103 protein-coding genes and 3 tRNA genes (2 of these 106 only partly in view) are annotated in these 115,343 nt (G+C 32.1%); 53 read left to right on the top strand and 53 right to left on the bottom strand.

All coding sequences use genetic code 11. The features are described 5' to 3' along the window. The 8 genes from LOS86_RS01640 to trmB all read right to left on the bottom strand — a co-directional run. Positions 1 to 75 carry the 5' end (the start) of a NifU family protein gene (locus tag LOS86_RS01640; RefSeq protein WP_231842927.1) on the bottom strand. Its footprint begins 165 nt before the window's first position, so only the first 75 of its 240 coding nucleotides appear in the window; the start codon lies at positions 73 to 75; its stop codon lies beyond the left edge, outside the window. A 73-nt stretch (positions 76 to 148) separates the two neighbouring features. After that, positions 149 to 1,288 (bottom strand): Mrp/NBP35 family ATP-binding protein, encoded by a 1,140-nt coding sequence (locus LOS86_RS01635; protein ID WP_231842926.1) that lies wholly within the window; start codon positions 1,286 to 1,288, stop codon positions 149 to 151. A 200-nt stretch (positions 1,289 to 1,488) separates the two neighbouring features. After that, on the bottom strand, positions 1,489 to 2,046 hold the full coding sequence (locus tag LOS86_RS01630) for a YceI family protein (RefSeq protein ID WP_231842925.1): 558 nt from the start codon (positions 2,044 to 2,046) through the stop codon (positions 1,489 to 1,491). Positions 2,047 to 2,108: 62 nt separating this feature from the next. Then, positions 2,109 to 3,374 carry a hypothetical protein gene (locus LOS86_RS01625; protein WP_231842924.1) on the bottom strand — a complete coding sequence of 422 codons (1,266 nt, stop codon included), beginning with the start codon at positions 3,372 to 3,374 and terminating at the stop codon, positions 2,109 to 2,111. A 41-nt stretch (positions 3,375 to 3,415) separates the two neighbouring features. Next, the gene (locus LOS86_RS01620) at positions 3,416 to 4,003 is read right to left on the bottom strand and encodes a YceI family protein (RefSeq protein WP_231842923.1); all 588 of its coding nucleotides are present in this window, start codon (positions 4,001 to 4,003) and stop codon (positions 3,416 to 3,418) included. Between the two features lie 156 nt (positions 4,004 to 4,159). Further along, on the bottom strand, positions 4,160 to 4,495 hold the full coding sequence (locus LOS86_RS01615) for an MGMT family protein (RefSeq protein WP_231842922.1): 336 nt from the start codon (positions 4,493 to 4,495) through the stop codon (positions 4,160 to 4,162). Positions 4,496 to 4,498: 3 nt separating this feature from the next. Continuing rightward, positions 4,499 to 5,125 (bottom strand): LysE family transporter, encoded by a 627-nt coding sequence (locus LOS86_RS01610; protein WP_231842921.1) that lies wholly within the window; start codon positions 5,123 to 5,125, stop codon positions 4,499 to 4,501. A 54-nt stretch (positions 5,126 to 5,179) separates the two neighbouring features. After that, positions 5,180 to 5,854, bottom strand: a complete 675-nt coding sequence (gene trmB / locus LOS86_RS01605; RefSeq protein WP_231843960.1) for a tRNA (guanosine(46)-N7)-methyltransferase TrmB — start codon at positions 5,852 to 5,854, stop codon at positions 5,180 to 5,182. A gap of 209 nt (positions 5,855 to 6,063) precedes the next feature. Between trmB and LOS86_RS01600 the strand changes: the two genes are divergently transcribed. Further along, entirely contained in the window at positions 6,064 to 6,882 is an 819-nt protein-coding gene (locus LOS86_RS01600; protein WP_231842920.1) for a UDP-2,3-diacylglucosamine diphosphatase, read from the top strand. Positions 6,883 to 6,884: 2 nt separating this feature from the next. Next, positions 6,885 to 7,940: a glycosyltransferase gene (locus tag LOS86_RS01595; RefSeq protein ID WP_231842919.1), complete on the top strand. Its 1,056-nt coding sequence runs from the start codon at positions 6,885 to 6,887 to the stop codon at positions 7,938 to 7,940. On the opposite strand, the gene LOS86_RS01590 is transcribed toward LOS86_RS01595, so the two are convergent. Further along, positions 7,914 to 8,957, bottom strand: coding sequence for a sensor histidine kinase (locus LOS86_RS01590; RefSeq protein WP_231842918.1), 1,044 nt, complete (start codon positions 8,955 to 8,957; stop codon positions 7,914 to 7,916). The two genes, LOS86_RS01595 and LOS86_RS01590, sit on opposite strands and share 27 nt — an antisense overlap. Then, entirely contained in the window at positions 8,957 to 9,646 is a 690-nt protein-coding gene (locus LOS86_RS01585; protein ID WP_231842917.1) for a response regulator transcription factor, read from the bottom strand. The genes LOS86_RS01590 and LOS86_RS01585 overlap by 1 nt, the downstream gene beginning before the upstream one ends. A 178-nt stretch (positions 9,647 to 9,824) precedes the next feature. On the opposite strand from LOS86_RS01585, the gene LOS86_RS01580 reads away from it, so the two are divergent. From LOS86_RS01580 to LOS86_RS01545, 8 genes are all read left to right on the top strand, one after another. Further along, entirely contained in the window at positions 9,825 to 12,593 is a 2,769-nt protein-coding gene (locus tag LOS86_RS01580) for a TonB-dependent receptor (RefSeq protein ID WP_231842916.1), read from the top strand. A 141-nt stretch (positions 12,594 to 12,734) separates the two neighbouring features. Continuing rightward, the gene (locus LOS86_RS01575) at positions 12,735 to 13,895 is read left to right on the top strand and encodes a beta-helix domain-containing protein (protein ID WP_231842915.1); all 1,161 of its coding nucleotides are present in this window, start codon (positions 12,735 to 12,737) and stop codon (positions 13,893 to 13,895) included. A 107-nt stretch (positions 13,896 to 14,002) separates the two neighbouring features. Then, the gene (locus tag LOS86_RS01570; protein WP_231842914.1) at positions 14,003 to 14,344 is read left to right on the top strand and encodes a T9SS type A sorting domain-containing protein; all 342 of its coding nucleotides are present in this window, start codon (positions 14,003 to 14,005) and stop codon (positions 14,342 to 14,344) included. Between the two features lie 104 nt (positions 14,345 to 14,448). Next, positions 14,449 to 16,368, top strand: coding sequence for a T9SS type A sorting domain-containing protein (locus LOS86_RS01565; protein ID WP_231842913.1), 1,920 nt, complete (start codon positions 14,449 to 14,451; stop codon positions 16,366 to 16,368). Between the two features lie 205 nt (positions 16,369 to 16,573). Further along, entirely contained in the window at positions 16,574 to 17,575 is a 1,002-nt protein-coding gene (locus tag LOS86_RS01560; RefSeq protein ID WP_231842912.1) for a LuxE/PaaK family acyltransferase, read from the top strand. Between the two features lie 329 nt (positions 17,576 to 17,904). Next, a complete protein-coding gene (locus LOS86_RS01555) occupies positions 17,905 to 18,243 on the top strand; it encodes a GIY-YIG nuclease family protein (protein ID WP_231842911.1) in 339 nt (112 codons plus the stop codon). 426 nt (positions 18,244 to 18,669) lie between these two features. Further along, entirely contained in the window at positions 18,670 to 19,053 is a 384-nt protein-coding gene (locus LOS86_RS01550; RefSeq protein WP_231842910.1) for an HU family DNA-binding protein, read from the top strand. Between the two features lie 456 nt (positions 19,054 to 19,509). After that, complete coding sequence (locus tag LOS86_RS01545) at positions 19,510 to 22,773, top strand: type ISP restriction/modification enzyme (RefSeq protein ID WP_231842909.1); 3,264 nt, start codon at positions 19,510 to 19,512, stop codon at positions 22,771 to 22,773. Between the two features lie 1,067 nt (positions 22,774 to 23,840). Here the strand turns inward: LOS86_RS01545 and tyrS are convergent. Continuing rightward, positions 23,841 to 25,133, bottom strand: coding sequence for a tyrosine--tRNA ligase (gene tyrS / locus LOS86_RS01540; protein ID WP_231843959.1), 1,293 nt, complete (start codon positions 25,131 to 25,133; stop codon positions 23,841 to 23,843). A 314-nt stretch (positions 25,134 to 25,447) separates the two neighbouring features. Here tyrS and LOS86_RS01535 point away from each other — a divergent pair, with 314 nt between their 5' ends. Then, positions 25,448 to 26,452 carry an NAD-dependent epimerase/dehydratase family protein gene (locus tag LOS86_RS01535; protein WP_231843958.1) on the top strand — a complete coding sequence of 335 codons (1,005 nt, stop codon included), beginning with the start codon at positions 25,448 to 25,450 and terminating at the stop codon, positions 26,450 to 26,452. Here the strand turns inward: LOS86_RS01535 and LOS86_RS01530 are convergent. From LOS86_RS01530 to LOS86_RS01520, 3 genes are read right to left on the bottom strand one after another with little or no spacing between them, the layout of a single operon-like run. Continuing rightward, on the bottom strand, positions 26,421 to 26,807 hold the full coding sequence (locus LOS86_RS01530; protein WP_231842908.1) for a DUF4296 domain-containing protein: 387 nt from the start codon (positions 26,805 to 26,807) through the stop codon (positions 26,421 to 26,423). The two genes, LOS86_RS01535 and LOS86_RS01530, sit on opposite strands and share 32 nt — an antisense overlap. Continuing rightward, positions 26,807 to 28,153 carry a dihydroorotase gene (locus LOS86_RS01525; protein WP_231842907.1) on the bottom strand — a complete coding sequence of 449 codons (1,347 nt, stop codon included), beginning with the start codon at positions 28,151 to 28,153 and terminating at the stop codon, positions 26,807 to 26,809. The genes LOS86_RS01530 and LOS86_RS01525 overlap by 1 nt, the downstream gene beginning before the upstream one ends. Continuing rightward, positions 28,153 to 28,875: a polyprenol monophosphomannose synthase gene (locus tag LOS86_RS01520; protein ID WP_231842906.1), complete on the bottom strand. Its 723-nt coding sequence runs from the start codon at positions 28,873 to 28,875 to the stop codon at positions 28,153 to 28,155. The genes LOS86_RS01525 and LOS86_RS01520 overlap by 1 nt, the downstream gene beginning before the upstream one ends. Positions 28,876 to 28,980: 105 nt before the next feature. Here LOS86_RS01520 and LOS86_RS01515 point away from each other — a divergent pair, with 105 nt between their 5' ends. Both LOS86_RS01515 and LOS86_RS01510 read left to right on the top strand, forming a co-directional pair. After that, positions 28,981 to 29,646, top strand: coding sequence for a DUF4271 domain-containing protein (locus LOS86_RS01515; RefSeq protein ID WP_231842905.1), 666 nt, complete (start codon positions 28,981 to 28,983; stop codon positions 29,644 to 29,646). A gap of 17 nt (positions 29,647 to 29,663) precedes the next feature. Further along, complete coding sequence (locus LOS86_RS01510) at positions 29,664 to 30,413, top strand: uroporphyrinogen-III synthase (RefSeq protein WP_231843957.1); 750 nt, start codon at positions 29,664 to 29,666, stop codon at positions 30,411 to 30,413. 117 nt (positions 30,414 to 30,530) lie between these two features. Here LOS86_RS01510 and pckA read toward each other — a convergent pair whose 3' ends face one another. Together pckA and LOS86_RS01500 are read right to left on the bottom strand one after the other, a co-directional pair. Continuing rightward, complete coding sequence (gene pckA, locus LOS86_RS01505; RefSeq protein ID WP_231842904.1) at positions 30,531 to 32,156, bottom strand: phosphoenolpyruvate carboxykinase (ATP); 1,626 nt, start codon at positions 32,154 to 32,156, stop codon at positions 30,531 to 30,533. A gap of 69 nt (positions 32,157 to 32,225) precedes the next feature. Continuing rightward, a complete protein-coding gene (locus tag LOS86_RS01500) occupies positions 32,226 to 32,612 on the bottom strand; it encodes a DUF423 domain-containing protein (RefSeq protein ID WP_231842903.1) in 387 nt (128 codons plus the stop codon). Between the two features lie 125 nt (positions 32,613 to 32,737). Here LOS86_RS01500 and LOS86_RS01495 point away from each other — a divergent pair, with 125 nt between their 5' ends. Both LOS86_RS01495 and LOS86_RS01490 read left to right on the top strand, forming a co-directional pair. Continuing rightward, a complete protein-coding gene (locus LOS86_RS01495) occupies positions 32,738 to 34,108 on the top strand; it encodes a saccharopine dehydrogenase family protein (RefSeq protein WP_231842902.1) in 1,371 nt (456 codons plus the stop codon). Positions 34,109 to 34,439: 331 nt separating this feature from the next. Then, entirely contained in the window at positions 34,440 to 34,910 is a 471-nt protein-coding gene (locus LOS86_RS01490) for an Lrp/AsnC family transcriptional regulator (RefSeq protein ID WP_231842901.1), read from the top strand. A gap of 78 nt (positions 34,911 to 34,988) precedes the next feature. On the opposite strand, the gene LOS86_RS01485 is transcribed toward LOS86_RS01490, so the two are convergent. Both LOS86_RS01485 and LOS86_RS01480 read right to left on the bottom strand, forming a co-directional pair. Then, a complete protein-coding gene (locus LOS86_RS01485; RefSeq protein WP_231842900.1) occupies positions 34,989 to 35,684 on the bottom strand; it encodes a zinc metallopeptidase in 696 nt (231 codons plus the stop codon). A gap of 257 nt (positions 35,685 to 35,941) precedes the next feature. Beyond that, entirely contained in the window at positions 35,942 to 39,022 is a 3,081-nt protein-coding gene (locus tag LOS86_RS01480) for a leucine--tRNA ligase (RefSeq protein WP_231842899.1), read from the bottom strand. A gap of 192 nt (positions 39,023 to 39,214) precedes the next feature. Between LOS86_RS01480 and LOS86_RS01475 the strand changes: the two genes are divergently transcribed. The 6 genes from LOS86_RS01475 to LOS86_RS01450 are packed head-to-tail and all read left to right on the top strand — an operon-like array spanning position 39,215 to position 43,044. Then, positions 39,215 to 40,090, top strand: a complete 876-nt coding sequence (locus tag LOS86_RS01475) for a cell division protein FtsX (RefSeq protein WP_231842898.1) — start codon at positions 39,215 to 39,217, stop codon at positions 40,088 to 40,090. A 49-nt stretch (positions 40,091 to 40,139) separates the two neighbouring features. Continuing rightward, complete coding sequence (locus LOS86_RS01470; RefSeq protein ID WP_231842897.1) at positions 40,140 to 40,382, top strand: DUF3098 domain-containing protein; 243 nt, start codon at positions 40,140 to 40,142, stop codon at positions 40,380 to 40,382. Positions 40,383 to 40,388: 6 nt separating this feature from the next. Then, the gene (locus LOS86_RS01465; RefSeq protein ID WP_231842896.1) at positions 40,389 to 41,174 is read left to right on the top strand and encodes an undecaprenyl-diphosphate phosphatase; all 786 of its coding nucleotides are present in this window, start codon (positions 40,389 to 40,391) and stop codon (positions 41,172 to 41,174) included. Further along, positions 41,174 to 41,875 carry a tRNA pseudouridine(55) synthase TruB gene (gene truB, locus LOS86_RS01460; RefSeq protein WP_231842895.1) on the top strand — a complete coding sequence of 234 codons (702 nt, stop codon included), beginning with the start codon at positions 41,174 to 41,176 and terminating at the stop codon, positions 41,873 to 41,875. Before LOS86_RS01465 ends, truB begins: the two co-directional genes overlap by 1 nt. Then, positions 41,862 to 42,425 (top strand): hypothetical protein, encoded by a 564-nt coding sequence (locus tag LOS86_RS01455; protein ID WP_231842894.1) that lies wholly within the window; start codon positions 41,862 to 41,864, stop codon positions 42,423 to 42,425. The genes truB and LOS86_RS01455 overlap by 14 nt, the downstream gene beginning before the upstream one ends. A 1-nt stretch (position 42,426) precedes the next feature. Beyond that, complete coding sequence (locus LOS86_RS01450; RefSeq protein WP_231842893.1) at positions 42,427 to 43,044, top strand: YiiX/YebB-like N1pC/P60 family cysteine hydrolase; 618 nt, start codon at positions 42,427 to 42,429, stop codon at positions 43,042 to 43,044. A gap of 109 nt (positions 43,045 to 43,153) precedes the next feature. On the opposite strand, the gene LOS86_RS01445 is transcribed toward LOS86_RS01450, so the two are convergent. Next, positions 43,154 to 43,759 carry a thioredoxin family protein gene (locus tag LOS86_RS01445; protein WP_231842892.1) on the bottom strand — a complete coding sequence of 202 codons (606 nt, stop codon included), beginning with the start codon at positions 43,757 to 43,759 and terminating at the stop codon, positions 43,154 to 43,156. 55 nt (positions 43,760 to 43,814) lie between these two features. On the opposite strand from LOS86_RS01445, the gene LOS86_RS01440 reads away from it, so the two are divergent. From LOS86_RS01440 to LOS86_RS01405, 8 genes are all read left to right on the top strand, one after another. Beyond that, on the top strand, positions 43,815 to 44,603 hold the full coding sequence (locus LOS86_RS01440; RefSeq protein WP_231842891.1) for a patatin-like phospholipase family protein: 789 nt from the start codon (positions 43,815 to 43,817) through the stop codon (positions 44,601 to 44,603). Positions 44,604 to 44,668: 65 nt separating this feature from the next. Then, entirely contained in the window at positions 44,669 to 45,376 is a 708-nt protein-coding gene (gene pyrH, locus LOS86_RS01435; protein ID WP_231842890.1) for a UMP kinase, read from the top strand. Positions 45,377 to 45,420: 44 nt separating this feature from the next. After that, positions 45,421 to 45,984, top strand: coding sequence for a ribosome recycling factor (gene frr / locus LOS86_RS01430; RefSeq protein WP_231842889.1), 564 nt, complete (start codon positions 45,421 to 45,423; stop codon positions 45,982 to 45,984). A gap of 133 nt (positions 45,985 to 46,117) precedes the next feature. Next, on the top strand, positions 46,118 to 48,601 hold the full coding sequence (locus LOS86_RS01425; protein ID WP_231842888.1) for a DUF5686 family protein: 2,484 nt from the start codon (positions 46,118 to 46,120) through the stop codon (positions 48,599 to 48,601). Between the two features lie 75 nt (positions 48,602 to 48,676). Further along, positions 48,677 to 51,088: an efflux RND transporter permease subunit gene (locus LOS86_RS01420; RefSeq protein WP_231842887.1), complete on the top strand. Its 2,412-nt coding sequence runs from the start codon at positions 48,677 to 48,679 to the stop codon at positions 51,086 to 51,088. Between the two features lie 27 nt (positions 51,089 to 51,115). Beyond that, the gene (gene asnS, locus LOS86_RS01415) at positions 51,116 to 52,564 is read left to right on the top strand and encodes an asparagine--tRNA ligase (protein WP_231842886.1); all 1,449 of its coding nucleotides are present in this window, start codon (positions 51,116 to 51,118) and stop codon (positions 52,562 to 52,564) included. A gap of 71 nt (positions 52,565 to 52,635) precedes the next feature. Beyond that, complete coding sequence (gene rpoN / locus LOS86_RS01410; RefSeq protein ID WP_231842885.1) at positions 52,636 to 54,099, top strand: RNA polymerase factor sigma-54; 1,464 nt, start codon at positions 52,636 to 52,638, stop codon at positions 54,097 to 54,099. 5 nt (positions 54,100 to 54,104) lie between these two features. Further along, the gene (locus LOS86_RS01405) at positions 54,105 to 54,716 is read left to right on the top strand and encodes a hypothetical protein (RefSeq protein ID WP_231842884.1); all 612 of its coding nucleotides are present in this window, start codon (positions 54,105 to 54,107) and stop codon (positions 54,714 to 54,716) included. On the opposite strand, the gene LOS86_RS01400 is transcribed toward LOS86_RS01405, so the two are convergent. The 9 genes from LOS86_RS01400 to LOS86_RS01360 all read right to left on the bottom strand — a co-directional run bounded on the left by LOS86_RS01400 (position 54,711) and on the right by LOS86_RS01360 (position 61,045). Continuing rightward, positions 54,711 to 55,373, bottom strand: a complete 663-nt coding sequence (locus tag LOS86_RS01400) for a porin family protein (protein WP_231842883.1) — start codon at positions 55,371 to 55,373, stop codon at positions 54,711 to 54,713. The two genes, LOS86_RS01405 and LOS86_RS01400, sit on opposite strands and share 6 nt — an antisense overlap. Before the next feature lie 70 nt (positions 55,374 to 55,443). Then, entirely contained in the window at positions 55,444 to 55,917 is a 474-nt protein-coding gene (locus LOS86_RS01395) for an ExbD/TolR family protein (RefSeq protein ID WP_231842882.1), read from the bottom strand. A gap of 21 nt (positions 55,918 to 55,938) precedes the next feature. Further along, a complete protein-coding gene (locus tag LOS86_RS01390; protein ID WP_231842881.1) occupies positions 55,939 to 56,553 on the bottom strand; it encodes an ExbD/TolR family protein in 615 nt (204 codons plus the stop codon). A 2-nt stretch (positions 56,554 to 56,555) separates the two neighbouring features. Beyond that, positions 56,556 to 56,981, bottom strand: a complete 426-nt coding sequence (locus LOS86_RS01385) for a hypothetical protein (RefSeq protein WP_231842880.1) — start codon at positions 56,979 to 56,981, stop codon at positions 56,556 to 56,558. A gap of 20 nt (positions 56,982 to 57,001) precedes the next feature. Next, a complete protein-coding gene (locus LOS86_RS01380) occupies positions 57,002 to 57,811 on the bottom strand; it encodes a MotA/TolQ/ExbB proton channel family protein (RefSeq protein WP_231842879.1) in 810 nt (269 codons plus the stop codon). 83 nt (positions 57,812 to 57,894) lie between these two features. Beyond that, positions 57,895 to 57,982 (bottom strand) — tRNA-Ser (locus LOS86_RS01375). 75 nt (positions 57,983 to 58,057) lie between these two features. Next, the gene (locus LOS86_RS01370; RefSeq protein ID WP_231842878.1) at positions 58,058 to 59,089 is read right to left on the bottom strand and encodes an asparaginase; all 1,032 of its coding nucleotides are present in this window, start codon (positions 59,087 to 59,089) and stop codon (positions 58,058 to 58,060) included. Further along, positions 59,076 to 60,215, bottom strand: a complete 1,140-nt coding sequence (locus LOS86_RS01365; RefSeq protein WP_231842877.1) for a 1-acyl-sn-glycerol-3-phosphate acyltransferase — start codon at positions 60,213 to 60,215, stop codon at positions 59,076 to 59,078. The genes LOS86_RS01370 and LOS86_RS01365 overlap by 14 nt, the downstream gene beginning before the upstream one ends. A gap of 62 nt (positions 60,216 to 60,277) precedes the next feature. After that, the gene (locus tag LOS86_RS01360; RefSeq protein WP_231842876.1) at positions 60,278 to 61,045 is read right to left on the bottom strand and encodes a TatD family hydrolase; all 768 of its coding nucleotides are present in this window, start codon (positions 61,043 to 61,045) and stop codon (positions 60,278 to 60,280) included. Between the two features lie 91 nt (positions 61,046 to 61,136). On the opposite strand from LOS86_RS01360, the gene LOS86_RS01355 reads away from it, so the two are divergent. Next, positions 61,137 to 61,574, top strand: a complete 438-nt coding sequence (locus LOS86_RS01355; RefSeq protein WP_231842875.1) for a retropepsin-like aspartic protease — start codon at positions 61,137 to 61,139, stop codon at positions 61,572 to 61,574. A 118-nt stretch (positions 61,575 to 61,692) separates the two neighbouring features. Here LOS86_RS01355 and odhB read toward each other — a convergent pair whose 3' ends face one another. Together odhB and LOS86_RS01345 are read right to left on the bottom strand one after the other, a co-directional pair. After that, on the bottom strand, positions 61,693 to 62,907 hold the full coding sequence (gene odhB / locus LOS86_RS01350) for a 2-oxoglutarate dehydrogenase complex dihydrolipoyllysine-residue succinyltransferase (RefSeq protein ID WP_231842874.1): 1,215 nt from the start codon (positions 62,905 to 62,907) through the stop codon (positions 61,693 to 61,695). Positions 62,908 to 62,986: 79 nt separating this feature from the next. After that, positions 62,987 to 65,758: a 2-oxoglutarate dehydrogenase E1 component gene (locus LOS86_RS01345; protein ID WP_231842873.1), complete on the bottom strand. Its 2,772-nt coding sequence runs from the start codon at positions 65,756 to 65,758 to the stop codon at positions 62,987 to 62,989. A gap of 115 nt (positions 65,759 to 65,873) precedes the next feature. Between LOS86_RS01345 and LOS86_RS01340 the strand changes: the two genes are divergently transcribed. Together LOS86_RS01340 and LOS86_RS01335 are read left to right on the top strand one after the other, a co-directional pair. Beyond that, on the top strand, positions 65,874 to 66,419 hold the full coding sequence (locus LOS86_RS01340) for a hypothetical protein (RefSeq protein WP_231842872.1): 546 nt from the start codon (positions 65,874 to 65,876) through the stop codon (positions 66,417 to 66,419). A gap of 76 nt (positions 66,420 to 66,495) precedes the next feature. Continuing rightward, on the top strand, positions 66,496 to 67,023 hold the full coding sequence (locus tag LOS86_RS01335) for a hypothetical protein (protein WP_231842871.1): 528 nt from the start codon (positions 66,496 to 66,498) through the stop codon (positions 67,021 to 67,023). Positions 67,024 to 67,054: 31 nt separating this feature from the next. Here the strand turns inward: LOS86_RS01335 and LOS86_RS01330 are convergent, their stop codons facing one another. Both LOS86_RS01330 and LOS86_RS01325 read right to left on the bottom strand, forming a co-directional pair. Next, positions 67,055 to 67,408: a hypothetical protein gene (locus LOS86_RS01330; RefSeq protein WP_231842870.1), complete on the bottom strand. Its 354-nt coding sequence runs from the start codon at positions 67,406 to 67,408 to the stop codon at positions 67,055 to 67,057. A 47-nt stretch (positions 67,409 to 67,455) separates the two neighbouring features. Further along, positions 67,456 to 68,430, bottom strand: coding sequence for a polyprenyl synthetase family protein (locus LOS86_RS01325; RefSeq protein WP_231843956.1), 975 nt, complete (start codon positions 68,428 to 68,430; stop codon positions 67,456 to 67,458). Between the two features lie 163 nt (positions 68,431 to 68,593). Between LOS86_RS01325 and LOS86_RS01320 the strand changes: the two genes are divergently transcribed. From LOS86_RS01320 to LOS86_RS01305, 4 genes are read left to right on the top strand one after another with little or no spacing between them, the layout of a single operon-like run. Then, on the top strand, positions 68,594 to 69,196 hold the full coding sequence (locus tag LOS86_RS01320) for a TetR/AcrR family transcriptional regulator (protein WP_231842869.1): 603 nt from the start codon (positions 68,594 to 68,596) through the stop codon (positions 69,194 to 69,196). A 2-nt stretch (positions 69,197 to 69,198) separates the two neighbouring features. After that, positions 69,199 to 70,548: a TolC family protein gene (locus tag LOS86_RS01315; RefSeq protein ID WP_231842868.1), complete on the top strand. Its 1,350-nt coding sequence runs from the start codon at positions 69,199 to 69,201 to the stop codon at positions 70,546 to 70,548. A gap of 12 nt (positions 70,549 to 70,560) precedes the next feature. Then, positions 70,561 to 71,724 (top strand): efflux RND transporter periplasmic adaptor subunit, encoded by a 1,164-nt coding sequence (locus LOS86_RS01310; protein WP_231842867.1) that lies wholly within the window; start codon positions 70,561 to 70,563, stop codon positions 71,722 to 71,724. A gap of 19 nt (positions 71,725 to 71,743) precedes the next feature. After that, the gene (locus tag LOS86_RS01305; protein ID WP_231842866.1) at positions 71,744 to 75,217 is read left to right on the top strand and encodes an efflux RND transporter permease subunit; all 3,474 of its coding nucleotides are present in this window, start codon (positions 71,744 to 71,746) and stop codon (positions 75,215 to 75,217) included. A gap of 51 nt (positions 75,218 to 75,268) precedes the next feature. On the opposite strand, the gene LOS86_RS01300 is transcribed toward LOS86_RS01305, so the two are convergent. Both LOS86_RS01300 and LOS86_RS01295 read right to left on the bottom strand, forming a co-directional pair. Next, positions 75,269 to 75,613: a toxin-antitoxin system YwqK family antitoxin gene (locus LOS86_RS01300; protein ID WP_231842865.1), complete on the bottom strand. Its 345-nt coding sequence runs from the start codon at positions 75,611 to 75,613 to the stop codon at positions 75,269 to 75,271. Between the two features lie 163 nt (positions 75,614 to 75,776). Beyond that, positions 75,777 to 76,784 carry a TlpA family protein disulfide reductase gene (locus LOS86_RS01295; RefSeq protein ID WP_231842864.1) on the bottom strand — a complete coding sequence of 336 codons (1,008 nt, stop codon included), beginning with the start codon at positions 76,782 to 76,784 and terminating at the stop codon, positions 75,777 to 75,779. A 90-nt stretch (positions 76,785 to 76,874) separates the two neighbouring features. Here LOS86_RS01295 and aspS point away from each other — a divergent pair, with 90 nt between their 5' ends. The 3 genes from aspS to LOS86_RS01280 all read left to right on the top strand — a co-directional run bounded on the left by aspS (position 76,875) and on the right by LOS86_RS01280 (position 79,131). Continuing rightward, the gene (gene aspS, locus LOS86_RS01290; protein ID WP_231842863.1) at positions 76,875 to 78,620 is read left to right on the top strand and encodes an aspartate--tRNA ligase; all 1,746 of its coding nucleotides are present in this window, start codon (positions 76,875 to 76,877) and stop codon (positions 78,618 to 78,620) included. 1 nt (position 78,621) lies between these two features. Continuing rightward, positions 78,622 to 78,852 carry a hypothetical protein gene (locus LOS86_RS01285; protein ID WP_231842862.1) on the top strand — a complete coding sequence of 77 codons (231 nt, stop codon included), beginning with the start codon at positions 78,622 to 78,624 and terminating at the stop codon, positions 78,850 to 78,852. A gap of 81 nt (positions 78,853 to 78,933) precedes the next feature. After that, the gene (locus tag LOS86_RS01280; RefSeq protein WP_231842861.1) at positions 78,934 to 79,131 is read left to right on the top strand and encodes a cold-shock protein; all 198 of its coding nucleotides are present in this window, start codon (positions 78,934 to 78,936) and stop codon (positions 79,129 to 79,131) included. A 122-nt stretch (positions 79,132 to 79,253) separates the two neighbouring features. On the opposite strand, the gene LOS86_RS01275 is transcribed toward LOS86_RS01280, so the two are convergent. Next, entirely contained in the window at positions 79,254 to 81,074 is a 1,821-nt protein-coding gene (locus LOS86_RS01275; RefSeq protein ID WP_231842860.1) for a TonB-dependent receptor plug domain-containing protein, read from the bottom strand. 75 nt (positions 81,075 to 81,149) lie between these two features. On the opposite strand from LOS86_RS01275, the gene LOS86_RS01270 reads away from it, so the two are divergent. Beyond that, a complete protein-coding gene (locus LOS86_RS01270) occupies positions 81,150 to 82,634 on the top strand; it encodes an aminotransferase-like domain-containing protein (RefSeq protein WP_231843955.1) in 1,485 nt (494 codons plus the stop codon). Positions 82,635 to 82,680: 46 nt separating this feature from the next. Here LOS86_RS01270 and LOS86_RS01265 read toward each other — a convergent pair whose 3' ends face one another. From LOS86_RS01265 to LOS86_RS01245, 5 genes are all read right to left on the bottom strand, one after another. Then, positions 82,681 to 82,962, bottom strand: a complete 282-nt coding sequence (locus tag LOS86_RS01265; protein ID WP_231842859.1) for a F0F1 ATP synthase subunit delta/epsilon — start codon at positions 82,960 to 82,962, stop codon at positions 82,681 to 82,683. A 76-nt stretch (positions 82,963 to 83,038) separates the two neighbouring features. Continuing rightward, on the bottom strand, positions 83,039 to 84,550 hold the full coding sequence (gene atpD, locus LOS86_RS01260) for a F0F1 ATP synthase subunit beta (RefSeq protein ID WP_231842858.1): 1,512 nt from the start codon (positions 84,548 to 84,550) through the stop codon (positions 83,039 to 83,041). A gap of 152 nt (positions 84,551 to 84,702) precedes the next feature. After that, complete coding sequence (gene glmS, locus LOS86_RS01255; protein WP_231842219.1) at positions 84,703 to 86,550, bottom strand: glutamine--fructose-6-phosphate transaminase (isomerizing); 1,848 nt, start codon at positions 86,548 to 86,550, stop codon at positions 84,703 to 84,705. A gap of 3 nt (positions 86,551 to 86,553) precedes the next feature. Continuing rightward, positions 86,554 to 88,281 (bottom strand): BamH family beta-barrel-assembly machinery protein, encoded by a 1,728-nt coding sequence (gene bamH / locus LOS86_RS01250; protein WP_231842857.1) that lies wholly within the window; start codon positions 88,279 to 88,281, stop codon positions 86,554 to 86,556. Positions 88,282 to 88,297: 16 nt separating this feature from the next. Continuing rightward, on the bottom strand, positions 88,298 to 89,104 hold the full coding sequence (locus LOS86_RS01245; RefSeq protein ID WP_231842856.1) for a glycogen/starch synthase: 807 nt from the start codon (positions 89,102 to 89,104) through the stop codon (positions 88,298 to 88,300). 107 nt (positions 89,105 to 89,211) lie between these two features. On the opposite strand from LOS86_RS01245, the gene panC reads away from it, so the two are divergent. The 6 genes from panC to LOS86_RS01215 are packed head-to-tail and all read left to right on the top strand — an operon-like array spanning position 89,212 to position 94,332. After that, positions 89,212 to 90,060, top strand: a complete 849-nt coding sequence (gene panC / locus LOS86_RS01240) for a pantoate--beta-alanine ligase (protein ID WP_231842855.1) — start codon at positions 89,212 to 89,214, stop codon at positions 90,058 to 90,060. A 13-nt stretch (positions 90,061 to 90,073) separates the two neighbouring features. After that, on the top strand, positions 90,074 to 90,424 hold the full coding sequence (gene panD / locus LOS86_RS01235; protein ID WP_008255780.1) for an aspartate 1-decarboxylase: 351 nt from the start codon (positions 90,074 to 90,076) through the stop codon (positions 90,422 to 90,424). A gap of 46 nt (positions 90,425 to 90,470) precedes the next feature. Further along, the gene (locus LOS86_RS01230; protein ID WP_231842854.1) at positions 90,471 to 91,385 is read left to right on the top strand and encodes a lysylphosphatidylglycerol synthase transmembrane domain-containing protein; all 915 of its coding nucleotides are present in this window, start codon (positions 90,471 to 90,473) and stop codon (positions 91,383 to 91,385) included. A 41-nt stretch (positions 91,386 to 91,426) separates the two neighbouring features. Further along, a complete protein-coding gene (locus tag LOS86_RS01225; protein ID WP_231842853.1) occupies positions 91,427 to 92,638 on the top strand; it encodes an alpha/beta hydrolase in 1,212 nt (403 codons plus the stop codon). Between the two features lie 6 nt (positions 92,639 to 92,644). Further along, on the top strand, positions 92,645 to 94,006 hold the full coding sequence (gene radA / locus LOS86_RS01220) for a DNA repair protein RadA (RefSeq protein WP_231842852.1): 1,362 nt from the start codon (positions 92,645 to 92,647) through the stop codon (positions 94,004 to 94,006). Continuing rightward, positions 94,006 to 94,332, top strand: a complete 327-nt coding sequence (locus LOS86_RS01215) for a hypothetical protein (RefSeq protein ID WP_231842851.1) — start codon at positions 94,006 to 94,008, stop codon at positions 94,330 to 94,332. The genes radA and LOS86_RS01215 overlap by 1 nt, the downstream gene beginning before the upstream one ends. 91 nt (positions 94,333 to 94,423) lie before the next feature. On the opposite strand, the gene LOS86_RS01210 is transcribed toward LOS86_RS01215, so the two are convergent. Both LOS86_RS01210 and LOS86_RS01205 read right to left on the bottom strand, forming a co-directional pair. Beyond that, positions 94,424 to 94,819, bottom strand: coding sequence for a lipocalin family protein (locus LOS86_RS01210; RefSeq protein WP_231842850.1), 396 nt, complete (start codon positions 94,817 to 94,819; stop codon positions 94,424 to 94,426). Between the two features lie 60 nt (positions 94,820 to 94,879). Further along, positions 94,880 to 95,311, bottom strand: coding sequence for a lipocalin family protein (locus LOS86_RS01205; RefSeq protein WP_231842849.1), 432 nt, complete (start codon positions 95,309 to 95,311; stop codon positions 94,880 to 94,882). Between the two features lie 139 nt (positions 95,312 to 95,450). Here LOS86_RS01205 and LOS86_RS01200 point away from each other — a divergent pair, with 139 nt between their 5' ends. Then, positions 95,451 to 95,672: a helix-turn-helix domain-containing protein gene (locus tag LOS86_RS01200; RefSeq protein ID WP_231842848.1), complete on the top strand. Its 222-nt coding sequence runs from the start codon at positions 95,451 to 95,453 to the stop codon at positions 95,670 to 95,672. A 9-nt stretch (positions 95,673 to 95,681) separates the two neighbouring features. Here LOS86_RS01200 and mfd read toward each other — a convergent pair whose 3' ends face one another. From mfd to LOS86_RS01185, 3 genes are all read right to left on the bottom strand, one after another. Beyond that, positions 95,682 to 98,945: a transcription-repair coupling factor gene (gene mfd / locus LOS86_RS01195; RefSeq protein WP_374107587.1), complete on the bottom strand. Its 3,264-nt coding sequence runs from the start codon at positions 98,943 to 98,945 to the stop codon at positions 95,682 to 95,684. A gap of 175 nt (positions 98,946 to 99,120) precedes the next feature. Continuing rightward, positions 99,121 to 101,433, bottom strand: a complete 2,313-nt coding sequence (locus LOS86_RS01190; RefSeq protein WP_231842846.1) for a RemA C-terminal-like gliding motility protein — start codon at positions 101,431 to 101,433, stop codon at positions 99,121 to 99,123. A gap of 19 nt (positions 101,434 to 101,452) precedes the next feature. After that, positions 101,453 to 102,058, bottom strand: a complete 606-nt coding sequence (locus tag LOS86_RS01185) for a hypothetical protein (protein ID WP_231842845.1) — start codon at positions 102,056 to 102,058, stop codon at positions 101,453 to 101,455. Between the two features lie 230 nt (positions 102,059 to 102,288). Between LOS86_RS01185 and LOS86_RS01180 the strand changes: the two genes are divergently transcribed. After that, a complete protein-coding gene (locus tag LOS86_RS01180) occupies positions 102,289 to 103,245 on the top strand; it encodes an NAD-dependent epimerase/dehydratase family protein (protein ID WP_231842844.1) in 957 nt (318 codons plus the stop codon). Between the two features lies 1 nt (position 103,246). On the opposite strand, the gene LOS86_RS01175 is transcribed toward LOS86_RS01180, so the two are convergent. The 3 genes from LOS86_RS01175 to LOS86_RS01165 form a co-directional block, all read right to left on the bottom strand. Next, positions 103,247 to 103,738, bottom strand: a complete 492-nt coding sequence (locus LOS86_RS01175) for a nuclear transport factor 2 family protein (RefSeq protein WP_231842843.1) — start codon at positions 103,736 to 103,738, stop codon at positions 103,247 to 103,249. Between the two features lie 42 nt (positions 103,739 to 103,780). Further along, on the bottom strand, positions 103,781 to 105,115 hold the full coding sequence (locus LOS86_RS01170; RefSeq protein WP_231842842.1) for an ammonium transporter: 1,335 nt from the start codon (positions 105,113 to 105,115) through the stop codon (positions 103,781 to 103,783). A 129-nt stretch (positions 105,116 to 105,244) separates the two neighbouring features. Further along, entirely contained in the window at positions 105,245 to 106,534 is a 1,290-nt protein-coding gene (locus tag LOS86_RS01165; protein WP_231842841.1) for an NAD-dependent succinate-semialdehyde dehydrogenase, read from the bottom strand. Positions 106,535 to 106,669: 135 nt separating this feature from the next. Here LOS86_RS01165 and LOS86_RS01160 point away from each other — a divergent pair, with 135 nt between their 5' ends. Then, complete coding sequence (locus LOS86_RS01160) at positions 106,670 to 107,263, top strand: 2OG-Fe(II) oxygenase (protein WP_231842840.1); 594 nt, start codon at positions 106,670 to 106,672, stop codon at positions 107,261 to 107,263. A 192-nt stretch (positions 107,264 to 107,455) separates the two neighbouring features. Here LOS86_RS01160 and LOS86_RS01155 read toward each other — a convergent pair whose 3' ends face one another. The 5 genes from LOS86_RS01155 to LOS86_RS01135 all read right to left on the bottom strand — a co-directional run bounded on the left by LOS86_RS01155 (position 107,456) and on the right by LOS86_RS01135 (position 111,368). Beyond that, on the bottom strand, positions 107,456 to 107,743 hold the full coding sequence (locus LOS86_RS01155) for a GIY-YIG nuclease family protein (RefSeq protein WP_231842839.1): 288 nt from the start codon (positions 107,741 to 107,743) through the stop codon (positions 107,456 to 107,458). Positions 107,744 to 107,789: 46 nt separating this feature from the next. Further along, a tRNA-Asn gene (locus tag LOS86_RS01150) sits at positions 107,790 to 107,863 on the bottom strand. 34 nt (positions 107,864 to 107,897) lie between these two features. Continuing rightward, a tRNA-Asn gene (locus LOS86_RS01145) sits at positions 107,898 to 107,971 on the bottom strand. 72 nt (positions 107,972 to 108,043) lie between these two features. Beyond that, the gene (gene rseP, locus LOS86_RS01140; protein ID WP_231842838.1) at positions 108,044 to 109,369 is read right to left on the bottom strand and encodes an RIP metalloprotease RseP; all 1,326 of its coding nucleotides are present in this window, start codon (positions 109,367 to 109,369) and stop codon (positions 108,044 to 108,046) included. Between the two features lie 70 nt (positions 109,370 to 109,439). Next, the gene (locus LOS86_RS01135) at positions 109,440 to 111,368 is read right to left on the bottom strand and encodes a M1 family metallopeptidase (protein WP_231842837.1); all 1,929 of its coding nucleotides are present in this window, start codon (positions 111,366 to 111,368) and stop codon (positions 109,440 to 109,442) included. A gap of 212 nt (positions 111,369 to 111,580) precedes the next feature. Between LOS86_RS01135 and serS the strand changes: the two genes are divergently transcribed. The 4 genes from serS to LOS86_RS01115 all read left to right on the top strand — a co-directional run. Continuing rightward, positions 111,581 to 112,852: a serine--tRNA ligase gene (gene serS / locus LOS86_RS01130; protein WP_231842836.1), complete on the top strand. Its 1,272-nt coding sequence runs from the start codon at positions 111,581 to 111,583 to the stop codon at positions 112,850 to 112,852. Between the two features lie 74 nt (positions 112,853 to 112,926). Further along, a complete protein-coding gene (locus tag LOS86_RS01125) occupies positions 112,927 to 114,708 on the top strand; it encodes a tetratricopeptide repeat protein (RefSeq protein ID WP_231842835.1) in 1,782 nt (593 codons plus the stop codon). A gap of 57 nt (positions 114,709 to 114,765) precedes the next feature. Next, positions 114,766 to 115,092, top strand: coding sequence for a DUF4286 family protein (locus LOS86_RS01120; protein WP_231842834.1), 327 nt, complete (start codon positions 114,766 to 114,768; stop codon positions 115,090 to 115,092). Between the two features lie 38 nt (positions 115,093 to 115,130). Further along, on the top strand, positions 115,131 to 115,343 hold the 5' portion of the coding sequence (locus tag LOS86_RS01115) for a GIY-YIG nuclease family protein (protein WP_231842833.1). The gene runs 93 nt beyond the window's last position; only the first 213 of its 306 coding nucleotides appear in the window; its start codon is at positions 115,131 to 115,133; its stop codon lies off the right edge, out of view.

Genomic DNA, 115,343 nt, shown 5'->3' with positions numbered 1-115,343 from the left:
TCCATCCGAATTCAAAAACGGACGAATTTCATTTAATGCTTTTTCAACATTCTCTTTTATTTCTAGTGTAGTCATAATTTTTAGTTTTGTCGCAGTTTTCAGTCGCAGTAAACAGCTTAAACTGTAAACTGAGACCGTAAACTGAATACTATTTTTTTACTGCAGAACAACCTGCCATTGTTGTGATTTTGATAGCTTCTGTTGGTGGTAATGTTTCGTTACGATTTACCGTTTCTTGCACCACATTTCTAGTAATATTTTCAAAAACGTTTTCTAATACTGAAGCCGTTTGTAATGCTGCTGGGCGACCATAGTCTCCTGCTTCACGAATACTTTGCACTAAAGGCACTTCTCCTAAAAGTGGCACTTGTAAATCTTCTGCTAAGTTTTTAGCTCCTTCTTTACCAAAGATGTAATATTTATTTTCTGGAAGTTCTTCTGGAGTGAAGTACGCCATATTCTCGATAATTCCTAAAACCGGAACATTAATCGATTCTGACATAAACATCGAAACTCCTTTTTTAGCATCAGCTAATGCAACCGCTTGAGGTGTACTTACAACTACAGCTCCCGTAATTGGCAATGACTGCATAATTGATAAGTGAATATCTCCAGTTCCTGGTGGTAAATCAATTAACATGAAATCAATTTCTCCCCAGTTGGCATCAAAAATCATTTGGTTTAATGCTTTAGCAGCCATGGGACCTCTCCAAATTACGGCTTGGTCTGGTTTTGTAAAAAATCCGATAGACAGAATTTCTACTCCGTAACTTGAAACCGGTTGCATTTTTGATTTTCCATCTACCTCAACTGAAATAGGTTTCGAATTTTCAACATCAAACATTATGGGCATTGAAGGTCCGTAAATATCGGCATCTAAAACTCCAACTTTGAACCCCATTTTTGCCAATGAAACAGCTAAGTTAGCCGTGATTGTAGATTTACCAACTCCACCTTTACCAGATGCAACCGCAATAATATTTGAAATTCCAGGAATTTGTTTTCCACGAATTAAATTTGGATTTTCTGGTTTTTCTGGTGCTTCAACCTTGATATTTACTTTTACTTTGGCTTTTTCGTATACTTTTTCGTGAATTACTTTGATAATATCTACCTCAGCACGTTTTTTAATATGTAATGCTGGTGTAGATAAAAGCAAATCAACTACTACTTCATCACCAAAAGTAATTACGTTTTGAACCGCACCACTTTCCACCATGTTTTTACCTTCACCTGCAACCGAAATAGTTTCTAATGCAGCTAGTATTTCTTTTCTATCTAGTTTCATTTTTTTATCGTTATCGTTTAAAAGTTATAAATACTTTTATTTAAACTGAATATGAATTGCAAAGATAATAAGAAGTTTAGGAGTTTAAAACTATATAAGTTTAAAGTTTTTATAATTTGATAATTAGAATCTATCATGAAATAAAAAAGCAACCTTTTAAAATAAAAGATTGCTTTCTTAAACTAATTGAAAAAATTATATTAATACTGCAAGAACAAATTAAAATCAATCTCAACATTGTCATTAACTACCACCATGCCTAATAATTTTTTAGGAGATTTTAATTTAAAATCTTTGATATTCAATTTCAATTGTCCTTTAACATTATTTGTGTTGGCGTTGTAAACTACTGGCACCAAATAATCATTTTCTTCACCAGCAATTTTAACGTTTAATTTTGCGGTTATGTTTTCTTTAGCGGTAATTATTTCTTTAACATTAATTATTATGTGTGGATATTCTTCCGCTTTTAATATAGATTTAAAATCTTTAGTAATCATTCTGTGAGCGCAATCAAAACCTGTACTTTTAATAGCTATTTTAGCTCCATCAAGAAGTATTTTACCATTATTCTTATTCATTATAACTTGCAAATCATTCTCAATAAAATCAGAATTATATTTGCACTCAAAACTATTTACATTTGATTTCCCTTTTATTGTAACTTCACTCTTATTCGTTATTTTAACTTTAGTGACATTTCTAGAGAATCCAAAACTCAAAAGAATCAAAATTGTTATAATACCTATATTTTTCATAACCCTTAAAGTAAAAGCGAAAAGCTGGTATACTTTTCGCTTTTAAATTTACTATTATTTTCTTAGAAACTAATTACTGCCTCTGCGATAAATCCACTGAATTTACCTCCATCTAAAATATTTCCTGTTGCGTAACCATCGTAAGTTTGATTAACATATTCCACTTTAGTTAAGATGTTTTTTGTCATAAACCAACCTGCACCTAAAGAAATTCTTTGTACATCAATATCTTGTGTAGCATCCAACTCTCCAGAAACTGAATTGTAACGTCCTGCTACGTATAAGTTTTCCTCTTTACCAAAACGGTATAATAGATCTACTCCTAATTGAGTAAAATTTCTTCTGTCTGTTTCAGCAAATTTTCTTCCAGATACTGTTTCAAATAAACCAAAGAATTCAAAACCTTTGTATTTTACAAATGGATTAATCATAATTGCAGTTAACTTGTTTGTTAAGCCAGGATTAACTAATCCAGAAGAATAATTAGCAGATGAAGTAGCAGTTGTAGGCTCCATTACGAAGTAATATCTTGAACCTGCTCTATCACCACCATATAAATAAGTTCTTGCAGAATAAGCTGAATTGTAGATAGAACCAGTAATTCTAAATCTTAAATCTGAACTAATTTGTTTGTCATAACCTAATTTTGCCATAACGGATGGACTTGTTGCTCCAGGGTTATTAGTACCTTGATTTAATTTTCCATTAGTTGCACCAATCATTGAAATGAAACCATTTTTTCTAAAATAAACCTCAGCACCAACTTCAGTTGTAAATGCGTCCATAATATAGTTTCCTACAAATGGATTATAAATAGATTGAGCATTATCAGATCTTCTAAAGTGTGCATCACCGTAGTTATTTTCCATATGTCCAATGTTGATAGTAACATATTTCATTGTTTCAGCTAACAAACCTTCTTTTATAAAATCTAAGTTATCTATTTGGAAATATCCACCTTTAACATAAGGTTCTGGATGGTGACGAGATGACAAATACGTTCTTAAGTGCATTCTAACCCCTTTTGCTAAAGCTACGTCTAAATCTAAATTGGCAGTTGCTAAGTTAAAATTATTTCCAATAGGAATTAAATCAGTTGCTCCCGTTGCATTTTCATGATCAAAAGCTTGATATTGTAATGTTGAAGCTCCTCCGATTCTTACTTTAACATCTGTAAAAGTTGAAGCTGTGTCTTTTGGACTTTCAAACACATTTACTCCTCTTTTATCAGGTTGTCTGTAATTGTCTAAATCTCTGTTTTGTGCCTGTAATCCGGTTCCTAAACCTAAGGCAGCTACTACTAATGATAATTTAATAAATGTTCTCATGATTTTTAAAATTTAATATGTGTTTTAGTTATAAGTTCAATTTAATTATATGTAACTTTAAAATCTATAGTTACATCTTTTCCTGTTTTAATAGTTCCCATTAAAGCTGTTGGAGGTTTTACACCGTAAACTGTCATGTCGATTTTTGTTTTTCCAGAAAAGATTGCTTTTCCTCCAATAATTTTAACAGTAAATGTTTGATTGATTCTTTTTGTAACTCCAGAAATCGTTAAGTCGCCTTGTGTTTCAACTGTAAAGTTACCTTTAGAAACTTCTGTAATTTTTGTAACGCTAACTAATTTGAAGTTAATAGTTTTATAAGTATTACTATTTAAAGCTTTGAATGTGTTTTTATCCATTCCGCTTTTTCCACTTTTTAATTGCTCAACTTCTACTGCAAAATCTAAACTTTTAATTGCTTTTAAACTTCCTGCATCAATTGTTAAAGAAGATTTTCCACTCATTGCTTTAGCATTAATCTCCCAATCGTGAAGATTAGAAGTTCCAAAAACAACTAACTTGCTTTCTGCTAAAACAACTTTAGAATCCTGTGCAACTAAAGTATTTAAATTCAACAACACTACCACAAGTGTTAGTAATGTTCCAAGCTTTGTTTGTATTTTGCTCATAATACCTAAAATTTGTTAATAATTGTTTTAATTTTATAGTACAAATTTCAGACGAAAAAAACACCTAGAACATGACAATTGTCACATTTGTTACAAAAAGTTTAAAATAAATTATAGAATACTGAAACGCAATCGTTTGATATAAAAAAATGAATCTTAAATTGAAGGTTCCCAAAAAATTAATTTAAAATCCACAACCTTATTTTCTTCAATTTTTATTCCTTCATTTTCTAAAAGTTGTTGCATGAGATTAGTGCCTTGAAAATGATGTTTCCCGGTAAGCATTCCATTTCTGTTTACAACTCGATGTGCTGGAACATCACTTAAATTATGAGAAGCATTCATTGCCCAACCCACCATTCGGGCAGAACGTGTTGCACCTAATGCTTTTGCAATAGCGCCATAAGAAGTTACTTTCCCTTCGGGAATTTGGCGAACGATTTCATAAACACGTTCAAAAAAGTTTTCATTATTTGATTTTGAATTACTCAAAATTTAAAAAAACATTTTATATAAAGAAGAAACGGCTACAACTCCTGTAAGTATGGCAATAAAAAAATTTATATTCTGAACTATAAAAGTAAGTTTATGTTCGATTTTCTTGAAGAATCGAGCGTACAAATAAAACACAAAATAAGTACCTGAAGCTGCTGCAAACGAAAACAAAAGAATAGAAATGATGTCATATTGAAACAATTCTTTTGAAGCCATCATTAAAGTAGTTAAAGCATACCAAGGAATTGCAAACATATTAAAAGAAGATAAAGCCATTCCGTAAAAGAAACGATTTCTTTTTTTATCAATCTTAACTTCAATTTCTTTTTTCTTTTTAGCATTGAATCCCATTATAATGAAAGCAATCGTTAATCCTATAAAAATAAAAGTTCCGATTTTTTTTAATCCTTCACTAAAAACAGGATTGGCATCTAAGAATTTTGCAAAATAAGTTCCTAAAAAACATTGAATAAAAACCACTACAACTGCTCCGAAAGCAAAATTTAAAGCATGTTTTTGACTTTCTTTGATGCTGATTTTAGCTATCGTCATATTCAACATACCTGGAATAATGATTCCGCCTATGGAAATTATCAACCCTAAAAAAATAGCTAAAACAAATGTCATAAATTGATTTTTATCAAAAGTAAGGAAGAATATTGAAAATGAATGTAACAAAGATTACTTAATTCGAAATTTGATATAAGTAATTGGCTTATTCACTTCTAAATATTGACTTTCGTAAAACGTTTGAATTCCGGTAACCTCTGCTGGCGCTCCTTCGTTTTTGTAAATATTATGGTTCGCATAAATTACTTCATGACCTAAACCATGTAACAACCCTAAAGTATAACCGTGCATGAATTCTGAATCCGTTTTTAGGTGCATGAATCCGCTTGGTTTTAGGATTTTTTTGTAGCGCTCTAAAAACTCAGCATTCGTCATTCTGTGCTTGGTTCTTTTATATTTGATTTGTGGATCTGGGAAAGTAATCCAAATTTCAGATACTTCGTTTGCAGCAAAAATATGATGAATTAATTCGATTTGTGTTCGCACAAAAGCCACGTTATTCATACCTGATTCCACAGCAGTTTTTGCACCACGCCAAAACCTTGCTCCTTTGATATCAATCCCAATGAAGTTTTTTTCTGGGAATCTTTCGGCTAAACCAACAGAATATTCTCCTTTACCACAACCTAATTCTAATACAATTGGATTATCATTTTTAAAGAAATCTGCACTCCATTTTCCTTTCAACGGAAATTGGTCTCCCACCACTTCTTCTCTTGTTGGTTGAAACACATTGGTAAACGTTTCGTTTTCTTTAAATCGCTTTAATTTATTTTTACTTCCCACTTCTAAATAATTTTGGGCAAAATTAATCAAATATTTAGCAACACAAATAAACTTTTAATAATGTTTCAATAACCTTAACATTAGATAGGTTTTCGTTTTTTGCATAAAACTTTTATTTTGAAATCGCAATTAATAAAAAGTTGCTTAAGCAACACAGACGAAAGAAAAGCGATTCCATATGTGACCGCTAAAAAATATTTTCTACACATATGAAAAAGCGTAAAGTTGAAGTAGCTGTTATTTCCGATGTACATCTTGGAACCTATGGTTGCCATGCTAAAGAATTATTGGATTATTTATCTTCGATAAAACCTAAAATTTTAGTACTCAATGGCGACATTATTGATATTTGGCAATTTAGAAAATCGTATTTCCCCTCAAAACACCTAGAAGTAATTAAGAAAATTATTTCGATGAGTACCAAAGGAACTAAAGTGTACTACATTACTGGAAATCATGATGAGTTTCTTAGAAAGTTTACTGATTTACATATGGGAAATATCAGTTTAATTGATAAACTCGTCTTAGAATTAGACCATAAAAAAGCATGGATATTTCATGGTGATGTTTTTGATGCTTCTATTACTCAAGCCAAATGGTTAGCTAAATTAGGTGGTTGGGGTTATGATTTACTTATTTTAATTAATCGATTTATCAATTGGATTTTAGCCCGATTAAATAAAGAACCTTACTCGCTTTCAAAGAAAATTAAAAACAATGTAAAATCTGCTGTTAAATTTATCACTAACTTTGAAAATGTTTGTGTGGAATTAGCAATTGAAAACCAATACGATTATGTAATTTGTGGTCATATTCATGAACCTAAAATTGAGTTTATGGAAAATGAAAAAGGAGAAGTTTTCTACTTAAATTCGGGAGATTGGATTGAAAATTTAACTGCTTTAGAATACAATAATAAAAAATGGAAATTATATCACCATGATAGAAGTTTAGTTTCAACCCATGAGGAGTATAATTTTGAAGACGAAAATAAGTTAGCCGAACAATTTATTGCGGCTTTAAAATAATAATGAAGAAAAAAATACTTATTGCGCCACTAAATTGGGGTTTAGGACATGCCACAAGATGTATTCCTATTATAAAAGCATTGGAAGAAAATGGTTTTGAACCCATTATTGCTTCTGACGGAGTAGCTTTAGCTTTATTAAAAAAAGAATTTCCAAAACTTTTAAGTGTTGAATTACCTTCTTATAATATTCAATATGCAGAAAAAGGCAAAAACTTCAAATGGAAATTAGCCTTTCAGATGCCAAAGATGATGAAGGCAATAAAAAAAGAGAAGTCGAAAATTAATAAGATTATCGAAAACTATGAAATTGATGGTGTAATTAGCGATAACAGATTAGGTGTGTATTCGTCTAAAGTTCCTTCTGTTTTTATAACACATCAGTTAAACGTTCTTTCAGGAAAAACCTCATGGCTTACTACTAAATTACATTCTAGATATATTTCAAAATTCGATACTTGTTGGGTTCCCGACTTAGCAGGATTAGAAAACTTATCAGGAAAATTAGGACATCCCGAAAAAAAACTAAATAATGTAACCTATATTGGACCGTTAAGCCGTATGAAAAAAATATCGTTACCTATTAAGTATGATATTATGGTATTATTATCAGGACCAGAACCGCAACGCACCTTATTGGAAAAGAAACTTATTAAAGAACTAGAAAAAAGTAATAAAGAAATTCTTTTTGTAAAAGGAATTGTAGAATCGAAACAAAAAATTGAAAAAGTAAATTCAATTACGTATTACAATTTTATGAATTCAGAAGAATTAAGTATTGCTTTTAATGAAAGTGAATTTGTGGTTTGTCGTTCCGGTTATACCACGGTTATGGATTTAGCCAAGTTAGAAAAGAAAGCATTTTTTATTCCAACTCCAGGTCAATACGAACAAGAATATTTAGCAAAAAAACTCAAATCAGAAATTGTGGCTCCGAGTTGCAAGCAAGAGAAATTCAAAGCTTCCAAATTAGAAAAAATTCACTTTTACAAAGGCTTCAAAGATTTTTCAGTTGAAGTAAATTGGAGTGAATTATTTCGTCTTTTCCAAAGTAAATGAAAACTCTGAACCAATACCTATTTGACTTTCTACGTAGATTTTTTCATCGTGTCCTTCAATGATGTGCTTTACGATAGCCAACCCTAAACCTGAACCGCCTTCGCTTCTAGCCCCACTTTTATCTACACGGTAGAAACGTTCAAATAAACGTGGAATATTTTGCTTTTCGATACCTTCACCATTATCTGTAATTCTTACAATCACTTTGTCTTTGGTTAAATCTTCAATTCCAACTTCAGTTGTTCCTCCTTTTTTACCATATTTAATAGAGTTTACTACTAAATTTGTAACCACTTGTTGGATTTTCTCTTGATCTGCCATAACCCATATAGGTTTAGAATATCTAGTATCAAAAGTTAAAGTAATGTTTTTATTTGATGCTTTCATTTCAAACAAATCAAAAACATTTTGTATCACCTCAACAATATTAAAACGTGTTTTATCCAAGTTAATTTCGCCTACTTCTAATTTGGTAATCATATCCAAATCTTTCACAATATATATAAGGCGCTCCACTCCTTTTTCGGCACGTTCTAAATATTTTTTTCGAATGTTTTTATCATCCATTGCTCCATCAAGAAGCGTCAATAAATATCCTTGAATAGTAAATAAGGGAGTTTTTAATTCGTGTGATACGTTTCCAAGAAATTCTTTGCGGTATTCTTCTCTAATTTTTAAAGTTTCTATTTCTAATTTTTTATCGCGAGCAAATTTTTTAACTTCTTTTGTCAAGGTAGCCATGTCAGTAGTAACTGGCTGATTTACATAGGATGTGGTTTCTAGTAGCGAAACATCATCGTAAATCTTTTTTACTCGTTTATAGATAAAATGTTCGACTCTAAATTGAATTAAAAAAAATGTTGCAGCATAAAAAACTAGAGAAAAAGCTAATACAATTAGCAATTGAAGCGGTTGAACAAGGTAATGATATAAGAATATAATCGCCAAAAAAAACAAGGTTACATATAACGATGATTTTAAGGCAAACTTATATGATTTTTTAAATTTTAATTGCATTAAAATTCGATTTTATACCCCACTCCTTTAATGGTTTTGAAGAAGCTATCTCCAATTTTTTCTCTTAATTTTCTGATGTGAACATCAATCGTTCTTCCACCAACTACTACTTCATTACCCCAAACTTTGTCTAAAATTTCTTCGCGAGTAAACACTTTTCCTGGTTTAGTAGCTAACAAATAGAACAATTCAAATTCTTTACGAGGCAAAATAATCTCTTCTCCTTCTTTAATTATTTTGTATTCTTCTCTATTAATTTCAATTGTACCCAATGTTAATGTAGTTGTAGAAGTAGTACCTTCAACTCCTTTAAATCTTCTAAGTAAGGCTTGCACTTTACTTACAAGTACTTTTGGTTTAATTGGTTTTGCAATATAATCATCTGCACCCGCGTCAAAACCAGCCACTTGAGAATAATCTTCAGAACGAGCAGTTAAAAAAGTAATGATTGTATCTTGAAGTTCTGGAATTTTTCTAATGTTTTCACATGCTTCCATTCCGTCCATTTCTGGCATCATAACATCCATAATAATTAATTGTGGAAGTTCTTTTTTTGCCTTAGTAATAGCTTCTTTACCATTTGAAGCTGTTACAATTTGATACCCTTCTTGAGAAAGATTATATCCTACAATTTCTAAGATATCTTGCTCATCATCAACCAATAAGATCTTAATGTCTTTTTTCTTCATTACAAAATTTGTTATGTTTTGGTTTGTAAAGGTAAAGATAAAACAATTTGTTTAAAGAGATTTACAATTATTTAATCTGTTAACAATTCGGTAACAAATTGACAACTAATTAATAACAAACGAATAACTTTTCGATAACACAATAAGAGTTCCTTTGCACCAAATTTAATAACACAACATGAAACTACGTTTTTTATTATTGTCATTATTCTTTTCAGTAGCAATGTTTGCTCAAAATGGAACTGTTACCGGAACTATTTTAGATAAAGAATTTAATAACGAACCTTTACCTTTTGCTAACATTATTATCAAAGGTACTAAACAAGGAACATCTACTGATGAGAATGGAAAATATTCTATTACTCTTAAACCAGGTAGTTATACATTAGTAATTGGATATTTAGGTTACGAAACTAAAGAAATTCCATTTACTATAAAAGCAAATGAGAAAAAAGTAATCAATTATACATTAGAAGCAAGCGGCGTTCAATTACAAGACGTTGAAATTGTTCATATTGTTTCTAAAGAAAAAGAAAGTGCTTTACTTTTAGAACAACAAAAAGCGGTTGAAATTAAACAATCTATTGGTGCTGAAGAAATTTCTAAAAAAGGGATTAGCGATGTAGCTGCTGCTGTTGCAAAAACATCGGGAATTTCTAAACAAGAAGGATCAAGTGATATTTACGTTAGAGGTTTAGGAGACCGATATAATTCCACTACATTAAATGGATTACCTCTTCCTTCAAACAATCCATCAACAAAAAACATTTCTTTAGATATCTTTTCTACTGACATTGTTGAATACATTGGAATTGATAAAACTTATAATTACAAAAATTACGGAGATTTTGCTGGAGCAAACGTTGATATTGTATCTAAAACTTATAAAGGTAGTGGTATGATTGAAGTTGGAACTGGTACAGGTTTTAACTCAAACGCAATGTCTCAGGATAAATTTTATTTACAAGACGGACCAAATTTTCACGGATTCAGCAATGAACCTATACCAAATAATCCGTTAGCAGCATATAATTTCACAACAAGTTGGGATAAACAAGCAACAACTCCTGTTAATGGTTCGTTTTATTTAAGAGGAGGAGATTCATACAATATTGGAAGCAGCAAATTAAGTTTCTTTGTAAACGCCTCTTTTGATAATGGTTTCAATTATAAAGAAGGTGTAAGAAGAGGAAGTGTTAATACGCAAGCAATTGCTGTTAAAGACTTTTACAGAAAAGCATATGAATACAGTACTGGTTCTAATGCAATGGCAAATATTAATTTAAAAATAAACAACAACAATAACATCAAATTTAATTCGATGTTCATCAATTCTACTTCACAAAAACATGAAGAGTTTTCAGGTATATTAGATGCTTTTGGACCTGCTCAAAACGGTGGTGGATTTGTACGTCGTTCAACATTTGACAGAACATTTTTATTAATTAATCAATTATTAGGGGAGCATAAATTTGGTGAAAGATTAGTATTTGATTGGGGTGTGTCATACAATAAAATGACAAATATTATCCCAGATCGTATGCAAAACACTATCATTCCTTTTACATGGGATGATCCAAATTCAAGATTAGTTGCATCTGATGTTAATCAATCAGACAACCATAGATATTACCAAGAAATGAGTGATGATGAAGTAGCTGGTAACTTTACATTATCTTACAAGTTTGGTAAAAAAGACGACAACTCTTATAAAGGAAAATTTATTGCAGGATATAGTGGTCGTTATAAAGATATTAACTTTGACGCTACACAAATTAATTTATTTGTAACAAGAAGTTTATTTGCTTCACAACCTACAGTTGACTTAAATTATTTAGATGGTTATTTTAACCAAACAAACTTAGATGCTGGTTTCTTTTCATTAAGAACATTTAGAGGAAATGTAACTAATCCTAATGCATTAAAACCACAAAATTATAATGGTCAACAAATTATTTCAGCAGGATATGGTGCAGTTGAATATCAATTTACTCCAAAATTATTTGTAATTGGTGCATTTAGAACAGAGTTTATTATTCAAGATATTTTTTATGATACCTCTTTAAAAAGTGGAAAAACTCTTTTTGACACCATGGAATATATGCCATCAATTACTGCAAAATATGAGGTGAATGAAAAACAAAATATAAAATTTGCTGCAAGTAAAACGTATACTTTACCTCAGTTCAAAGAAAGAGCTCCTTTCTTGTATGAAGAAGTTGGTCAAAGTTATATTGGAAATCCATTTTTATACAATTCAACCGATTATAATTTTGATTTAAAATGGGAAATGTTCCCTAAAAACGGTGAAGTATTATCATTTACTGGTTTTGCTAAATACATTCAAAATCCAATTAACCAAGTTACAATTGCTTCTGCTACAAATGATATCTCTTGGGTAAATTCAGGTGATAAAGCTGTTGGATTAGGTATTGAAGGAGAATGGAGAAAAAACATCATTTCAATTGAAAACAACACAACTGGCGAAAAAACTAATTTAGGTTTTGGATTAAATGTATCTTACTTAATTACGAACCAAGATTTAAATTCTGAAAAAGTAGTAAGTGAAAATCCTGGAATGAATGTTGATTTTACTAATTCAGATTCAAGATTAACAGGAGCATCAGACTTATTAATTAATTCAGACATTAGTTTCAATAGAGAATTTAAGAAAGATAAATCTTTAACTGCAACTCTTGCTGGTGGATATTTCTCTGATAGAATTTATGCTTTAGGAGTTACTGGAAAAGGAGATTTAGTTGATAGTGACGTTTTCACTTTAGATTTTATCCTAAAATTCAATTTAAGCAAGAATATTGGAATTGGATTTAGTGCAAAAAACCTAACTGATCCAACAATTGAAAGAAAACAAGATATTCAAAACGTTGTAGTGGATTCTTATAAAAAAGGTAGAAATTTCGGTTTATCAGTGAAATATTCTTTCTAACAATATGTTAACATTAAATAAATATTTGGCGGATTTATATTAAATCCGCCTATTTATTTTTAATAAATTGATAACATTTAAGTAATCACATGATAATCAAAGCCTATTAGCTTTGCAATAACAAATTAAATAACACAAAAAATGAAAAAATTATTATTATCAGCTGTAACATTAGCTGTATTAACTTTAACTTCTTGTACAAGAGAAGATGATTCAAACGGAGGAAGTACTGGATCTGTAGTAATTAACGCAGCAGATTTTAGAGGTGAATTATTATCTGGACAATCAGCAACATTAGACCCTAATCAAGTTTACAACTTAACAGGTTCTTTTATTGTAAGAGGTGGAGCTACATTAACAATTCCTGCTGGAACTAGAATTGAAGCTACTGGTGGAACTTCATCATATATCGCAATTGCTCAAGACGGTTTATTGTATGTTAATGGTACATCTACTAATCCAGTTGTAATGACAAGTGGAAACGCAGTAAAAGCTACTGGTGACTGGGGTGGATTAGTAATTTGTGGTAGAGCTAGAACAAACAAAGGAGGTTCTAATGGTGAAACTGCAACTTCAGAAGTTGGTGATTTAACATATGGTGGTACTGAAAACGATGATAGCTCAGGAGTTATCCGTTATTTAAGAGTAGAATATACAGGAGCTGCATTTACAGCAGATAAAGAATTTAATGGAGTTTCATTATTTGGAGTAGGTAGCGGAACTGTTTTTGAATATGTTCAAGCTTACAAAAGTGGTGATGACGGAATTGAATTCTTTGGTGGCGCTGTGAACGCAAAATATTTAATTGCTTTACACAGTGAAGATGATGCAATTGACTTTGCTGATGGTTTCTCTGGAACTTTAGAAAATGTATTCATTAAAGATGTTGCTAAAGCTGGTGTTGAAGGATCAAACAATGGGGATAATGGTGCAGCTACACCAACAACTAATGCTACTTTGAAAAACTTTACAATCTTACAAGGAAACTTATCAGGTGCTGAACACGGAATGTACATCAAAGAAGGTGCTGGTCACTGGAATTGTCAAAACATTTACATTGACGGTTTTACAAAAGGATTAAAAATTAAACCAGCTACTGGAACAGGTGCTGACCCAGTTGCAAATCAAAATATTGAAGACGGTAATATTACTTTTAACCCAATTTACTTTGGTGCTTCAATCACAACTCAATCTGAATTTGCTGGTACAAATACAACATATTTAACAGTTGGAGCTAACACTGGAGCTGGTAACAGCGGAAACACTCCATCTTGGGCTACTGGTTGGACAACTGGTTTCTAATAAAAAAACTAAATAACTACATAAATCCCTCCTTGTGAGGGATTTTTTTGTTTGGCATTGAATTTGTATTAAAAAAATAACTATCTTTACATTCAATATAAATGTGTATGAATAAAAATTACTTTTATATACTACTCCTTTTATCCACTTTTTATTCTTTTAGCCTACAAGCTCAAGAGAATAAAAACTCTATTGCCACAAAGACCCAAGAACCTACAATTGAAGGCCTTACAATTTACCCAAACCCTACTAATACTGGTAAAATTTACATTACTACTAAGTCTTCATTAGACAAAAAAGTAGAAATTTTTAATGTTCTAGGCAAAAAAGTATTGGAATCTGTTACTACTTCAAAAGAAGTAAATGTTAGCCAATTAGAAGCTGGCGTTTACATTATTAAAATCAAAGAAGGAGAAGCCTCTGCTACTAGAAAATTAATTATCAATTAGTATAATTTTCTAAAATAGTCATTATTTAATTTAAAATTAACATAGTAAAGCAAATTTTGCTTGAAAACTATTTATCTTTGTACCGTAATTATAAACTCATAAAAATGAAAAAACTTTACACTTTATTATTAATAGCAGCTAGTACATTGTCTTTTGGACAAGTTTTATCTGATGACTTTAATTATACTGACAATGCTTTGTTGACAGATAATGGATGGACATCATTTAGTGGTGGAACAACTGAAGCAATAGATGTAGGTGCATCAAATGGTTTAACTTATGCTGGATATTCTGGTATTACAGGAATTACTGGCGCAGTTGAAGGTAACGCAGCTAGATTAGACCAAACAGGTCAAGATGTACAAAGAACATTCACATCTATTACAAGTGGTACAATTTACTATTCATTTCTAATCAATGTTGATGCGGCTAATGCAGCAACTGGTTATAGTGCAGGTTTAACAACCTCTGGAACTACTTTTGGTAATAGATTCTTTGTAAAACCATCAACAAACCCTGGAAAAATTAACTTCGGTATTTCAAATACTTCTACAGCTAATTATTCTGCAACAGATTTTGACACCAATACTACCTACTTAATTATTGTTAAATATGATGTAACAGCTACAGGAAACTATAGTATGTGGGTAAAATCATCTGGAGTTCCTGCAACAGAAGTAGCAGCTGGTGCTCCTGAAGTTACTAACTCAGGTTCTGGTTCTGCAACAATTGGTGGTTTCTTTTTAAGACAACATACTGCTTCTCAAAACCTTACAATTGACGGAGTTAGAATATACACAACTTGGTTTGGTGAAACACCATGTGATTTAGCATTAGGAGCCGAAATTACTTCATGTGATGCTACTACATTAGGACTTGACAATTATACAATCACAATTCCTTTTACAGGAGGTAATACCGCTGCTTATACTCTAAGCGCTTCAACTGGAACTATTTCTGGTGATGATCCTTCTACATCTGCTACAGGTGATATTATTATTACAGGAGTAGCTGAAGGAACAAATGTAACATTAACTGTTTCTGGAGGTTGTTCAATTTCAAAAACTATAACTGCTCCAGAGTGTAAACCAGTTAACCCATTACCTTATTATGAAGGTTTTGATTACACTGTAGCAAACGCTTTAGGAGCTGAACAAATGTGGACAAACGCTAACTCAGGAGACGATATTTTAGTTGCATCTGGTAATTTATCTTACACTGGTCTTACTTCTAATGGAAACTCTATTAGTTTTGACGGAGCAGGTATTGATTGTTTCTCACCAATTACCCCAACATCTGCTGGTACAGTTTATTATTCTTTCTTATTAAATGTTCCAACAATGGCTGGTGCTACAGATGCAAACGGTGGTTATTTCGCTGGTTTTGGTGAAACAAGTACTAACTTAGGTGCTACTTTATGGACAAAAAGAATTGACGATGCTTCATTCAACTTAGGTATTGAAGTTAGAACTGCAAATGCTGCTAATACAACTTTTGATGCAACTGCTTATCAAACTGGTCAAACTTACTTTGTAGTAGTTGGTTATGCATTTAACGCTGCAACTGGATCAGATGACGTTGTAAGTTTATGGGTAAACCCAGTTGTTGGAAGTCCAGAACCTGCTGCTACAATTACAGATACTCATGCTGCAACTGATTTAGGAAATATTTCTTATTTCTTCTTAAGACAAGATTCAGCTACTGAAACTCCTTCAATTTTAATTGATGAATTAAGAATTGGATCAGCTTGGGCAGATGTTGTTCCTGCAACTGCTGGATTAACAGATAACAACATCAACGGTTTAACAATGTATCCAAACCCATTAAAAGGAAATACATTATTCTTAACTTCAACTGCTAATGCAGCTATGTCAGTTCAAATTTTTGACTTATTAGGTAAAGAAGTATTAAAATCAGATGTAATTAACAATGCAGTAAACGTTTCAAAATTAAATTCTGGCGTTTATGTAGTTAAAATTACTGAAGAAGGAAAAACAGCTACAAGAAAATTAGTTATTCAATAATTAAATGCTGAACCATCCCGAAGCTTCGGGACAGCATGACAAGAATAGAAAAAGCATCAACTTTCGTTGATGCTTTTTTCGTATAAATTATTATCCAAAAAAACCTATTTATCCTAATAAATTCTATAATTTCAGACAGATTTCAATATAAAACAAAAATCTGCGAATCTGCGGTCAAAAGAACATTTCTTTCTATTTTTGCACCATGATTTCACAAGAAGACATTTTCCAAATTAGCTCAAAGAAAGAATTTGAAAAAATTACTTTAAAAGTTTTTCGTCATCAGTACGATACTAATTTGGTGTACCAACAATTTTGCAACTTCTTGAAAAAGGATAAAACCAATGTGAAATCGTTAACCGAAATTCCGTTTTTACCGATTCAGTTTTTTAAAAGCCATTCCGTATTGAGTTCATCCGAAGCAATTCAACAAACCTTTACCAGTAGCGGCACAACCGGAATGCAAACCAGCAAACATTTAGTTACCGATGTTAGTTGGTACGAAATGAGTTATCGCTTAGGTTTTTCTGAGTTCTATGGAAATATTGAAGATTATTGTATTTTAGCCTTACTTCCATCCTATTTAGAACGAGAAGGTTCTTCCTTGATTTACATGGTAGAAGATTTAATTCAAAGTAGCAATCATTCAGCTTCTGGATTTTATTTGAATAATCACAGTGAACTTTTGCAAAAAATTGAGACACTAAATAAAGAAAGACAAAACGTAATACTTATTGGAGTAACTTATGCTTTATTAGACCTAATTGAATATGCGCAAGCTACTTCATTTCCGCTTTCAAAATTAGGAAGCAACCTCATCATCATGGAAACCGGTGGTATGAAAGGCAAACGTAAAGAAATGATTCGCGAAGAACTACATTCGATTCTATGCAACGGATTTGGCGTTTCAAAAATTCATTCTGAATATGGTATGACCGAATTACTATCGCAAGCCTATTCTCTTGGTGATGGAATTTTCGAATGTCCACCATGGATGCAAATATTAATTCGAGATACAGAAGATGCTTTAACTTATGTTTCCGAAGGAAAAACAGGTGGAATTAACGTGATTGATTTGGCCAACATCAATTCATGTTCGTTTATTGCTACGCAAGATTTGGGAAAAAAATATCCCAACCATTCTTTCGAAGTGTTGGGACGTTTTGATCATTCAGATATTCGTGGTTGTAACTTAATGGTTATTTAAGACTACATGTAGACTTGCACACTCCCCTTGTCAACCTGTCCCGAAACTTCGGGATTGTTTCAGGTTCTAAAAGATAAACGAGATGCTGAAACGAGTTCAGCATGACAGCATTGCGAGGAGATGCTGACTCAAGCGAAGCGAACAGGTGAAGCAAACGAGTTCAGCATGATAGAGAATATAATATAAACGCAACGTTTGTCAACCTGAACGCAACGTTTGTCAACCTGAACGCAACGTTTGTCAACCTGAACTCGTTTCAGGTTCTCAAGAGATGCTGACACGAACGGAGCGAACAGGCGAAGCAAATGAGATGCTGAAATGAATTAAGCATGACAATAATAAATAAGTTTATGCCAAAAAGAAGTTACCACAACTATTGGGTGTATATCCTAACTAATAAACCAAACGGCACGTTATACATAGGCGTTACAGGTGGAATAGATGATAGAATGGAGCGACACATCAAAGGTGAGGGTTCTAAATTTACAGCCAAATACAAATTGAAAAATTTAGTGTATTATGAAGAATTCCAATACATTGATGATGCTATTGCCAGAGAGAAACAATTAAAAAATTGGCACAGACAATGGAAAATTAATTTGATTGAAGAGCATAATCCTAACTGGGAGAATTTATGGAAAGGAGATGCTGAAACGAGTTCAGCATGACAATGAAAATTATAGATATCACTTGTCAACCTGAACTCGTTTCAGGTTCTACAAACAGCAAACGAGATGCTGAAACGAGTTCAGCATGACACAAAGAGTAGAGATGCTGACTCAAGCGAAGCGAACAGGCAAAGCAAACGAGTTCAGCATGACAGAGAAATAAAAAAATAATCGTCACTCGCTTTATTTACATGGGTTTGCAATGTTTTACTCAAAAAATAGATAAATCACAAACAAGTGATTATCAAATAATTAAAAACCTATATTGGATAACTGAAAATAATTAGCTTTGTTAAAAACATACTCCAATTGTGAATAAGTTTGCCTTTCATTTATCATTACAAATTTTAAACTTTGTAAAAGCAGTAAGGCACTCCTGGCAGTGTACTTAGCTAAAATATCTTGTTTCATTTAATTGTAAAATTTATGGCAATTAAATTCAAAGTTCTTCCTAAGAAGAACCCTCAGGACATTACAGCGCCTGAAAAGTTTTATGCAACTTCGATTGCAAATGGTGAAACCTCTTTAGAGTCGTTAGCCGAAATTATTTCCTATCAGTGTACGTTAACGGATACTGATTGTTATGCCGTGTTAAGAGCCTTAGAGCGCAATATGCTCTTAGAACTTAGCCAAGGTAGAATTGTAAAATTAGGTCATGTAGGCACTTTTCAAGTGAGTGTGAGTGCTACCGGACAAGACCTTGCAGAAGATGTTACGGCAACGGACATCAAGAAAAGTCGCATTTTGTTTCGTCCAGCTAAAAAGCTGAAACAAATGCTAGGTACGTTAAGTTACCAAAAAGCGAGCTAGTTACCCGCTTGTGAGATTAAATCTCTCTCGAAAGCCTCGAACGTTCCCGCGTTCGGGGCTTTTTTTTGCACAAAAAACACTTCTAATTCGACAAGTGCAGTTGAAAAACTCGACCTGACGAATTGAAAAACTCAACTTGACCAGTTGAAAAAAAGGGTTTAATGAATTAAAATTGAACGAAAAAGAAACAAAAAAGTACGTTTTTTATAAAAAAAGGCATAAAAAAAGCTCAAAAAAATGGAGCTAGTTACCCGTTTTTGAGCTAAATTCTATCGAAAGCCTCGAATAGTTCCCGCTATTCGTATCGAAATAATAGTGTAAATGTACAGTATTTTTATATAAAATATAAAAATTTTTTTTAATTTTTTTTAAATTGTACACTTACAAACCATAAGATTCCATTGGTTAACGTACTATTTTTTTGTAGGTTTGGAATTGTAAAAAATCCCATCAATAATGACACTTTCTCAATACATCGACAAAATAAATACGCTTTATAAAACAGGAAACGCTCGAGAACATTCCTATCGTGGTGATTTGCAAAACCTTATCATGGCAATTTTGCCCGATGTTTTGGTAACCAACGAACCCGCTCGAGTGGATTGCGGTGCGCCTGATTATGTATTGACTCGCAAAGACGTTCCTGTTGGTTACATTGAAGCGAAAGACATTGGAGTAGATTTAGGAAGCAAAACCCTAAAAGAACAATTTGACCGATACAAATCGGGATTATCGAATTTGATTTTTACTGATTATATGGATTTCCATTTTTACAAAGATGGAGAACTAACCACCAAAATTGCTATTGCTACCCTTCGACAAGCTCAGGATGGCAAATCGGTTGAAATTGTTCCACTATCAGAAAACTTTGAACAATTCACGCAACTTATAAAAAACTTTGCCGAAACCATTTCCCAAACCATTAAGTCGCCTACTAAATTGGCGCAAATGATGGCGGGTAAGGCTCGTTTAATGGCGGATATTATTGAAAAATCATTAAACCATGACGACCAAGAAGGCAAACGTTCACAACTTAAAGCACAAATGCTATCGTTTCAACAAATGTTGATTCACGACATTGACAATAAAGCGTTTTCGGATATTTATGCGCAAACCATTGCTTACGGAATGTTTGCGGCTCGATATCATGACCCTACTTTAAAAACATTTTCAAGAATGGAAGCCGCTGAATTGATCCCAAAATCAAATCCATTTCTTAGAAAATTATTTCAAGACATTGCGGGTTTTGATTTAGATCCCCGTTTAACTTGGATTGTTGACGAGTTAGTTAATATTTTCCTAGCTTCAGACGTGGCAACCATTATGAAAAACTTTGGTAAAAGCACCAAACAGGAAGACCCTGTGGTTCACTTTTACGAAACGTTTTTAGGGGAATACAATCCCGCTTTAAGAAAAGCTCGTGGAGTTTGGTACACCCCACAACCTGTGGTTAATTTTATAGTGCGTGCCGTGGATGATATTTTAAAAACCGAGTTTAATTTGCCAAACGGTTTAGCCGATACCAGCAAAACAAAAATTAAGAAAAAAGCCGTTACCCAAACGGGAACGGGTGCCAACTCAAAAATTAAAGAAGTTGCAACTGAAATTGAAGTTCACAAAGTACAAATACTAGACCCTGCCACAGGAACAGGAACTTTTCTTGCAGAAGTAGTAAAGCACATTCATAAAAAATTTGAAGGACAACAAGGTATTTGGAGCAAGTATGTAACCAATGACTTAATACCTCGTTTAAACGGCTTTGAGTTGTTAATGGCAAGTTATGCAATGGCGCATTTGAAAATGGACATGCTATTAACCGAAACAGGTTACAAACCCACAGACGACCAACGTTTTAAAATATTTTTAACCAACTCATTAGAAGAAGCACACCCCGATACCCAAACCCTATTTAGTAGTTGGTTAAGTGATGAAGCCGACCAAGCCAACGCCATAAAAAGAGATGCACCCGTAATGGTGGTAATTGGAAATCCGCCTTATAGTGGTGAAAGCGCCAACAAAGGAGAATGGATTATGAACCTTATGGAAGACTACAAAAAAGAAGTTGGAGGTAAAGAAAAATTAAAAGAACAAACATCAAAATGGATAAATGACGATTATGTGAAATTCATTCGTTTTGGACAACATTTTATAGATAAAAATGGAAGTGGAATATTAGCCTTTATTAACCCGCATGGTTTTTTAGATAATCCAACTTTTAGAGGAATGCGTTGGAATTTATTAAAAACGTATGATAAAATTTATACAATAGATTTACACGGAAATAGCAAGAAAAAAGAAACGGCACCCGATGGTTCTATAGACCAAAACGTGTTTGATATTATGCAGGGAGTTTCTGTAAATTTATTTATCAAAAATGGTAAGAAAAAAAATGAAGAATTTGCAAAAGTATACAGTTTTGATTTATATGGTAAAAGAGAATTTAAGTATAATTTTTTAAATAAAAACAGTATTAAAACCATTGAATTTAATTCAATTGAATTAAAATGCCCAAATTATTATTTTGTTAAGAAGGACACAAAACTACTAAATGAGTATGAAAAGAATTTTTTAATAAATGAATTATTCCCAATTAATGGAAATGGTATTACAACTGCACATGACTCATTTGTAATTAAAGAAAAATTCGAATTAGCTTTAAATTATTTTGAAGAATTTAGAAATTCTGAAAGAAATGAAGATCTACTTCACAAAAAGTTTGATGTAAAAAAGAAAAATGGGTGGAATATATTAGATGGATATGACAACATTAAAAAAGAAGAAAATATCTCTAAATATATAAAACCTATAAGTTACAGACCATTTGACAAAAAAGTGATTTTTTATGAAGATAAATTAGTTTGGAGAACAGTAAAAAAAATTATGAATAATTACATAGATAATATTAATATTGGTCTTTTAACAACAAAATCATTCAAAGATAATTCATTTAATCATATATTTATAACTGATACGATTTCTGAAGCAATTTTCTTATCAGGAACTACAGGTTCAAACGCTATGAATTTCCCTCTATATATCTACCAAAATAAAACCGTACAACAAAGCTTATTAAACGAAACTATTCGCACCCCTAATCTCAACATGGAAATTGTGAATGAGATAGCAAAAGGGTTGGGTTTACCGTTTGTAGCAGACCACAACTTTTGTCATGCTGTCCCGAACCTTCGGGATGTTTCAGCATCTCAAGAGACCCTGAAACAAGTTCAGGGTGACAAATCGGTTTTTACACCACTTGACATTTTAGATTATATCTATGCAGTGCTACATTCACCAACCTATCGAGAAACCTATAAAGAATTTTTAAAAATAGATTTTCCTAGAGTGCCTTATCCAAAAGACAAGGAAACGTTTTGGCAACTTGTGGAACTAGGTAGTGAGTTAAGACAAATACATTTGTTGGAAAGTTCAACTGTAGAAAAGTACATCACACAATATCCTGAAGATGGCGACAACATTGTAACAAAACCTGTTTACAAAAATGGAAACGTTTATATCAACGAAACGCAATATTTCACCAACGTTCCTGAAGTCGCTTGGAACTTTTACATTGGTGGCTACCAACCCGCTCAAAAATGGCTCAAAGACCGAAAAGACCGAGAACTAGGCTTTGAAGATATTTTGCATTATCAAAAGATAATTGTAGCGTTAAGTGAGACGGATAGGATAATGAAGGAAATTGATTTAATAGAAATAGTATAGATGCTGAAATAGATGCTGAAACGAGTTCAAGATGACAGGAAGAAATGAGATGCTGAATAAATTCAGCATGACAGGAAAAGTGAGATGCTGAAATGAATTCAGCATGACAAAGTCACAATAAAACACAAGACTTGTCAACCTGAACGCAACGCTTGTCAACCTGAACGAACGTCTTGTCAACCTGTCCCGAAACTTCGGGATTGTTTCAGGTTCTAAAAGATAAACGAGATGCTGAAATGAATTCAGCATGACACAAAGAGTAGAGATGCTGAAACGAGTTCAGCATGACACAGTGAAGTGAGATATTGAAATAAATTCAGCATGACAAAGTAACAATAAAACACAACGCTTGTCAACCTGAACTCGTTTCAGGTTCTACAAACAGCAAACGAGATGCTGAAACGAGTTCAGCATGACACAAAGAGTAGAGATGCTGAAATGAATTCAGCATGACACAGAATATAATATAAACACAACGCTTGTCAACCTGAACGCAACGCTTGTCAACCTGAACGCAACGCTTGTCAACCTGAACGCAACGCTTGTCAACCTGAACGCAACGCTTGTCAACCTGAACGCAACGCTTGTCAACCTGAACGCAACGCTTGTCAACCTGAACGCAACGTTTGTCAACCTGAACGCAACGTTTGTCAACCTGAACTTGTTTCAGGTTCTACATAGAATTACGATGATGAGATGCTGAAACGAGATGCTGAAACGAGTTCAGCATGACAGGAAGAAGTGAGATGCTGACTCGAGCGTAGCGAACAGGCGAAGCAAACGAGTTCAGCATGACAGAGAATATAATATAAACACAACGTTTGTCAACCTGAACACAACGTTTGTCAACCTGAACACAACGTTTGTCAACCTGAACACAACGTTTGTCAACCTGAACTTGTTTCAGGTTCTAAAAGATAAACGAGATGCTGAAATGAATTCAGCATGACACAAAGAGTAGAGATGCTGAAACGAGTTCAGCATGACACAGTGAAGTGAGATATTGAAATAAATTCAGCATGACAGAAAAAAATTCGGTTCCGAAACTTCGGAACCGAATAACAATACTATTTAACCTTAATCACGTAATAATTTTTCTTTCCTTTTTGCAATAACAAGAATTGATTGTTGATTAAATCATCTTTTGTAATGATTTTATCTTCACCCACTTTCTCCTTATTTAAAGAAATTGAGTTTTGTTTCAATTCTCTTCTTGCATCGCTATTTGAAGCTAAGAAATTAGTCTTTGCTGCTAAAGCGGCAATCATATCCAAACCTGTATTCAAATCTTCCATTGAAATTTCAGCTTGAGGAACGCCATCAAAAACTTCTAAAAACGTTTTCTCATCTAACTTTTTCAATTCATCCATAGACGGACTAAAGAACGCATTGGAAGCTGCAATGGCATTCTCTAAATCTTCTCTAGAATGAACCATAACTGTAATTTCTTCTGCCAAACGTTTTTGTAACGTTCTTAAATGAGGCGCTTCGTTATGTTCTGCAATTAATTTCCCAATCGTTTCTTTATCTAAGAACGTGAAAATCTTAATGTATTTTTCAGCATCAACATCAGATGTATTTAACCAGTATTGGTAAAATTTGTAAGGCGAAGTTCTTTCAGCATCTAACCAAATATTACCCCCTTCTGATTTTCCAAATTTCGTTCCATCTGCTTTTGTAATCAACGGACAAGTTAACGCATACGCTTTACCTGATTCAATTCTACGTACTAATTCGGTTCCTGTAGTAATATTTCCCCATTGATCACTTCCTCCCATTTGTAACGTACATTTTTTATCACGGTACAAATGTAAAAAGTCGTAACCTTGAACCAATTGGTACGTAAATTCAGTAAACGACATTCCTTCAGAAGTTTCTCCAGACAAACGCTTCTTAACTGAATCTTTCGCCATCATGTAGTTCACGGTAATGTGTTTTCCCACATCACGAATAAATCCTAAGAAAGAAAATTCTTTCATCCAATCGTAGTTGTTTACTAACTCCGCAGAATTAGCTTCCGCAGAAGTAAAATCTAAAAAGCGAGCCAATTGTGCTTTAATCGCTTCTTGATTGTGACGCAAAGTAGCTTCGTCTAATAAATTTCTTTCATTAGATTTCCCTGATGGATCACCAATCATTCCGGTTGCTCCACCCACTAAAGCTAATGGCTTGTGGCCACACAGTTGAAAATGTCTTAACAACATTACTCCTACTAAATGTCCTATATGCAATGAATCGGCGGTTGGATCAATACCCACATACGCCACACGCATCTGCTCCATCAAATGTTCTTCTGTGCCTGGCATTACGTCGTGGAGCATTCCTCTCCAAGTCACTTCTTCAATAAAATTTTTCATGATTCTTTAATAATTTGAGCAAAGATAGTTTTTAGTTTAAAAGTTTAAAAGTTTTATTCAAAATTCAATCCCGAAGTTTCGGGCAAATTCAAAATTCAAGGACAAATTCAACATCAAGGACAATGTTTTCGCTTCGCTCAAACAAAAGCCTACTGGGTAGAAGATTCCTCGTAAACTCGGAAAACCAAACAGAATCAGAAGAAACTGAAAACAGAAAAAGAACAACAGAGAACAGACAACGGATAACAGACAACATTAAAAAACATCTTCCAATTTCCAACTTTCAGCTTGCATCAAAAAATTATTATCTTTACAACATGATTTTAGTTACAGGAGCAACAGGATTAGTAGGTTCGCATTTGTTAGTGCAACTTCTTCAAGAAAATGAGGAAGTGAAAGCGCTTTTTCGTTCTGAAAAACAAATTGAAAAAGTAAAGAATGTTTTTGCTTTTTATCATCAAACTGCTCTTTTTGATAAAATCAATTGGGTTCAAGGTGATATTACAGATATTCCGTCTTTGGAAATTGTTTTTGAAAATGTTACGCACGTTTATCATTGTGCTGCTTTGATTTCGTTTGACCCAAATGATGAAGAAGTTTTAAGAAAAATCAATATCGAAGGAACGGCTAACATTGTAAATTGCTGTATAGATTTTGGTGTCAAAAAACTATGCCATGTAAGTTCAATTGCGGCTTTAGGAAGCCCAAAAGAACACGAATCTATAATTACTGAAGAAACCGAATGGAATCCAGAAGAATTACACAGTGATTACGCCATAACAAAATATGGTGCCGAAATGGAAGTTTGGCGAGGCCATCAGGAAGGTATAGAAGTCGTAATCGTGAATCCAGGCGTAATTTTTGGTTTCGGTTTCCCCAAAAAAGGTAGTGATGTAATTATTCAATCTGTTAAAAGAGGTTTGTCTTTTTACACCAAAGGAAATGTTGGAATCGTTTCTGTTTACGACGTTGCAAATGGTATGATTCAATTAATGAAAAGCAACAATAATGGGGAACGATTTATTCTTGTGGGAGAAAACATTGAAAACAAAAAACTACTTACCTATATTGCCAAACTTTCAAAAGTTAAAAGTCCGTCTATTGAAGCTAATAAAGCTATGATTTCAATTGCCTGGAGATTGGATTGGTTACTCTCTAAAATCTTAAAAAGAAAAAGAAAACTAACAAAAATCACAGCAGCTGCAGCAATTTCAAACAAGCAATTTGATGCTACTAAAATAAAGTCGGTATTACATTTTAACTTTCAAAAAAAGGAAGAATACCTTACTACTAATTTAGTGGAGCAGGATCCTTTTGTTTAGTTGCATTATCTGCATCTTTTAATAATTCTTCATTTTTAAGCTTTTCATTATCAAGCTTTTCAATTACTTTCTTATATATTTTTTTGTATTTACTTAAATCTGAAGCGTAATAGAGTTGGTTTTGGCTGAAAGTAGTACTATCTATTTTATATTTATCAAAGATATATTGATCTATTTCAATATTTGAATCGGCTAACTTGTACGTATAAGCACCCTCAGCTGCTTGAAGTATAGATAAATCATAAATAATATTAACCATAACTTCCTCTTCCAATAAATTTTCTGGCTTAGGTGTTGGGTTATTGGAACAGGAAATTAAAAAAACGGTTCCCAATATAAAAATTAAGTGCTTCATTATAAATTTCTTTCAAAAAGTAATCTTTGTCCAACTTTAACTTCTTTTACTTTTCCATTTTGAAAAACTAATTTTCCATTCACAAAAGTATGCGTTACTCTAGATTTAAAATTATATTCTTCAAAAGGCGACCAACCACATTTGTATAAGATGTTTTCTTTTTTAACATTCCATGGTAAATGCGGATTTACTATAGCTAAATCGGCATAATAACCTTCACGTATAAATCCTCTTTTTTCAATTTTGAAAATTTTAGCCGGATTATGGCACATTTTTTCAACGATTTTTTCAACCGAAATTTTACCTTGATGATGCGCTTCAAACATTGCAACAACCGCATGTTGAACTAATGGTCCTCCAGAAGGTGCTTTTGTGTACACTTGCATTTTTTCTTCTAAAGTGTGTGGCGCATGATCTGTTGCAATTACATCAATTCTATCATCTAATAATGCTTTCCATAAGCCATCTTTGTCTTCTTGAGATTTAACTGCAGGATTCCATTTGATTAAAGAACCTTTTGTTTTATAATCAGCATCCGTAAACCACAAATGATGAATACAAACTTCTGCTGTAATTTGTTTTTCCTCTAAAGGAATTTTATTGGTAAATAAATCTAATTCTTTAGCAGTTGAAATATGAAAAACATGAAGTCTAGCTCCAGTTTTTTTTGCTAATTCAATGATTCGTTCGGTAGATTTATAGCAAGCCTCAACACTTCGAATTTCAGGATGTTTCTCTACAGGAATATCATCACCATATATTTCTTTGTATTTCGCTAAATTATTTTTTACTATAGTTTCGTCTTCGCTATGAACTGCAATTAATAACTTTGTATTTGAGAATATTTTATCTAATGAAGCAGTACTGTCCACTAACATATCACCAGTTGAAGAGCCTAAAAAAAGTTTTAATCCTGCAACATTTCTAGGATTTGTTTTTAATATTTCTTCTAAATTATCATTAGTACCACCCATCATAAATGAGTAATTAGCATATGAAGTTTGAGAAGCAATTTGATATTTATCTTCTAAAAGTTCTTGAGTAACTGCATTTGGAACCGTATTAGGTTGTTCAATAAATGACGTTATTCCTCCAGCAACAGCAGCTCTACTTTCTGTTTCAATATTCCCTTTATGAGTAAGTCCTGGTTCTCTGAAATGCACTTGATCATCAATAGCTCCTGGCATTACATAACTTCCCTCTGCATCAATTATAACACAGTCAGATGATTTTGGACTAATTTTTTCAGCGATTTCTTTAATAAATTCATTTTCAATTAAAATATCACCTTCAACTATTTTTCCTTCGTTAACAATTTTTGCATTTCTAATTAAAAAACAACTCATTATAATCTATTTATTATTTTACGTAATCTCAACATTATTACTCCTACAACAGCTTCTCTGATAATTCCACCACTCATTTTAGATTGTCCTTTAGTTCTATCAGTAAAAATGATAGGCACTTCAACAATTTTGAAATTTTTTACGAAAGCTCTGTATTTCATTTCAATTTGAAAGGCATACCCAACAAATTTAATTTTATCCAAATTTATAGTTTCAAGTACATGTCTTTTATAGCATTTGAAACCTGCAGTTGCATCTGCAATTTTCATGCCTGTTATCATTCTTACATAAACAGAGGCAAAATAAGATAACAAAACTCGACTTAAAGGCCAGTTCACCACATTTACTCCGTTAGAATATCTAGATCCAATGGCTACATCTGCACCCTTTTCACAGGCTTCTAATAATTTTTCTAAATCATTTGGATTATGTGAAAAATCGGCATCCATTTCAAATATATAATCATATCCATGAGATAATGCCCATTTGAATCCTGCCACATAAGCTGTTCCTAATCCTGATTTTTTCTTGCGAACTTTTAAATGCAATTGAGAAGGGAATTCTTTTTGTAGTTCTTCTACCTTTGCTGTGGTTCCATCTGGTGAGTTATCATCAACAATTAATACATGAAATGGCGTAGCCAGTGCAAAAACTGCCTTAACAATAGCTTCTATATTCTCAATCTCATTAAATGTTGGAATAATAACAATACCTCTAGCCATAAAAAACTTGTAATTCTGTTGCAAAAATAAGGTATTTATTATTGACAATTCTTAATAATTTTATAATAATAATTGTGATGGTATTTTTTGTAATTTAGCGCTCGTATGTTAGCAATTCAATTACACGACAGGATTATCGAAAGTAAAGACTGGGCAACCTTATTATTTGTTGTCTGTTTGGGTATTATTGCGATAAATAAAAGTATTTCTTCGGTTCGCTTTAATGAATTTGTTCGTTTGGCTTATTCAGACAAATACACTAAAATTTATCGCGACAGTAGTAATCTTATGAGCGGATTTACTATCTCTATGTTTGTTTTGCAACTGCTATCGTTTTCTTTTTTTACCTTATTGGTTTTAAATCAATTTAACAAAGCTGTAAAAACAGATTTAATAGTCTATATTCAAATTTTTACTTTTTTAAGCGTTTTTATTCTCTCTAAATTCTTAATTGAAAAAATTATTGCAACAGCTTTTAAAATTGAAGAATTTAATGAGCAATTTAATTTATTAAAAGTTCACTATAGAGCTTATTTTGGATTCCTTTTATTACCAATTAATATTATTTTATTTTATAATTCTTTTGAATCGTATTGGTTATTTTGGACGATTTTAATCACCTTAATCACCATAAACATCACTACTTACTTGGTTGCATTGAAATTATATCAAAATTTACTATTACGTAAAATATTTTATTTTATTTTATATCTTTGCACCCTTGAAATAGCACCTTACTATTTTATTTATAATTGGTTTACAAAAAATTAGAGAGAAATATGTCAAATTTGAAAGTGAAAACAATATTAGTTTCACAACCAGAGCCTAAAGTAGAAAATTCTCCATATTTTGAGCTTCAAAATAAGCTAAAGGTTAAAGTTGATTTTAGACCCTTCATCCATGTAGAAGGTGTGCCTGCAAAAGAAATACGAGCTCAAAAAATTGATTTAAACAATTATACTGCCATTATATTAACAAGCCGCAACTCTGTTGACCATTTTTTTAGAGTTGCAGAAGAAATGCGTTATAAAATCCCTGAAGATTTAAAATATTTTTGTCAGTCTGAAGCTGTAGCTTTCTACTTGCAACGTTATGTTGTTTACAGAAAAAGAAAAATATATGTAGGCCAAAAAGATTTTGCTGACATGTCGTCTTTAATTAAAAAATACAAAGATGAGAAGTTCTTATTACCTTCATCTGATCAATTAAATGCAGATATTCCGCAAACATTAGATGGTCTTAAAGTGAATTGGACTCAAGGAACTTTTTATAGAACTGTAATGAGTGATTTATCTGACTTAAAGGATGTATATTATGATATTTTAGCCTTTTTTAGTCCAACAGGAATCAAATCATTATTTAAGAATTTCCCAGATTTCAAACAAAATAACACCCGTATAGCTGTTTTTGGAAACACAACGCAAAAAGAAGCTTTAGATCACGGATTACGTGTAGACATTATGGCACCAAGTCCTGGAACACCTTCTATGACAGGAGCATTAGAAAAATATGTTGCTGAAGTAAACAAAGGAAAATAATTATATTTCAACATAGTAAAACCCCAAATTCGAAAGAGTTTGGGGTTTTTTAGTGGTATTTATAATAAAAAAAGTCCCGAAATTTTCGGGACTTCTATGTAAACCTGATATAATTAACTACAATTGAGGTCCGGCAGCCACTAATGACTTACCTTCTTCATTGTCTGTATATTGAACAAAGTTTTTGATAAATCTTGATGCTAAATCTTCTGCTTTAGTATTCCATTCAGAAGCATCTGCATAAGTATTTCTAGGATCTAAAATGTTAGTATCTACATTTGGTAAAGCTGTAGGAACCGTAAAATTAAAAACTGGAACTGTTTTAGTATCTGCTTTCTCGATAGAACCATCTAAAATTGCATCGATAATTGCTCTTGTATCTTTAATTGAAATACGTTTTCCTGTTCCATTCCAACCTGTATTAACCATGTAAGCAGTCGCATTGTGTTGCTCCATTTTCTTAACTAATTCCTCACCATATTTTGTTGGATGCAATGATAAGAATGCTTTTCCGAAACAAGCTGAAAATGTTGGTTCTGGTTGTGTTACTCCTCTTTCAGTTCCTGCTAATTTAGCAGTAAATCCAGATAAGAAGTAGTATTTAGTTTGCTCTGGAGTTAATTTAGAAACGGGAGGCATTACTCCGAATGCATCAGCCGTTAAGAAAATAACTTTAGTAGCATGACCTGCTTTAGAAACCGGTCTTACAATATTTTCAATATGGTTAATTGGATAAGAAACACGCGTATTTTGTGTAACTGAGCCATCTTTAAAATCAATTTTTCCGTTAGCATCAACAGTTACGTTTTCTAATAATGCGTCTTTTTTAATTGCTCCAAAGATATCTGGTTCGTTTTCCTTACTTAAATCGATTGTTTTTGCATAACAACCACCTTCAAAGTTGAAAACACCATCATTATCCCATCCGTGCTCATCGTCTCCGATTAATTCACGTTTTGGATCTGTTGATAAAGTAGTTTTTCCTGTTCCTGATAATCCGAAGAAAACAGCAACATCGCCATCTTTTCCTTTGTTAGCTGAACAGTGCATAGAAGCGATTCCTTGTAATGGCAAGTAATAGTTCATCATTGAGAACAATCCCTTTTTCATTTCTCCACCGTACCAAGTTCCACCAATTAATTGAATTTTCTCAGTTAAATTAAAAGCTACATAAACTTCTGAATTTAATCCGTGAGCTGCATAATCTTTGAAACTTGTTTTTGAACCATTCATAACAACGAAATCTGGCTCACCAAAATTTTCTAATTCTGCTTCCGTAGGACGGATAAACATATTTTTTACAAAGTGCGCTTGCCATGCCACTTCCATGATAAAACGAACTTTTAATCTAGTATTTTCGTTTGCTCCACAAAAAGCGTCAACAACGTATAATTTTTTATTTGATAATTGCTTTACTGTAGTTTCTTTTAAAGCATTCCAAGTGTTTTGTGAAATTGGTTTGTTATCGTTAGCTGCTTTGTCAGAATTCCACCAAATTGTATTTTCTGTTACGCTATCTTTAACAATATATTTATCTTTTGGAGAACGACCTGTAAACTCTCCAGTCATTACATTTACAGCCCCAAGTTCTGATAATTGACCTCTTTCAAATCCTTCTAAAGCTGGATTTAATTCTTCATTATATAAATAATCGTATGAAGGATTGTATATGATTTCTGATACATTAACGATTCCGTACTTTTCTAACGAAATCGATTTCGTAATTTGAGCATTTGTATCCATAAAAATTGGTTATGTTGTGTTTTAAATAAAGTGCAAAATTATAAATTATATTTGAGATAGCATTTTAATTTATTGTTTTTTACTTAAAATAGCATAAAAAAAGTAGCACCAAGCTAATATTAAGAGCAAACCACCAATTGGTGTAATAGGTCCTAAAAATTTAGTCTTCAAATTTGTAATTCCATTTGTCGCAAGCAAATAAATTGATCCCGAAAAAAACAAAACCCCGGTTATTGTTAAATAAAATATTATCATTCGTTCTTTTTCTCCTAAAAAAGCAAAGGAACCAATAAACAACAAAAACAAAGCATGATACATTTGGTAACGCACCCCCACTTCAAATGTTGTTAATTGTTCCACCGATAATACTTTTTTTAATCCGTGTGCCCCAAATGCACCTAAAACTATGGCTGTTATCCCTAAAACAGCAGCCACTAAGAGTATTTTCTTATCCATTATTATTAATTTGAGACCAAAGATAGCAAAACTTTTTATGTTAAATTATGACATAAATCAAGAATTAATTTTTATAAATATAACATTTTACTATCTTCGTGTGATATTTGACAACACTTCAAAAAATGAGACAAGTTTTAGTAATTGGAGCCGGCAGATCTGCTTCATCACTTATAAAATACTTACTAGAAAATTCTGAAAAAGAAAATCTTCATATTACTATTGGTGATTTATCTAAAGAATTAGCCCAACAAAAAACAAAAAATCATAAAAATGCTACTGCAATTGAATTTGATATTTTTAATGAAAATCAAAGAAAGGCAGAAATTAGCAAAGCAGACATTGTTGTTTCAATGTTACCTGCTCATTTACATATTGAAATTGCTAAAGATTGTATCACCTATAAAAAGCACATGGTAACGGCTTCTTATATTAGTCAAGCGATGCAAGAATTAGATACGGAAGCCAAAGAAAATGGCTTAATCTTTATGAATGAAATTGGGCTTGATCCCGGAATCGATCACATGAGCGCCATGAAGGTGTTAGACGAAATTAGAGAAAAAGGTGGCGATGTTATTTTATTTGAATCGTTTTGCGGTGGATTAGTAGCCCCTGAAAGCGATACAAATTTATGGAACTATAAATTTACTTGGAACCCAAGAAATGTTGTATTAGCAGGACAAGGAGGCGCAGCTAAGTTCATTCAAGAAGGCACTTATAAATACATTCCTTACTCAAAATTGTTTAGAAGAACTGAATTTTTAGAAGTGGAAGGATACGGAAGATTTGAAGCTTATGCCAACCGAGATTCTTTAAAATATAGAAGTGTATATGGATTAGATAACGCTTTAACTTGTTATCGCGGAACCATCAGAAGAGTTGGTTATTCAAGAGCTTGGGATATCTTAGTACAACTAGGGATGACTGATGACTCTTATACGATTGACAATTCTGAACACATGACATATCGTGAATTTACAAATTCCTTTTTACCATATCATCCAACTGATACCGTTGAAATTAAATTACGTGCTTTACAAAAAATTGACCAAGACGATATTATTTGGGATAAATTAGTTGAAATTGATTTGTTTAACCCAAATAAAAAAGTAGGATTAGTAAAGGCAACTCCCGCACAAATTCTAGAAAAAATCTTGTCGGAAAAATGGGCCTTAGAACCTAATGATAAAGACATGATTGTGATGTATCATAAATTTGGATATGAATTAAACGGAGAGAAAAAACAAATTGATGCTACTATGGTTTGCATAGGGGATGATCAAACCTATACTGCTATGGCAAAAACAGTGGGACTACCAGTTGCTATTGCTACGTTGAAAATTTTAAATAAGGAAATTACAACCCCTGGAGTTCAATTGCCTATTTCAAAAGAAGTTTACAACCCTATTTTAAAAGAATTAGAAGATTATGGGGTGATTTTTAAAGAAACTGAAGTTCCTTATTTAGGATACAATCCACTAAATATAAAGAATTAAGTAATATTAATTCAAAAACAAAAAATCCGAAATCGTAATTGGTTTCGGATTTTTTTATTTTGTTTGAATAAATTGATATCATCCCTACGGGATTTTTTATCATTACTCAGTTTTGATTTACCGATATAACGCACCTAACGGCGCTTTGAATGCCAATTCAAAATTACAATTATTTTTCATGAATAAACATTTTCTTACTAGTTCCGTAGGAACGAAATATCGGTAACTTAATAAAAACTCTGTTAGAAAAGTCCCATAGGGACGATATAAAAAACAACTAAAGAGATAATTCTAAATCAAATTTGTATTTTTACTTTCAAATTTACACCATATGAAAATAAATCACTTACAAATTGAAATTGATGGAATCGATAAAGAAATTCTTCGCGATTTAATGGAAGATGCACGAAAACCTATTTTACAGATTGCAAATAAAATTGGGATTTCTGGAGCAGCAATTCATCAACGACTAAGAAAATTAGAACAAGCAGGTGTAATTTCAGGTTCAAAATTTATTGTGGACACAAAAGTTTTGGGTTACAGCACCATGGCTTATATTGGAATATATCTAGAAAAAGCATCGAGTAATCCAGAAGTTGTAAAAGAATTGAAGAAAATTCCAGAAGTTTTAGAATGTCATTACACAACTGGAAATTGGAGTATATTAATCAAAATTATTTGTCGAGATAACGAACATTTGATGCAATTACTCAACAAGAAAATCCAACCTATTGATGGGGTTTCTAGAACAGAAACCTACATTTCATTGGAACAGCAAATTGAGAGACAAATTCAGTTGTAAAAAACAAATTCAAAAATCAAGAACAAATAAAAACCCAAACTCTAAACGAATTTGGGTTTAAAAATATAATCTTATTAATTACTCTCTCGAACCTAAAATCTGGAAAGCCCAATACAACAAAGAGGCTAAAGCTCCTAAAGCCGCTACCACATAAGTTCTTGCAGCCCATTTTAAAGAATCTTCGGCACCGGCATACTCTTGTTGGCTCACCATATTTTTATTTTTCAACCAAGCTAAAGCTCTATTACTGGCATCATACTCAACTGGTAAAGTAATAAAACTAAAAGACGTTGCAATTGCCATTAATACCAATCCTAAAACTGCAACATAAAAACCAATAGGCGATTTTGAAGCCAAACCTAAAACCAAACCACCCATAATTAACCATTGCGACATACTTGACGAAATGTTTACCACCGGTACCATTTTAGAACGCATCGTTAACCAACTATACGCTTGTGCATGTTGAACAGCATGTCCAACTTCGTGAGCCGCCACTGCAGCAGCAGCAGCATTTCTTTGATTATAAACTGCTTCTGACAAGTTAACGGTTTTATCCATTGGATTGTAGTGATCTGTTAATCTTCCTGGTGTTGAAATTACTTTTACGTCAAAAATTCCGTGATCGTGAAGCATTTTTTCAGCAATTTCTGCTCCACTCATTCCATTGCGCAAAGAAACTTTTGAATAGAATTCAAATTTACTCTTCAAACGAGAACTAACTATCCAACTTACAAGAGCAATAGCTCCAATTAAAATATAATATCCGTACATAATTTTTCTTTTTAGTTTTATAAACTAATTACAAACTTCACGCCAAATTATCTCAAATGACAAGTTGACATTTTTTTATTTATTATACGTAAAAAATGAAAAATGTTACAAAAACGAATAGAAAAAACCGCAGATTCGCAGATTTCAAATTAATCTGCGAATCTGCGGTTTAATATTATACACCTAGTTTGTCACTCTGAAAGAGTTTCTACAAAGTTTGCGCTAGACTTTTTCGTAATGACAAAAATGTGCTGAAATTACCCCACCAAATTAATAATCTTTCCTGGAACGATAATCACTTTATTTGGTGTTCTTCCTTGTAATTGATTTTGCGTTCTTTCATCTGCCATTACGATTTCTTCGATTTGAGCTGCCGTTAAATCTAAAGGCAATTTAATTGTGAAACGCATTTTTCCATTGAACGAAACTGGATACTCTTTTTCAGATTCTACCAAATATTTGGCTTCAAATTTAGGAAAAGCAACTGTTGCTACAGAACCTTCATAACCTAAAGCACTCCATAATTCCTCCGCGATATGAGGTGCATACGGAGAAACTAAAATAGCTAATGGTTCTAAAATCGCACGGTGATGACATTTTTGTTGAGCCAACTCATTCACGCAAATCATAAATTGCGAAACCGAAGTATTGAAAGAGAAATTCTCAATATCTTCTGTTACTTTTTTGATGGTTTTATGTAGCGATTTATACATATCGGCTGTTGGTTCATCATTGGTAATATTTAAACCGTTATCATCAAAATACAAACGCCATAATTTTTTCAAGAAACCGTAAACTCCAGTAATTCCAGCGGTATTCCAAGGTTTTGCTTGCTCTAATGGTCCTAAAAACATTTCGTATAAACGTAATGTGTCCGCTCCGTATTCTTCACAAATATCATCTGGATTAACTACATTGTATTTTGATTTTGACATTTTTTCAACTTCGCGACCAACAATGTATTTTCCGTTTTCTTCTAATATAAATTCTGCATCAGCAAAATCAGAACGCCAATTTTTAAATGCTTCAATATCAAGTTCATCAGATGAATTTACTAAATTTACATCAGTATGGATTGGATTAAATAAAAAATCGAAATCTATAGTGACTTTAATCGCAATATCTTTAGAAAGAGATCTTAATTTAATTCCAAATTTTTCTATTCTCAATATTTCATCTTCAGATAAATCATGATTTATTGAGTTAAGTTCATGATCAATTACATTAAAATCAACTTTATCCTCAATCACATCAAGTTCTAGAGCACGAACACCTAAATTTTCTAAAAATTGATAAGTGTTTTTCGAAATAAATAAATTATTTAAATTAATATTTCCAATTGCAGAGGCATTAATTCTTGCTGGATTAAGTCTATACGCAAAAGCACTCATTCCCAAAATCATTCCCTGATTAATCAGTTTTTTGAATGGTTCTTCTGTTGGCGCAACACCCCTATCTTTTAAGAATTTGTTCCAAAAACGAGAGTACAACAAATGACCCGTTGCATGCTCACTTCCTCCAATATATAAATCTACATTTTCCCAATATTTTAATGCTTCTTCGCTAGCAAAATCATTTTCATTTTTTGCATCCATATAACGCATCCAATACCAAGACGAACCTGCCCAACCTGGCATGGTGTTTAATTCTAATGGAAATACCGTTTGGTTCTCGACTCCGCTCGAATTGACAAGTAAGTCGTTAGAAACCACTTTATTATTTACAGTGTCCCAAGCCCACACCGTTGCGTTCCCTAATGGCGGTTGGCCATCTTCAGTTGGTAAGTATTTTTCTACTTCTGGCAAAACAATTGGTAAGTGTTTTTTGTCAATCATCTGTGGTAAACCATTCACATAATATACTGGAAAAGGTTCACCCCAATAGCGTTGGCGAGAGAAAACCGCATCACGTAAACGGTAATTTACTTTTGCTTTTCCTGCTCCTATTTTTTCTAACTCTTCGATAACTTTTTTCGTTCCGGTTTTGTAATCCAATCCGTTTAAGAAATCAGAATTTACTAATTCGAAACCACCTTTTTCTCCGTAAGCCGCTTCTGAAATATCTTGGTTGAAAATATTTTTAATTTCTGGCATTCCGTGTGTTCCTTTGAAGAAATTCGCGAAAGCATAATCACGCTCATCGCCACATGGAACCGCCATAACCGCACCAGTTCCGTAACCCGCTAATACGTAATCGCCAATCCAAACCGGAATTGGTTCTTTAGTAAATGGATGTTCGGCATACGCTCCAGTAAAAACTCCTGAAATGGTTTTAACATCAGCCATTCTTTCACGTTCTGAACGTTTTGCAGTTGCTTCAATATACGCTTCAACTGCTGCTTTTTGTTCTGGAGTGGTGATTTGTGCAACCAATTCATGCTCTGGCGCTAACGTCATAAACGTAACACCAAAAATCGTATCAGGACGCGTTGTGAAAACATCAATAACCGCATCGTGATTTTTTACATTGAAAGTCACAGCAGCACCAACTGATTTTCCAATCCAATTTCTTTGTGATTCTTTGATGGATTCACTCCAATCGATAGTGTCTAAACCTTGTAACAAACGCTCAGCATAAGCTGAAATTCGCATCGACCATTGGGTCATTTTTTTACGAATAACAGGATGTCCACCACGTTCTGAAACACCGTTTACGATTTCGTCATTCGCTAAAACTGTCCCTAAAGCCGGACACCAGTTTACTTCAGTCTCGGCTAAATAAGTTAATCTATATTGCAATAGTATTTTTTGTTGTTCTTCTGAAGAAAATGCATTCCATTCAGCAGCTGAAAATGGTGCGATGTTATCATCACAAACGGCATTTACATTCGCGTTTCCATTCTTTTCAAATTCTTGAATTAACGTACAAATGCTTTCTGCTTTATCGGTAGTTTTATTGTACCAAGATTCGAATAATTGAATGAAAATCCACTGTGTATGCTTGTAATAATCTGGATTTGAAGTACGTACTTCTCTACTCCAATCAAACGAAAACCCGATTTTATCTAATTGCTCACGGTAACGCGCAATGTTTTCACGAGTGGTTTTTTCTGGATGTTGCCCGGTTTGAATAGCATATTGTTCTGCTGGTAAACCAAACGAATCGTATCCTTGTGGATGCAATACATTAAAACCTTGATGTCTTTTATAACGCGCCACAATATCAGAAGCAATATATCCTAGCGGATGCCCCACGTGCAATCCTGCTCCAGAAGGATAAGGAAACATATCTAATACATAGTATTTTGGCTTTTCTGAATTATTTGATGCAGCAAAAGTTTGGTTTTCTGCCCAATATTGTTGCCACTTGGCTTCGATTTCGTTATGGAAGTACTTCATATTTTAATTTTCAGTCTCAGTTTTCAGTCTCAGTTTTCAGTCTCAATTAAAACAACTGATGACTGCGATTGTGACTGACCACTATTTTTTTCGGTGCAAAAATACATTTTATAATACTAAAGTTAAAACTTTGTTGTTATATTCTGTGTAAACAAAATTTCTTTACTATTTTTACAGCTTAAATAGAATTATATGGCATCCTCTTTTGAAAATTACAACAAACGACGTTTAATATCATCCTACTTTTCTGTGGTATTGAGTATCTTTTTAGTATTGTTCCTATTGGGAGCTTTGGGTCTTTTTGTAATTAATTCAAAAAAAATCACGAACGATTTTAAAGAAAATATTCCAATGACTGTTTTCTTTCATAACGATGCTAATGATTCAATTATTGATGCTTTTGATACTGAATTGAAAAATGAAATCTTTATTAAGGAGTATGCATTTGTTCACAAAGACAGCGCAGCAAAAAATAATGTGGATATTGTAGGTAAAGATTTCATGGAATTCTTAGGATTTAATCCATTACAAAACTCATTTGATATTTACTTAAAAGGTGATTATGTTACTGCAGATAGTATTAAAAAAATTGAGCGAAACATTAGAAAAAATGAAATGGTTTCTGAAATTATTTATGATAAAGAATTAGTTGACATGGTTAATGAAAATGTAACTAAAATCACCTATTGGATTCTGATAATTAGTGGGATTTTAACCATTGTAGCAATGCTTCTAATAAATAGTTCTATGAGATTATCTATTTATTCGCATCGATTTACCATTAAAACAATGCAAATGGTAGGAGCAACAAAATCTTTTATTAGAAAACCTTTTATTTGGAGAAGCATTAAGCTTGGATTAATTGGTTCAGGATTAGCGATTGTTGGAGTAATATCTTTAGCCGTTTACGTAGATGGTTTATTTCCAAGTTTAGGAATTATTAAAGATTATGTTTCATTAGGAATTGTTGTTGCTGGTATCTTTGTGATAGGAATAATTATTACATGGATCAGTACATTTTTTGCCACACAACGTTTTTTAAATTTAAAAACCGACGATCTTTATTAATTTAAAGATATGATTACCCCTTTAAGATTTTAGAATTAAATAGAAAAATATGAACAACGAAAACAACAAACCTGAATTTCTTTTTGACAAAGTAAATTATAAAATTCTTATTGTAGGACTAGCTGTAATTGCTCTTGGATTTATCTTAATGAGTGGTGGCGGAAGCGAAGATCCAAATGTTTTTAATGGGGATGAATTGTTTAGTTTTAGAAGAATTCGTTTAGCACCAACGGTAGTTTTAATTGGATTCGGAATTACAATTTATTCCATTTTAAAAAATCCGAAGAAGTAACACTTTATGGATATTTTACAAGCTATAATTCTTGCCATCATAGAAGGGATAACTGAGTTTCTTCCTGTGTCTTCAACAGGACACATGATAATTGCTTCTTCTTTTTTTGGAATTGCACAAGACGATTTTACTAAACTTTTTACAATTGTAATTCAACTAGGAACTATTCTTTCAGTTGTTGTCTTATACTTTAAACGTTTTTTTCAGACATTAGACTTTTATTTCAAATTGTTTGTTGCCTTTATTCCAGCGGTTATTTTTGGACTATTGTTAAGTGACTTCATAGATGATCTTCTAGAAAATCCTATTACCGTAGCTATTTCATTAATTATTGGTGGATTTTTATTATTAAAAGTAGACGATTGGTTTGGTAATTCAAATGAAACTGACATTTCATATTTAACCGCATTAAAAATTGGTTTATTTCAATGTTTAGCCATGATTCCTGGAGTTTCAAGAAGTGGTGCTAGCATTGTGGGCGGTATGACACAAAAGCTTTCAAGAACAACTGCTGCTGAGTTTTCATTTTTCTTAGCGATACCCACTATGTTAGGAGCAACTTTGAAAAAATCATACGATTATCATAAAGCTGGTTTTGAATTAACAAATGATCAAATAAATTTACTAATAATTGGAAATGTAGTAGGTTTTATTGTAGCCATGATTGCAATTAAATCGTTTATTGGATTCTTGCAAAAACACGGGTTTAAAATCTTTGGCTATTACCGAATAATTGCTGGAGCAGCCATTCTTTTTATTCATTTTTTCATCCAAAAATTGACGATAATTTAATGAATGCTGAAGATTTTTTATCTGGAAAAATACTCTTGATTGACAAACCTTTAACTTGGTCGTCTTTTCAAGCGGTGAATAAATTAAAATACATTTTAAAACGCAAATACGATTTACCAAAGAAGTTTAAAATTGGTCACGCTGGAACTTTAGACCCTTTAGCATCGGGATTATTGATAATTTGTACAGGAAAGTTCACCAAAAAAATCACTGAAATTCAGGCACAAGAAAAAGAATACACAGGAACTATTTTGGTAGGAGCCACTACTCCATCTTACGATTTAGAAACCGAAATTGACGCTACTTTTCCAACAGAACATATTACCGAAGAACTAATTTTGGAAACTACAAAACAGTTTTTAGGTGAAATTGACCAAAAACCACCTGTTTTTTCTGCCATTAAAAAAGATGGAAAACGTTTGTACGAACATGCTCGTGCTGGTGAAGAAGTTGAAATTCAATCTAGAAAAACTACTATTTACGAATTTGAAATCACAAGAATTCAATTACCAGAAATCGATTTTAGAGTCAAATGCAGTAAAGGAACTTACATTCGTTCGTTAGCTTACGACTTTGGTTTAGCATTACAATCAGGCGGACATTTGACGGCGCTTCGAAGAACAAAAATTGGAGATTATTCGGTTGAAAATGCGATTTCACCTGAGGATTTTGAAAAAGAAATAAAAAATGAAATTCAATAAAATTTTACTATCTCTTTTTTTTCTTTGCAATATATCATTCGCCCAAGTTGAAATTACAGTAAATGATTCAGACGATATTCCAACAAAGAAAAAAATAACTTTTACGCAATTTGAAATTTCAGTTCCTTTACAAGGAAATAAAAATCGTGGTGAAGTATTTCCAAATGGAAGTACTAATGATAGTTGGTTTGTACCAGATGGTGTAAACAGTAATTTTGGGTATGGTATTCATTTTAACCAATGGCTAGGAATTACTGCAAACTCAGGTATTGGAATGAAACTTTCTGAAAAATTAGTAGTTGCTCCAGTTTTTTCCAACCTACGAATTATGCCAAAAGTAGGAGAAGAAACCCGATTTGGAATTGATCTTGGACTAGGACACACTTTCGCAATTGGAAGAGGCGACTTATCTGGAACTTTTAAAAGAGTGAAATTAAATTTAGAAGCTTCCGAACTTCAAATTTTCCTTGAAGTTGTTTCATATGGTATTCGTTTAAACGAAAATAATCAAGGAAGTATTAGTCTTGGAATTGCTTTAGTATCTTTTTAAAATGAAAAAATCAATAATTTTATTTCTTATAACTTCTCTTTTTAGTTTCTCCCAAAACATAAAACTAAAAACCGGCGATTTATTATTTCAGTCGATGAATTGCGGACCACTTTGCGACGCCATTAACGAAGTTACCGAAGGTTATCAAGGGAAAGATTTTAGTCATTTAGGAATGGTGTATATTAATAACGATTCTATTTTCGTAATTGAAGCCGCAGGAAAAGCAGTAAAAGTAACGCCATTCGAAACCTTCAAAACCTACACAAACAATGAAATGTATGTAGGAAGATTAAAAAGAAAATACCGAAAATATATCCCAGAAGCTATTACATTTTCTTTGCAACAAGTTGGTGTTCCTTATGACGATGAATATCTATATGATAATGGGAAATATTACTGCTCAGAGTTAATTTATGATGCCTTTTTATTTGCTTATAAAAAACCATTATTTAATTTATATCCGATGACTTTTAAATCGCCAAAATCAAATGAGTTTTTTGAAGTTTGGGCAGACTATTACGAGAAATTAAAAATGGAAATCCCAGAAGGTCAACTAGGTTGCAACCCTGGTGGAATTTCCATTTCTGATAAGTTGAATATTATTGGTACAATTGAATGATTTTTGTTTCAGAAAGTCTCTCAAAGTTAAACACAAAGTTTCACAACGTTTTATAAAATCTGTTTAAATCTGCGTTGTAAAAACATCCGCGTCACCCGCGTTCCATTTTTTAACTCAAAACTTGTTCATGCATTTCCACAATTTCGTTCTGAATCGAAATTCCTTTATCGTGTAAATACCATTTTTGCAATTCAATTTTAGCAGTTTCATCAACAATACCATGAGTTGCTTTGTAATCTAATATCAACTGTTTTGCTCCAGCTGGTCTTGGTCCCCAATCGGCAACAACTTCTAAAGTAGTAGCATCTAAAACAATTAATTTTGGAATAGCCTTACCGCCATTAGTTAAAAAATGTTGCATTAAAGCATCGTTATCATCACGCAAAGCAATTTTTAATTCAATTTTATCTGAAACTTCTGCCATTTTATGTATCACAGGTACAATTTGAGCCGCATCTCCACACCAACCTTCGCTTAAAACCAACCATATATAGTTAGTATCAAAATTTTTTAATTTTTTGATTACTTCATCAGATAGTTGAATTGTTTTATCTAAACGATTCATTCTCGTTTCGTTTAATTCAGAATATTTCAATAAATCTGCTGTTTGTGTATGTCCAGTAGACTTCCCTTCAGCGATTAAACCTGTTACTTTTTTTCTGTAATCAGCGTAAGAAAAACTATTTTCTATAGCTTGTTTAATTGTATTTATCATCTCCTTAACTTTTTATGACAAATTTAATTCTAATTTTGACAATAAAATGTAAGAAATGTTACATATGAATAAAAATTCAAAATCTATCGGGATAGTATTATCAGGTGGTGGTTCTAAAGGCATTGCTCATGCTGGCGCTTTGCAATTTTTAACAGAGCAAGGCATCCAACCTTCTTGTATTGCAGGAACAAGTGCAGGCGCAATCGTTGGTGGATTATTTGCTTTTGGAAAATCTCCAGCAGAAATTTTAGAATTCTTCAAGTCGATTTACTTTTTTCATTGGAAACATTTTACCTTCAAAAAAGCAGGATTAATTGATTCAGAATCCTTCAAAAGTTATTTTTCTGAAATTTTAGGCGCAATTACAATTGAAGAATTAAGAATCCCAGCTTATATTACGGCAACAGATTTAGTTAAAGGAAAACTTAAAATTTTTAATCCAGAAACTAAACTTATTGATGCCATTTTAGCTTCTTCCTCTTTTCCGGGAATGTTATCACCTTATGAAATTAACAAGGAACTATATAGTGATGGTGGTATTTTGAATCACTTCCCAACTGATATTTTACAAGGAAGATGCGATTATTTGATTGGAGTTTATGTTAGTCCTATTCAAAATATCGAATCCAAAGATTTAAAATCAATTAAATCTGTTACGAGTAGAGCCTTTGATTTGTTATATGCTAATTATAATTATCAGAAATTCAACAATTGTGATTGGGTTATAGAGCCTAAAGAATTAGCAAATTTTAGCACATTTGAAACAAGTAAATCAAAAATGGACACTATTTTTGAAATAGGTTACAACGAAGCAAAAAAATCATTTCAGAAATTAAATTTATAATTGTTCTAACATTTTTTTTAGAAAAAATCGATTTAACTATATTTGCACCAAAATAATACAACACAATGAAGTATAAAAGAATTCTTCTAAAATTAAGTGGCGAAGCCTTAATGGGCGAGAGACAATATGGAATTGACCCGAAACGCTTAGCAGAATATGCTCAAGAAATCAAAGAAATTCACGATAAAGGTATAGAAATTGCTATTGTTATAGGCGGAGGAAATATTTTTAGAGGTGTTGCTGGAGCTAGCAATGGAATGGATAGAGTGCAAGGCGATTATATGGGAATGTTAGCCACAGTTATTAACGGTATGGCATTACAAGGTGCTTTAGAAGAAGCGGGAATGCAAACGCGTTTACAAACCGCTTTAAAAATTGAAGCTATCGCAGAACCTTATATCAAAAGAAGAGCAACACGCCATTTAGAAAAAGGAAGAATTGTTATTTTTGGAGCAGGAACTGGAAATCCATACTTTACAACAGATACAGCAGCAGTTTTAAGAGGAATTGAAGTAGGTGCTGATGTAATTTTAAAAGGAACGCGTGTAGATGGTGTTTATAACGCTGATCCAGAGAAAAATCCTGATGCAATAAAATTTGATTATATTTCTTTTGAAGAAGTATTAGCAAAAGGATTAAATGTAATGGACACAACTGCTTTTACCTTGAGTCAGGAAAACAAATTACCTATTATAGTGTTTGACATGAATAAAGACGGTAACTTGTTAAAAGTTTGCGAAGGTGAAACTATCGGAACAACTGTAACAATATAAATACAAAGTACAAAATTAGAAGTACGAAGTAAAAATTTAAAGATATGACAGAAGAGATTAACTTTATTTTAGACAGTGCAAAAGAAGCCATGAGTGGTTCAATTGCCCATTTAGAAAAAGAATTCTTAAATATTAGAGCTGGAAAAGCTTCACCTCAAATGTTAGGTGGTGTTTTTGTAGATTATTATGGTTCGCAAACACCTATTTCGCAAGTAGCTAACATTAATGCTCCAGATGCCAGAACATTAACAGTAACGCCTTGGGAAAAAAACATGTTGGGCCCAATAGAAAAAGCAATTATGATTGCTAATTTAGGGTTAAACCCAATGAACAATGGTGAAAACATCATCATTAATATCCCTGCTTTAACAGAAGAAAGAAGACGTGATTTAGTAAAACAAGCGAAACACGAAGCTGAGGAAGCAAAAATTGGTATTAGAAATCACAGAAAAGATGCTAATACCGATATCAAAAAAGAAGAAAAAGACGGAACTGCTGAAGATATTTGTAAAAAAGCAGAAGAAGATGTTCAAAAATTAACTGACACTTTTATTAAAAAAATTGATGAACTTTTAGCTGTTAAAGAAGCTGAAATTATGAAAGTTTAATTTTACTAAATAGCATCTTTAAGAAACATTAAAAATAAATCAAATCAAAACTCTCAATGTAAATTGGGAGTTTTTTATTTTATGAAAATATTGAACTAAAAAACAATATATTTGTACAAAATCTACCTCTTCAATGAAATATTTTTGGCTTTTTTTGAGCTTTATAATTACCAATAGTTTAGTTGCACAAACTAAAATCAAAGGACAAATTATCGACTTTGATTCAAAAGTTCCCATTGCTTTTGCTTCTATTTCATATAACAACTCAAAATTTAACGCCGATTGGGAAGGAAAATTCTCTATCGAAGTAAAAGATTATAAACTTCCTATAAAAGTAAATTTTAAAGGGTATTATGAAAAAATTATCTATCCAGAAGCTAAAGTTACTCATATTACCATCAAACTAATCAATAATTTAAACGAAAGAAAAGCTGAAATCTTCACCGATAATGAGGTAAATAATATCATCAAAAAAGTTATTGAAAATCGAAAATCAAATGATCCCGAAAAAGGCTTATCAAGTTTTCAATATAAAAACTATGAATATGTTCAAATAACAGCTAATCCTGATAGTATTTCATCAAAAATTGATACAATATACAAAAAACGATTACTGAGAAAACCTTTAATAAAATTAGATTCTACGAATTATAAATTTAAAAAGTTTTCGGAAAAACAACATTTGTATCAAACTGAAAAAGTAAATCTAATTCAGCACAATCAATATCAAAGTAAAGAAACCATTTTAGCTACCCGAATGGCTGGTTTTGAAAAGCCTATTTATGAATATTTAGGTTTAAAACTTATCTCTTATTCAGTTTATGAAAATCCGTTTGAAATTTTGGAAATTCCGGTACAAAATCCTATTTCTAACTTTGGTAGAAGACTTTATAACTACAAATTAATAGATACCGTTCAAATTGACGGAAGAAGCGCTTATCGAATTTACTTTGAGCCTAAAAAACTTAATACCAACAGATTAAGAGGACTTCTTTACATCGATGCCATTAATTTTGCAATATCAAAAGCCTATTTTAGAATTTATGGAGTTGTAAATATTAATGCCACCTATACATTTGATTACAAAAAAGAATTTGATGTTTGGTTTCCAAAAAATCGAATATTTCGCGTTTCAAAAGGAAACAATCATGAAACCATAAAAATATTAGGTGGAACCATAAAATTTAGCTCTGATTTAGAAGAATTAGAAAGCAAAAATGCAACCGATCAAGCCTATGTAATCATCGAGTCTACACCTTTTGATATTGAAATCAATAAAAATGTAACTATTTCTAAACCTAGAGTAAAAATAGAAGTTCCAGAAAACAGCTTGAATAAAGAAAATGAATATTGGAATAGTTTTGTTAAAGATTCACTCGACAAAAGAAAACTTCGCACATACACTTCAATTGACAGCTTGTCAATCTCAGAAAATATTGAACACAAAGTCTTTTTAGGAAGAAAAATATTTAATGGTTATTTTCCGGTTTCATTCTTTGATATTGATTTAAGAAGCATTGTAAAATATAATAATTTTGAAGGATTTCGCCTTGGTTTAGGTACAATTACCAACTCTAAATTATCAGAATCATACAAAATTGCTATTTATGGCGCCTATGGATTAAAAGATGAAGAGTTTAAATTTGGCATTACACCTTCCTATTTAGCCGATAAAAATTCTGAAACTTGGGTTAGCGCTTCTTATTCAGAAGATATTTATGAAATTGCTCAAACTAATTTTGTAACTGATGTTAGAAGATTTAGAATATACGACCCTAGACCTATCAATATTTCAACTTTCTATAACAATAAATTGAGTTCCATAGCTGTTGAAAGCAAAATATTACCTAAAACAATTAGCTATTTAGGCTTTTCACACAATCAGATCCAACCCTTGTTTGATTATACGTTTATCAACGATGATCAAGCCTATACAAATTATACCATTACAACTGCTCAATTAGCATTTCAATGGAATCCTTTTAGTAATTATATGCAAACTCCTATTGGTAAAATTGAATATGAAAAACGCCATCCAAAATTTTCTCTTCAAGTTACACAAGCTTTACCAAATTTTTTAGATAACGAGTTTACTTTTACGAAAATAGATTTTAAAACGTTTTACGAAATTCCATATTTATCTGGTCAAAAAAGTTCGATATTATTACAAACAGGTATTGCTTTAGGAGATGTTCCAATAACCCATTTATACAGTATTGTTCCTAATAATTTAAATAGAGATGCTATTCTTCAACGCATTACTTTTGCAGGAAAAAATAGTTTTGAAACGATGTATTTCAATGAATTTTTCTCTGATAAATATGCTTCATTACAATTAAAACATACATTTAATAAAATTCGCTTAGGCTACAAAATAAACCCTGAATTCACAATTGTAACCCGTATGGCAGTTGGAACAAATAATAAAAATAACCAACATTTAGGAATTGCATACAAAACGCTTCAAGATGGTTTCTTTGAAAGCGGAGTGGAATGTAATAAAATATTTAAAGGTTTTGGTTTGGTTGCTTTTTATAGATATGGACCCAATCAATTATCAAATTTTGATGACAACATTGCCATCAAAGTATCTTATTATTTAGATTTAGGATTCTAAATTTAACTTAAAAATTACGCTCAACACCAATATTTCAAGCAATTATCCTTACCTTTGCACCCTAATTTTTGAGAGATGTTAAAGTGGTTAAGTACCAGTTTTTGGGATTATATTGCTAGTAGAATTTTAAGAAACCGCGTTTTTTTATTAGTTCTTGTATTACTATTTACAATTTTTATGGGATTTCAGTGGAAAAACATGCGTTTTACCTTTACTGAAGCTAATTTATTACCTGATGATCATGAGGTAAACCTACAATACAATTCCTTTTTAGAAAAATTTGGTGAAGAAGGAAATCTAATTGTTTTAGGATTTAACGACAAGGATTTTTTTAATGAAAAAAACATCAAAGCTTGGGAAAAATTTATTGGTGAAATTAAAAAAGACAAATCAGTTGAACTTTCATTGTCTATAGAAGATTTAAAAATTTTACATAAAGACACTCTTAATCAAAAATTTAAATTAGTTCCTTTTATCAATAACGATAGCATATCAAACAATTATTTAAAAGAAAAGGAAAAAGAATTTTTCAATGATTTACCTTTTTATGAAGGTATGCTGTTTAACAAGGAAAGTGGCGCTGTACGTTTTGCAATTTACATGGATAAAAAAATTGTAAACACTCCCGCCAGAAAAAAATTCATTGAAAAACATCTAAATCAAGAAAGAATTTCAGCCTTTGAAGAAGAAACAGGATTAGATCTTCGTGTTTCAGGAATGCCTTATATAAGAACTCTAAACGCAAATAGTATTATTAGTGAAATTGGATTGTTTGTTGGGGCAGCACTTGGAATTACTTCGTTATTATTTTTCTTTTTCTTTAGAAGTTTTAGAGCCACTATGATTTCCATGTTTGTTGTAATTATTGGGGTAATGTGGTCATTTGGAACACTTGGTTTGCTACATTATGAAATCACCGTTTTAACAGCCATTATTCCACCATTAATTATTGTAATCGGAATCCCTAATTGTATTTTCTTGATTAACAAATACCAACAAGAAATTAAAAACCACGGAAATAAAGCTAAATCTTTACAACGAGTAATTTCAAAAGTAGGAAATGCAACTCTATTAACGAACTTAACTACAGCAGCAGGTTTTGGAACTTTTATTTTTACCGATAGTAAATTATTAAAAGAGTTTGGAGTTGTTGCATCGCTTAATATTGTTTTCCTATTTATTCTGTGTTTGATTATTATTCCTATTGTTTATAGTTATATGCCAATGCCAAAAGAAAAACACTTAGCGCATTTGGGTAAAAATTATATGGCTAAATTTATTCATTGGATTGAAAACACAATAAGACACCATAGAATTGCTGTTTTTTCAGTAGCAATTGTAATTTTAGTAATGGGAATTATTGGGATTTACCAAATTAAAATTTCGGGAAGTATTATTGAAGATATGCCTAAAAAAGCACCTTTCTTCAAAGATATTTTATTTTACGAAAAAGAATTTGATGGTGTAATGCCTCTAGAAATTGTCATTGACACAAAAAAACCAAAAGGAGCTTTAAAATCAGTAACGTTAAAACGAATCGAAGAACTTCAAGAAACCATTGAAGAAATTCCTGAATTATCAAAACCCGTTTCTCTCGTTAATTTAGTAAAATACGCTAAACAAGCTTATTATAACGGAAATCCAGAATTTTACGAATTACCTACAAAACAAGAAGAAGCATTTATTTTATCCTACATTAAAAATTCCACTCAAAAGGGGAATGAAAACATGCTAAAAAGCTATGTTGATAGTACAGGTCAATATGCCCGAATTACAACATTCATGCGTGACATAGGAACCGATAAAATGAAGAAAATAGAAGAACGTTTACAAGATAAAATCAATCATATTTTTCCAAATGAACGTTATACGGTTTCGCTAACAGGTAAAGCGTATGTATTTGAAAAAGGAACCCATTATTTAATTGATAATTTAGTTCAATCATTGCTTTTTGCTATTGTTCTAATTTCATTATTAATGGCATACATGTTCCGTTCTGTAAAAATGATAATTGTTTCTTTATTACCTAATATTTTGCCATTGATTATGACAGCTGGATTAATGGGATTTTTAGGAATTCCAATTAAACCCTCAACTATATTGGTATTTAGTATTGCATTCGGAATTTCGGTAGATGATACCATTCACTTTTTAGCCAAATATCGACAAGAATTAAAAGCGTACGATTGGAAAATAAAACGCTCTGTTTATGCCACTTTAAAAGAAGCGGGTATAAGTATGTTTTACACCTCTGTTGTATTGTTTTTTGGGTTCTCTGTATTTACGCTTTCTGATTTTGGCGGAACTGTCGCATTAGGTGGTTTAGTAGCTACAACCTTACTTTTTGCTATGTTATCTAATTTAATATTACTTCCTGCATTATTATTATCTTTAGATAAAACTATTGCTAATCAAGAAGAATTCTTAGAACCAACACTAGATATTTTAGCAGAAGATATTGAAGAAGAAAATTCAAACGAGAAATAGTATATTTGTACTTTAAATTAACATCAAATGAAACACTCAAAAGTTATAGACCTTTTAAACAGCACGAATACATTACATGAAGTAACAGCAAAAGGTTGGGTTAGAACATTTAGAAACAATCAATTTATTGCGTTGAACGACGGTTCAACCATTCATAATATTCAGTGTGTAGTTGATTTTGAAAACACTCCTGATGAAACCTTAAAAAGAATTACAACTGGTGCTGCTGTTTGTGTAACAGGAACTTTAGCAGAAAGTCGTGGTGCTGGACAAAAAGTAGAAATTCAAGTTACGAAGTTAGAAATTTTAGGAGATAGTGATGCAGAAAAATTCCCAATGCAACCTAAAAAACACTCATTAGAATTTTTACGTGAAAACGCCCATTTACGTGTAAGAACCAATGCTTTTGGTGCTATCATGCGTGTGCGTTCAACGTTAGCTTTTGCTGTACATCAATATTTTCAAGAAAAAGGATTTTTCTACGTAAATACCCCTATCATCACAGGTTCTGATGCAGAAGGTGCTGGAGAAATGTTCCAAGTTACTTCATTACCAATTGATGGATCTGCACCAAGAAATGAAGACGGCAGTATCAATTACAAAGAAGATTTCTTTGGAAAACAAACCAACTTAACCGTTTCGGGTCAATTAGAAGCAGAAACGTATGCTATGGCATTAGGAAAAGTATATACATTTGGACCTACATTCCGTGCCGAAAATTCAAACACTTCACGTCACTTAGCGGAGTTTTGGATGATTGAACCAGAAGTAGCGTTTAATGATTTGGCTGACAATATGGATTTAGCTGAAGATTTCATCAAATACGTAATTAAATACACGGTAGATAAATGTGCGGATGATTTAAAATTCTTAGAAAACAGATTATTAGAAGAAGAAAAATCTAAACCACAAGCGGAACGAAGCGAAATGGCATTGTTAGAAAAATTAAGCTTTGTTCTTGATAACAATTTCAAACGTGTTTCGTATACTGAGGCTATTGATATTTTAAAAGATTCAACACCAAATAAAAAGAAAAAATTCCAATACATCATAAACGAATGGGGTGCTGATTTACAAAGTGAGCACGAACGTTTCTTAGTAGAAAAACACTTTAAATGTCCGGTAATTTTATTTGATTATCCAGCAAAAATTAAAGCGTTTTACATGCGTTTAAATGATAACACAGAACCAGGAAAAGAAACCGTAAGAGCAATGGATATCTTATTTCCTGGAATTGGAGAAATCGTTGGAGGTTCGCAAAGAGAAGAGCGTTATGATGTATTAGTTGAAAAAATGAAAGCCTTAGGAATCGATGAAGAAGAACTTTGGTGGTATTTAGACACAAGAAGATTTGGAACAGCGGTTCACTCAGGATTCGGATTAGGTTTTGAAAGATTAGTATTGTTTGTAACCGGAATGAGTAATATTAGAGACGTAATTCCGTTCCCAAGAACACCTCAAAACGCAGAATTTTAAGAGTTTATAGTTCATTGTTAATAGTTGTTGGTTAATAACTAAAAACAATAAACCACAAACAATAAACCATTATGTTAAAGCACAGTTTACAATTCAAATTATCTCAAAAATTATCGCCTCAACAAATTCAGTTGATGAAGTTAATTCAATTGCCTACGCAAGCTTTTGAACAACGTCTTCAAGAAGAATTAGTTGAGAATCCTGCTTTGGAAGAAAGTAGCAAGGAAGATAATTACGATTTGGATGATTTTGGAAGTGATACTGATGATTACGACGATTACGATAGTGAACACATCGACACAGGCGATATCAACATTGACGAATATTTAAGCAATGACGAAACGCCAGATTACAAATACCAAACCAACAATTACAGCGATGACGATGATGACAAAACGTTGCCATTTGCAGCTCCTATAAGTTTTCATCAAGATTTAATTAATCAGTTAAACACTTTTATTTTAACCGATGAAGAACGCGATATTGCTGAATTTTTAGTAGGAAGTATTGATGATATGGGCTACATCAGAAGAAGTATTCAAGATATTGTAGATGATTTAGCTTTTACTCAAGGTATATATACAAATGAACCTGCCGTAGAACGTATACTACATTTGGTTCAAGAATTAGAGCCAGCAGGTGTTGGTGCGCGCGATTTACAAGAATGTTTATTGTTGCAATTAAAACACAAAACACCTTCAGATTCGATTGCATTAGCTATTAATGTAATTGAACAACAATTTGATGCTTTTACCAAAAAACATTATGATAAATTGTTGCAAAAATTTGATGTTTCTCAGCAACAATTACGCAAAGCAATAGACGAAATTGAAAAACTAAATCCAAAACCAGGAGGTAGTTTTGATGGTAATCAAAAAACAATTGAACATATTGTACCCGATTTTACCATTCGAATTATTGATGGTGAATTAGAACTTTCGTTAAACGGAAGAAATGCTCCTGAACTACACGTTTCTAAAGACTATCAAGAAATGCTGCAGAGTTATAAAGATACTTCTGAAAAATCGAGTTCACAAAAAGATGCGGTACAATTCATCAAACAAAAATTAGATTCGGCAAAATGGTTTATTGAAGCCATTAAACAGCGTCAGGAAACCTTATATGTAACGATGAATGCCATTATGCATTATCAAAAAGAATACTTTTTAGAAGGAGAAGAAACAAAACTTCGTCCGATGATTCTAAAAGATATTGCTGATATGGTAGGATTAGACATTTCAACGGTTTCTCGTGTTGCCAACAGCAAATATGTTGACACACCTTACGGTACGAAATTGATTAAAGAATTCTTTAGTGAAGCCATGACAAACGATCAAGGAGAAGAAGTTTCGACTATTGAAATTAAAAATATTTTGCAACAAGTAATTTCTGAAGAAGATAAAAGAAAACCACTTCCAGATGATCAGTTAGCAGAAATATTAAAAGAAAAAGGGTATCCTATTGCCCGAAGAACTATTGCAAAATATAGAGAACAATTAGATATACCGGTAGCACGTTTAAGAAAAAAAATCTAATAAATATGGATTTAAAAAAAGTACTACCCGTTTTCTCTTATATTTTTCATCCCATATTTGTATCATTATATGGTACGTTATTTTACTTTTTAATTACGAATTCCTTTTTTTATAATTCTCAAATTATTGTTACCTTAATTCAGGTTACAATTCTTACTTTATTACTTCCGTTATCGATGTATTTTTTATTTCGATCGTTAGGAATTGTAACTTCTTTTACCGAAGCAAGCATAAGCGAAAGAAAAATGCCTATTACAGTTCAGGCACTTTTGTTGTTCTTATTAATTAAATTCAGCATTTCTAGAGATGCTGTAGCCGAATTGTATTTCTTTTTCCTTGGCGGATTTTTAAGCAGTGTTATTGTATTAGCAAGTGTAATTTTAAAATTTAAAGCCAGCTTACACATGATAGGCATTAGTGCCCTAACGTGTTTTATTTTTGGTTTAAGTATCTATTACCAATTGTCCTTTGTAAATCTTATTGCTTTTTGTATTGTTTGTATGGGGTTAGTTGCTTCCTCTAGATTATATATGAAAGCACACACGTATACCGAATTAATTGCAGGAATTATCATCGGAACAGCACCACAAGTGTTTTTATACCAATATTGGTTATAAAATATAAAACATCAAACCAACCTTTAAAGTGGTCATTTCATTTTCAGTACCTGTTTTATTTTTATCAAAAAATGGATTTAAACCATAATGAATATAAGCATTCCAAGTATTAAATCCAAAAGTCAAATACGTTGCATATTGAAACGTATTTAAAACATCTTTTATATTTTCTTTTCCAGAACCTAAATCACCATCATATTGAAATGATCCATCTAGAAGATAACTTGCCATAAAACCAGCGTAAATCCTCCAAAATTTATGACTTTGAGGTGTTGCATTTCGCCAACGAATTTCTAAGGGTAAATCAATATAATGAAGTACAATTCTACTACTTACCAATTGAAAATTAGGATCATCAGAAATAGCTGATAAGTAAATGTTTTGTTTTAAATCATTAAAGGAATAGCCAATACCTGGTGCAATTGCCCATTGTCTGTTTTTTGAAATAGGAAAATCTCTTAAAAAACCAGCAGACAATCCTGTAGAAAATGAATATTGACTAAAATTATCGGGAGTCTTTTGAAGAAAATTATACGATATAGAAATATAAAATTGATCTTCTCTAAATAAAGAATCAACCACTACGGTTTTATTTTCAGTTTGTGCAAATCCACATACTGATAAAAAGAGTAAAAATAGAGAAACCGATAAACGCATTGTTTTTTTTATAAAAATAATAAAAAAAGGCACGCGAGAGCGTACCTTTTTTTTAAAATATAAAATTATACTAATCCACAGGATTACCTTGAGTAGTAGTATAGTTTACTTTTAACTGATTAACCTTACGCAACTCTAATTTAATTGCACTTACCAATCCCATCTTAACATTCTTGTCAATTTTTAATGAGGCTGTTAAATACTTCTCGTCTTCAGAATTACGTTGTGCTCGCTCCGAAATAACAAAGTTTTTGATATCCGCTGGAGAAGACATTCTATCTGCTAATTGAATACGATCCGATGCACCTAAAGTATTTCGATATCTTTCACTTGGTTTACCTGCATAAACATACATTACGTATTGTTTTTTATGCAATTTAGCTGTTTGATTTGCTTTTGGTAAAGTGTTTTCAATTTTCAAATCGCTATCTTTCATAGTAGTAGCCGTCATGAAGAAGAACAAAAGCATAAATACAATATCTGGTAAAGATGCAGTTGAAATAGCAGGAAGACTACCCGATTTTTTCTTTTTAAATTTAGACATACTTTATAAATATTATATTAATTATTTTTTTGGTTCTGCTTCAGAAAGTCTCATAGGAAACAATTCTTGAATTTTTTTAACCTTTGGCTCTAACTCTTCCACTAATCCATCTGTAGCTTTAGAAGCAGGATCATTATATATGTATTCCATTTCAGTGAAAGACATTCCATAACGTTTCTTACATTCTCTATCTCTAAGGAAATTATAAGCAGCTACTAATTCATTTTGTACCGCAATATAAGTTTCGTAAGAAGTTTGCCCATCATTATTTAATGAGATAACCGCATCTTCAGGACTATCTGAAGAATTTGGGTCACCTTTTCCATTACAATATGAACAAGTTCCTTTTCCATTATTTTCAAGAAATTCAATAGCAGTTTGTCTTAAGTCTGAAAGTTCAACTAGCTTCTCTTCAACAAGAAGTTGATTGTCTTTGTTAACTAAAACTGTTAATATATTTCTATCATTAATTGGCGGAACAGGTGGGTTTTCTTCCCAACGAGGCAAGAGTCTGTTAATCCCTTGATCAACACCAATAGTAGTAGTTACCAAGAAGAAAATCAAAAGTAAGAAAGCAATGTCTGCCATAGAACCGGCATTTACCTCTGGTGGTAAACCTCTTCCTTTTCTAGCCATAATTATTTTTTAATTTTATTAAAACCAGTCCAAACCATTGTTCCAATTGCAGCAACTGCTAATAAATAGAACGTATTTAAACCTGTACTAACCCATTTTGAAGTACTTTCAGAAGCAATAACTTCATTTGAAGAAGATTTAATTTCAGATCCATCAGCTAAGATGAAAGAAACAATTACTACCCCTAAAAATAATCCAACAGATATTAATGTTTTCTTTAAATTCTCTTTGTTAGAGAATAAGTTCTTAAATACATAAATTAAAACTACTACTACACAAGCAAGTAGAATTACATAAGATAAATATATAAGAGGAGAAATCCAACTATTGTCTTCGCTATCACTTGTAGCCATTAAGCCTCCTAAGGCAACTAAACTTAATATTGAAATTACAATAGCTGCTATTTTTGTTACTTTGTGTAAATTCATAACAGTTATATATTTATTAATTATTTTTTACTGTAATCAGACAACATATCAACTAAGCTGATAGAAGCATCTTCCATATCATTAACGATAGAATCGATTTTTGCAGTGATATAGTTATAGAAAATTTGTAAGATAATAGCAACGATAAGACCGAATACTGTTGTTAATAACGCTACTTTAATACCTCCAGCAACTAAAGATGGCTCCATAGATCCTGCAGATTGGATTTGGTCAAACGCTTCAATCATACCAATAACTGTTCCCATGAAACCTAACATCGGTGCTAAAGCGATAAATAAAGAAATCCAAGATACGTTTTTCTCTAATTGACCCATTTGAACACCACCATAAGCAACGATAGATTTTTCAGCTGAATCTAAACCATGAGAATAACGGTCTAAACCTTGATAAAAGATTGAAGCTACTGGTCCAGCAGTGTTTCTTGCTACTTCTTTTGCAGCTTCAACACCACCTGAATTTAATGCGCTTTCAACTTCACTAATTAATTTTTTAGAATTTGTTGAAGATAAGTTTAAGTAAATGATTCTTTCAATTGCAATTGCTAAACCTAAAATTAAACAGATTAATACAATTCCCATGAAAGCAGGACCACCTTCAATAAAACGTTTTTTCATTCCTTGTGTAAAAGTAACTTCCTCTGCTACTGCTTCATCTGTTGTTGCAGTTGCTTCATCATTAGTTACTTCAGTTGCAGTTGTATCAGCTACTTGTTCTGTTGCAGGAGCTGCTGCTTGAGTTGAATCTTGAGCTTGAACATTTCCAAAAGTCATAAGCCCTGTGATTGCTAAAATAGAAAATAATCTTTTCATCGCTTTTGTTCTTAAATTTAATTAGTTAATTGGGTTTAAAGATATAAAAATATTTATTAAATTTTAAAATTAATATCCTTCTGCAGAGAGGAAGGGATTCGAACCCTCGTCCCGATTTTGTCGGGAACACACTTTCCAGGCGTGCGCCTTCGACCACTCGGCCACCTCTCTATCGAAACAATACTCGATTTTAAAGGTGCTAAATAACGTAAAAAATCTCATGTATAAAAATTTTATATGTTATTTTTACAACATTTCTCCACGTATTCCGGTTTCAAAAACAGTCTTAAATACATTATTTGACACTTTTTGACCTAATAAATACATTAATTTCGTGATGGCTGCTTCTGTAGTAATATCTTTCCCTGAAATTACGCCTATGTTTTTTAATTGGGTACTGGTCTCATAACTTCCCATAGAAACACTACCTCCACTACATTGAGTAACGTTAATAATATGAATTTTATTATGTATTGCCTTTTCTAATATGGAAACAAACCACGCTTCTGTCGGTGCATTTCCTGAACCATAGGTTTCTAAAACAATTCCTTTTAAGTTAGGTATTGCAAAAAACGCATTTAAAACAGAAGCATTTATTCCAGGAAAAATCTTTAAAATAGCAACGTTATCATCAAAATCCGTATGAACTTTTAGTTTTTTATTTGCTTTCTGCTTCAGAATAACGTCATAATTTACTTTCAAATGCACACCAGATTCTGCTAGTTCAGGAAAATTAGGTGATGTAAAAGCATTAAAATGTTCGGCACTTATTTTTGTAGTTCTATTTCCTCTGTATAATTTGTATTCAAAATACAAACATACTTCCTGAATCACGGGTTTTTTGTTTTCTTGAAGCGAAGCAACTTGAATTGCCGTAATTAAGTTTTCTTTTGCATCGGTTCTTAAATCACCAATAGGCAATTGCGAACCTGTGAAAATTACTGGTTTTGCCAAGTCTTCTAACATAAAACTTAATGCCGAAGCACTATATGACATGGTATCTGAACCATGAAGCACAACAAATCCATCAAATTTAACATAGTTTGCTTCTATAATTTTGGCCATCTTTTGCCAATTCGAAATATTCATGTTTGATGAATCAATGGGAACATCAAAAGAAGTTGTTTCAATTTGGCAATCTAATAAATGTAATTCGGGAATTCTGCTTAACAACTCGTTAAAATCAAAAGCCTTCAAAGCTCCTGTTTCAAAATCTTTTACCATTCCGATGGTTCCACCGGTGTAAATTAAAAGTATTTTTGGTTTATGAGATGTCATTGGTATATTTCAATTTGTTTACTACCGGATTAGCATACATGGCCAAGAAACCTTCTCTCATGGTTTCATTATCGGCATCAATTCGCATTTCTAATCTTCTTTCAAACAATTGACGCTCTTTTTCATTATACAAATGCTCAAATCGAGTTGTCTTGTATAATATATCATAAGCGATAAAATTCGTTGGCCATAATTTATACGATTGCAAAATAGAATCGTCAATTACTTGTGCCAAAGCTTGAATTTGTTTGTTGTTATTATCGTTTTCTGATACTATTTTATCATATTCTTTTTCTAAAACATCACCCACATGGATGTGAATACGTTTTTTTTGACCAATGATACCGCTTAATAAAGTAATAAAATCTTCGTTTTTTTCCTTGATATAGACTTCATCTTTAGAAAGCGCAATTAATTGAGGCATTTTTAAAGCATCTGTAGGATCGTATTCATACGAAATAGAAACCGGAACGATTTTTATTTTTTTGAAAAAACTCATACAATTAGCTTCATCTGATGCCATTGCAATCATTTTTAAAACTCCTTGATGAGTGGCATCATTTCCATCTTTTGTTCTTCCTTCTCTTTGGGCAATCCAAACAGAACGATTTTCTTTTGACAACAAATGATACATGTATTCCGACATCAATTTTGAGCTTTGCAATAATTCTCTTGGTGATAATCCTCTTTGAACTAAGAAATTTCGATTTAATTTCGATAATTTTAATAGAAAATCTTTTTGTACCAAGTTATCTCCAATAGCAGATGCCGTCATAACTAACCCATGATCAATTAAGGAAACATTAAGAAGAGATGTATCTAAAATAATATCGCGATGGTTAGAAATAAAAAGATAAGATGTATTAGGTTCTAATTTATCAAAGCCCGATGTGGTAAGTCCTTCCGAACTTCTTTCTAAAACTCTTTGTATGGATTGATACACAAAATTGACTTGGAAATCGCGAATAGAATGGGTTCTACTTAATTGCTCTTTCCAAACTTCATCTTCTAATTCTGGAAACGTAAAATCCATCATAGCCTTCATCATAGGATGATGCAACAAAGACTTTAAAGCTTCGTTAACTTCAGAATCATAATAAGGGCGAATAGAATCGAATTTTGTCATATGTATTTTAAAAACAATTCACAAAAGAACAAAAATTTTATGAAATGAAGCTTTATTTTAGATTAAATTCCAAAAATTTGTTTTGAATTTTCAGTAGTTATTCTTGCAATTTCTTCAATAGGCAACTGATAAATTTCAGCTAACTTTTGGGCAACCAACAAAGTATAACTACTTTCATTTCGCTTTCCGCGATAAGGAACAGGAGCTAAATATGGCGAATCTGTTTCTAAAACAATATGTTGTAAATCAATCTCGTTCAAAAATTGGTCAATTTTTCCGTTTTTGAAAGTAGCTACTCCTCCGATTCCTAATTTCATTCCTAATGAAATCGCTCTTTGGGCTTGACCCAAATCACCCGTAAAACAATGAAAAATCCCAAATAAATCAGCTGCTTTTTCACTTTCTAAAACTTCGAAAACTTCATCAAAAGCATCACGACAATGAATATTGATTCCTAAATTATATTTTTTTGCTAACTGAATTTGATGTTTAAAAGCATGTTGTTGTTCTTTTAAATAAGTTTTGTCCCAATACAAATCAATCCCAATTTCTCCTACTGCATAAAACTTTTTAGATGCCAACTCTTTTTCTACATGAGCCAATTCCTCCAAATAATTTTCCTTTACATAAGTTGGATGCAAACCCATCATCAAAAACACATTTTCAGGATACTGTTTTTCCAAATCATACATTTTAGTTGTATAATTAGAATCGATTGAAGGCACAAAAAAACGTGAAACTCCTGAATTGATTGCTCGTTGCATCATTTCATTTCTATCTTCATCAAATTCTTCAGAATATAAATGCGTGTGTGTATCGGTTAAGTTCAAGGTTTATTGTTTATTGTTTATTGTGCAAAGTTATATTCTGAAATCTAAAATCGTTAATCATAAATCATAAATTTTAGTTTATTTTTGAAGTATGGAAGATTTACAAGACTTTTTAAAAGGTAAAAAATATAAAAAGATAAAATTCACAGTGCTTAAAACACAACATTTATTAATCAAAGGAAAGATAAATGGCGTGAAGGGTAACTTTATTTTAGATACAGGTGCTAGCAATAGTTGTGTAGGTTTTGAAAGTATTGACTATTTTAAATTAGATGCTCAGTTTTCAGAAACAAAAGCTGCTGGAGCTGGCGCAACTGGGATTGATACACAACTAGCAAAAAACAATGAAATTCAATTAGGAAGGTGGAAAAACAACCATTTTCATTTAATTGTTTTCGACATGAGTCATGTAAATGACGCTTTGACGCATCATAAAACCAAACCCGTAGATGGGATCATTGGTGCTGATATACTATTAAAAGGGAAAGCAATCATTGATTACAGCAATCATTGCTTGTATTTGATGTGATTTAACCGCAAAGACGCATAAGATTTACACAAAGTTCGCAAAGAAAAAATCCCAAACTCGAAAGAATTTGGGATTTTGTTATTTAGAATCTGAAACAAATTCAGATTGAAAAAGTCATTTATAATTCTAACGCTTTTTTCACATTACCACCCATTAAAATTTCTGCTGGGTTTTCTAATGCTTCTTTAACCGCTACTAAGAAACCAACTGACTCACGTCCGTCGATGATTCTGTGGTCATATGATAAGGCAACGTACATTACTGGAGCAATTACGATTTGACCATTTTTAACGATAGCTCTATCTACTACATTGTGCATTCCTAAGATACCAGATTGTGGAGGATTGATAATTGGTGTAGATAACATACTTCCAAAAACACCACCATTAGAAATTGTGAATGTTCCACCTGTCATTTCGTCTACAGTGATTTGTCCGTCACGAGCTCTTAAAGCTAATCTTTTGATTTCAGCTTCAACACCTCTGAAAGATAATGTTTCTGCATTTCTCATTACTGGAACCATTAATCCTTTTGGACCTGAAACCGCTACTGAAATATCACAGAAGTCATAAGAAATTTTCTCTTGACCATCAATCATAGAGTTTACATCAGGATACAATTGTAAAGCACGAGTTACCGCTTTAGTAAAGAACGACATGAAGCCTAATCCTAAACCATGTTTCGCTTTGAATTCTTCTTTATATTGATCACGAATAGCATAAATTGCTGACATGTCTACTTCATTGAAAGTAGTCAACATCGCAGTTTCGTTTTTAGCAGCAACTAAACGCTCAGCTACTTTTCTACGTAACATAGAAAGTTTTGTTCTTTCTGTTCCGCGATTTCCTCCTGTTGGAGTTCCCATTGATGGTACTGCATTAACAGCATCATCTTTAGTTATTCTTCCACCTTTACCAGTCCCTACAATTGCAGATGGCTCGATGTTTTTTTCTTCTAATATTTTTCTAGCTGCCGGAGATGGCGCTTGAGTTGCATATGTTTTTTCTGCTACTGGAGCTGCTTTTGGAGCTTCAACTGCTTTTACTTCTTCTTTAGCTGGTTCCGAAGCTTCGGGAGCACCACCTTCTGGTTTAGCCGCAGCTGTATCGATTAAACAAACTACAGCACCAACCGCAACTGCATCACCTTCTTCTGCTTTTAATGTAATGATTCCACTTGCTTCAGCTGGTAATTCTAATGTTGCTTTATCTGAATCAACCTCAGCAATTGCTTGGTCTTTTTCTACATAATCACCATTTTTTACTAACCAAGTAGCAATTTCTACCTCTTTAATCGATTCCCCTGGAGAAGGGACTTTCATTTCTAAAATCATATTTTTTTAGTTTAAAAGTTTACCCTTTGCTTCGACAAGCTTTTCACAATCTAGCTCTGGGTAACGTTTGAGTTGTTTTTTATTGAAATAATTTTTTATCAAATACCATAGCGATAGCGTTTGCATGACGTTTTTTAGAACGCTCATAACTACCCGCTGCTGGTGCACTATATGCTTTTGGTGAAGCTAAACGTAGTTTCACTAAATCAAAATTCATTAACATATATCCGTAAGCTCCCATGTTTTTAGGTTCTTCTTGAGCCCAAACATAGTCATCAACATTAGGATAAGAAGCAATAATCGCTTTAATTTGGTCAACCGCTAATGGGAATAATTGCTCTAAACGAACCACTGCCACATCATTTCTTCCTAATTCAGCACGTTTTGCGATAATATCATAATAGAACTTACCTGTACAGAATACTAAAGTTTTGATTGCTTTTTTATCTGTTACATTTGGATCGTCTAATACTTCTTGGAATTGTCCGTTTGCTAACTCATCCATTGAAGAAACTACATCAGGATGACGCAATAAACTCTTTGGAGAGAACACTACTAATGGCTTACGGAATTCTGTTTTTAATTGTCTTCTCATTAAGTGGAAGAAGTTGGCTGGCGTAGTTACATCGGCAATATACATGTTGTGTTTTGCACACAATTGTAAGTAACGCTCCATACGTGCTGATGAGTGCTCCGCTCCTTGGTTTTCATAACCATGAGGCAACAACATTACCAATCCGTTTTGGTTGTTCCACTTGTCTTCACCTGCTGAGATGTATTGGTCAATCATAATTTGAGCTCCGTTAGAGAAATCTCCAAACTGTGCTTCCCAAATTACTAATGATTTTGGAGAGGCTAATGCATAACCATATTCAAAACCTAAAACCCCATATTCTGAAAGGTGTGAATTATAGATATAGAAGTTCCCTTTTTTGTCTTTTACACTATCTAAAAGGATTACTTCTTCTTCTGAATCTTCTACTTTAACAACAGCATGACGGTGAGAGAATGTTCCACGCTCAACGTCTTGCCCTGAAATACGAACATCGAAACCTTCTTTTAGTAATGAACCATAAGCTAATAATTCGCCCATTGCCCAATCTAATTTATTGGTTTCCACCATATTTCTTCTATCCCCAATTAACTTCGTAATCTTACTGATAAATTTCTTGTCAGATGGAAGTTGGGTAATCGTATCCGCAATTTCTGCTAATTGTTTTTTATCAAATTTAGTGTCAAATTTCTGAAGCATTACATCATCCGAAACTTGTTTGTAACCTTCCCATTCATTTTGCATAAATGGTGTAATTACAGTAAGTGCTTTTTTACGAGATTCTTCTAAATTCTCATCTAATTTTGCTTTGTAAGCTTCTTCTAATTCTTTTACAAAACCTGCCGAAATTACATTCTCTTGAATTAATTTTTCAGCATAAATATCTCTTGGGTTTTTGTGTCTAGAAATCGCTTTGTATAAAATTGGTTGAGTAAAACGAGGTTCATCCCCTTCGTTGTGACCATATTTTCTATATCCTAATAAATCGATGAAAACATCTCCACCAAATTCCATTCTGTAATCTAAAGCAAATAGCATTGCATGAACTACCGCTTCTGCATCATCTGCATTTACGTGTAAAACTGGCGATAAGGTTACTTTAGCTACATCCGTACAATATGTAGACGAACGTGCATCTAAATAATTTGTGGTAAATCCAACTTGGTTATTGATTACTAAGTGAATTGTTCCACCTGTTTTGTAACCATCTAACTTCGCCATTTGAATGATTTCATATACAATACCTTGACCTGCTACAGCCGCATCACCGTGAACAGCGATTGGTAATACTTTTGAAAAATCATTTGGATAATGTCTATCTTGTTTTGCTCTTGTAATTCCTTCGATAACTGCACCTACAGTTTCTAAATGCGATGGATTTGGAGCTAAATTTAAGTTGATTTTTTTACCAGAATCAGTTAATCTATCCGATGTTAACCCTAAGTGATATTTTACGTCACCATCAAAGTTAGCGTCTTCGTCATAGTCTTTTCCGTCGAATTCAGAGAAAATATTTTGAGTGTTTTTTCCAAAGATGTTAGCCAAAACATTCAAACGACCTCTGTGTGCCATTCCCATTACGAATTGCTCTACTCCTCTATCTGCAGCACCTTCAATCAACGCATCTAAAGCTGGAATAGCCGCCTCACAACCCTCTAAAGAGAAACGTTTTTGACCTACGTATTTAGTATGCAAGAAGTTCTCGAAAGAAACCGCTTCGTTTAATTTCTTAAGAATGTGTTTCTTTTGGTCAACCGAAAAATTTGGTTGGTTATCGTTAATATCTAAACGATTTTTTATCCAATCTTGTACTTTAGGATCACGAATGTACATGAACTCAACACCAATTGATTGGCAATATACATTTTCTAAATGTTTGATGATATCAGCTAGCGAACTTGGTTTCATGTTCACCATTTTAGCAGCATCAAAAACCGTGTTTAAATCCGCTTGAGATAAACCAAAATTTTCTAACGCTAAAGAAGGTCCGTGAACTCTTCTGTCTCTAACTGGATTTGTTTTAGTAAATAAGTGACCACGTGTTCTATATCCTTCAATTAATTTAAGAACATTGAACTCTTTTTGCATTTTTTCAGAGATTTCACCTGAATCACCCGAAGCAATATAAGCTACTTGTTGAGCCACTTCATCAGAACCATAATTGGCTTGTGCAAAATCAAATCCTTGGAAAAAACTTCTCCAGCTAGGCTCTACGCTGTCTGGATTTTGTAAATATTGTTCGTATAAATCTGCAAAAAAAGCAGTGTGTGCAGCATTTAAAAAGGAAAACCTATCCATATTGTGTTGTCTGAAAGACCTTTTAATTAAAAATTTACGCAAAAGTAAAACATTTTATGATAATTTCTCAAGGAAATTAATACTTTTATAACATTAATTTTTTTAAAATGGTTTTATGAAAAAGAATTCTGTAATGAATTTAACATTATTGTTAGCTTTTGTTTTTTTATTTGGAATTAAATCTGAAATTTTTGCACAAGAAAACACTCAAATGAAAACAAAAAGTGATTTTTGGAACCACGTACAATTTGGTGGCGGACTAGGTTTAGGAATTGGAAATGGCTATGCTGATATTATGGTGGCTCCAAGTGCCATTTATAATTTTAACGACTATGTATCAGCTGGTTTAGGATTACAATATAATTATGTAAAGCAACGTGATTTTTACAATGCTAATATGTATGGCGGTAGTTTGATTGCATTATTTCAGCCTTTCTATGAATTACAAATTTCTGCAGAATTAGAACAATTACGCATTAGTAGAACTTATGAAAACTCAATTGAAAACACTTCACAAAACTTTTGGAACACGGCTTTGTTTGTAGGTGCTGGTTTTCGAAATGAAAATGTAACTTTTGGTGTTCGATATAATGTATTACACCGTGATAGAGATAATATTTATGCCGAAGCTTTTATGCCTTTTGTGAGGGTATTTTTTTAATTTAATAAGCAAATTCAAATATTGGCTTCTACTATAACTAATTGACAAAATAATTATGTTAAAATATATTGTTTTTTTGACAGCACTTTTTTTGCTTAATTCTTGTGGTCTACCTTATGATAGATTAGATGGTGGAAATGGAAATAAAGTTCCAAAGAAAAATTTTAAATTCTCAAATAAGAAAAATATTGACATATATTCTTTTAAAAAGAATATTGAAATTGATTTTTTTTATGAAGTTGACGAGATTTATGAATCTGATAGAAACTTTAATTTTATCGGAAATCATAAAATCAAAGGTAATGGATTAATTCAGTTTTATGAAAATGGATGTGTAAGAACAATGAATAAAAAATTTATGAATCCAGATCCACAGAAAATTGGAGGTAGGGGAATTATTTATTCACAAAATGGTATTTTAAATTGTGATATTTTTTCAGGAGGATATAATAATAAAATGTATGTTGAAACTTATAAAATTAAAATTGAAAACAACAAATATTATTTTTTACAAACACATAATTTATCAGGAAATATGTGCTATGTTTATGTAAAAGGTGAGAAAGTTCCTGAAGAATATAAAAAGTATGAAGCAATTTGGTAAATTATCATTAAAAAATATTAACTTTTTTACATCAATACTTATTCCGAAACCACACTTTTTGCCATTCGCGTTTTAATACTAAAAAAGCAACTTGTTCCGATAATTCAACCAAATCAGAACCGTCTAATTTTTTGATTTGTTCTTCTGGTACATCAATAATGTAAAGTAAATTTAGATATTCTGCGAATTTGTAATGAATCAATTTATAAATTTTCTCTTGAACCAAATTCTTAAATTCAAAAGGGAAAATACTCGCTGGCACATCTAAAGATTCATTCGCCAAAGCAAAATCTTTATTTACTTGTTCAATCAATTTGAAGTACAAATGTTCTTCTTCGGCTTGCGAAATTAAGGCATCAATATTTGCAGGATTAATAAAATTCATTTTTTAGTAGTATTGACACATTGCCGAATTGAATAATTGGCACATTATTACACGTTTCTTCCCATTAAATTTTCTCCAAAAGCTTTTAAAATGGCTTTCTTATCATTCTCTATATCCATTTTTTCTAAAGTTTCAAAAGCTTTATATGTAAAATCTTTAATTGCTTTCTTAGTTGCATCGCTAGCACCTGAAGAATTAAATATTGCTTTTACCGATTCGATTTTATCTGTGTTTTCAGAGGGTTGAATGGAAAACAAATGTAACAATTGTTGTTTTTCTTCATCGTTAGCAAACTCCATTGCTTTTAAATACAAATAGGTTTTTTTATTTTCAATAATATCACCTCCCACTTGTTTTCCAAAAGTTTCTGGATTTCCAAAAGCGTCTAAATAATCGTCTTGTAATTGAAAGGCAATTCCTAAATTCAGTCCAAAATCATAAATTAAATTAGCATTTTCTTCTGAAGTTTCGGCTACAATTGCTCCCATTTTCATTGCAGCACCTACTAAAACAGCCGTTTTGTATTCAATCATTTTAAGATATTCTGGAATCGTAACATCATCACGCGTTTCAAAATCCACATCATATTGTTGGCCTTCACACACTTCTAAAGCGGTTTTGCTGAATAATTTAGCCAATTTTTGAAATACATGAGGTTCGTAGTTTTCAAAATACTGATAGGCTAAAATCAGCATTGCATCACCTGATAATATTCCAGTATTCAAATCCCATTTTTCATGAACCGTTTGATTACCTCTTCTCAATGGCGCATCGTCCATAATATCATCATGAATTAATGAAAAATTATGAAACACCTCAACAGCGGTTGCTGCAGGAATGGCTTTTTCGCAATCTACATTAAAAACTTCAGTTGCCATTAAGGTTAAAACCGGACGCATTCTTTTTCCACCAAGTGATAAGATATACTGAATAGGTTCGTATAAATTTTTTGGCTCTTTTTTATCTACTATTTGTAAAAAATGCTGGCTTACTTTGTATTGATAATAGGATATAGAATGCATCGTTTTTAATTTTTTGCTAAAATAATCTAATATTCTCAAATGAGATGCTTTTATCAAATGTTAAATTTTCGTAAAAACTTTGGAAACTATTTTTGTGTTAAAAGTTTCCGACATACATTTGCATCACAATTTAAAGCTTACACTAGTTTTAAAGAAGATAAAAATGAAAGACCAAATTTTAATTAAAGCAACTGATATGTTTTTAACGCTTGGATTTAAGAGCGTTACTATGGATGATATTGCTGCTGAAATGGGAATTTCTAAAAAAACCATTTATCAGCATTTTAGTAATAAAGATTCATTGGTTAAAGAAGCAACTATGCACTTATTTGAAACCATTTCATGTGGCATAGATGATATTTGCACTTTAGGAAAAGACCCAATAGAAGAACTTTTTGTAATTAAAGATTTTGTAATGAAAAATTTAAAAAACGAAAGTGCTTCTCCTATTTATCAACTACAAAAGTATTATCCTAAAATCCATAAATCATTAATGATTCGTCAATTTGACAAAATGGGTGATTGTGTAATTGTCAATTTAAAAAAAGGTATTGAGCAAGGTTTATTTAGAAAAGAAATCAATACCGATATTATTGCACGATTTTACTTTGCTGGAATGACCAGCTTGAAAGATAGCGAAATATTTAATCCCGAACATTTTACTTCAAAAGACTTACAAGTTGCCTATTTAGAATATCATTTAAGAGGAATTTGTACAGAAAAAGGAAAAGAAAAATTAGAACAATTATTAAAAACTAATAAATAGATATGAAACGAAAATTAACCATAATTTGCTTAATTATTGCTTCTGTAATAACAGCACAAGAAAGCGAGAAAAAATCGTTTTCTTTTACGTTACAACAAGCAATTGATCACGCCATTGAAAACAATTACACGGCTATCAATGCAAAACGTGATATTGAAGCGGCTAAACAAAAAAAATGGGAAACTACCGCTTCTGGACTTCCTCAAATTACTAGTAACGTTCAATATTTGAACAACTTAGATTTTCAAGTGCAAGGGGTTTCGGGTAATGCTTTTAACCCTGGTGGCGATCCAAATGCTATTACCACAATTGCTTTTGGAACAAAACACAGCATGAATGCATCGGCAACTTTAAGCCAATTGATTTTTGATGGTTCGTATATTGTAGGTTTGCAATCTGCAAAAGTGTATCTTCAAATTTCTGAAAATGCTAAAGAAAAAACCGATTTAGAAATCAGAGAAATGGTTACTAATGCATACGGAAATGTTTTATTAGCTAGAGAAAGTGTTTTAATCTTCGAAAAAAACAAAGCCACTTTAGAAAAAACATTATTTGAAACAAATGAAACTTTTAAAAATGGATTAACAGAAGAAGAAAATGTAGAGCAACTTCAAATAACACTTACTCAGTTAACAAGTTCATTATCGAATGCTAAGAAAAGAGAAGAAATTGCTTTAAATCTTTTAAAAATCTCAATGGGAATTGACATCAACAACGAGGTGATTTTAACTGAAAAATTAGATGATTTAGCTACTAGTAACGTTGATTTAGCTGCTTTAAATGAACAATTTGACGCAAACAATTCAATCGATTTTAAAATCCAAAAAAACAACGAAGAATCAAAACGTTTACTTTTAAAATTAGAGCGTTTTAGAGCTTTACCTACCATTGGCGCTCAATTAAATTACGGAGCTAACACATTTGCTAACCGTTTTGACTTTTTAACAACGGATCAAAAATGGTACAATTATTCAAATTTTGGTGTAAATATTAGCCTTCCTATTTTTAGTAGTTTTAGAGATAGAGCAAGAACACAACAAGCTAAAATTGTTTTTGAACAAGCTAAAACACAAGTAACCGAAACAGAACAACGTTTAAAACTTCAATACCAACAAGCAAAAACGGATTACGAATTTAGCATTGAACAATATGGTGCTTCTAAAAGTAATTTGAAATTAGCAGAACGAATTGAAGCAAAACAACAAGTAAAATTCAAAGAAGGACTTTCTACAAGTTTTGAATTTACAGAAGCACAACGTCAATTATATACAGCGCAACAAAATTATTTACAAGCTATGATTGATGTAATGAACAAAAAAGCAACTTTAGACAAACTAACTAATAAAAAATAATTAACTCGAAAAATGAAAAAAATAGTATACATCAGTTTATTAGGTTTACTAATTACCTCATGTGGAGGTGATTCAAAAACAGCTTCAGTTGACAAAGCTATTGAATCAAAAAATGTAGCAACAATTAAAGCAACAAGAGCTGAAATACAAAAGCAATACGATGCAATTGGTGCAGAATTAGCAAAATTAGATTTAGCTATTGCTGAATTAGATACCTTAAAAAAATCGGCTTTAGTAACCACTGCAGTGGTTAAAGATACCATTTTTACACATTACATCGATATTCAAGGTAATGTTGATACAAAACAAAATCTGATTATTTATCCTGAATTTTCGGGATTATTATCTCAAGTAAATGTAAAAGCAGGTCAAAAAGTAAGCAAAGGTCAAATTTTAGCACGCATTGATGATGGTGGATTAAGCAATCAATTAGCGCAAATGGAAACGCAAGCGGCTTTGGCTAAAACAACATTTGAAAGACAAAAAAATCTTTGGGATAAAAAAATTGGTTCTGAAATTCAATTTTTACAAGCTAAGACAAATTATGAAGCGCAAACAAAAGCTGTTGCTCAAATGAAAGCACAATTAGCTAAAACAATTGTTAGAGCTCCATTTAGTGGAATTATTGATGATATCATTACAGAAAAAGGACAAATTGTAGGTCCTGGTCAACAACTAATGCGAATTGTAAACTTATCAGACATGTATGTTTCGGCAAATGTTCCAGAGAGTTTCATTGGTAAAATAAAAGTTGGAGCTGTTGTAGATGTAAACGTAAAATCTACTGGAAAAACATATAAAGGAAAAGTAAGACAAATAGGTAATTACATCAATCCAAACAATAGAAACTTTAGTATTGAAGTTGCGGTTCCAAATTCAGATAATTTATTAAAACCCAACCAAGTTGCTGTATTAAAAATTGAAGATTATAAAAAGGCGAATGCAATTTTAATTCCAGAAAGTATTGTTACTGAAAATGCAGCTGGAGAAAAAATTATTTATACAGTTGACACCAATGGAAAAGAACCAAAAGCAATTAAAAAAACTATTGAAGTAGGTTTAATTTCTGGTGCTAATATTGAAGTAAAAGCGGGATTAAACAAAGGTGAAACCATCATTATTGAAGGAGCAAGAAGCGTTCAAAATGGTGATGTAGTTGAAATCATAAAAAAATAAGTACTAAAAAGATATTGGTATGAGTAACAAAATAACCAAAAGCTTCGGAATTTCTACATGGGCTATTAATAACAAAATGACCGTGTATGTAATTACGGCCATAATATTAATAGGTGGATTAATTTCCTATTATTCAATGCCACGTGAAGATTTTCCTGAAATCATTGAAACTAAAATATACGTTAGTTCTGTAAATCCAGGAAATGCGGCAGAAGATGTTGAAAAATTAATTACAAAACCATTAGAAGAAGAGTTTAACAATATTTCTGGAGTAACAAAAATTACATCAAATACGTTACAAGATTATTCTATGATCTTAGTAGAATTTGATGAAGATATTACGGTAGATGCTGCAAAACAAAAAGTAAAAGACAAGGTCGACTTAGTAAAATCGGAAACCGATTGGCCAGTTATGCCGGGTGGAGAAAAAGTTGAACCAAATGTTTTTGACTTAAACATTGCCGAAGAACAACCAATCTTAAACATCAATTTATCGGGTGATTTGCCATTAGATAAATTAAAAGATTATGCCGAATATTTAGAAGATAAAATTGAACGTCTTCCACAAATTAAAGAAGCAGCTATTCGCGGTGCACAGGAAAAAGAAGTTGAAATTGCAGTTGATATTTATAAAATGACGGCTGCTCAAGTAAGTTTTGATGATATCATTGGATCGGTTTCTAGAGAAAATACAACCATTTCTGGTGGAAATGTAGTAAATAACGGTATTAAGAAAAACATTCGCGTTGTTGGAGAAATTGAAAATCCAGCTGAATTAGAAGATGTTGTTGTTAAAAAACAAGATGGTGTTGTTTATCTTAAAGACATTGCCACTATTAAATTTCAACCAAAAGAAGCAACTACGCATGCAAGAGAATATGGAAATGCCGTTGTTATGCTTGATATTAAGAAACGTAGTGGTAAAAACATGATTGAGGCTACTGAAAGCATCAAGAAAATTGTAAAAGAAGCACAAGACAATTACTTTCCTTCGAATTTGAAAATTTCGATGGCAAACGACCAATCTTCAAGAACCATCAATCAGGTTGATGATTTAGTAAACAATATCATTTTTGGGGTGTTACTTGTAGTAGGTGTTTTAATGTTTTTCTTAGGGTTTAGAAGTGCTTTATTTGTAGGTTTTGCTATTCCGCTTTCAATGTTTATGTCGTATATTATTTTGGCATCCTTTGGAGTTACATTAAATACCATGGTGCTTTTTGCCTTAGTAATGGGGTTAGGAATGTTAGTAGATAACGGAATTGTGGTAGTCGAAAATGTACATTCCTTAATGAGTGAAGGGTTAAGTAGAAAACAAGCTGCTATTGAAGGTGTTGGAGAAATTGCTTGGCCTATTATTGCTTCAACTGCAACTACATTAGCTGCATTCTTCCCGCTAGGTTTATGGCCGGGTACTATGGGAAAATTCATGATTTATTTCCCTATGACACTTTCGGTTGTATTGTTTTCATCATTATTTGTGGCATTAGTTATTAATGCACTTATTACAGCTGAATTCATGCAGTTAGAAGAAAAAGAAATGTCGAAAAAGACATTAATAAAACTAAGTAGTATTGTAGGAGGTATTGGTTTATTATTGGTAATCATAGGGTTTGTATCTAAATCAGGTGGGGCAAGAGGTATTGGAAATTTGATGGTATTCTTTGCTATAATGTTGTGGGTTTACAAATATTATTTATCAAGAGCCCAAGTATATTTCATGGAAGTTGTTTTAGTAAAACTAGAGAACTTTTATAAAAGAGCATTAATTTTTGCATTGAGCGGAAAAAAACCAATAATATTTTTATTTGGTACTATTGGATTATTAATATTTTCATTTGTTTTAGTTGGTATTGCACAGCCTAAAGTTTTATTCTTTCCGGAAAATCAACCAAATCAAATCATGACCTACATTGAATTTCCTGAAGGAACAGATATTGCTAAAACCAATGCTTTTACAAAGGAAATAGAGAAAAAAGTATATGCTGTTGCTAACAAATATACTGATGAAGAAAATTTCAACTTCATGGTAGAATCTGGAGTTGCTCAAGTGGGTGAAGGTGCTGGAAACCCTCAAACCGATGGTGCTTCACAAAATGAAATGCCACATAGAGGAAAAATTACGCTTTCAATGCGCGAATACAAATTTAGAAAAGGGGTTAATAGTAGCGACTTGATGAACGAAATTCGTGCAGCAGTTAAAGGTTATCCTGGTGTTTCTATAATTGTTGAAAAAGATCAAAACGGACCCCCTTCAGGTTATCCAGTAAATATTGAAATTTCTGGTGAAAACTACAACGATATGCTTATTGAAGCTGAAAAAGTAAAAGATTTCATCAACTCTAAAAATATCGCTGGAATTGAAGAACTAAAACTAGATGTTAACAAATCTAAACCAGGTTTAGAAGTTGTAGTTGACAGAAAAGTGGCAGGTAAATTAGGGGTTTCTACAGCGCAAGTTGGTCAAACTTTACGTCGTTCTGTTTATGGAGAAAAAATTTCTACCTATAAAGAAGACAAAGACGATTATGAAATTAATGTACGTTTCAACGAAGATTTAAAAAATGACAACAGTGCTATTTTTAATCAGCCAGTTACTTTTAGAGATCAAGCTACTGGAAGATTACAACAAGTTCCTATTGCTGCTTTAGTTGAAAAAACAAATACTTCTTCTTTTAACACTATTAAACGTAAAAATTTAAAAAGAGTTATTACCATTTATTCAAATGTTTTAGAAGGATATAATGCTAATGAAATTGTAGGAACTCTTAAAAAAGAGATGGCATCTTACAAAATGCCAAAAGACACCAACTTTGCCTTTACAGGAGAACAAGAAGAACAAGAGAAAAACTCATCGTTCTTATTTAAAGCCTTATTAATTGCAATGGGAGGAATTATTTTAGTAATGGTAGCGCAGTTTAACTCTATTTCAAAACCAGCTATTATTATGTTTACTGTAATTCTAAGTTTCATTGGTGTATTCTTAGGATTAGTAATATTCAGAAATGATTTCGTAATTATTATGACGATGATGGGAATTATCTCGCTAGCTGGAATTGTAGTAAATAACGGAATTGTATTAATAGATTACACCCAATTATTACTTGACCGAAAAGCAGCTGAAATAGGTTTAGAAGAAGGTGAAATTTTAAGCAAACAAGATTACTTTGATGCTATTGTAGAAGGTGGTCGTTCAAGATTACGTCCCGTATTGTTAACTGCAATTACAACAGTATTAGGTTTAATTCCACTTGCTATTGGATTAAATATCGACTTCTTTGGATTGTTTATCAATTACAATCCTAACATTTACATGGGAGGTGATAACGTAATCTTCTGGGGACCATTAGCTAAAACAGTAATCTACGGATTAATATTTGCTACGTTCTTAACATTAATTATTGTTCCTGTAATGTTCTACTTACTTAATAGACTTAAGATAAGAATGAAAAAAGGAAAACCTAGAGAAAGAGAAATCTTACCATCTGTATAAAACAAAAATGTCCCGATGAAAATCGGGACATTTTTGTTATTTATAATGTAATTAGTTTTTAGCTAATACATCTTTAGACCATTTTTTTACTTCCGCAATTCTACTATCAGAAAAATCTACTTCATTTAAAGTTGATTCAGACCAAAAAAACCATTTGCCTGTTTTAACTCCATTATTATATTCTCCAATAGCTTGTTTAGAACCATCTTCATTAAACGAAACCCATTTTCCATTAGGCTTACCGTTTAAATAATTACCTTCTTGTTTAACTTGACCGTTATCATAATAAAAAGTTGCTTTAACTTCTTGTCCTATAACTTCATATTTTGGTTTTACTTCTTGTGCAAATGTTAGACTTGTCACTAACATAACTCCGGCAATCAATACATTTTTCATAGTCTTTTCTTTTTTAGGTTAACATTACAGTAACAAATATAAAAAGTTTTTTACAATAAAAAAACTTTTTGTTAACAATTTGGTAACATTGAGTAAATATTTAACATTAAAAAAGCCAATACGCTTGTATTGGCTTTAAAATTGCTTATTATTTGTAATGTAATTACTTCACTAAACTATCTAATAATTCAACTAATGACGATGAAGAAGGTCTTGGTGCATCTGCTTTTATTACTTTACCATCTGGACCAATTAATAAAAATCTTGGAATTGCGTTAATGCCAAAAGCTTTAATAAAATCAGAATTCCAATTTTTATCTGCAAATAATTGAATTCCGCCTAATTCTTTGTCAACTACAAATTTTTGCCATTTTTCATGATCTTTATCGGTATCTACAGAAATACTTACAAACTCAATGTTTTTACCATGATATTTTTCTTCCACTTTTTTCAAATGAGGAATTTCTGCTCTACATGGACCGCACCAAGTAGCCCAAACATCAATGTAAACATATTTCCCTCTTAAGTCTTCTAATTTAGTTTTCCCTCCTTTGTGATTTTCATAATCAAAAGTTGGCGAAGCAACGCCTTCCATCTTTTTAGCAGCTGCTTTTTGTTTGAAATAATCTAACAAAAATTTCTCCTCTTGATCAAAAGAAGGACGCAACATATTAACTAACGTTTCGTCTAATCCTTTTCCGTCAATCATTTTTATATCATTAGCTTTCTTTCTAGCTAATGCAGCTTTAAAAGTAGCTTCATCAGCATCAAATAATGATTCTAACTCCATTTCAAACTTTTCATCAGACAATGCTTTTTGAGCTAAATAATTATTTTCATTAGCCCCTTTTCCTTTGTAAACTATAGTCTCATCAAAATCTTTGGTATCTAATGTCATTGATAAATCATAGCCGTTTTTCAAAAACATTGTGGTTCCTTCATTTCCATCATTAAATCGATATAAACTTCCTTCTTTACTACCTTCAAATGTAGTTTGAAATTCACCTTTACTATTTATCCCCACTTTTTGAATAAAATTACGACCTGAAGAAATGGTAATAGTATCTGAAAATCTATTGGTAATTTTAACGTTTAACGTAACAACGTTAGTTGCATTTTGAGCAAATCCAGAAATAATTGCTACAAAAAATAAAATGAATGCTTTTTTCATGTGTAAATGTGTTATTTAATGTTTCAAATCTATTAAAATTAAACGGAAAAAATTAATATTTGTTACTACATTTGCAAAAAATTTCAAGAAATGTACAGAAGTCATAACTGTGGCGAATTAAACGCTTCACACATTAATACAGAAGTTACCCTAGCAGGTTGGGTTCAAAAATCGAGAGATAAAGGTTTTATGATTTGGGTTGATTTACGTGACCGTTATGGTATTACCCAATTAATTTTCGACGAACAAAGAACTGATAAAGCTGTTTTTGAAAAAGCAAAATCCCTTGGAAGAGAGTTTGTAATTCAAGTAAAAGGGTCTGTGATTGAGCGCGAATCGAAAAACGCTAATATGGCAACGGGTGAAATTGAAATTTTAGTTGCTGAATTAACCATTTTAAACGAAGCACAATTGCCTCCATTCACTATTGAAGACGAAACGGATGGTGGTGAAGATATTCGTATGAAATACCGTTATTTAGATATCAGAAGAAATCCGGTTAAAAACAACTTATTGTTCCGTCATAAAGTATCGATGGAAGTAAGAAAATATCTTTCTGACCAAGGTTTTTGTGATGTAGAAACGCCTTATTTAATTAAATCTACTCCAGAAGGTGCACGTGATTTCGTAGTACCAAGTAGAATGAATGAAGGTCAGTTTTATGCTTTACCACAATCACCACAAACCTTCAAACAGTTGTTGATGGTGGGTGGAATGGACAAATATTTCCAAATTGTGAAATGTTTCCGTGACGAAGATTTACGTGCTGACCGTCAACCAGAATTTACTCAAATCGACTGTGAAATGGCATTTGTTGAACAAGAAGATATATTAAACATGTTTGAAGGTTTAACCCGTCATTTACTAAAAGAAATCAAAGGAATTGAAGTAGATAAATTCCCAAGAATTACTTACGATTACGCTATGAAAACGTACGGTAATGACAAACCAGATATTCGTTTTGAAATGAAATTTGGCGAGTTGAATGCCGTTGCCCAACATAAAGATTTCCCTGTATTCAATTCAGCTGAATTAGTAGTTGGAATCGCTGCACCAGGTTGTGCAACTTATACGAGAAAAGAAATCGATGCTTTAATTGATTGGGTAAAACGCCCTCAAATTGGAGCTTCGGGAATGGTCTATGTAAAATGTGAAGAAGATGGAACTTTCAAATCATCAGTAGACAAATTCTACGATCAAGAAGATTTGAAAAAATGGGCTGAAATAACCAATGCAAAACCTGGTGATTTAATTTTGATTTTATCGGGTAATGCAAATAAAGTAAGAACACAATTATCGGCACTTCGTATGGAAGTAGCTACTCGTTTAGGTTTGAGAAAATCAGACGAATTTGCTCCATTATGGGTAGTAGATTTCCCATTATTAGAATGGGACGAAGAAAGCGGAAGATATCATGCAATGCACCATCCTTTTACTTCTCCAAAACCAGAAGACATGGCATTAATTGAAACTGAACCAGGAAAAGTTCGCGCTAATGCTTATGATATGGTTTTAAACGGAAACGAAATTGGTGGTGGTTCTATTCGTATTCACGACAGAGAATTACAATCGAGAATGTTTGATTTGTTAGGATTTAGCAAAGAAGAAGCACAAGCACAATTTGGTTTCTTAATGAGCGCTTTCGAATTTGGAGCACCACCACACGGAGGTTTAGCTTTCGGTTTGGATAGATTAGTTTCTATTTTAGGTGGACAAGAAACGATTCGTGATTTTATTGCATTCCCTAAAAACAACTCAGGAAGAGACGTAATGATTGATGCTCCTTCAACAATTGATGAAGCACAATTACAAGAATTACATATTAAATTAAGATAAAATGAAAAAAGTTCTAATTGCACTTATCATTATTATTGTTGGATTTATTTCGTTTGGATACATTCAAAAACACAACGGGTTAAATGGCGACAAGTGGATTGGAATTGGAATTTTATTGGTAACATTTGTGCTAATTCCTATTTTTTTATATTCCCGATTTAAAAATAAAGAAACTAGAGACAGAATGTTAAATTTTGATTTAAAGAAAAAAGAAGCGTCTGATAATCAATAAATTTGAAATATTTTTAACTTTTTCTTGTTTGTGTTGTAAATAAGTATATCTTTGATAATTATTAATTTTTTACAATACACAATGAGAACAGGTAAAGTTAAGTTCTTCAATGAATCAAAAGGTTACGGTTTTATTACTGATGATGAAACTGGAAAAGACATTTTCGTACACGCTACTGGAATGAAAGTTGAATCTTTAAATGAAGGAGACAGCGTAAGTTACGAAGAAGAAGAAGGAAGAAAAGGTAAAGTAGCTGCTCAGGTAGTAGTTATCGAATAATATATAATATTTTTTGATTACCTAGAAAGTCAAAGTCCCGATTTAAATCGGGACTTTTTTTATGGCCTTCATTAAAAAAGGGCTACATTACTGCAGCCCCTCTTCACTTAACAAACTTTATTTTATTTAAAAAAATACTTCATACCAAATAACACATTCCCTTTTGGCATAGGAATCATACCGGACTCAATATAATCTGCATTAAAAATATTATTAGCAAACATAGATAACTCAATTGCTCTTATTCTATAACTAATATTAGCATCATACACATTGTAGCTCATTCCTGCAGTACGTTCTACATATCGATAAGCAATAGTGGTATTTAATCCTTTAAAGAAATTGAATTGAAAGCTACTTGTAAACTGATGTTTCATTGAGTTGATAGCATATTGCGAAAAATTAGCTTCACTTTTCTTAACATCGTTATCTAAATAAGCATAACCTAACTGAATTTTTTGAGGCAAATTATGAATCGTAAATGAGTAATCTAATTGCGTCTCGTATCCTTTAGTACTTACACTTTGAATGTTTTGTGCTTGCCAAGCATCCGTTGAATTCTCACGAACATAATCAATTAAATTATCAGCATCACGATTAAAAGCAGCTACCGAAAAATTAAACCTATTACTTATATATTTTAAACCAATTTCTTGTGAAAAAGCTTCTTCCGTATTTAAATTTGGATTACTTATAGTTGTTGGTGAAGAATAATATAAATTGGTATAAGTAGGCACTCTGTAAGAAGTTCCAATATTCCCGTAAGCTCTAAATTTATCTGAAATTTGAACACCTACATCTACACCAGGAAAAACTTGATTGTCAAAATCTGAAAAATAAGAAGCGGAAATTCCGGGAGTAACATCTAAAACAGTGTTGAAAAATTGAAAACGATGTTCTAAAAATAAACTCGCAATTTCTCTTTGATTATCTCCTAAACGGTTACTACCAATATAATATTTTGAAAACTCCACTCCAAAACCGGTAATTCCAAGATCTGATTGATAAGAAGCGTTTAATTCGGCTGCAATTTTATTTGTAATGTGCATGTTTCTGTAAGCCGATGGATTACTTCTGATATATAAATATAAATCTTGATTTCTTCTCCAATATATTCTTGGTTTCAAAGTTAAATTCCCTTTCTTAATTATAGTTGAAAACCCAATTAAACTGGCCTGAGTTTCTTCATATTGTTCTGTTGCAGATGCGATTCCATAAAATCCATTAGCACCAAATTTTCGTTCGCTCAATGTTGCAATGAAGTCAATTGGTTGCTTATCTTTATTAAACTGACTTTTTACAAAAATATTTGTATTGTCAAAGTCGGTATTGTATCGATAACCTTCCGAGAAATTTTTACTTATATGAACCAAATGACTCGATTTTTCCATATTAATTGCTCCAGTAACTTCCCCTAAAAATTGATGAAAAGAGCCACCTTGCACTTTTGCAACTAATGAATTTTCAGGAGCATCTTTAGTTACAATATTAATAGCACCACTATAAGCATTTTGCCCAAAAATACGAGCCGCAGGTCCTTTTATTACTTCAATTCTTTTGATAACTTCAATAGGTAAAGCTAAATTCATAGTATGATGTCCCGTTTGCGCATCATCTACTTTTATACCATCAATTAACAATAAAGTCTGATCAAAACTTCCCCCTCTAATGTATAAATCCGATTGCATTCCGTTTATACCTTGACGACGAACATCAATTCCAGCAATTTGTTGTAAAGCATCGGCAACATTTGTAACACCTAATTTTTTAATATCTTCAGCAGAAACTATTTGAATAGTTCTTGAATTTTCTTTGAACGGTAAATCAATACGCGAAGATGTAATTACAACTTCTTTTAATGTATCTGTTTTCTGAATATTTTCCTGAGCATTTCCTTTTAAAACCGCAAAACTTAACGACAGTAAAAAACCAATTTTTTTCATTTATAAATATATTTCTTTATTTCGGTGCAAAAGTCGTAACTTTCCGGACTATTAAAGTAGTCCAGTTTGAAAAATATAGCTAGTCCGGTTATTGCAATATTAAATTCCATCATTCAGTTTGAAAAAAAGAGTGACAATCCTGTATTTATTCAAATATCCCAACAAATTATCAATGCTATTCAACGCGGAATTATTACAAAAGGTACGGTTTTACCTGGAACCCGAATTTTAAGTCAAGCTTTACATATTAATCGCAATACTGTTGTTGCAGTTTATGAAGAATTAGCTTCACAAGGTTGGGTTGAAATTGTTCCTAATAAAGGTACATATGTTTTAATTCCCGAACTTAAAACCGCAACCTTAAAAGCAATTCATGAAAGTAAAAATTTAGTGAGTGATTATGCTAAAACTACTGGATTTACTTTTCAAACTTCGTTTCATTTATCGCCTACAGATGAACTAATCAAGGCACGTTTTAATATTAATGATGGGCAACCCGATTTAAGATTACATCCTATACATCAGTTTTCAAAATGGTACAGTGCCTCTATGAAACGAAAAAATTTGATTTCAAAATGGAACAAACCTACAGCCTATTCCAACTTTGAAGTACAATTGGCCAATTATCTTAACGCAACTCGAGGTTTTAAAATAAATCCGAATAATATAATGAATACTCGGAGTACCGAAATGAGTTTGTATATTATTTCACAATTATTACTAAAAAAAGACGATATAGTCTTGGTTGGTAATTTGAGTAATTATGCCGCTAATATGATTTTTCAACAAGTGGGCGCAAAAATAAAAACCATTACTACAGATGAATTTGGATTAAGCATTGAACAAATTGAAAAACTATGCAAAAAAGAAAAAATTCGATGTGTTTATGTTTGTTCTAACAGACATTATCCTACAACAAATTCCTTGAGTCCTAATAGAAGATTACAATTATTAGAATTGGCGAACCAATATAAATTTGCCATTATAGAAGATGATTTTGATTATGATTTTCAATTTGAAGGAACCGCAAAATTACCTTTGGCGAGTTCAGACACTAATGGACAGGTAATTTATTTGGGGAAACTTGGGCAATCTCTTTTTCCAAGTTTTCAATCAGGTTTTGTTGTAGCACCTGAAAATTTGATTCTTGAAGCAAAAAACTACTTGCAAATTCTTGACAAACAGGGCGATTTAATTCAAGAACAAATGTTATCAGAATTAATTTATGAAGGCGAAATTCACCGATTAATTAAAAAAAATATTCTCCTTTACGAAAAACGTTTGGAGCTTTTATGTCAACTTTTAGACGAACATTTGAATGAATATATTACCTATAAAAAGCCCAATGGAGGCTTAGCAATTTGGTTAGAATTTACTCAAAAAATCTCATTAATAAAGCTTGCAGAAGAAGCATTAAAACTCGATTTACATTTACCAAAGAAAATTTTATATCAAGATAAAAATGTATGTGCTATTCGATTTGGTTTTGGTCAATTAAATGAAGAAGAAATAGAAATTGTGGTGAGTAAATTAAAGCAAGCTTACATAAATTTAAAATAAAAAAGTCCTGCAAATTGCAGGACTTTTTACTATACATTTTATTGTCTTAGTCAGCTAAAACAATAATTTTGTTTTCATTCATTTCGATGGTACCTGAATTAATAGGCAGCCAGTACGTTTGCTCATTTACTTTATTGAATTTAGAAGCAAATTCTTTTTCAATTTTAATATTTTGAGCATTGATTTTCACGTTTCCTTTTGCTAACAATGAAACAATTGGTGCGTGATTATTTAGCATTTGAAACTCACCGTTAACTCCAGGAACTGCTACCGAAGTAACTTCTCCTTTGAACAATGTAGCTTCTGGTGATACTATTTCTAAAATCATATTTCTTAGTGATTAGTGATTAGTAATTAGTGATTAGCAAGTAACTGAATACTGTGACTGAACACTGAACACTAAATTAAGCTTCTGCTAACATTTTCTCTCCAGCTTCGATAGCTTCTTCGATAGTACCTTTAAGGTTAAATGCTGCTTCTGGTAAGTGATCTAACTCACCATCAATAATCATGTTAAATCCTTTGATAGTATCTTTAATATCTACTAATACTCCAGGAATACCAGTAAATTGCTCCGCTACGTGGAAAGGCTGAGATAAGAAACGTTGTACACGACGCGCTCTAGCAACTGCTAATTTATCGTCTTCTGACAACTCTTCCATACCTAAGATAGCGATGATATCTTGTAATTGTTTGTATTTTTGAAGAATCTCTTTTACTCTTTGAGCACACTCGTAGTGATCTTTACCTAAAATTTCCGGAGTTAAGATACGAGAAGTAGAATCTAATGGATCTACTGCAGGATAAATACCTAACTCAGCAATTTTACGAGACAATACTGTTGTTGCATCTAAGTGAGCAAACGTTGTTGCAGGAGCCGGGTCAGTTAAGTCATCCGCAGGTACGTAAACCGCTTGTACAGATGTAATAGATCCTTTTTTAGTTGAGGTAATACGCTCTTGCATCGCACCCATTTCTGTTGCTAATGTAGGTTGGTACCCTACCGCAGATGGCATACGACCTAAAAGTGCAGACACCTCAGAACCTGCTTGTGTAAAACGGAAGATGTTATCAACGAAGAAAAGTACGTCTTTTCCTTGTCCATCTCCTGCTCCATCACGGAAATATTCAGCAATTGTTAAACCTGATAAAGCAACACGAGCACGTGCTCCTGGTGGCTCATTCATCTGACCGAATACGAAAGTAGCTTTAGAATCTTTCATTAATTCTTTATCTACTTTAGCTAAATCCCATCCTCCATTTTCCATAGAGTGCATGAAATCATCACCATATTTAATAATTCCTGATTCTAACATCTCTCTTAAAAGGTCATTTCCTTCACGAGTTCTCTCACCTACACCAGCAAATACTGATAAACCACCGTGACCTTTTGCAATATTGTTAATTAATTCTTGAATCAATACGGTTTTACCTACTCCAGCACCACCAAATAATCCAATTTTACCTCCTTTAGCATAAGGCTCAATTAAGTCGATTACTTTAATACCTGTAAATAAAACTTCAGTAGAAGTTGATAAATCTTCAAATTTTGGAGCAGGTCTGTGAATTGGTAAACCACTTTCACCTGTTTTTGGTAAATCTCCTAAACCATCGATAGCATCACCGATTACATTAAATAGACGTCCAAAAACCTCACCACCAATTGGCATTTGAATTGGAGCTCCAGTAGCAACTACTTCAGCACCTCTAGACAAACCGTCTGTAGAGTCCATAGAAATTGTACGAACTGTATTTTCTCCAATATGAGATTGAACTTCTAATACTAATAAAGTACCGTCTTTTTTAGTGATTTCTAATGAATCGTAAATTTTTGGTAACTCAGCATTTGCATCATTAAACACGACGTCAACAACTGGTCCGATAATTTGTGCAACTTTTCCTGTGATTCTAGACATTGCTTATGTATTTATTTAATAGCTAATTAATGTTGAAAAAATGATGTATTTTTCCGAGTGCAAAGATAGTTTTTTCTAAAACAATTTTGCAATTTATTTTTTGAATTTTTTGCAATAAAAAAGCGAAATTATACAATTTCGCTTTTAATTTGTTATTCTACGGTTACAGATTTTGCTAAATTTCTTGGTTGATCAACATTACAACCTCTTAAAACTGCAATATGATACGACAATAACTGTAATGGAATTGTAGTTAATAATGGTGTAAATGGTTCGTTAGTTTCTGGAATTTCAATAACGTGATCTGCTAAAGCTTTTACTTGAGTATCTCCTTTAGTTACCACTGCAATAATTTTTCCACTTCTTGATTTAATTTCTTGAATGTTACTTACCACTTTATCATAGTGTCCTTTATTTGGTGCAATAACAATAACCGGCATGTGCTCATCAATCAAAGCAATAGGTCCGTGCTTCATTTCAGCTGCTGGATAACCTTCTGCATGAATATAAGAGATCTCTTTTAATTTCAAAGCTCCTTCTAAAGCTACTGGGAAATTATATCCCCTACCTAAATATAAGCAATTCGATGCGTCTTTGTAAATTTCGGCAATTTTTTTAGCAATATCATTTGTTAATAATGCTTCTTCAACTTTTTCAGGTATCAACTCTAATTCAAGCAAATAACGTTGGTAATCAGAATTACTTAAAGTACCTTTAGCTTTAGCCAAACGAAGTGCTAACAAAGTAAGAATTGTAATTTGCGTAGTAAATGCTTTAGTAGATGCTACTCCAATTTCTGGTCCAGCGTGTGTATAAGCTCCTGCATGAGTTTCACGAGAAATGGAAGAACCAACCACATTACAAACTCCAAATACAAATGCTCCATTTTCTTTAGCCAACTTAATAGCGGCAAGAGTATCAGCAGTTTCACCAGATTGAGAAATTGCAATTACCACATCATCTTTATTAATAATAGGATTTCTATATCGGAATTCAGATGCGTATTCTACTTCAACAGGAATTCTTGAAAATTCTTCTATAATATATTCGGCTACCAATCCAGCATGCCATGAAGTTCCACATGCCACAACCAAGATTCGTTTAGCATTTAAGAATTTTTCCAAATTATCTTCTACACCCGACATTTGTACTATCCCTTTATTAGCCAAAAGTCTTCCTCTATAAGTATCTTTGATTACACTTGGTTGCTCATAGATTTCTTTCATCATAAAATGATCGTAACCCCCTTTTTCAATTTGCTCCAAGTTTAATTGAAGTTCTTGAATATAAGGATCAACCAAAGAATCGTCTTTAATTTTTCTAACTTTTAATGGTTTGTGTAAACGCACAATTGCCATTTCTTCATCTTCTAAATAAATAGCATTTGACGTATACTCGATAAAAGGTGTTGCATCAGAAGCAATAAAAAATTCTTCTTCTCCAATTCCAATTGCTAGTGGACTTCCTAAACGTGCTACTATAATTTCATCAGGTTTTTCAACATCAATTACTGCAATTGCATAAGCACCAATAACTTGGTTTAATGCAATTTGAACCGCATGACCTAACTTACAATTTTCTTTTTTCTTAACTTCTTCAATCAAATTAACCAATACTTCAGTATCTGTATCCGATTTAAAAGTATAACCTCTTTTGATTAATTCTTGTTTTAAAGGTTCGTAATTTTCAATAATTCCATTATGAATAATTACTAATTTTCCAGAGTTTGAAAAATGAGGATGCGAATTAACATCATTAGGCACACCATGAGTTGCCCAACGCGTATGCCCCATACCTATTTTACCAATTGTTGTATTTTCTTCTTGCGCTTTTGCTTCTAAATCAGATACCTTACCTTTAGTTTTAGATAATTTTAATTCGTTACCGTCATATAAAACGATACCTGCACTATCATAACCTCTATACTCTAAACGGTGTAATCCTTTAATAATTACAGAATAAGCATCTCTTTTGCCTATATATCCTACAATTCCACACATAAATTAGTTCGGTTTAGTGAAAAATATTTCAAGTTTTAATTTCATTGGTACTACGTTACCATTGTCGTCTGTATAAGTAGCAGTACTCAATGGACCATGTAAAACAGTTCCTAGGGGATTTAATATTGATGCTAGTGGTATTGAATTAACCGCAAATCCATTAGCCGATATAGGGGTTTTTACAGCAGCACTTGCCGTAAGGTTTATAGACTCTGTTACTGAAACTCCAATTTTAATATTATCTTGGAAATCACCATTAGTATCTGCTTTTAAAACGCTCTTAATATGTTCTGTTAATCGCACAGTATACTTAATTCCTTTTTTAGGTTCGTCAGTTTCTCTTTCAATGATTCCTCCAAAGATAACTTTATTATTCTTAGGATTAAAACTTGAAGAACTATCGTAAGAATAATCCACTATTACTTTATTATTTGTAGCATCAAAAATATAAATTCTTTGAGGTTCTTCGTCTTTATCAACCGCTACCATTTCATCTTTTTCAATGAAAAAAGTCAATCGAGCATCATTGATTAACCAATTATTATCAGCAATATCATCTCTCAAACGCTGAAGTTCAGTAGCATTAAATAAATCTATAAAAGCTACAGATCCATTTCCTCCTTTAATATATAATTTTTCATCCCCTAACACATCATTAGAATTGTTAATTCCTGTTTGATAATCAGAAGAATAATTATACTCTAATAAATTGATACTATTATTTCTTAAAGTTGAAGAAGAATTATATCCCATTTTTAAAGAAAACTCTCTTCTTGTTCTTATTGGATTCGGATTTTCAACTGTTGGCTCTGCAGAAGCTTTATATAAAATTTTAAGTTCTGCTTTAGAGAAATCAAGAATAGCTAAAGCTCCCTGTCCTGGATTAATTTCTTCTACCTCAAACAATAATCCTCTGAAATAATTTTTGAAAATATTGTTGTTAAATAAATTTCCAGTTGCTGTAGCATCGATAATTTTTTGTTGAAAAAAACTACTTTTTAAATCCAACCAAATCCCTGGTGTTTTTCTGTCTTTAATAACCCTAAGTGATGCATCGTTTTGATCAGAAAGCACAGCTCCGTTACTATCTAGATACAATCCTGCACCATCCGTTTTATAGATATACAATTCTTTTTTACTAAAATAAAACTCATTATTTTGATCTACATTTGAACTGTTATTCAACAATTCTGAACCTTTAAATGGGTCAATTAAATTTTTATCATCACTGTAGTATTTTTGAGCACTTTGTAAATTATCAGAAGGATCAAAATCTCTTAAGTAATACCCATTTTCTAAAACTGATAATTTAAATTTTCCTGTTTCAGGATTTCCATAAATTGAATCCAATTCATAAATTCTTTCACCTGAAGTTTCAGTGGACTCTAGAGTACTGAAATAAGGAACATACAAGTAAACAGAATCAATTACAGGGTCATATCCAAAAGACGGATTTTCTGTACTTAATTCAACTTGAGTAACAAAATGAGCTTTTGTTATTCCAAATTTAGGATTGTTATAAATCCCCAATGCATTTAGAGGTAAATTATTTGCTTGAACAGGACCTGTTGCTTTTGTATAGGCAATTAAATTTTCAGCTTCATATTTCTCTAAATCAAAATGATTATCTCCAATTACATCCGATTCTAAAGTATTAAAATCCTTGTCACATGACAATAAAGAGAGAAAAAGAAATAAAAGTGTAGCTATTTTTAATAAATTATTTTTCATAGTGGTAAAACCCTTTTTATAGTAAGTGATTCTTTATAAACGAAGTATATTCTTCTTTAATGGTATCTTTAGAGGCGAAAGGTAAAAAAGGTTTTTTTGTACTTTCTATAAATTTTGTTAAAGTTGGAGATAACACTTGAGAACCTGAAACCAAAGCATCAGAATGAGCAATACAAACTTTCATCAAATTTTCATAAGTTGGACTACTTAAATCAGCTACAGAATTTGCATCAATATTATCAAATAAAATTTTGTTTAAAAATTCACTGTTCAGTTCCCCTTCAAAACCTTGTTCATAAACAGAAGTAACTATTTTTGTTTCAGCAAAAATACCTTCATCTTTATAGTAGTGTTTTAAATAAACAGGTAAAAGTGCTGCCATCCATCCATGTACGTGAATAACATCAGGAACCCAATTTAATTTTTTTACCGTTTCAACAACTCCTTTAGCAAAGAAAATAGCTCTTTCATCATTATCTGAATATAAAATTCCATCTTCGTCTGAAAAAGTAGCTTTTCTTTTGAAATATTCATCGTTATCAATAAAATATACTTGGATTCTTTCTTTAGGAATTGAAGCAACTTTGATAATAAGAGGCATATCCATATCATTTACCACTAAATTCATACCTGATAAACGAATAACTTCATGCAATTGATGTCTTCTTTCGTTAATATTACCATATCTAGGCATAAAAATTCGTATTTGTCCCCCTAAGTCATTAATCATTTTTGGCATTTCATACGACTGTAACGAAACTTCATTTTCGGCTAAATAAGGCACCACTTCAGATGATACATACAATATCCTCTTATCTTCCATAATGTATTCTAGTTTATTATTGGTTTAAAAAACCTTGCAAAATTACAAAATTTTATGGATTTATCTACTAAAATAGTAAGTTTGCAACTGATTTAATCCATATAAAAATGCTCATTTTTAATAAAAAGTCTGATTTAAGCGCTTTTTTAAGCCCCTTAATTCAACAAAATAAATCGATTGGATTTGTTCCTACGATGGGTGCACTTCACAAAGGACACTTGTCTTTATTAGAAAAATCGCTTTCTGAAAACGAAATTACTGTGATGAGTATTTTTGTAAATCCCACGCAATTTAACAACTCTGAAGACCTAGATAAATATCCTAGAACTCTTGAACGTGATATTCAAATTATGCAAGAAGTAAGCAATACTATTATTGTTTATGCCCCAGAAGTTGAAGATATCTATGAAGGTAAGACCGTTTCTCAATCTTTTGATTACGATGGTTTAGAAAACCAAATGGAAGGAAAACATCGCCCAGGACATTTTGATGGCGTTGGAACTATAGTTAAAAGATTATTTGAAATTGTTCAACCAAACAAAGCATATTTTGGCGAAAAAGATTTTCAACAATTACAAATTGTAAAAAAATTAGTTGAAAAAAATAACATTCCGGTTGCTGTAATTGGTTGTCCTATTCATAGAGAAGACAGCGGATTGGCTATGAGTTCAAGAAATGAGCGGTTATCAGAAACGGCAAGAAAAAATGCAGCTATCATTTATCAAATTCTGAATTCGGCAAAAGAAATATTTGCAACAAATTCAGCTGAAGCAACTGTAAAATGGGTTGAAAACGAATTCCAAAAACATCCTGATTTTCAACTAGAGTATTTTGAAATTGCTGACGAAACAACGCTTTTACCTGTCAATACCAAAGAAGCAGATAAAAAATACCGAGGCTTTATTGCAATTTTTATTGAGAATATTCGATTAATAGATAATATTTCACTAAATTAATTACCTTTGCATCATGCAAATTCAAGTAGTAAAATCGAAAATTCATCGAGTAACCGTAACAGGTGCCGATTTGAATTATATTGGGAGTATCACCATAGATGAAGCTTTAATGGAAGCATCTAACATTATTGAAGGTGAAAAAGTACAAATCGTTAACATTAATAATGGAGAACGATTAGAAACGTATGCCATCAAAGGACCAAGAAATACCGGTGAAATTACTTTAAACGGACCAGCCGCTCGCAAAGTGCATCGTGGTGATATCGTAATTATAATTTCTTATGGAATTATGGACTTTGAAGAAGCTAAAAAATTCAAACCTACTTTAGTTTTTCCTAACGAGAAAGATAACTCTTTAACATAGTTTGAAAGCTAGTATACGAAAATTTTTAAGTCTAACTATCCCTTTGTTGATTGGGTTAGGAATTATTTATTATCAGTATACTACCCTTTCACCAGATGAATTAGAAAAAATTAAAGTCAGCTTCATAAAAGCCGATTATTTTTACATTTATTTATCCCTTTTTATAGCACTTTTCGGATTTTGGTCTCGTGCTTATCGTTGGAAATTTGCTCTTAATCACTTAGGATATCAAACAAAGTTTCACAACGATTTACTTACCGTTTGTGTTTCCTATTTTGTAAACCTTACCATACCTAGATCAGGTGAAATTTCTAGAGCTGCTTTACTAAAAAAATATGAAAACGTTCCATTCGACAAGGGATTTGGAACAATCGTTGCAGAACGAATCGTAGATTTAATGATTTTCTTTTTATTTGTAATTGTTGCCTTCCTATTACAATTTGAAAAACTTTATCAATTTTTAATTGAAAAACTACCGGTAGAAAAAATTTTATACTTATTAGCTGGTGGAATAATCATTTTTATTCTTTTTATAGTAGTTTGGATTTATGCTGAATGGAAAATTATTCAGAAATTAAAAACCAAATTATCGGGTTTAATTGAAGGCATGACGAGTATCTTAAAAATGAAAGACAAATGGAACTACATTTTTCATTCATTTTTTATTTGGTTCTCTTACCTAATTATGTTTTATGTTACCATTTTTGCGCTTCCTGAAACTTCAAATATTAGCTTTGATGTAGTAATTATGGGGTTTATTTTTGGAAGCCTAGCCGTTGGTTTTACTAATGGTGGGCTTGGCGCATACCCATTAGCAATTGCAATGATTTATTCGCTATACGGTATTCCCAATGAAGTAGGAGTTGCTTTTGGTTGGCTAGTATGGGTTTCTCAAACATTATTAACTATTTTATTGGGATTATTATCATATTTACTATTACCTATTTTAAATAAAAAATAAATTGCTAAATTGCTAATCTATTTTTAATCAAACTATTTAAAATGAAAACCCCTATTACATTAATTATCTTTCTATTTAGTTTTTTCCTTTTTGCCCAAAAAAACACTGAAACTTTAGAAACTAAAAAACTTGGAACAAGAACATTTACAGTTGTTACTCCTCCGTCTTACGAAACCAATCCTGAAAAAAGCTATCCTACTTTATTAGTTTTAGATGGAGAATATTTATTAGATCCTTTTGAAGGAATTCTAAAATATGGTGCATACTGGGACGATTTACCTGAAATGATTATCATCGCAGTAAATCAAAATTATGGCGAAACACGATTTGCCGATAGCGAATTTGATGACGCAGGATTTCCTTCAGGAAATGGAGCCAATTTCTTTGAATTTATTGGTCAAGAACTTTATCCATATGTAGATAAAAAATATCGTACAATCCCATTTAGAATGATTGCAGGCCATGACACTACTGCTGGTTTCTTGAACTTTTATTTGTACAAAGACAATCCCATTTTCAACGCCTATATTTCATTAGCTCCTGAAATGGCTCCTGAAATGGAAAAACGTATTGCTGAACGATTGACTAAAATAACGAAACCTATTTTCTATTATCAAGCTACTGGCGAAGGGGATTTAAAAGAAATTAACGAAAAAGCAGGAGAATTAGATGCCAATATCAAAGCGATTCCAAATGCTTCTTTTAAATATCAAAACGATGCTTTCAAAGGCGCTTCACATTATTCGTTAGTGGCTAAAGCAGTTCCTAATGCTATCTATTTTATTTTTGATGGTTACCAACCCATTTCAATGGTAGAATTCCAAGATAAAATTTTAAAATTAGATTCGGGTTATACTGATTATTTAATTGCAAAATATGACGAATTAGAAAAGCGTTTTGGATTTAAAATGAAACCTAGATTATCTGATTTTAAAGCTATTGAAGCTGCTATTTTAAAAAACAAAGCATATAACGAATTACAACCATTAGCGGATTTTGCTGATAAACATTATCCTAAAACTATTTTAGGAACTTATCATCAAGCTTTGTATTTTGAAAAAACTGGAAATTATAAAAAAGCAGTTAAAACGTACCAACGAGCTTTTACTCTTGAGCCAATTCGCGAATTGACTAAAGATTTCATGTTAAACAGAGCCGAAGCATTAAAAGGTAAAGATGATAAACCAACTGAAGATGTTCCGGCAGAAGCTCCTGCAGAAGAAACACCAACAGAAGAACAAAAACAAGAATAAAACCTTATGAGTAAAGTAAAAACGGCTTTTTTTTGCCAAAACTGTGGCACCCAATATTCGAAATGGCAAGGACAATGTAATGCCTGTAAAGAATGGAATACTATAGTTGAAGAATTGGTTCAAAAGGAAGAAAAAGTCGCTTGGAAAACTACAACCGCAACTTCTAAAGCCGTTACAAAACCTTTACTCGTAAAAGAAATAGACACTGCACAAGAAATCCGATTAAACACGACAGACAACGAGTTGAATCGGGTTTTGGGTGGTGGATTAGTACCAGGTTCCTTAACGTTATTAGGCGGCGAACCAGGAATAGGAAAAAGTACGTTACTCTTGCAAATTGCTTTAAAATTACCTTATAAAACCCTTTATGTTTCGGGAGAAGAAAGCCAAAAACAGATTAAAATGCGTGCCGAACGTATTACTTCGAATGGCGATAATTGCTACATTTTAACCGAAACCAAAACCCAAAATATCTTCCGTCAAATTTTGGAAATTGAACCCGATATTGTCATTATCGATTCGATTCAAACTTTACATACCGATTACATTGAATCGTCAGCCGGAAGTATTTCACAGATTAGAGAATGTACAGCCGAGTTGATAAAATTTGCCAAAGAAACCAATACACCCGTACTTTTAATCGGGCACATTACCAAAGACGGCACCATAGCCGGACCCAAGATTTTGGAACACATGGTCGATACCGTTTTGCAATTTGAAGGCGACAGAAATCACGTGTATCGAATTTTACGTTCGTTAAAAAACCGTTTTGGGTCTACTGCTGAGTTAGGGATTTACGAAATGCAAGGTTCTGGCTTACGCGAAGTAGATAATCCATCTGAAATTTTGATTTCGCATAAAGACGAACAACTTTCAGGAACTGCTATTGCTACTACTTTAGAAGGCATGCGTCCGTTGATGATTGAAATTCAAGCCTTAGTAAGTACTGCAGTTTATGGAACGCCACAACGCAGCACCACAGGTTACAACGCAAAACGCTTAAACATGATTTTAGCGGTTTTAGAAAAACGTGCTGGATTTCGATTGGGAACCAAAGACGTTTTCCTTAACGTTACAGGCGGAATTTCTGTAGAAGACACTGCAATTGATTTAGCAGTTGTGGCTGCTATTTTATCCTCAAACGAAGACATTGCTATTGCTGAAGGTTTTTGCTTTGCAGGAGAAGTAGGACTTTCAGGCGAAATCAGACCCGTTAACCGTATTGAACAACGCATTCAAGAAGCCGAAAAATTAGGATTTACCACGATTTTTGTTTCCAAACACAACAAAATTTCATTGAAAAACACAGGAATCAAAATTGTTTTAGTGGCTAAAATTGAAGATGTGGTGAGTGAGTTGTTTGGATAATGGATGATTTAAAAGAAAGAAGATTAAAAAGCCTTGATTATCGAATTCAAGAGTTAGAAAATCAACCCGATTATTTTAAAAAATATGGGTTACGATTACTTTTAATTGGAATACCTATTACTATTATTACTCCTGAATACACTACAAGAGGTTCAAAAAATTTAATCTATTATTTTAACTACGATTATCCTTTGTGCTATTCGGTTATAGCATTATCTTATATTGTACTTTGCATTATTATGCTAGTTACTTTTAAAATTCAAGACAAGAAAAAAATTAAGAAATTAAAAGAAGATAGAGAGATGGTTGATTTGTTTAGGAGATAAATTAGACCTGACAGGTTTTTGAAACCTGTCAGGTCTGAAAATACTCTATCGTTGTGGTGAGATATACGAGTGTTAGGTCCTATAATATAAATTACTTAATATAAATTTCAATTACTACATCACCTGCATCATAACTTTTGACTTTAAGCATTGTTGAAGTCAATTCTAAAATTTCATAAGTAAATGTTTCATTTCCTGGCTCAGGATCATCCCAGGTAAAAACTATATTATTACCGTTTATAGTATAATCTGCATTTTCAGTAATATCTTGACCATTTGAACCTAAATTATAATGGGTAAAAAAAGCTCTTTGACTTGATGTAAATTCAATTTCAATATCGTGAGTACTTATTTCCTCTCCATTTATAGTTGTATTTTGTAAAAACCATGTACCAACCAATCTTTCTGAGTCAATTGAATTTGAATTTTCATCATTTGAGCATGAAAAAATAAAAAAAATGAATGTTATAAGTATAAATTTCTTCATAATGTGTTGATTTTTAAATAATGTATTTCTAAATATTTGTTTTTTGTTGTTTTATTATAATTAATTTCTTGAGAATATCACAAAATAATCAGGATCTCCTGGCTGAATATCGTCTGTTGCCTTAAGTTTTAAATATTCATCTGTAACTGATACAACTTGGTATGTAAAAACATCGCCCCAAATATTAATTGTCAGGTTGTTTCCATTTAAATTCCACGTACCATTCCCAGAATTACTTATATCAATTTGACAATTGTTTAAATAGGAAGATTCAATATAGTTGCCATCATTAACAAACTCTACATTATCTTTGATATTAGAACATGAATGAGGCCAATCATAAGTCCCAATATCAATTCCGTTAATTTCATTTATTTCTTGGTAATAATTCCATTTACCAATTATTCTTTGGTCATTAGAGTTATCATCATCATTAGAGCACGAAATAGTAAGTATTTGAATACATACCAAAATAAATATTATTTTTTTCATTTTAATTAAATAAGATTAAACATAATTTTTAGGCAAATATACAAAAAACTCTTAATAAAGAGGTTGCTTTTTAAGAGTAACAATAAAACATGTCTTTTTATTCATTTGCATATATTAAATAGCAATAGATATTGAGGAAATGGATGAAGAAATATTTTTAAAAAAAATTGGAGAAAAGCTAAAATTTTATCGTAAAAAAGCTGGTTATTCTAATTATGAATACTTTGCTTATGAGAATAATATTAGCAGACCTCAGTATGGAAAATATGAAGCTGGCGCCAACATTCAACTAAATACTCTTTATAAAATACTGAAAGCTCTTAAAGTTACACCAGAAGAATTTTTTAAAGGAATTGAATAGATAAATAATTTAAATCCCCTCCAACAACTCCAGCACCTTATTCACTGATTTCACATTATCAAAAGTCAGTAATAAACGTAAGCCGTTTTTGGTTTCTTTTTCTTTTATTTTACAAACATTGCTATTGCGTTGGGCAAATTGTAGCACTTTCATAAAACGGTTACTTTGGTAGAAATCGCTTTGTTGGTCGCCAATGAAATAACCCACCATTTTACCTTGTTTCATCATCAAACGTTCAATTCCCATCGCTGTGGCTTTCCATTTGATGCGCACGCTGTTTAGTAACGCAATCGCTGGTTTTGGTAACGCTCCAAAACGGTCGATTAGTTTTTGTTCAAATTGTTGTAAAGCTGCTTCGTCTTTAATTTGGCTTAATTCGTTGTATAAATTCAAACGTTCAGTAATGTTGTTGATGTACTCATCTGGGAACAGCAATTCAAAATCGGTATCAATTTGAATGTCTTTGACAAACTCTTTGGTTTCGATATCGTTTTCTTCTTGGTACAAGTCTTTGAATTCGTTTTCTTTCAACTCGTCAATGGCTTCGTTCATGATTTTTTGATAGGTATCAAAACCAATTTCATTGATAAAACCACTTTGTTCACCACCTAATAAATCTCCTGCACCACGAATTTCCAAATCCTTCATTGCAATATTGAAACCGCTTCCTAATTCGCTGAATTGTTCCAAAGCCGTAATACGTTTTTGCGCTTCTCCCGTCATCATCGAATACGGTGGCGTAATGAAATAACAAAACGCTTTTTTATTACTTCTTCCCACGCGACCACGCATTTGATGCAAATCAGACAATCCGAAATTATTTGCATTATTGATGAAAATAGTATTGGCATTTGGTACATCTAAACCGCTTTCGATAATGGTAGTTGCGACCAAAACGTCAAATTCGCCTTCCATAAAAGCCAACATCAATTCTTCTAATTTTTTTCCATCCATTTGACCGTGACCGATGCCCACTTTTGCTCCTGGCACCAATCGCTGAATCATTCCGGCAACTTCTTTGATGTTTTCAATTCGGTTATTGATGAAATAAACTTGGCCACCACGTTGAATTTCGTAGGAAACTGCATCGCGAATGACTTCTTCATTAAAACGAATCACTTGCGTTTCAATCGGATAACGATTGGGTGGAGGCGTTGTAATTACCGATAAATCTCGAGCCGCCATCAACGAAAACTGTAACGTTCTCGGAATCGGAGTTGCCGTTAAAGTCAAGGTATCGACATTCGTAGCTATGGTTTTCAATTTGTCTTTTACGTTTACTCCGAATTTTTGTTCTTCGTCGATAATCAACAAACCTAAATCTTTAAACAGGACATTTTTATTCACCAATTGGTGTGTTCCAATCAAAATATCGACTTTTCCTTCTTGCAATTTTTGAAGCGTATCGGCTTTTTGTTTCGTAGTTCTAAATCGGTTCAAATAACTCACGGTAACTGGCATATCTTTCAAACGTTCCGAAAATGTTCGGTAATGTTGATAGGCTAAAATGGTTGTTGGAACCAAAACCGCGACTTGTTTTCCATTATCTACCGCTTTAAAAGCTGCACGAATGGCAACTTCTGTTTTTCCAAAACCAACGTCACCACAAACCAATCGATCCATCGGACGTTCGCTTTCCATGTCGGCTTTTACATCGGCTGTTGCGGTAACTTGGTCAGGCGTATCTTCGTAAATGAAAGAACTTTCTAATTCTTTTTGCAAATAACTATCGGGTGCAAACTGAAAACCTTTATCTAATCTTCGCTTCGCATACAACTGAATTAGGTTGAACGCAATGTGTTTTACACGTGCTTTTGTCTTTTGTTTTAAGGCTTTCCAAGCGGTGCTTCCTAATTTGTATATCTTAGGAGGCGCGCCATCTTTCCCATTGTATTTTGAGATTTTATGTAGCGAATGAATGCTCACATACACAATATCGTTATCAGCATAAACCAATTTTATGGCTTCTTGCGTTTTGCCTTCTACTTGAATTTTCTGCAAGCCACCAAATTTTCCAATGCCGTGATCGATGTGCGTTACATAATCGCCAACCGATAACGAAGTCAGTTCTTTTAAGGTAATCGTTTGCTTTTTCGAATACCCATTTTTGATGGAAAACTTATGGTAACGCTCAAAAATTTGATGGTCGGTGTAACACGCTATTTGATTTTCTTCGTCTATAAAACCCTCAAATAAAGGCAACACCATGGTTTTGTATTGCTTGCGAATGCTTTCATGATTGGCTTCATCAATATCTTCAAAAATAGCATGAAAACGACTCGCTTGATTTTCATTGGAACAACACAAATAATTTTTGTAACCGTTGAAATGATTCTCACTCAAATTGTTCAACAACAAATCAAATTGCTTATTGAACGAAGGTTGCGGCTGAATAAGAAATTCAACTTTTTTATCGGTTTTAAAAACAGCGTTCGTATGCAATTCAATAACTGAAAAATCAAGTGCTCGTTTTAAAAATTGCTTTTGATTTAGGAATAATTCTTCGGGTTTTGCGTGTTGGATATCTTTAGATAATTTCTCGAAAGCTTCATTGGCTTTGTCGAATAATTTATCCAATTGTTGGCCTAATAATTCGGTATTTTGAATAACTAAAACCGTTTTTTCGTTGATATAATTTAAGAAACTTTCACGATTTTCTTGCAGTAATTTATTTTCTACATTTGGAATGATGGAAATCTTTTTCAGCTTTTCAACTGACAATTGAGTTTCCACATCAAAACTTCGGATGCTATCGACTTCGTTTCCGAAAAATTCAATTCGGTACGGATTATCATTGGAAAACGAAAACACGTCGATGATTCCACCACGAACGGAAAATTCGCCTGGTTCGGTAACAAAATCGACACGTTTGAAATTGTATTCAAATAAAGTTTCGTTGATAAAATCAATTGATAAATTATCTCCAACCGAAAGTTTTAACGTGTTTTTTTCTAACTCTTTTCGAGTAACTACTTTTTCAAAAATGGCTTCTGCATACGAAACAATAATTGCTGGTTTTTTGCGTGAATTGATTCGATTTAAAACTTCAGCACGAAGCAGCACATTAGCGTTGTCGGTTTCTTCAATTTGGTAGGGTCTTCGGTACGAACTTGGGTAAAAAAGAACGTCTTCGGCATTAATTAGTTGTTCTAAATCGTTCAAATAATAAGCCGCTTCTTCTTTATTACTGAATAAAATCAGGAAAGGAAGTTCAGATTTCGAAAATAACGAATTTGCCACAAAAGACAACGACGAACCAACCAAACCCGTCATCTGAGACTTTTGGCGCGCTGCGAATGTACTTTCTAAAACGGCAATCTTTGGTGACTTATCGTAAATGGATATAATGTCGGACTTGCTCAAAATGATTCTTTTTATGATTTACAAAAATAAAAAAACCACTACGTTTTCAATAGAAAAGTAATGGTTATATTTAGGTTGTAATAATTTAAAATACAAACTTCTTAACTACAGAAACAGCGTTATCTAATTTTATATCAACCAATAAAGCTTGATTGTGAGCATTTAATTCTGATAAAATTACCTGTGATGCATTTAGGTTATCTTTAGATAAAATGATTCTCCCTTGTAAATCATAAACTTTTAAACTTTGAATATTTGATTTTGAAGAAACAATCTTAGGTTGATTTTGGTAATTAAAGATGTAAACCGAACTTTCAATAGAAGTAAAAGGATTATTTGAAAGTGAAGCATCTTGATAATGAATTACAAAACGATTATCAAATACACCTGCTGCACTTGAAAAAGTATAAGGTGCTGCTTTTAAATCGTGGAAAATATTAAGGGCTTTATCCTCTAAAAACACCTCTTTATCAGAGAAATAAATTCCTAATTCAGAAATGGTAATATCAAAATTTGTTACTGCCGAAATTGTAGATTTAAATCCTAATGGCACTTGATCTGTAACTTCCCAAGGCATTGCTTTTGCTTGAATTGCTAAATTATGTCCTGGAATAATAGAATAAAAACTCACATATTGTCCATCAATTTGATCTCCATCAATCCCTGAATCATAATCATTTGTAGCTCCTGTAACATATAAAATTACTTGCTGTTTAAAAGCACCTCCTGAATTTGACAAATCCAAACGAATTAAATTATCATCTGCTTCATCAAAAGTTTCATTTTGCGAACTTGTATTTCTAAAAAACCCAGTATTAGTACCTGTAACTCTCATACTATTCGTAAATGTTACGCTTCCTGTTGCTGTACTAGAAGCAAAAAAACCTTGTCCGGCTGCCATATACTTTGAAGGAATTGCCCCTCCTGAATTCGCAGCTGTTCCTGCTAAACTTGTTCGTACAGCGTAATCATTTGATGAAAAAACATTAGCAGAAATAGCCGTATTATGAGTCCAATAATACAACGTATTTAAAGTTGTATTTGCTATTAATGTTTGAACATTTATTGCTGATGGATATGGATTTGCCAATAAATTATAATTTAGTACCGTTTTTTCATACACACTAACTGTATAATTACCATTATTGGGAACACCATTGAAAACTCCATTAAAAACAGTGGGTGTTGTATTATAATTTTGAGGAGCCATGATGGCATATCCCTTTCCTGGAAGCATTGTACTATTTGGATTTTCTGTTACCCAATTATTCACAGTAGGATTTGCATTAAAAGAATAAAATCTTGCAGTTGAAGTAAGTGGTGAAAATAAATTTAATTTTTGTCCCAAAACGGGTGCTCCCCAATAGGTGTATTGGTATTGAATCATTGGTGTAGCATTTCTCTTGTAGGTAATATTTCCTAAATTGACTGCTGTTGCATTATTTTGAATTAATGAAGCATTATTCTCAAAAATTAAATTGGATCCTGTAGTTACTTCTACATTATTCTCTATTATTAAATTGTGATTGGAATTGATGGTTACACTAGCATTATTTAATACCGTAACTGAACAAGCCGTTATATTTGATACAGAAGAATAATTTCCACTAAATACCACATTTTTATTACTGTTTGGCTCACCTTTATCCCATGAAGAACCATCCCAAGTGGTTGTCATGGCGCATTTTTGAACTCGAATATTATTAAAATGTAAATTATTTAAATCGTTATTAGAATCTGTATTCCCTACGTATAATTTAAAACCAGAAAATTGACCAACTCTAACCCCTGAAGTATACAAATCAGTACCTCTATTTATTATAACTTCATATGAATTAGTATCTATTTGATTTACTTGAAGAATAAAAACAGATGCTTGGTCATAATTCCAACCTAAATCAGCAATTGTAGATGTAGAATACACATCGGAACCAACATTAAAATTAAATAGTAATCCAAAATTTTGATCCATTAAATCAATTCCTTTGTATCCATTTCTGTAGGCAATTGCTAAATCAATTTTAAAAGATTGTCCTGGTAATAAATACTGACGTCCTCCTACTGCTGGTGAACCTGTATTAGTTAAAAAACGTTGTGCATTAGCTTGTACAAATGTTCCTACCGGATTTGCATACATGGAAAACGAACTTCCTGCAGTATTGACATCTCCAAAACCTTGAGCAGTTGAGTTTCCTATAAAATGTCCAGCAAAATGAGATGCATCTGTATTTTGAGTCCATAAATCCCAACTAGAAAATCCGGTTCCCAAATTACTAGCGTTTACCCAAGAACTGTAATTAGAAGCCTCATCTAAAAATAGAGTAGATTGAGCAATACTAAATTGTAAAAACAATAAAGCAATTATCCATTTTATTTTATGTTTATAACTTGTTTTCATATGCAATAAAACAATAAAATTACTTCATTTTATTGGATTCTTCTACCATTTTTTTCATCCCTTTAGTGTTGGCGTTTCTACTTGTATCTAAAGCTTGCAGCATTAAATCCTCACCAATTTCTTTAGGTATCGCTTTTTTTATAATAATTTCATCCCACTGTTTATACAATCCCACAATCTCATCATTGATCTCAGGAATTAATTTAGCAATTCGTTCTTCTGGAATAACTCGTAAATTAATGAAGGTTTCAAGTGATTTTAACTTGGTATTTAACGTTGTTATTCTACTTAATATTTGAGGTTTATTATACTCAATAGGAACTGTAATAGCTAAAGTGTCTGCCTTTTTTGATAAATTTTTAGTTTTCATTTGAAAAGCAGATAGTGTAGATTTTGGCTTTTGAAGCATTTCAATTTCAAACTGACGCCATTCGTTCCATTTATCTAAAGTTACTGCTACTTCTGGCCTTGGTGTTGGAAATTTAAATTCCCACATTTTCGAAATATTCTTAAAAACAGCTTCGTTTTTTTGAGCTACTTTTTCGGATTCAATCTGTTGATTCTCATTTTTACATGAAAAAAGTGCAAACAATACCAACAAAAAAATATATCTAAAAATTTTCATTTTATTTATTTAAAAAACAAATGTACAAATGTTTACAATACGTAGCTACATTTAAATGAATATCTTAGATTTTGACGAGCCTAATTTTACCAATTGAATAAAATGAATGTGTATAAGCTTTAATTATTATGAAATATCTAAAATTAGCTATTGTTTAATAAAAATATCTCAAAAAATCAATTCAAAAAATGGATCTAAATAGTATATTTGTTGCCTATTTTATACTAACAATGGAAACAAAAATTTTGATTATTGGTGCTTGTGGACAAATTGGTACCGAACTTACTGCCAAACTTAGAGCAACTTATGGTGTAAATAATGTTATTGCCTCAGATATTAGAAAACTAAACAATGATGTTGTAAATAATGGTATTTTTGAAGTAATAAATGCGTTAGACTACAATCAGATAGAACATTTAATTGAGCAATACCATATTACAGATGTGTATTTAATGGCAGCATTACTTTCTGCTACGGCTGAGAAAAATCCGGCTTTTGCGTGGGATTTGAATATGAATTCACTATTCCATGTTTTGAATTTAGCCAAAGCAGGAAAAATTAAAAAAATATTTTGGCCTTCAAGTATTGCCGTTTTTGGACCTACAACACCTAGACAAAATACACCGCAATATACTGTAATGGAACCATCAACTGTTTACGGAATTTCAAAGCAAACAGGAGAAAGATGGTGTGAATATTACCACAATCAATATGGTGTAGATGTTAGAAGTATTCGTTATCCAGGTTTGATTAGTTGGAGTACAGAACCTGGAGGAGGAACTACAGATTATGCAGTTGATATCTATCACAAAGCAATTACAGAGGGTAAATTCACAAGTTTCTTATCTGAAAATTCAGAATTACCTATGATGTATATGGACGATGCCATAAAAGCCACTATTGGAATTATGGAGGCTCCAAAAGAACAAATAAAAATCCGTTCGTCTTACAATTTAGCTGCAATGAGTTTTACTCCAAAGCAAATTGGGGAAGAAATCAAAAAACACTATCCTAATTTCGAATTAAACTACGAACCTGATTTCCGTCAGAAAATTGCCGATAGTTGGCCAGCGAGCATTGACGATACTTCGGCAAGAGAAGATTGGGGTTGGAAAAACGATTTCGATTTAGAAAATATGACTGTTGACATGTTCAAAAATTTAAAAGAACATATCTACAACAAATAATTTATTTACTATTTTTTATAAAAGCGTCTTCAATAGGCGCTTTTATTTTTACCACTTCATCCACATTCTCATTAGGAATAGTCATTGAAAGCACATAGTGTTTTATTTTCCATTGTCCCTTTTCTTGAACCAAAATACCTGAACCTCTGCATATTTTCATTTGGGTATTTAACAATTCGTCAAACCAAACTATTTTCCCGTCTGAACTAAAATAAATATTTCGTTCGATAGCAGTAAAACTCCAAGCTTTGCCCTTATCAAAGTAAGGTTTTGCAAATGCTTGAAACTCTTTTTTATTCCAATTTTCAGTAGCATCAGTTCCAATGAAAATGGATTCTTCGGACATAGCACCAAAATATTTCTCATAATTGGCTTCGGCTGCAGCTTTGTGCCAGTTATCTAAAATACTATTTATTTCATTTTTTTGATTTTCCATATTTTTTATTGGTGCGCAAGCCGTTACTACCAAAAGTAACAAATAGTATAATTTCATAAATCGGATTTAATTATCTAAATATAAAAATACGGCAAAAAATTAAAACTTTTCGTTATGTTGAGATAAATCTAATCCTATTCTTTCGGAATCTTCTGAAACTCGCAATGGAATGAACCAATTTGCCACTTTGTATAATAAAATAGATCCAAAAAAAGTAAAGAAAGCAACCAACACCAATGCCATCATGTGATGTCCAAAAACCGACCAACCTCCATGTAATAAACTAGCATTTTCACCTTCAGCAAAAATGGCAGTTAAAATCATTCCCATAATACCGCCAACACCATGACAAGCAAAAACATCAAGTGTATCATCAATTTCTTTTAGTTTGTTCCAATACAACATTTTATTTGACACTATTGCGGTAATAAATCCAAAGAAAATACTTTTTGGAATGGATACAAATCCAGCAGCTGGAGTAATTGCAACCAAACCTACAACCGCACCAATACAAGCTCCCAGAGCAGAAGCTTTACGACCATTAATTCTATCGAAAAACACCCAAGTCAACATGGCTGAAGCAGAAGCTACAGTAGTTGTTGCAAAAGCCATTGCTGCAGTTCCATTAGCAGCCAAAGCCGAACCCGCATTAAAACCAAACCAACCAAACCATAACATTCCGGTTCCAAGTAGTACAAAAGGAATATTCGTTGGGATATGTTCGCTATTTTTACGTTTACCAAGCACTAAAACACCTGCTAAAGCAGCAAATCCTGCGCTCATGTGAACTACTGTTCCTCCTGCAAAATCTTTAACTCCAAAATAAGAACCTAATAATCCGCTAGGATGCCAAACCATGTGACATAATGGAGTATAAATAAATAAAGTAAACAAACAGATAAAGAACAAGTAACCTATAAAACGTACACGTTCTGCAAATGAACCTGTAATAATTGCCGGTGTAATTACTGCAAACTTCATTTGAAATAATGCAAACAAAACAAAAGGAATTGTTCCTGCTAATTGTTTGTGAGGCAACGAACCTACATTATCAAAAAACATAAAATCAAATGGGTTTCCAATTATTCCGTAATGTTTACCTCCAATTTCAAAACCTAGACTATCTCCAAAAGAAAGACTAAATCCTACAACCACCCATAGTAAACTCACCACACCAAGTGATATAAAACTTTGTAACATTGTAGAAATTACATTTTTCTTTCCCACCATTCCACCATAGAAAAAAGACAATCCTGGCGTCATTAATAATACGAATGATGATGATGTTAACAACCAAGCAACATCAGCAAAATTTATAGCTTCAACCGTTGAAAATTGTGATTGTAATTCGTTCTTATTTTCCCAAAACAAACTAATTATCGATACTATCGAAATAATCACAAAAGAAACCAACCATCTTTTTTTTACTTTCATACCCCTATTTTTTATAGGGTAAATTTAATAAAAAGAATTATATTTATAAATATTTTAAAAAAATATAGGGGTAATTTTTAAAATTTATACGTATTTTTATTATTAACCCCATAAAATATGGGGTAAAAATTAAAGTTTATTAATTACAACCGTTTTCACATTTACAAACTCTTTAATACCATCTTCAGACAATTCTCTTCCATAACCAGATTTTTTAACACCGCCAAAAGGCAGTCTAGGATCTGATTTCACCATTTCATTGAAGAAAACTGCCCCTTCATTAAAATCTGAAATCTTGGTTTTAATAAAATCAATATCTTGAGTAAAAATAGAAACACCTAAACCAAAATCCGATTGATTACTTAATTTAATTGCTTCTTCAACACTTTTAAAAGTCACAATCGCAGCGACTGGACCAAAAGTTTCTTCATTAAAAACAGGCATTTCTGCAGTTACTTTAGTCAAAATAGTAGGTTCGTAAAAAGCCCCTTTTCTGTTTCCGCCTAAAATTAGTTTTGCTCCCATTTGAATCGATTTTTGAACTTGAAGCTCTAACTCTTCTGCCAAATCAACTCTCGCAAGCGAACCGATTTGAGTGTTTAAATCTAAAGCATCGCCTGTTTTTAATTCCTGAACCGCTTTTGTAAAACGAGAAATAAAATCAGTTGCAATATTTTCATGTACTAAAAATCGCTTAGCTGCAATACAACTTTGTCCAGCATTTTGCATTCTAGCGTTAACAGCTATTGCAACTGCTTTTTCTAGATTTGCATCTTCTAAAATGATGAAGGCATTGCTTCCACCCAATTCTAAAACACACTTTTTTAAATGTTTGCCTGCTTCAGTAGTAACTGCAATTCCAGCTTGCTCACTTCCGGTTAGCGAAACCGCTTTAACAATTGGATTTGCGATAACAGCAGCCACTTCACTACTAGGAATAGGTAAATCTTGATAACAACCTTTTGGAAAACCAGCTTGTTCAAATATTTCCTGAATTAATTCGGCTGATTTTGGAACATTACTCGCATGTTTTACAACAACTGTATTTCCAGCGATAATTGTTGGAACTGCAAATCGATATACTTGCCAAAATGGAAAATTCCAAGGCATTACGCCCAAAATCACACCCAAAGGTTCATTGGTGACAAAACTTTCAAAAGCTTCGGTTTTTATGTTTTTTGTTGCTAAAAAGGTTTCGGCATTTTCGTAATAGTAATTGCATAAAAGTGAACATTTTTCAACCTCAGCAATAGCTTGCGAAATAGGCTTATGCATTTCTGTCACAATACAAGTTGCATATTCTTGTTTATTTTCTAAAAGTAGTTTAGCCAATTGTGGTAAAAAAGATATTCTATTTTTAATAGATAATTGTTTCCAAGAAAGTTGTGTATGGGCTGAAAATTCTAATTGTGATTGCATAACAAAAGTATTTATGTAAAATTACGCATTAAAATTGAAAACACAGATTCAATGAAAAATCCTTTGTGGCTAAAACATCAAATTTAAATTCGAAAGGAAATAATATCTTTGTAACATATTTCAATTTTAATAAAAATGGAAGATTGTTTTGAAACTTTGATTTCAAGTTATTTGGATTCGAAAGTAGGAATTGTGGAGCATTTTGTATCGGAAGAATTGGCGCAGCATTTAGTTAAACGACTACTTGAACTTAAAGAACAAAATCTACTTAAAGCAGCAGGAATAGGAAATGCAGCCAAACTAACCAAGAATACCGAAATTAGAAGCGATGCTATTTATTGGTTAGACAGAGCCAACAACAACGAACATGAAAATGCGTTTTTAGATCAAGTTGATGCTTTTGTTACGTATTTAAATAGAAGTTGTTATACCGGAATTACAGGTTATGAATTCCATTTTGCTTTGTTTGACAAAGGAAGTTTTTACAGAAAACACTTGGACCAGTTTCAAGATAATTCGAGCCGACAGTTTTCGATGATTACGTATTTGAACGAAAATTGGCAACCTGAAGATGGTGGCGAATTGTGTATTTATGATGGCGATGAAACTCAAAAAATAGCGCCAACGAATAGAAAAACCGTTTTCTTTAAGAGTAATGAATTGGTTCACGAAGTTTTAGAAAGTCACAAACCTCGCTTGAGCGTTACGGGTTGGTTAAGAAGGGATTAAAATAAAAAAACCGATATAGCCTTATCAATTTTTGAGTAAAAGAATAAAAACCGTGTTGCTCATTTTATATAAATAAAAAATCCTAACCATTTCTGATTAGGATTTTGCTCCCCCTCCCGATAGCAATCGGTACAAGCAATGGGCTCGAACCAATCCCGATAGCTATCGGGACTCTGATTAACAGTCAGATGCTCATTTATATTTTTCAAGTAATTTAAATTTCATCTCAGGATATTGAAGTAAATTTTGAATATAAATCCTACTCTTCATTGATTTTATATGTTTCTCAATCGACAATCCTTGATTTTTTGATTCACATTCAATAGTGAAAATTAATTCCCAATCATCAGCCTTGTAAGTAAATTTTCTTGTTTGAGAATCGTTAAGATGAAAATCTAATCTTTGATTTAGATTTTCTGTAAAGCCAATGTAATGCTTATCTAACTTTTTGGAGTAAAGGATGTAAACCGAGTTATTCATTTTACAAAAATAAAAAAATCCTAACCATTTCTGATTAGGATTTTTGCTCCCCCTCTTGGGCTCGAACCAAGGACCCTCTGATTAACAGTCAGATGCTCTAACCAACTGAGCTAAGGAGGAATAACCTAAAGGTTTATATTTTGCTAAAAAGTTGCTCCCCCTCTTGGGCTCGAACCAAGGACCCTCTGATTAACAGTCAGATGCTCTAACCAACTGAGCTAAGGAGGAAAGTATTTATCTTTTTAGCGAGTGCAAATATAAACTGATTTTTTATTATCGCAAATTATTTTATTGAAAAAATTACAAAAGTTTATCTACCACTAATTGATAGATGTCTTTTCCAAAAGTTAAAGCCATTAAGGTCAACAAGATAATCATTCCAGCGGTTTGAACATAACCTGCAGCTTTGTCTGATAATTTTCTTCCTGTTATCATTTCAGCAATAGTAAATAAAGCATGCCCACCATCTAATCCTGGAATTGGCAATAAATTCATAAAAGCTAATCCTATTGAAAATAAAGCTGTAAAATTCCATATGAATTCCCAATTCCAAGTATCTGGCAAACGACGCGCAATTCCAATTGGACTTTGAACATGTTTATACGCTTCAGTTTTTGGTCGCAAAATTAATTTAAACTGTTTCACATTATAAACTAACAATGCCCATGATTCTTTAACAGCAGCAGGAATAGCTTGACCTAAAGACAACTGATTATTTACCTCGTAATCTAATTTATCTAAAGCTTTGTTTATAAAACCTAATTTTCCTTCTTTATCAACTTTAGCTTTTAACTGCACCATTTCAGCTCCTCTCAAAACTGATAAAGAAATGCTATCATTTTTATGTTTTGAAATTTTATCTTTAAACTCATCATAATAAGTAAATGCAGTTCCATTTAAAGCTTTGATCTTATCACCCTTCTTTAAACCGGCAATATCTGCTGCCGATTTTGGAACAACAGAATCTACAACTGTATTTGAAAAACGAGGTCCAACAAACTCTTTTCCTTCTTTACTGATGATTTCTCCTTTCATTTCATCAGAAATAATCACTTCTACTTTTTCACCATTACGTTCAACCTCAATTTTATCACCTAATAAAACATCTAATGTCATTCTATTAAAACTAGGTTGAAATTGCCCATCAACAGCTAAAATTTTATCTCCATTTTTAAATCCTGCTTTCTGACCAACTTCACCAAAAGCTAAACCATTTTCTTGAATTTTATCAGTGGCAATATATTTTTGACCTACAGTAGCATACATTATAGTGAAAATCAACCAAGCTAAGATTACATTCACAATAATCCCACCAAGCATAATAATTAAACGTTGCCAAGCTGGTTTAGAACGAAATTCCCATGGTTGTGGTTCTTGATTCATTTGCTCAGTATCCATGCTTTCATCAATCATTCCAGAAAGTTTTACATATCCTCCTAATGGTAACCATCCGATTCCCCATTCAGTTTCTCCAATTTTCTTTTTAATTAAAGAAAAACCAGCATCCATGAATAAGTAAAATTTCTCAACTCTAACTTTGAACATCTTAGCTGTGATGTAATGACCAAACTCGTGAAGAATTACTAAAACTGATAATATGAATAAAATTTGTGCTACTTGAATCATTTTTACGCTTTTATTTAAACAACAAAAGTAAGGTTTTCACCTTACTTTTCATCATAATTTTAATTCAGAACTATTTTTTTATAAAATTTTTATGAATTGCTCCTTCAGAAGTTACGATTTTCAACACATGCATACCTGAACTCAAATTATCAATTCTAAAATCAGCTGTTTGATGTGTTGCCATTAACTGACCTAAAGTATTGTAAATTTCAACTTTTTCTAATTGTGTAGTTGTCGGCATCATAATGTGAATTTCATCATTGGCAGGATTTGGGTAAACCGAAATAGTTTGTTCTAACTCAAACGCTTCATTTGTCAATGTTGCTACATTGTTTTTAGAAATAATATGCTTGTTTGGATCAAACTGAACTCCCGTTACTTCAAATGGAACTGAAACAATAAATTCTTCATTATTAGTATTATTATTTACTACCACATCATGAACCAAACCTCCAGCGCCAGTAAGTCGAATTTCTAACGGCATTTCAAAAAAGGTTACCGATGCATGAGATTGCACTTGATTAACTGTGATTTTTGCTTGTCCCGCTCCCCAATTTTGAGCTATGATAGTGTATGTTGGATATCCTTGCATGTAAATCCAATCATTAAAAAATTCTGATAAACTATTGCCATGAACAGCTTCTAAATGTCCTTTTAAATCATTAGTTATAGCATAACCAAAAGCCAAATTACTATCTGAAAGGTAATTTCGTAAAGCTTGAAAGAAATTAGCGTCACCCATAACCCAACGTAACATGTGAGTCACCATTGAACCTTTATTGTATGACAGTCTACTGCTGAAAATTCGATTAACATCTAAAGCTTCTGCATCTGTTAAATACACCGCTCCACTAGTTTGTGAAGTTATATTTGAAATTTTTGAATTTTTCCAAGACACAAAAGCAGCATCACCATCCAAAGCTTCTACTACTATTCCTGCCATATATTCTGTTAAACCTTCATTTAACCAAATATCTTTCCAAGTACCACAAGTAATCTTGTCGCCAAACCATTGATGACCTAATTCATGCGCAATTAAACTTCTACTCCAACCTCCCATTGAAGACATTGTAGTATGTTCCATTCCTCCTCCCCATCCAAATTGGACGTGACCATATTGCTCAGAACGATACGGATAAAACCCAACTTTCTCTTCAAAAACATTCATAATTGGAACCGTTACATCAATGGCACTTCTAGTGGTTGCTGTATTGCTTTCAGGATACAAATAATTATTAATAGGAAAGTATGGATTTTCTAAAGTTCCTAATCCCGCTTGAATGTTATACGTTGTATAATTTGTAACATTTAATGATATTAAATACGCTGGAATTGGAAAGTTATGTTTAAAATGACGAGTTGTATTTCCTCCAGAAGTTGTTGAACTTTGAAGCAAACCATTCGAAACTCCAATGTAAGTATCAGGACAGGTAATGTAAATATCAAAACTATCTATTTTGTCTGTTAAATCTTGTTTACACGGCCACCAATCTCTTGCTCCAAATGGCTCAGAAAGTGTATAAATAACAGGCGTTCCACTATGTGTGCTTCTAGTAAATCCACCTTCTGCTTGAGGCGGAGAACCTGCGTACGTAATTTCAACTGTTGCACTTGTCCCTGTAGTAAGTGTAGAAGGCAAATTTATATTGAGTTCATAATTACTCTGATTAAATGTAAGATTAGAACTATTCATTGTAACAGAACTTACCACTAAGGCCGTTGCCATATCAAATGTAACGGTATTCATATCAGATAAAGCTGTAAAAGTAGTTTTTACAATACCATTTATGTAAGGCGTTGTATTATTTGGGTTAACTGTAAATCGCAACTCATGATAGGTTATGTCATAATTTTGAGTATTGGGATTTACTCGAAGGTTTTGTAAAGAAGATGCTGATTTCATTTCAGCTTCCACCATTCTATCAAATTCGTTATTGTCTGTTTGGGCAAAACAAAAAACGCCAAATAATAGAAGTAAATTAAAAGTAATTTTTTTCATTTTTTGTAGGTTTTAAGGGGCTTTAACTAATAAATACCACAAAATTTAAATGCAGCATTTAATTAATCTAAAACGAATATACTAAAAATCTTTAATTTTTATAGTTTTTATATTAAAAACCAATGAAGTATATAATCTTTATAGCATTTTTGATTTTTATCGATAATCTAAATCCAATTTCTTAAATTTGCATCCTTAAAATCCTATATATTATGTTACAGATAGCGTACATTAGAGAAAACAAAGACGAAGTAGTAAAAAGATTAGCTAAGAAAAACTTAGATGCTAAAAGTGCAATTGAGGAAGTTATTGCATTAGACGAAAAAAGAAGAGCAACTCAAGTTGAATTAGACACTATCAAATCCGAGTCGAACAAGCTATCCAAAGACATAGGTGATTTAATGAAAAGTGGCGAAAAAGCAAAAGCTGAAATCTTAAAAGAAAAATCAGTTCAACTTCGTGAAAAAGACAAAGAATTGACCGAAGTATTGAATACATATGCCGCTAAATTACAAGAAGAATTATACAAATTACCAAATTTACCAGCCGACATAGTTCCTGAAGGGAAAACACCTGAAGAAAACTTAAATGTTTATCAAGAAGGTGAAATTCCAAAATTACACGAAGGTGCTTTACCTCACTGGGAATTAGCAAAAAAATACGATTTAATTGATTTCGAATTAGGCGTTAAAATCACAGGAGCAGGTTTCCCAGTTTACAAAGGAAAATGTGCCAAATTACAACGTGCTTTAATCACGTATTTCTTAGATAAAAATACCGATGCTGGCTACTTAGAATACCAAGTTCCACACATGGTTAACGAAGCTTCTGGTTTTGGAACTGGTCAATTACCAGACAAAGAAGGACAAATGTACCATGTAGGTGTTGATGATTTGTATTTAATTCCTACAGCTGAAGTTCCAGTAACGAATATCTTTAGAGATGTTTTATTAAACGAAAATGATTTACCAATTCTTTGTACTGGATATACACCTTGTTTCCGTAGAGAAGCTGGTTCATATGGTGCACACGTTCGTGGTTTAAATCGTTTACACCAATTTGATAAAGTTGAAATCGTTCGTATTGAACATCCTGATAAATCTTACGAAGCTTTAGATGGAATGGTAGAACACGTAAAAGGAATTTTACAAGAATTGAAATTACCTTACCGTATTTTAAGATTATGCGGTGGCGATATGAGCTTTGCTTCTGCCTTAACGTATGATTTCGAAGTGTATTCAACAGCTCAAGAGCGTTGGTTAGAAATTAGTTCGGTATCTAATTTCGAAACCTTCCAAGCGAATCGTTTAAAATTACGTTTCAAAGACAAAGAAGGTAAAAACCAATTGGCACACACTTTGAACGGAAGTTCATTAGCATTACCAAGAGTATTAGCTGGAATTTTAGAAAACTACCAAACACCAGAAGGCATCGTAGTTCCTGAAGTTTTAAGAAAATATACTGGATTCGATATCATTAACTAAACGTTAATCTTTACTAAATAATGTACTAATTTGACGCTAAAAAGTGTTACTTTAGTACATTGTTTGTTTTATTTATGTTACAAAAAATAGCTTTTTTTATACTCTTTTTGTTCTCTTTTTGGGTTTCGGCACAGAACGAGGAATTGGCTTTGGATTATTTTGAGAGAGGTGAATTTCAAAAGGCGCTTACATTATTTGAGGAGATTTCAAAAAAACAACCTTCTAACTATTTCTTTTTTCAAAAAGTGGTAGAATGTTACCAACAAATGCAACAATACGACAAAGCAGAATCTATTATAACAAATCGAAAAAGCAAATACAATCAACCTATATTATTCATTGAATTAGGCTACAATTACCAACTTCAAAAAAACACGGATAAAGCTGATAATAATTACGAATTAGCCATTCAAGAAGTTGAAAAAGAACCCAATCATGCCTATCAAGTTGCGAATTCCTTTGAGAAAAAAGTATTGTTAACTTGGGCATTAAAGGCATATGAAACGGCTCAAAAGAAAATCCCAAATCTCAATTTTGACTACCAAACTGCGATGATTGAAGGGCAACTAGGTAATTTAGAAGTCATGTTAAATAAACTTTTAGATTATGGCTTCAAAACTCCAGAAGGAACGCCAATGGTTCAAAATCATTTAACTCGTTTTTTAATGGACGATACAGATGGTTCTTTTGCTTCTACTATTCGAAAAAACTTATTGCTTAGAACACAAAAATCGCAAGATGTATATTGGAACCAATTCTTGAGTTGGTTTTTCGTCCAACAAAAAGAATACGGAAAAGCCTTTATTCAAGAGAAAGCGGTTTATAAGAGAAATCCTGAAACCATTTATAATATAATAATTTTAGGAAAATTAGCTGTCGAAGAAAATCAGCACGAAGATGCTAAAACTATTTTTCAATTTATCTTAGATAATTCAACCGACCCGCAACTTCATCTTGAAGCTTATGATTTTCTTTTATCTTCTCGTATAGAAAATGCTCTTCCTAATGAATATCAAGAAATATATAATAGTTTGAATAACGTTTTAGGAAAGTATCATCAAAATCCTTATCTAACAAAAATTGTTTTACTAACTGCTAGATTTGAAGCATTTTATTTAAATAATTCTGAAGCTGCAAAAAAAAGGCTTAATGATTATTTAAACAATACTTTAAACATCAGAGAACAATCAAAAGTTAAAATGGAATTGGCGGATATTATGGTGTACGATGAAAAATTCAATCAAGCTATTTTGTATTACGCACAAGTGGAAGACAATTTGAAAAACGATGTTTTGGCTCACGAAGCCAGTCTCAAATTAGCCAAAGCCAACTTCTATAAAAAAGATTTCGATTGGACGTTACAACAAGTAAAAGTTTTGAAGCAGTCACCGAGTTTGTTAATTGCAAACGATGCAGTTGAATTGTTCTTACTTATCCAAGACAATTCAGTTGAAGACAGTTTAAAAACAGCGCTTCAATCCTATGCCAATGCTGATTTTAAATTGTACCAAAACAAAAAAGAGGAAGCACTTCAACTCTTTTTAACCATTTTACAAAAACACAAAGGAGAAAGTATTGAAGAAGGAACTTTGTTTAAAGTGGGGAAAATTTATGAAGAAAAAGGTGATTTCAACAAAGCCTTAACATATTATCAAAATATTTTAGACAACCATAAAGACGGAATTTATAAAGATGAAGCCTTGTATTTTTCGGCAGAGATTTATAGAAAACATCTATTAGACAACGAAAAAGCAAAAGCATTATACGAAAAAGTAGTATTAGAACACCCTGATAGTTTGTATTACACAGAAAGCAGAAAACAATATAGAACGTTACGAGGTGATACAACGATTTAGAGAAAAGAAAAAAGAAGCAAGAGAAAGATACTTTAGTTAAACGATTAAATAAGAATAATGATTATATACAACGTAACCATAAACGTAGATGAAAGCATTCATTCCGCTTGGTTAAAGTGGATGCAGAACAAACATATTAACGATGTTTTAGCAACCGGATTGTTTACCAATGCTAAAATGGTGAAGGTTTTAGTAGAAGAAGAAATGGGAGGAACTACCTATGCCGTTCAATATTTTACCGATTCTAGAGCGAAATTAGAAGATTATTACAAAAATCACGCTCCAAGATTACGCCAAGAAGGCTTACAACTTTTCGCGGATAAAATGTTAGCTTTTAGAACGGAATTGGAAGTGATGGAGGAATTTTATAGCGCAGGAAATTAACCTATTTTGTCCTTTCCGTGAAAACGGAAAAACTTTATATGAAAGCACATATTTATTATGTTTACATTTTAGCTAATAAAAACAACTCTGTTCTTTATATTGGAGTTACAAATGATATAATTAGAAGAGTTGCAGAACATAAAGGCAGAATAAATAAAGGATTTACATATCGATACAATGTAGATAAATTGGTTTACTTTGAGGTACATGGTTACATTGAAGACGCAATTCTGAGGGAAAAACGTTTAAAA

This window comes from Flavobacterium cyclinae, from assembly GCF_021172145.1.
Classification (GTDB): Bacteria; Bacteroidota; Bacteroidia; order Flavobacteriales; family Flavobacteriaceae; genus Flavobacterium; species Flavobacterium cyclinae.
The sequence above is the reverse complement of the archived record's forward strand: the minus strand, read 5'-3'. Positions and strand labels throughout refer to the sequence as shown.

What these genes read in the sequence shown, in the direction of transcription:
- LOS86_RS01425 (WP_231842888.1), top strand. Translation starts at nt 46,118, where the DNA reads ATGAAATATTTTTGGCTTTTTTTGAGCTTTATAATTACCAATAGTTTA.
- LOS86_RS01165 (WP_231842841.1), bottom strand. Translation starts at nt 106,534, where the DNA reads ATGCAATCACAATTAGAATTTTCAGCCCATACACAACTTTCTTGGAAA.
- LOS86_RS01485 (WP_231842900.1), bottom strand. Translation starts at nt 35,684, where the DNA reads ATGTACGGATATTATATTTTAATTGGAGCTATTGCTCTTGTAAGTTGG.
- LOS86_RS01400 (WP_231842883.1), bottom strand. Translation starts at nt 55,373, where the DNA reads ATGCGTTTATCGGTTTCTCTATTTTTACTCTTTTTATCAGTATGTGGA.
- panD (WP_008255780.1), top strand. Translation starts at nt 90,074, where the DNA reads ATGCAAATTCAAGTAGTAAAATCGAAAATTCATCGAGTAACCGTAACA.
- LOS86_RS01135 (WP_231842837.1), bottom strand. Translation starts at nt 111,368, where the DNA reads ATGAAAAAAATTACTTTTAATTTACTTCTATTATTTGGCGTTTTTTGT.
- LOS86_RS01265 (WP_231842859.1), bottom strand. Translation starts at nt 82,962, where the DNA reads ATGATTTTAGAAATAGTATCACCAGAAGCTACATTGTTCAAAGGAGAA.
- atpD (WP_231842858.1), bottom strand. Translation starts at nt 84,550, where the DNA reads ATGTCTAGAATCACAGGAAAAGTTGCACAAATTATCGGACCAGTTGTT.
- LOS86_RS01530 (WP_231842908.1), bottom strand. Translation starts at nt 26,807, where the DNA reads ATGAAGCACTTAATTTTTATATTGGGAACCGTTTTTTTAATTTCCTGT.
- LOS86_RS01470 (WP_231842897.1), top strand. Translation starts at nt 40,140, where the DNA reads ATGAACAACGAAAACAACAAACCTGAATTTCTTTTTGACAAAGTAAAT.
- LOS86_RS01560 (WP_231842912.1), top strand. Translation starts at nt 16,574, where the DNA reads ATGATTTCACAAGAAGACATTTTCCAAATTAGCTCAAAGAAAGAATTT.
- LOS86_RS01355 (WP_231842875.1), top strand. Translation starts at nt 61,137, where the DNA reads ATGGAAGATTTACAAGACTTTTTAAAAGGTAAAAAATATAAAAAGATA.
- LOS86_RS01175 (WP_231842843.1), bottom strand. Translation starts at nt 103,738, where the DNA reads ATGAAATTATACTATTTGTTACTTTTGGTAGTAACGGCTTGCGCACCA.
- LOS86_RS01590 (WP_231842918.1), bottom strand. Translation starts at nt 8,957, where the DNA reads ATGCAATTAAAATTTAAAAAATCATATAAGTTTGCCTTAAAATCATCG.
- LOS86_RS01185 (WP_231842845.1), bottom strand. Translation starts at nt 102,058, where the DNA reads ATGAAAATTTTTAGATATATTTTTTTGTTGGTATTGTTTGCACTTTTT.
- LOS86_RS01325 (WP_231843956.1), bottom strand. Translation starts at nt 68,430, where the DNA reads ATGCATTCTATATCCTATTATCAATACAAAGTAAGCCAGCATTTTTTA.
- LOS86_RS01500 (WP_231842903.1), bottom strand. Translation starts at nt 32,612, where the DNA reads ATGGATAAGAAAATACTCTTAGTGGCTGCTGTTTTAGGGATAACAGCC.
- LOS86_RS01445 (WP_231842892.1), bottom strand. Translation starts at nt 43,759, where the DNA reads ATGATAAATACAATTAAACAAGCTATAGAAAATAGTTTTTCTTACGCT.
- LOS86_RS01600 (WP_231842920.1), top strand. Translation starts at nt 6,064, where the DNA reads ATGAAAAAGCGTAAAGTTGAAGTAGCTGTTATTTCCGATGTACATCTT.
- LOS86_RS01420 (WP_231842887.1), top strand. Translation starts at nt 48,677, where the DNA reads ATGTTAAAGTGGTTAAGTACCAGTTTTTGGGATTATATTGCTAGTAGA.
- bamH (WP_231842857.1), bottom strand. Translation starts at nt 88,281, where the DNA reads ATGAAAAATAATTTATTAAAAATAGCTACACTTTTATTTCTTTTTCTC.
- rpoN (WP_231842885.1), top strand. Translation starts at nt 52,636, where the DNA reads ATGTTAAAGCACAGTTTACAATTCAAATTATCTCAAAAATTATCGCCT.
- LOS86_RS01280 (WP_231842861.1), top strand. Translation starts at nt 78,934, where the DNA reads ATGAGAACAGGTAAAGTTAAGTTCTTCAATGAATCAAAAGGTTACGGT.
- LOS86_RS01160 (WP_231842840.1), top strand. Translation starts at nt 106,670, where the DNA reads ATGGAAGATTGTTTTGAAACTTTGATTTCAAGTTATTTGGATTCGAAA.
- radA (WP_231842852.1), top strand. Translation starts at nt 92,645, where the DNA reads ATGAGTAAAGTAAAAACGGCTTTTTTTTGCCAAAACTGTGGCACCCAA.
- LOS86_RS01440 (WP_231842891.1), top strand. Translation starts at nt 43,815, where the DNA reads ATGTTACATATGAATAAAAATTCAAAATCTATCGGGATAGTATTATCA.
- LOS86_RS01225 (WP_231842853.1), top strand. Translation starts at nt 91,427, where the DNA reads ATGAAAACCCCTATTACATTAATTATCTTTCTATTTAGTTTTTTCCTT.
- mfd (WP_374107587.1), bottom strand. Translation starts at nt 98,945, where the DNA reads ATGACGGGTTTGGTTGGTTCGTCGTTGTCTTTTGTGGCAAATTCGTTA.
- LOS86_RS01535 (WP_231843958.1), top strand. Translation starts at nt 25,448, where the DNA reads ATGATTTTAGTTACAGGAGCAACAGGATTAGTAGGTTCGCATTTGTTA.
- LOS86_RS01310 (WP_231842867.1), top strand. Translation starts at nt 70,561, where the DNA reads ATGAAAAAAATAGTATACATCAGTTTATTAGGTTTACTAATTACCTCA.
- LOS86_RS01345 (WP_231842873.1), bottom strand. Translation starts at nt 65,758, where the DNA reads ATGGATAGGTTTTCCTTTTTAAATGCTGCACACACTGCTTTTTTTGCA.
- truB (WP_231842895.1), top strand. Translation starts at nt 41,174, where the DNA reads ATGAATGCTGAAGATTTTTTATCTGGAAAAATACTCTTGATTGACAAA.
- LOS86_RS01575 (WP_231842915.1), top strand. Translation starts at nt 12,735, where the DNA reads ATGAAAAAATTATTATTATCAGCTGTAACATTAGCTGTATTAACTTTA.
- LOS86_RS01190 (WP_231842846.1), bottom strand. Translation starts at nt 101,433, where the DNA reads ATGAAAACAAGTTATAAACATAAAATAAAATGGATAATTGCTTTATTG.
- LOS86_RS01465 (WP_231842896.1), top strand. Translation starts at nt 40,389, where the DNA reads ATGGATATTTTACAAGCTATAATTCTTGCCATCATAGAAGGGATAACT.
- LOS86_RS01155 (WP_231842839.1), bottom strand. Translation starts at nt 107,743, where the DNA reads ATGAATAACTCGGTTTACATCCTTTACTCCAAAAAGTTAGATAAGCAT.
- aspS (WP_231842863.1), top strand. Translation starts at nt 76,875, where the DNA reads ATGTACAGAAGTCATAACTGTGGCGAATTAAACGCTTCACACATTAAT.
- LOS86_RS01340 (WP_231842872.1), top strand. Translation starts at nt 65,874, where the DNA reads ATGAAAAAGAATTCTGTAATGAATTTAACATTATTGTTAGCTTTTGTT.
- LOS86_RS01275 (WP_231842860.1), bottom strand. Translation starts at nt 81,074, where the DNA reads ATGAAAAAAATTGGTTTTTTACTGTCGTTAAGTTTTGCGGTTTTAAAA.
- LOS86_RS01395 (WP_231842882.1), bottom strand. Translation starts at nt 55,917, where the DNA reads ATGTCTAAATTTAAAAAGAAAAAATCGGGTAGTCTTCCTGCTATTTCA.
- LOS86_RS01365 (WP_231842877.1), bottom strand. Translation starts at nt 60,215, where the DNA reads ATGACAAAATTCGATTCTATTCGCCCTTATTATGATTCTGAAGTTAAC.
- serS (WP_231842836.1), top strand. Translation starts at nt 111,581, where the DNA reads ATGTTACAGATAGCGTACATTAGAGAAAACAAAGACGAAGTAGTAAAA.
- LOS86_RS01525 (WP_231842907.1), bottom strand. Translation starts at nt 28,153, where the DNA reads ATGAGTTGTTTTTTAATTAGAAATGCAAAAATTGTTAACGAAGGAAAA.
- LOS86_RS01295 (WP_231842864.1), bottom strand. Translation starts at nt 76,784, where the DNA reads ATGAAAAAAGCATTCATTTTATTTTTTGTAGCAATTATTTCTGGATTT.
- LOS86_RS01215 (WP_231842851.1), top strand. Translation starts at nt 94,006, where the DNA reads ATGGATGATTTAAAAGAAAGAAGATTAAAAAGCCTTGATTATCGAATT.
- LOS86_RS01595 (WP_231842919.1), top strand. Translation starts at nt 6,885, where the DNA reads ATGAAGAAAAAAATACTTATTGCGCCACTAAATTGGGGTTTAGGACAT.
- LOS86_RS01610 (WP_231842921.1), bottom strand. Translation starts at nt 5,125, where the DNA reads ATGACATTTGTTTTAGCTATTTTTTTAGGGTTGATAATTTCCATAGGC.
- LOS86_RS01565 (WP_231842913.1), top strand. Translation starts at nt 14,449, where the DNA reads ATGAAAAAACTTTACACTTTATTATTAATAGCAGCTAGTACATTGTCT.
- rseP (WP_231842838.1), bottom strand. Translation starts at nt 109,369, where the DNA reads ATGATTCAAGTAGCACAAATTTTATTCATATTATCAGTTTTAGTAATT.
- asnS (WP_231842886.1), top strand. Translation starts at nt 51,116, where the DNA reads ATGAAACACTCAAAAGTTATAGACCTTTTAAACAGCACGAATACATTA.
- LOS86_RS01305 (WP_231842866.1), top strand. Translation starts at nt 71,744, where the DNA reads ATGAGTAACAAAATAACCAAAAGCTTCGGAATTTCTACATGGGCTATT.
- LOS86_RS01490 (WP_231842901.1), top strand. Translation starts at nt 34,440, where the DNA reads ATGAAAATAAATCACTTACAAATTGAAATTGATGGAATCGATAAAGAA.
- LOS86_RS01520 (WP_231842906.1), bottom strand. Translation starts at nt 28,875, where the DNA reads ATGGCTAGAGGTATTGTTATTATTCCAACATTTAATGAGATTGAGAAT.
- LOS86_RS01475 (WP_231842898.1), top strand. Translation starts at nt 39,215, where the DNA reads ATGGCATCCTCTTTTGAAAATTACAACAAACGACGTTTAATATCATCC.
- LOS86_RS01580 (WP_231842916.1), top strand. Translation starts at nt 9,825, where the DNA reads ATGAAACTACGTTTTTTATTATTGTCATTATTCTTTTCAGTAGCAATG.
- pyrH (WP_231842890.1), top strand. Translation starts at nt 44,669, where the DNA reads ATGAAGTATAAAAGAATTCTTCTAAAATTAAGTGGCGAAGCCTTAATG.
- LOS86_RS01170 (WP_231842842.1), bottom strand. Translation starts at nt 105,115, where the DNA reads ATGAAAGTAAAAAAAAGATGGTTGGTTTCTTTTGTGATTATTTCGATA.
- LOS86_RS01315 (WP_231842868.1), top strand. Translation starts at nt 69,199, where the DNA reads ATGAAACGAAAATTAACCATAATTTGCTTAATTATTGCTTCTGTAATA.
- odhB (WP_231842874.1), bottom strand. Translation starts at nt 62,907, where the DNA reads ATGATTTTAGAAATGAAAGTCCCTTCTCCAGGGGAATCGATTAAAGAG.
- LOS86_RS01200 (WP_231842848.1), top strand. Translation starts at nt 95,451, where the DNA reads ATGGATGAAGAAATATTTTTAAAAAAAATTGGAGAAAAGCTAAAATTT.
- LOS86_RS01320 (WP_231842869.1), top strand. Translation starts at nt 68,594, where the DNA reads ATGAAAGACCAAATTTTAATTAAAGCAACTGATATGTTTTTAACGCTT.
- LOS86_RS01210 (WP_231842850.1), bottom strand. Translation starts at nt 94,819, where the DNA reads ATGAAGAAATTTATACTTATAACATTCATTTTTTTTATTTTTTCATGC.
- LOS86_RS01480 (WP_231842899.1), bottom strand. Translation starts at nt 39,022, where the DNA reads ATGAAGTACTTCCATAACGAAATCGAAGCCAAGTGGCAACAATATTGG.
- pckA (WP_231842904.1), bottom strand. Translation starts at nt 32,156, where the DNA reads ATGGATACAAATGCTCAAATTACGAAATCGATTTCGTTAGAAAAGTAC.
- LOS86_RS01450 (WP_231842893.1), top strand. Translation starts at nt 42,427, where the DNA reads ATGAAAAAATCAATAATTTTATTTCTTATAACTTCTCTTTTTAGTTTC.
- LOS86_RS01385 (WP_231842880.1), bottom strand. Translation starts at nt 56,981, where the DNA reads ATGAATTTACACAAAGTAACAAAAATAGCAGCTATTGTAATTTCAATA.
- LOS86_RS01180 (WP_231842844.1), top strand. Translation starts at nt 102,289, where the DNA reads ATGGAAACAAAAATTTTGATTATTGGTGCTTGTGGACAAATTGGTACC.
- LOS86_RS01245 (WP_231842856.1), bottom strand. Translation starts at nt 89,104, where the DNA reads ATGGAAGATAAGAGGATATTGTATGTATCATCTGAAGTGGTGCCTTAT.
- LOS86_RS01380 (WP_231842879.1), bottom strand. Translation starts at nt 57,811, where the DNA reads ATGAAAAGATTATTTTCTATTTTAGCAATCACAGGGCTTATGACTTTT.
- LOS86_RS01585 (WP_231842917.1), bottom strand. Translation starts at nt 9,646, where the DNA reads ATGAAGAAAAAAGACATTAAGATCTTATTGGTTGATGATGAGCAAGAT.
- LOS86_RS01125 (WP_231842835.1), top strand. Translation starts at nt 112,927, where the DNA reads ATGTTACAAAAAATAGCTTTTTTTATACTCTTTTTGTTCTCTTTTTGG.
- LOS86_RS01630 (WP_231842925.1), bottom strand. Translation starts at nt 2,046, where the DNA reads ATGAAAAATATAGGTATTATAACAATTTTGATTCTTTTGAGTTTTGGA.
- LOS86_RS01570 (WP_231842914.1), top strand. Translation starts at nt 14,003, where the DNA reads ATGAATAAAAATTACTTTTATATACTACTCCTTTTATCCACTTTTTAT.
- LOS86_RS01300 (WP_231842865.1), bottom strand. Translation starts at nt 75,613, where the DNA reads ATGAAAAATGTATTGATTGCCGGAGTTATGTTAGTGACAAGTCTAACA.
- LOS86_RS01285 (WP_231842862.1), top strand. Translation starts at nt 78,622, where the DNA reads ATGAAAAAAGTTCTAATTGCACTTATCATTATTATTGTTGGATTTATT.
- LOS86_RS01370 (WP_231842878.1), bottom strand. Translation starts at nt 59,089, where the DNA reads ATGACATCTCATAAACCAAAAATACTTTTAATTTACACCGGTGGAACC.
- LOS86_RS01550 (WP_231842910.1), top strand. Translation starts at nt 18,670, where the DNA reads ATGGCAATTAAATTCAAAGTTCTTCCTAAGAAGAACCCTCAGGACATT.
- panC (WP_231842855.1), top strand. Translation starts at nt 89,212, where the DNA reads ATGCTCATTTTTAATAAAAAGTCTGATTTAAGCGCTTTTTTAAGCCCC.
- LOS86_RS01555 (WP_231842911.1), top strand. Translation starts at nt 17,905, where the DNA reads ATGACAATAATAAATAAGTTTATGCCAAAAAGAAGTTACCACAACTAT.
- LOS86_RS01455 (WP_231842894.1), top strand. Translation starts at nt 41,862, where the DNA reads ATGAAATTCAATAAAATTTTACTATCTCTTTTTTTTCTTTGCAATATA.
- LOS86_RS01620 (WP_231842923.1), bottom strand. Translation starts at nt 4,003, where the DNA reads ATGAGCAAAATACAAACAAAGCTTGGAACATTACTAACACTTGTGGTA.
- LOS86_RS01405 (WP_231842884.1), top strand. Translation starts at nt 54,105, where the DNA reads ATGGATTTAAAAAAAGTACTACCCGTTTTCTCTTATATTTTTCATCCC.
- LOS86_RS01390 (WP_231842881.1), bottom strand. Translation starts at nt 56,553, where the DNA reads ATGGCTAGAAAAGGAAGAGGTTTACCACCAGAGGTAAATGCCGGTTCT.
- frr (WP_231842889.1), top strand. Translation starts at nt 45,421, where the DNA reads ATGACAGAAGAGATTAACTTTATTTTAGACAGTGCAAAAGAAGCCATG.
- LOS86_RS01545 (WP_231842909.1), top strand. Translation starts at nt 19,510, where the DNA reads ATGACACTTTCTCAATACATCGACAAAATAAATACGCTTTATAAAACA.
- LOS86_RS01515 (WP_231842905.1), top strand. Translation starts at nt 28,981, where the DNA reads ATGTTAGCAATTCAATTACACGACAGGATTATCGAAAGTAAAGACTGG.
- LOS86_RS01120 (WP_231842834.1), top strand. Translation starts at nt 114,766, where the DNA reads ATGATTATATACAACGTAACCATAAACGTAGATGAAAGCATTCATTCC.
- glmS (WP_231842219.1), bottom strand. Translation starts at nt 86,550, where the DNA reads ATGTGTGGAATTGTAGGATATATAGGCAAAAGAGATGCTTATTCTGTA.
- LOS86_RS01495 (WP_231842902.1), top strand. Translation starts at nt 32,738, where the DNA reads ATGAGACAAGTTTTAGTAATTGGAGCCGGCAGATCTGCTTCATCACTT.
- LOS86_RS01330 (WP_231842870.1), bottom strand. Translation starts at nt 67,408, where the DNA reads ATGAATTTTATTAATCCTGCAAATATTGATGCCTTAATTTCGCAAGCC.
- LOS86_RS01625 (WP_231842924.1), bottom strand. Translation starts at nt 3,374, where the DNA reads ATGAGAACATTTATTAAATTATCATTAGTAGTAGCTGCCTTAGGTTTA.
- LOS86_RS01635 (WP_231842926.1), bottom strand. Translation starts at nt 1,288, where the DNA reads ATGAAACTAGATAGAAAAGAAATACTAGCTGCATTAGAAACTATTTCG.
- LOS86_RS01205 (WP_231842849.1), bottom strand. Translation starts at nt 95,311, where the DNA reads ATGAAAAAAATAATATTTATTTTGGTATGTATTCAAATACTTACTATT.